The sequence below is a fragment of the Desulfogranum marinum genome (genome assembly GCF_016918565.1).
Classification (GTDB): Bacteria; Desulfobacterota; Desulfobulbia; order Desulfobulbales; family Desulfobulbaceae; genus Desulfogranum; species Desulfogranum marinum.
The window spans coordinates 1-90,203 of sequence record NZ_JAFFQD010000023.1; the positions used below are offsets into that span (position 1 = coordinate 1).

Below are 90,203 nucleotides of genomic sequence, written 5' to 3' on the forward strand. Positions count from 1 at the left end.
TACCGACGCAGCTTACGGTGGTTTGAAGCCTCCACCTGTATGGCGACTTCGAGGGGCCTTCCCTCATCTTTTATGCAGCATAGCTGCACTGGGTGTTGAACACCCGTGCGTGCCTTCGTGGCACACAATCATCGGCATAGCGGGCGAAGCGGTGGCTTCGCCCCTCCAGCTCCTTGTCCAGTTCATCCAAGAGGATGTTACTGAGCAGTGGCGAAAGCGGACCTCCTTGGGGAACACCCTTGCGGGTCTCCTGATGGCGACCACCTATCACCACTCCTGCTCGCAGGTATGTGCCAATCAGCTTCAGGACACGCTTGTCGCGCACCTTTCTGCTGACCCTGGCCATGAGCACATCGTGCTCCACCGTGTCGAAAAACTTGGCCAAGTCCGCATCGACAGCCACGCGGTATCCCTCGCGGATGTAGTGACGGACCTGGTACACGGCATCATGAGGCGACAACCCCTTACGGAAGCCAAAGCTCGCCTCCGAAAAACCAGGATCGAATATCGGCACTAGAACCTGAGCAATGGCCTGTTGAATCAAGCGGTCAAGGACAGCAGGTATCCCCAGGGGACGAGTACTCCCTGTTGCCTTCGGGATCTCTACTCGTTTGACCGGTAAAGGTTCATAACTGTCTGCAAAGATGGACGAACGGATCTCCGGCCAGTGCTCCCAAGCATAGGCCATGAAGTCGTCTAAGGGCATGTTATCCACGCCCGGCGCTCCGCGGTTGGCCTTAACCCGTTTCCAGGCTTCACTCAGGTTGGCCCGGGAAAGAATCCGCTCCAACAGGTATTCATCGGGATTGGGTTTACCGTCAACGCGCCGACCAATTGTTCCCCCGGTCGGGTTCATCACACTGGTCGAGCATGACGGGCCTTTTTCCTTCTCTGGGTTCGGTCCTTCGTCCGCTGGCGACGAACTACTATGACCTCTGCTGACTCCTGCCCGGGGACCAGACATGTTGCCATGCATGGCGCTTTCCAACGGAAGTTGGACTGCATACCGGACAGGCCTCCCCGGATAAGGACGTGATCTTTCCTTATGCAACCGCGGCATTTACCGTACCTCCTAAACCCGAGGCTTTGTCATGTTGTGCTGACTTACCTGGAGACTCGGCCTTGTATGCCGTTTCTGTTCGTCGGCTCATAATTTTGCGCTCCAGCTTCCTCCAGACGAACCCTCACGGGATCGCCCTTGCTTTCGGCTAGTATTTATGTTCCTGTCATCACGACAGTAACAGGGTTTACATACAGGGGACTTGCACCCCATTAGATCACGCCCATGCCGGGCGTACACCAGTCATTGCACCTGACGCTCCTATCGTCGCGCAGGTGAATTCTGCGTTATGTGCCAAAACAATTTAAGGACGATTTAGTAAATGAAAATATCCGTAATACTTGCCCATCCAGATACTTCTAGTTTCAATCATGCAATTGCCAATACAACAGTTGAAGCTTTACGAAAAAAAGGCCATGAGGTTTTTTACCACGATCTGTATCAAGAAAATTTTGATCCACTTTTGCCAGCTGGAGAAATACCAAAAGATGTACCACTTCCAACTGAAATTGAGAGACATTGCAATGAAACGGCAGAGGCTGACGGTTTTGTTATAATCCATCCGAATTGGTGGGGAATGCCACCCGCTATCCTTACTGGGTGGGTAGACAGAATTATGCGACCAGGTCTTGCCTATGAATTTTTAGAAACCGACAGCGGTGAGGGTGTTCCTATCGGGTTATTGAAAGCTCACAAAGCTATAGTATTCAACACATCAAACACTGAAACAGTACGTGAAAAAACAACATTTCTTGATCCCCTGGAAACTATCTGGAAAAACTGCATTTTTGATCTATGCGGAATACAGGATTTTCATCGAAAGATGTTTAATATCATTGTAACCAGTTCTAAAGAACAAAGAGAAAACTGGCTTAGTGAAGTAAGAGAAACTGTTTCAGCGAGTTTCTAAGGAAAAATACATTACGAAAAAGGATAGATGGTGTTCGTGCAGCGATCCACGATTTTATCTATGTTTGGAATATTTTGGGGACATATTTTGGGGACAGACCACGATAAGCGATGAAGGTTTGGTGGCAAGCGTGGTGGCGGTTTTAACTCAGTCCCATGTGCTTTTAACGTAAATCCTGCAAAGGGCGTCTCGCAAAACCTACGCTATAGCGGGCTAAAAACTCAGCGATCCTGCCTTGAGAGCAGGCATACCATTTTTTTCACTACCTAGGTAACGAATTCAGGACTGTCTTAAAATCATTTATACTATAAGGTTTATTAATTGCTCCGATGAAGCCATAATCCTTGTAATGAGACATGACCGAATCGTTTGAGTAGCCGCTTGATACAATCAAAAAGGCTTTTGGAAATTCTTCAAGAATCTTTTTAGCAGCTTGCTTTCCGCCAAGTCCGCCAGGAATTGTAAGATCCATGATCACAGCATAATATGGCGTATCTGATTTAGAGGCCTGCTTGTAGAGTTCGACGGCCTCATCTCCATCCACACAAGTTGTAACCTCGTAGCCAAGGTGTTTAAGCATCGATTCGGCAATTTCCCTGACTATTGCATCATCATCCATGACTAGAACCGAGTTGCCAATTTTCGTGTTGTGTTCCAGTGGCAAAGCATTTACCTGATCTAATGAGTAAGTTTCGCCAAGTGATGGTAAGTATATTGTAAAAGTCGTGCCTTCGCCAACTACTGAACTGACGTTAATACATCCGCCATGCTTGGTTATAATAGAGTAAGCAGAGGCTAGCCCCAGACCGTTGCCGGTGGACTTGGTGGTGAAATAAGGGTCAAAGATTTTGGTGATATCATCACCTGGTATCCCGCAACCTTGATCTGCAAATATTAAGCGTAAATATTCCCCTGGAGTAAGCGATAACTTGTTGTGGTCGTTAAGCGTTTCGTTTCTCCCGATTATAGTCAGCGTGCCACCTGTAGGCATTGCATGTGTGGCGTTGATGATGATGTTATGAAATACCTGGCTTATCTGACCTTCGTCGGCCTTAAAAGCGTGGATCGAATCTGGTATATCAACGATTTCTTTTACATTGGACCCATGTAAAATAAGAGATAGAGCTTCTTCAACAATATGGCGAGGTGAAACAATCTTTTTTATTGGTTCGCCGCCACGAGCGAATGTCAGAAGTTGCTGAGCCAATTCTCCTGCACGCAAAGCCGCTTTTTCTGCTGCAGCTAGAGGTTTCGAAGATTTATGGGTGGCATCAAGATGCATGTTTGCGAGGGAAATGTTACCTGTAACACCTGTTAAAATATTATTAAAATCATGAGCTATCCCTCCTGCAAGAATTCCTAGGGATTCCAACTTTTCCATTTTTAACAGCTCACGTTCATATTGCTTTCGTTTAGAAATATCACGGGAAATAGATATGATATGCGGAACGCCCTTGAGCGTTATAATTTTGGCAGACATCAGTCCTGTGATCAGCTTGCCGTCTTTTCTTCGAAATTTTGTTTCCATATTTTCATAGAAACCTTTATCCTTAAGTTCCTGTGCAAGCACGTTACGATCATTGACATCAGCCCAAATATTAAGTTCCAGTGATGTTTTTCCAATAACGTCATCCCGTGTAAATCCTGTTATTCGAGAAAATCCATCGTTGACATCTACATATAGACCGTCTTCTAGTCTGTTGATATTTATTGCTTCTGGGCTGAAACTGAATGTTAGGCGGAATTTATCTTCACTTTCTCGTAACTCATCCTCCATCTGCTTGCGCGCGGTGATATCCCGGCCTATCCCTAAAATACCAATCAGTTCTCCATTATTATTACGCACAGGCGTCTTGATGGTCTCCAGAAGGGCATGATGGCCATCGTCTGAGAACGTGATCCATTCTTCATTTATGGTTGGCCTACCAGCCTTCACGGCTTTCAAGTCATGTTCTCTGAAAAAATCAGCAAGATCTTTCCCTACAAAATCGTAATCAGTTTTCCCTATGATTTCAGATTGTTTTGCACCAAAAAAACGTTCGAATTCCAAATTGCATGATAAATACACACCATCTTTATTCTTTAGCCAGACCAGATCAGGAATAGCCTGAATCAACGTTTTCAAATGGCTTTCACTTTTATGAAGTTCACTTGTCGATCGCTTAAGTTTGGTGTTTAAACGGGAAATCAAAAAAAAGAGAAGACAGGAAGTGCTGATAATAAAGAAAAGGCCCTTGAACATAGCTACTTGACCAATAATCAGCGGGTCCCGGACAATCCAGATCAACAGCGAGTCAGATAGATAAATCCAAATGCAGCCCAAAATGGCGTATAATATTACGATCTTTAGAACTTCTGGTTGTTTGTTCATTTATGCAATTTCGAAAGAGGCTGCGTAATTTACGCATAGCCGTTTATTTGAAAAATATGGGGGGGGGAAATATGTAAAAAAGGAGTCAGATTTTTGCCTTACTCATCTTATTAATTTACAACACCCTCCTGTTCATGGCTAGTATTTATGAAGAGTACAGGATAGACTACGAAAAAAATTCTCTCTAATGACCAATATAGCATACGGGCAATATACGGGCCCGACATATGCCTCCAGGCCGCTTGCAATTTCCTCCAATGCCAAAAAGCGCTTAATAAAGCATGTAATTGCCTGAAAGGTAGTATCCGGTGCGGCCTCTCACGCCGGCAACAGGCGTTCGAGTCCCCTTGGGTCACCAAATATAAAAGGAGAAAGCAGCTTACTTTCTCCTTTTTTTATTGCTGCAATCTCCCTCCCCCATCAAACCCCTCGGCTCTTGAACCCCTTGAGCACAAACCGCTTTTTCATAATTCTTATTTCCCAACATACAACCTGAACGATACAGAATAAAAAAATCGTTGAGTAATGGTGGGTTACCTGCTATCGAACAACGAGTTAATTACAAAAAAAATGGTCGCTTCTCGAAGCCGCCAATGCTTGTGATTAAAAAAAACGGGGGGTTTGTCCCCCAATAAAAATACCTCTATATTTTCTGCAACTGTAACAAGGACCCATTTTTTTAGCGATACTCTGGCAGATCGTTTATGCTGTTTTCCTTCATGGAAATGGTGACTCCTTGTTGTGGTGATTTCGACGCTAACACTTTAAGGATATTGCTATTTTCATGATTTCTTTTCAACTATCTGCAGGATTTAGGTATTAACTATTTGACTGAGAAGGTCTCGGAGTTCTGGGGAGATACACACAGAGTGTTATTCGCTCACGTTCTATGCTTTTTTATGATTCATAAGTCTAGATATAGAGGAAAGGTACTGACCATAATAAATATTTATATAAACCTGACCCCTTTATGATTATGACAACAGAAAAAGTTTTTGAAAAACAAGTAACTGAAAATTCGGATAAAAGAAATCTGTCTGAAGCTGAACAAGAATCAAGCAAAGACTTGCCCTCTAATTTGTTATTGGCTGTCTATGGAGTTGTTTTATGCTGTCTTTTTTGAAAAATATCGTTCCGAAAAAAATAAAAACCAAAGTTCTTTTCCTGATTGGCTCTCTGTTAACCTTGATGGTTGCCGTGCCGACTTTTCTTACCTATAAAGCTACCCTTGATAATGTGGGGAGCCGGCTGACGGAAGAGCAAAAGGTGACCATTGCCCAGGTTCACAATCAGATCGTACTGGAGAAAGCGGGGCAACTCAGGTTGCTTGCCCATGCGGTTGCAGGGATGCCCTCCATCCAGGATAGCGTCAAATTTCAGGATAGGGAGTCTCTCCAGAACATTGCCGGCCCGTTATTTGATCAACTCAAAAAGATCGAAGATCTAAATGTCTTCCATTTTCATCTTCCGCCGGCCACCTCTTTCCTAAGACTGCAAAAGCCGGAAAAATTTGGGGACGATCTTTCTGGTTTCAGAAAAACGGTAGTTCAAGTCAATCAAAACAAAAAGGATGCCGTTGGAATAGAGGCAGGTGTTGCCGGTATTTCGGTGCGGGCGGTGGTCCCGATCAACTACCTCAATAAGAAACATTGCGGTTCGTTGGAATTCGGCGCACCGCTGAATGACAAGTTGCTGCTCGGTGTTAAAGAGCAAATCGGCAGTAACATATCACTCATCGTACCCGATGGTAACGGTTTTAAATATCAGGCGAAAACCCATTCTCTTACCATTCCTGAAAAAAAATTCTCTTTCCTTAGGAAAGTGATGGCCTCTAAAGACATAATCGTCAAACGGGTTACTAAAAACAATAAAGAATTGCTGACTGCTTATATGCCCATTCTTGATTATTCGGGCAATAGTGTCGGGGTCCTCGCCATTCCAAAAGATATTGGCGACACTCTGGCTGCTGCGAAGCGAAAGGCATTGATTTCTGTTGCCGTGGGTATTGGTGTTCTTCTGGTTATCCAGGTGTTGGTCTATTTTCTGTTCGTCAAAATGATAGACAGGCCCGTGAAACAGTTTACCTCTCTTTTGGAGTCGGCGAGCCGGGGTGATTTGTCAAGGGAAGTAGATATGAGCTCCATCGCCCCTGTTAACTGTTCGGAGAAGATGGAGTGTAACAATCCTGATTGCTCAATGTATGGGAAAGAAGGTTGGTGTTGGGAGGAAGCTGGTTCTGCAGCAAGCAATATACAGTGCCCGAAGATTCTCAGCGGTGAGTACGCTTCTTGCAGTGATTGCAAGGGAGTATTCAGGTCAAGTGTGAAAGACGAGTTTTCTGAATTGAGTGCGTACCTGCACTCATTTATTGCCAATGTGCGGGCAATGGTCCGGGATATCAGTTTTAACAGTGACGGTCTTGATCGGTCATCCCATGGGTTGACGATACTTTCTGAAAAGATTGACAGCGGTTCAACCGATTCGGCATCCCTTTCAAATGGAGTAGCAGCTGCTGCCGAAGAGATGAGCACCAATATGTCTTCGGTGGCAGCGGCGACGGAAGAGGCAGCTGCTAATGTCGGCATTATGAGTACGGCCACAGAGGAGATCGGGGCCACCATCGGCGAAATTCAGCAATCCACCAGAAAGGCCAAGAATATTACCGGCGAGGCCGTAGCCCAGGCAGCCGATATTGGAGAGAAGGTGGATGAGCTTGGTGCGGCAGCAAATGATATCGGCAAGGTAACCGATACTATTGCCGAAATATCCGACCAGACCAATTTGCTTGCACTTAACGCAACAATTGAGGCAGCCAGGGCTGGTGAAGCCGGCAAGGGGTTTGCGGTGGTTGCCAATGAAATCAAAGAGCTGGCAAAGCAAACAGCCGAGGCCACCGGTGAAATTCAACAACGCATTGACGGCATTCAATCTTCTACAGACAGTACCATACAAGGTATACGGGCCATATCCGATATCATCACCAGCATCGATGAGATCGTATCCAATATAACCACCGCCTTGGACGAGCAGACTGCCGTCATGACCGAGCTGAGCGCCAATATTACCCAGGCTGGTGATGGAATTGGAGAGGTTTCTGAAAATGTTGCCCAGAGCTCGATCGTATCCCAACAGGTTTCAGCCGACATAGGGGAGATTAATAGAGCGGTCGCTGAAATTTCTCATGATACTGAAAAGGTGAGAAGCAATGCAGAAGAGCTCCGTCAATATTCACAATCCCTGAAAGGGTTGATTGCCAAATTCACAATCGAGTGAGGTTTTTTGCTAGTCTGTCCCTTAAAGATAAATGCACGACTTGACCGACGAGCAAGCAGTTGAGCAATTCTGTTTCAACATAAAGTGGCATTATACCCTGAACATCACCAATCCCGAGGATACTGCATACTATGTCAGCTTAAAAACACCCTGGACTATGCGTGACATGCCGTCCACAGACGGGATATATGATGAAATTTTCGATAAGACACTTGCACTTAACAAAAGATTTTTCCTGCAGATCTGAAGAAACAGCGGATTCCCTGCAGAACTCTTCAGATCCTGATGCAAGTTACTCCAGCCACAAAGGTCAGGGATATCAGGCGCAGGTTGTGGAGAATTACTCTGAAGAAAGCGGACAACTTTCTCTGATTACCCATATCGAAGTGAAATCTGCTGATAAACACAATGCCAACAGCCTTCTCCCCGCCCTGGATGCCTTGCGGCGGAGGGATATGGTTCCTGATGAGATGCTGGCTGATTCCTTGTATGGCAGTGACAGCAACTGTGAGCAAGCTCGAGATGAGTATGGTACGGAAGTTATCGCACCGGTAATGCCAGGCAGCTAGAGGAAAATACACCTCGCCGAGTTTGCCATTGACGAATGTCAAAGAGCAAACAAGGCGACATTTGGAATTTGTTCATCGCAAATGCTTAAAAGTACCGGCTCAAATTTTTAAACAGCCGGATTTTGTCTTTTAACTTTTTACGAGTCCATCATGGAGTATTTCCAGTTTGAGAGATCCCTTAAGATTGTCCATCCTATCTCAATAGACTTTCAAAACATATATGGCCTATTAGTAAGGACACCGGATTGACAATAATGAAAAAATCGAAAATTCTGGTACTGCATCAGCCGGAAAAGGTTAAAATAAGTTCGGCACCCTGCTCCCAAGGCAGGATCGCTGTTTTCCTGACATTAGCTATAATGCTGGTTTTGCGAGTTACTTTGTGCAGCCTCTACTATAAAATTGCATACAACGGAATTGAAACCGCCACCAAAACTTCTCGCTTATAGCGGTCCGCCCCCGATAGATTCACCATAAAAACTGACCACATTATCAGTTTAGATTCGGTCCCTTCGGTATGCAGTTGAGCATGTCATCGGATATGTGGATAATCTCATTGTTGTTGAACCCCAACCTACGAAATACCTGCATATTGGGGACAAGCCGTTTCGACTCGCCGTCGATTCGATAAATATTATTGCCAGAGCCTTTAACCAGGAAAGCTGTTTTTGGTAATTTGTTCAATTCGTCATTACTAATATTTTCAATTTTTTTTCCTTTAAGCCTAAGGCATTCAAGTACACGAACAGAAGGTATGTGAGCAGCATACCCGTTAATCAGGTAGTAAATACTAGGGGAACCAGGCACTTGTATAAGCGAGCCATTGTTCATGGCAGCATAGCCTGATGTTGATATGGCAAAAAATGCAGCCATAAGCAGGGAAACAAACCCAACGTTCCGAAAGTTAAACATATTTTTCCTCCTTTAATTTTTGATGATCCAAATTACGTCATTCGCCAATTTGCTTTTTGCCCCAAGAGGCTCTTGGATTGAGCCTTTTTCGCTTAAAACCAAGGTATTATATCGCCAAGAAAAATTAGGTTCAGCAAAAACACAAAAATAGGTGGCAGGTCTTTGCTCGACTCTTGTTTATTATCAGATTGATTTCTTTAATTCCAATTTTTAGTAGCTTGTTTTACAAAATCTTTTTCTTTTCTCGTACAAGCCTGCTCACTGCTTCCCAAGAAGCTTTATTTCAAAAGCTGAAATTCCTGGCCAAAATCCTTCACCCCCAAACTGCTTCTTTTTCTGGCAAAATATTCATCCACCCTGCAAGGCTCGTTCACGTGGTACCACTTTGCTTGTCCTATTTCCCCTATCAGTCCAAATTTTTCATTAACAATCATGCTCGTAGCGCGCACAACAAAGGATGAAAATTGAAAGCCATGGTACACTCCATCTTTTTAGAAGATCGACCAAGAACTCATAAAAGTTTGGAGGAATACAATGGCTCGAAAGAAGTATATTGAATCTGTCTCAGCCATTCATCTGATTTGTTGTGGTTTAGATATTCACAAAGACAAGATCTGTGCATGTCTGATATATGAAAAGGGTAATGAGGTAGATATTGAACTCAAGGAATTTACTGCTTTTACCAATGATCTTATTCGATTGCGTGATTGGTTATTTGAGCATGAATGCCCCGTTGTGGCAATGGAAAGCACCGGTGTTTACTGGCGCTCCGTTCACAACATTCTTGAAGGGTATGTGCAAGTTGTCCTTGTGAATGCCCGTCATTATAAGAATGTCCCGAAACGAAAGACTGATATAGGTGACAGCCAGTGGTTGGCGGAACTATTGCGTCATGGCCTGGTAAAAGGTCGTTTCATTCCCCCTCACCAAGTTGCGACGCCCCTAAAGAGCTCTTTAGTTCATCTTTACAATTTAACTACTGCTTCTCTGACTTGCCTTGCTCTTTGATATAGTTCTTTATCATTTCAATCCAAACCAACCGTACTCACACAATAACCAGTCGCCCAAAAGCATAGTCCTGTCATTCTTTTGGTTCCAAGGATCTCTCGATAGTTTCACAGATAGCACTTTTACCCTTTATAAATCCAATGGTATTAGATACACAAAATTCCGGTGGTATGCTTAAGAACAGATGGATATGATCGGGCAATGCATGGCCTTCAAGCAACTCAATCCCCTTTTGTCGACACAAATCTCTTATTATGGCCACCTATTCCCCCCCTCACTTCGCCATAAATTTTTCTCTGGCGATATCTCGAGATAAAGACCAAGTGATATTTACAGTCCCACTTCACATGTGATAATGATTTCCAGTCATTCATAGATTCCTCCTCATCCCCTTTGGAGGACTTTCCATTAGGACCATCCTCTTACCACATATTATCTCCCTATTATTGACGATCCTCTCATTGCCATAGCAAAAAATATGTAAAAGGGAGCCGTAAAGAACGACCATAAATGCTACTAAGGCAAGTTAAGCATCTTCCCCTTGTATCAATATTTCCTTCATATTTCTGCCACATTCATCATTTATTCTGTTTCATGTGATTAACACCACGGGTGAAAAGATCAGATTGTATCCCGGGACTTTCCTGCCACCTCCCAGTCATTCTGCTATGTGGCAGGCAGATGGTCTACCCAAGGGAAGACATTTTTGGTTTAGAAAAATTATTTTGCAAAGGAGTTATAGGTATCAATCATGGGTAGAGGGTCTATTCCAATATTATTGGCGCTAGCCACCACACTACTTTTCACCGTTGCCACATACGCTGCTGATCAGCCAAAACAATCCGCCTGCAGTGGGGCCATCAAAAAAAGAACCACAGAGATTGCCATTGACGAAAAAACAGAGGTGACGGGAAATACCACCATCACTTTTTACGATAAATACATCAAAGATCATTTGCAGGTGGGGGTCCGTTCGGCGTTAAGGCGGCTCACTGATGATGATTCCGGATATCGGGGAGGAGTGTATGGCTCAGGTACATATCTAGGGACTATTTATGCCTTGGATGAAAAACAGAATATTACGCCATTATTATTCAATATCAGCTACTACTTCAATGAGTACATTGGCTTTGAACTCGCTTATGATCGAATAGAAGCAGAAACCGTCGCCTTCAACACTTCGACTCAACAAGACAAAACCGATGGCGACATTATCATTTCTGGGCCGACTCTCACCCTGCTTGCCCAATACGGCAATTCAACGAGTTTCACTCCCTATGCTGGTGTCGGCATCGGCTATTATTCGAGTACGTTTGATGCTGACCCCGAATGGACATACTCATCGGAATACAATGGAGCAGCATACAATCACATGGATATAAACAGTGTTACAGGCTGGCATTTGACCGTAGGAACAAAATGGCTCTTTTCAAAAAACTGGGCCCTTGATCTTTCTGTACAATATGTACAGGCAGATGCCGACGCGACATACACAGGTTATTTAAACGATGAAAAATATACTACCCAGACTGGCCATTACCCGATGGATAACGTTGCATTACGTCTTGGGATAACATATCAATTCTAACGTTTAGCACAAAATAAGGGTCAGATCTGTGCTTAACTCTTGTTAGTTATCAGACTGATTTCTTTAACTCCAATTTTTAGTGGCTAGTTTTTTAAAAACTTTTTCAGTTCTCGTACAAGCCTGCTCACCAAGAAGCTTTATTTCAAAAGCTAAAAATTTCGGCCGTAAATCTTCAATCTCAAGCCGCTTCTTTTTCCCGCAAGATATTACCTCACCTTACGAAGCCCGTTTACTTGGTACCACTTTGCTTGTCCTACTTCCCCTAGCCCAACATCATGCACCTTTAATGGGCAACAATCACTTGTTATTACATAATAAATAGCGAATCAATAAATGATAATATCATTGTATTGAACACATTATTATTTTCAATATCTCGGTTTCCTGAACCTCTATGTTTATGGATTCGGATAGCACTTTTGTTACCCATTATATGTACAATTGTATTTTTGATTACGTACAAAACTCAGTCAATTATCTATCGAAACAGACAGGGGACTGATTTTATTTCCCCTTTTAACCCGGGAGACAGATCGGAGTCCCAAAAAAAATGGCTGAGTTTCATGGATAATCAGAATTGTATTAGATACATTGAATTTTGGTGGTCTGCTGTAAAAAAGATGTATATATTCAGGCGTAGCCTTCAAGCAACTCAATCCCCTTTTATCGACACAAAACGCTTAGTATGCCACCTCTCAATCCCCTCACTTCACCTCACTTTTTTCACTGATGATACCTGGAAATGAAAATCAACTCATACTTTCAGCCCCACCTTAAGTATGCTAATGATTTCCAGTTTTGCATAAATTCGTCCTCATACCCCTTTGGGACTTTCCAATCGGAAGAATCTCTTCTCCCAACAACGGGTAAACCTTATGAAGTCGCTTGGGCAAAGCCCGAGGTTTAATCAGAAGCAAGTAGGGCAGTAAAAAGATAGACCATGGAAGGAAGCAAAAGACAAAGAGTGTTAGGATACCAATATTGTATCAGTAGCTTATGAATATAAAAAAAGTATTTATCTATTATCGTAATTTCAATACGCAGGCGCCTTATCCCATTTGCCGGCATCGGACCCTGCTCGGGTTAGTTGCAATGGTAGTCTATGCAGGAACTGTATATGCTGTGCTGCAGAGCTTTATCTTTATCTTCTTTTCCATACAGGTGTGGCCGAGTACCTGGGCCAAAGACGTAACGGCGCACATCATTTTCGGGTTGTTACTTTACTCTATCGCCCGCAGTTGGAAAATGTGGGCTGTTTCATTTACGCTGCTTACCGCAGTGTTGCAGATAAGTAATGCCTTAAAACTGACTGTGCTTGGAAGCCCTGTCATGCCTGATGATTTCCTTGGTTTTACCAATATGCTGCACCTATTCTCCGACTGGCGTTTACCGGTGATAATTGCTGCAATCACGCTCCCTGTCATTATGCTGGCTGTATCCATTGCCTGGAAACAAAAAAGTACCTGGCTAGTCCTCGGTAGCATGTCGCTGTTTTTGACAGTTGTCTTTGCCAATGCGCCGAATGTTATCGCTTTTATGGATAAACACTACGGCGATTGGATATGGAACCAGCCTGGGAATTACAAGGATCGCGGTCTTGTCAGGCACCTTATGCATGAAGGAGTACGTAATATAGCGCGAGGCAAGGTTAATGTGACAGCCGACGATGTCCACGGTGCCCTGCTGGCCTTGAATCCGGAAACTGAGAAATTGAACCCCACAGCTGATCCTAGCCGAAAACCGAACATATATATGATTCTACTTGAGTCTTTCTGGGATCCCATGCTGCTTAAACAGACTGGCATACATCCTGATCCTGTTGATCCACGTTTCAGAAAAATATGGAAAGATGCAGGACATAGCACAATAATGGCTCCTGTATTCGGTGGATACACGGCTAACACCGAGTTTGAGGCACTTTGCGGTTTCCCGGTGACAAATAATGCCGTATTTTTCGAGGGATGGTTACGAAACGATGCTCCGTGCCTACCGCGTTATCTCAGCGGTGCCGGGTATGAAAGCATTGCCGCCCATCCTAATTACGCTGCATTCTGGAACAGGGTCAACTCCTACAAACGGATCGGGTTTGATCAGTATTGGGCAAAAAACGACTTTGTTCTCGATGATATGAATCGAAATTTTCTCGGTGATGCTTCACTTTATCGTCAGGTTTGGGAAAAACTCGAGGATCAACCAGGAAACTCTCCCAAAATCGTCTATATTGTAACTTTTTTTGGTCATCTGGATTACCCGCTTTCGGAATCAAGACCTGAAGTAATAGATGTTAGTTCGGATAACCGGATGCTGCGGGGGTATGTGAACACTGTTTATTACAAAAGTAGGGAATTGATGGATTTTGTGGAAACGATACAGGCTGAAGATCCGGACGGAATCATCGTCTTTTTCGGCGATCATCTTCCGTTTCTCGGCAGCAATCATGAAGGTTTTGTCCAGGAGAATCTGTTTACCCGGAATAAGGCTGAATTTGATGCAAATATGTTTCAGTCGTATGTAACGACGCCGCTCGTCATAATAGATGGACGGCATGGGCCGGTTGATACTGGTTCGTTGCCCATGTATCAACTACCGGCCAGGCTTCTTAGCCTGTTAGGGGACACGCACCATGGCTTTCTTCAGGTGGCCCAAAGCGAAAAGCTACAACATATCAGGCCGTTGGCCGGATTGAGTTTGTATACGCCTCAAAATGAACAGCCGGTTTTATGTAAACAGCACACAGAAAATCCAGATGCACGTTGCACTGAAATATTAAAAGCCGTCGACGAGATGACTATGTTGCGGGATGACTTGTTTACTGCCAAGCAATATAGCCTTTTACAGGTAAACAAATAACCGATATTTCTTATTGTGGGGCTATACCTATTCCAGCTCTGCCTTTTTCTGCGTACTTTCTCTTGCCGAGCACTGATCGATCGGGCTCATATACCCGATCAAACCGGCTGGAATCCATGGCATGGCACTGATCATTGACACTATGACCGCAGCCAGGAAGGGAATTGCCTGAATAACAAGCACCAAACGCCACAGAAACAGGTCAAAAAGTGACAGGTCCTGTGTTATCCCCAGGCTGTAACTCCCCAAAAGGAAGGCAATGGCAAACAGCAGTTCTTCCCGGCAGGCAGCCAGGGCCTGCAGCAAGCGGTTTTTGGTTGTCCTTTTCGGAGTTCTGAAAAAGCCGACCCCTTTAGTAAGAAAGCCAGCCAGCATGGCTCGAGCGATGGTATGTGACAGGGCAAGACCGGCAAGACCTGCGGCGAGACATTGGCGATACCCGGCCTTGATTTGCCAGCGATAAAGGACGAACATTTTAAGCAATTTAAAGCCGAAGAAAGTAAGCGGCATGAGAGAGAACAGTGCTTCAGGCGGGCTGAAAAATCCTGGTTTGAGTACCATCATGGTGGTCCATACGAGGGCTCCCAGGTTAAAAAGTAAATTAATTCCGTCAGCCATCCAAGGTAGCCATCCCGCCAGGAAATGATATCTCTGTCCCCTGGTAAGACTGCCATTTTTCAAACCAAGTAAACCGGCAAGATGATGGCGCATGATGAGCATAGCGCCATAGGCCCAGCGAAAACGCTGCTTCTTAAAATCGAGAAAGGTATCCGGCATCAATCCCTGGCCATAACTTTTCGCAACATAGATGGCTTCATAGCCGCGTTCGAAGATTCGTAAGCCAAGTTCAGCGTCTTCTGTGATACACCATTCCGACCAGCCATTGATTTCCTTCATGACACTGCAGCGCACCATGGTCATTGTTCCATGCTGGATAATTGCGTTTCGTTCGTTACGTGTAACCATCCCGATATGAAAGAAGCCATTATATTCTGCATGGATCATTGCTTTAAAGGCAGACTCTTTACAGTCGTGGTAGTCCTGTGGGGCCTGCACAATAGCCACCTTCGGGTTTTGAAACAGTGGTACGAGGTCCTTAAGCCAATTAGGACTGACCAGATAATCGCTATCAATAACTGCATTTATTTCGGCATCGGTGGAGGTGTGTTGCAAGGCGTAATTAAGTGCTCCTGCCTTGAACCCTGCAAGTGGAGAAACATGGAAAAACTTGAACCGTTTCCCTAACATTTTGCAGTGCTTCTCAACTGGCTGCCAAGTTTCAGGTTCCTGGGTGTTATTGTCAATAACCAGTACTTCATAATTGGGGTAGTCCAGGGCAGCGATTGCATCCAGAGTCTGCTTGAGCATTTCCGGTGGTTCATTATACGCAGGTATATGAATCGAAACCATGGGGTGGTAGTCAGGGGCGGGAGAGTGTAACGGTGATCTACGCGAAGATCCAAGCCATAAGGCCTCTGCCCATTCGTGAGCTTCGGCCAGCAGCACAACCCCTATCCCCAGAGCAGAAAGGATCATTAGGATACCTACCAATAACGTTCCGGTGGTGAGATATCTTTGTGTGTAATCGTATACGATCCACACTGTAGCAGTGACCACTACGTAGGTCAGGATAGTAAGAAATCCACGACCTTTGTAATTGAGCCCTTTTGAGTCGCGAAACAGGAATGCAGTGACAATCAGGGCAAGAGAGGCACACAGGCCGGCAAGCGTCGGCCATTCAGGTATACGGATAACCGGAGCCGTATGTGGAAATTTGGACTTACGTTCGGCATCATATACACCCCAGGCAGTACCGACTTCGCCTTCTATTTCTCTCTTCCACACCTGGTCGAAGGCCTCCATGATGTAATAGGTGTATTTCTCCTTCTGGGCCACAGCGATGAATTGTCGGAGAAACCTGGCCTGGTTGGCTAAGGATGCTTTCGCTTTCCCCCTGGTCCGGCCATTGCTGGGCCAGCCTATCTCTGAGATAACTATGGGTTTATCAGGAAAAGCTTCCTTCAGTTTTTTCATCCTTTCCTGGGTAAAATCGATTGCTTTCTGAACATTGATACCTTCCCAGTAAGGCAGGATATGTACTGCCAGATAATCGACATGTTCTGCCAGTTCAGGATTATCGAGCCATACATGCCAGGGCTCGGCAGTGCTGATAGGTGCCGTTATGACCTTTTGCATCTGGTCAAGATAGCCAATGAGAGTGTCCAGTCGAACATCACCACGTAATAGCGACTCGTTACCAATAATAACGCGCACGATGTTGCGGATTGAATTGCCGTAAACGCCGGTAAGCTTATGCAACTCCTCTTTGTTGCGTTTTTTATCGGTCCCGATCCATGCACCGACGGCCACATTCAGGTTATGCTGACTTGCGAGCCTTGGAATATCGCCCAGGGTCCCTGAGACGGAGTACGTGCGTATGGAATAGACGCTGCCTTCAAGGAGAGCCAGATCCTGCTCTATTTCTTCGAGTGTCGGATAGTTATCAAGACTGGAAGAGTTGTGCACCCGCATTGGGTTGAATGAAAATCCGTCGATATACCTTGGCCAGGCCGGCAGTTGATCCGGGCGATTAAAAAGAGCCCACATCATAAAACTGAGTCCCCCCATAAGGAGCACAAGGAGAAACGAGAGCTTATTCATTTATAGCAGCCCCTCAATAGTTCTCGTTGGAAAACATATTGTTGTAAACGTGAAGTCTATATTATTTCAGTTATATACGTAGTGCCGGAAAAGCTCTTTGCAAGCAGAGCTGAGTAGCAGAAAAATTCCAACCAAGGACTTTGCCCTCAACGATAAGTCAAGGTAGTATCTGTCCTTCATGCACATCTCTTTTTTAGAAGAACTCTCACTAATCGCCTTTTTCATCCATGCCCATTTATCATAATAAAGCTGTTCCCTCCACCTGAGATTAAACCCCACCTCTTTTTTTTTGGGGCCGGCTGAGTTATGTAGCAGAAAAAGTTTGCCTCTTTTCCCCTGGATGAGCAACACCTGTCGGCCACAGCCCGATATATCGAAATGAATACTGTTGCCGCACGGTTTAGTGGAAAAACCAGAAGATTACTGCTGAAGCAGCGTCCATGCGCATCTTGTTGGAAAGGATGACGAGCTGACAAAGGTAGCTCCCTTACTTGAACTGATTTCCGACCGGCGCAGTTTTTTAAAATTGACTCCGCCGGATAAAGTTGATCTCCTTCATCTCCATGAACGAACCGGTCGCCCTTTAGGGAAAGGAGATGTTATAGATAAACTGGAGGTTGAACTCGGCCGTAGGTTAAGACCGCAAAAACCGGGGCCTAAAAAAAGGCCAAAGGTTAAATGTCCTGTCCCCGGAACTCCTGATATAGATAGACCACTCATATGGAATTAAACCACCGTGGCATTCGCCATTGCATGTCAAACAAAACCCGCCAGCCTTGCCTTTAAAGAAAACTCCGGGGAAAGGCTGGATTCTGACTTAACCGGCATCGCCGTCATTGGTGATTTCCTACAAATTATCTTTGAGAAATTTGAGCAGCTTCGGAGCGACGTAATCGTTGGGCGTTGCACCGGTACAAATATGTTCCAGTTTTTTATAATCAAAATAGCAGTCGGAAGGATCGTCGCTTTGGCCTGTGATTTTGCCTAGGTTGAACCAGTAATGGCCAACACGAGGGACTGGTACTGCGGTGACGTTGGCTCCAGCTTCTTTGAGCGCTTCTACAAATGGAACACTTTGCCCTTCGGCAGGCACATCGGGGTCTTCCATTCCCCAAGTAATAAACCACGGAACCCTTATACCATCATTTTGCAACGATACATTTCCCAAAGATTTAGCGCTGCCCCGTACATAATTTATGGGTGACGCTTCAAAATACGCCGCAGGTGCGTCCATAGGAGTGCCGCCAAAGAAGTCCTCTGCAAATGTTGTCATTCCATAAGGTGCCCAATCAAATTTCGGATTCTTAGTCCACAACCACCAGCTGGGCATATTAAACACTCCGTAAGCAGACACTACGGCTTGGACTTTGGTGCTCACGTTTGCAAATGGATTATTTGCATATTTTTGAGTATAGGCAGGCCAGTCCTGGGTGAGAGCGAGCAGCGCAGCGAGTTGTCCACCAGCGGAATCACCGCCAACGGCAATTTTGTCCGCGTCAACTTTAAATTTTGTAGCATTGCCACGCAGGAATTGGAGCGCCGCTTTGCTGTCCAAAAGGCATCCTGGCCACGTAGGATAAGTACCACCAGGTTTAGAAAGGCGGTATTGGATGGAAAACACAACATAGCCACGCTCAGCCAGGTATGGCCCCCAGTCGTCGGCGTAAAAGTTCTCGTCGCCAAGCTGCCAAGATCCCCCGTGCATTAACATGATGGCTGGATGTGGCCCCTGGCTTGAAGGAACATACATATCTCCTTTAAGGAAAAGATTTGAATCGGGGACATCAGCATGCTTGGCGTAAATAACGTCTTCGAAAACGAAGTATTCAGCAAAAATATCGGCTGGATACACAAGAAATGAAAAATAAATAATTGAAATAATAATAGATAATCTTTTTGTCACCTTGAATCTCTCCTTTCATTCATGGCTGTTAAAAGCAGTAATTAAATTCCATGAGCATAGGAGCTAGGATATAGGGTAATAACCTGTTTTTTGTCAAGATAAGTATGAAGAACCACTAAACAGCCAACATATGTCCCTTAATGCTAAAAAGCGTTTGGTCTGCAGCGGCCAGCAGTGCGTCTATGTCCCTGGCATCTTTTCGAAAGGTTGCTACGCCTAAACTTGCTGTTAAGCGAACCTCTATGTTTTGGTCAAGCATGTAAACTACGATACCCACTTTCGTGGTGGCAATTTTAGACTCGATGATCAATTACTGAGGTTAACTGCTCTTTGGCAAGATCCCGCCTATCGCTACTACATTTTTAGACAATTCCAGAGAAATATCCTGTTCAAACTTCAGAGCAATCTCAAGCACTTGCATTTATCAAATGTTAACACAATAAAAGTTTGGGTCGTTTGACAATAGAAAAGACTATTTTACACTTCATTCAGCCCAAACTCTTTGTTTGCAAATATAGGGCTTATGCTGCCAATCGTCACAGTTAGCCACACTCTTTACCCGGGCCTGTGGACTCGCATATCTTCAACAACACACCTTTTGTTACAAAAAAGATGGTCACAAGAATTTAAGTAGCCCATTAAGGCGAATGTTTGATTGAAGCTAAAGTGTGGGCCAAATATGGTACATCTGGCCAGGGACAAAAAAAGAAAAGATCAGCATAACCAGGCCGGCGAATATGCTTTATTTGATCCCGGCATGGATCGTAACATGAGGATCGATGAGCATGACAAATAATCTCAGCCTGTAAACATTCGCCACACAAGAGCCACAACCCCGCAGATCACAATACCATAGGCGATGGGCATAAAGGTTGACACAAGTGTCCACTTGAGGCTCTTGGTCTCTTTATAGATTGTGTATATTGTCGTCGAACACGGATTGTGACAAAGGCTGAATAACATCAGACACACGGCGGTAAGCGTTGTCCACCCCCCGGCTTGCAATAGCATCGCAAGAGCAGAATTCTCACTGGTCTCAAACATAACGCCTGCGCCCTGTTCTCCAACACCACTTAAACCTGTAGTCATCACAGTCAGCATGAGTATCGTGGGAATAACAATTTCATTTGCGGGAATAGCCACAATATATGCCACAAGGATAACCCCGTTCACTCCTATCAACCAGCCGGGACCGTCGAGTAAACCTATCAGCCACTGGGCAAGGGACATATCGCCCACCGGAATGTTACAGATGGTCCAGAGTACAACACCTGCGGGTGCTGCAAAAACAATGGCACGCCACAATACAATCAAGGTCCGGTCAATAAGTGAGGTGTAGAGAGTTCTCCACAAATTAGGCGGCCTGAATGGAGGGAGTTCCAGGGTAAAGGTTGAGGCCTCTCCTTTGAGTACTGTTGTGGAGAGCATCCAAGATGATAAAAAAGTGAGCAGCACACCTAAAAGGGCAATTCCAAGTACAGCGGCTGCGGAAACAAAACCTGCAAGAGCTGGAGGAGCAAGAGCGCCAAGAAAAACCGTGGCCAACAGGATCTGGGTGGGCCAACGGCCGTTGCAGAGGGCAAAATTATTGGTGATAATCGCAATAAGCCGCTCCCGGGGAGAATCAATAACACGGGTTGCGACAACACCTGCAGCGTTGCAGCCCCAACCCATACTCATAGTCAAAGCCTGCTTGCCATGGGCTCCGACCCGGTTGAACAGATGGTCAAGATTAAACGCAACCCGAGGTAGATAACCAAAATCCTCAAGTAGAGTGAAAAGTGGGAAAAATATTGCCATGGGGGGCAGCATAACACTGATAACCCAAGCTACGGTCAAATACAGCCCGTCCACAAGAACGCCAGATAACCACCACGGCAAATGTGCGGCTTCGGCTAACTGCTTCATCATTGGGTGGCCATGGTCTAGTAAAAGAGTAGCCAACATGCTGGATGGCACGTTGGCACCAATTATCGTGATCCACAAAACCAGGGCCAGCATGAGTATCATAATGGGCATTCCCGACCACTTGTTAGTGAGCAGTGCATCCAGCCGCCGTTCCCAGCTGAGTCGATGAGTCGCCCCTTCCTGCTCCACATTTCTGGATGCTATGCGCGCTGAATCGGCATAGACCATCTCAACCCAGCGATCATGAAAATCCTGGGGGAGTTTCCATCGCAATTCACTGGCCCGTTTTATAATCTTTTCCGGTTCCATATTTTTCACTTTTTCCTAAGAAAATATAAGCTGTGTTATAACGTTCACATTTCTTGAAGAATAAAACTCTGCCAATTCCTCTGTTTAATTTCCACATGCACTAATCGTACCAGTGGCAACGTGATCTTCACTCAACTTGCCGATTTCACCATTGGCAACTGCCTCGATGATCTGCTGGTCGCCTTCAAGGAGTCGTAAGGCAACCCATTCCCGGTGTGGCATGCCCGGATAGGCTTCCGCGAGGGCCCCGACCAGTTCATCCATACTTTCCTGGACGCTGGGGATTATATCGTAATTCAGGCGATGAGGGCTGCAACTACTACGGCCACCGGCCATATTATCAATTTCCGCAAGCAGCTGATCAATCCCCTCACCCTGTCGCGCTGCAGCCAGGACCACAGGAACGCCTAGATCATGTGATAGACCCTGGCCATCGATCTTTAGTCCATGGGCTCTGGCCTCATCCATGAGATTGACACAGACAATTGCCTTTTCAGTAATCTGCAGCACCTGCAGGGCAAGATTAAGGTTTCTTTCCAGGCGCATTGGGTCAATGACAACCACCGTCACGTCTGGTCGCCCAAAAAGAATGAAATTTCGTGCAACCTCTTCATCATCGGTAGCTGAAAGAAGAGAATAGGTTCCCGGCAGGTCAACGAGGCGAAATTTCTTACCGTTGTAAGAAAAGCCTCCCTCGGCCCTGGCGATGGTTTTACCCGGCCAGTTCCCCGTATGTTGACGAAGGCCGGTGACCGCATTAAAAACGGTACTTTTACCAGTATTTGGATTCCCCGCGAGGACTACAACATAATCTGCCTGGCCAAGATGTACTCCCAGCTTTTGCAGCTTTGAGCCTGTGGAGGTTGTCTTCTTTTTCATGTTATTGCCTCACTCTTCTTATGCGGATGCGCTCGGTCTGCTCTTTTCTAAGGGCGATACAGGCTCCACGAATACGATATCCAACAGGACTGCCAGAAGGGTTTCTGAGTTCAGCCTGAGTTATAGTTCCGGGCACAACTCCCAGGTCAAGGAGACGATTTCTTTCAAGCCCACGCACAAGAGCAGACATGCCGACAACCTCTGCTTTTTCTCCAAGTCCCAGACGGGACAATCTCTCAACAGACTCGTCCAACGTTTCTCCTGCCTTCAGCTTAACCGCAGTAATCTGATCGGCAACTTCATTCGGAAATCGAAAGGTTTCCCCCTCAAGGTGGAGAGTCATTGTATTCGTATCCTTATCAGCGATGCGCAGCACCGTATCCGTTGTAATACCCGCTCTGGATATTTGAGAATACAACTCTGCAGGTTCATCTTCGATGTGAACCACTCGACCTACCCACCCGGCAGGATATTCCAGCAACGTTTTTCCTAGCTTTTCGGGCAGTTCACCGGCTGATGTAGGGATGGGATCACCATGGGGATCAAAGCGTGGATGGCCGAGTTCTTCCGACAACTGCTTTACGTCTTCACGTGTCAAGTCATGCTCTTTTTCGTCGGCAATCTGATGCCACAGTGACTCGGGATGGCCGGATGTTCTGGCAAGATACGTTTCATAAAGTCGATGTGCCTTTAGTATATGCAGGGCATACTCTCTGCCGTCCCCGGTCAGGGCAAAAGTATCGGGCTCCATAAATTCTGCGGCGCGTAGTTTCTGCAGTAATTTCGTCACTTCATCCATGGTGATCGAAAGTTTCTTGCCAATCATCTCAGGAGAAGCGCTTTGACAATCGTAGTCGCATTCCGCTAAAAACTTCAGAGCGTGTTGTATAAGTTTTTTTTCTTCCATTCGATTCAAGATAATTTGAGAGTTTTGTTGGCATCCACTTCTGTAGAGGTGTCTGTATAGCGGAGAGCAATAAAGGCACACTCCTCAACTGTTGCGTCATCGACCCACAGTAATGTAGCATAAGATATTATCAAATCTGATTACCCATGAAACTCAGCCATTTTTTTGGGAACAGGGAGACAGATCGGAGTCTTCGATCAGTCTCCCGAGTTTAAAAGAGAAATAAAATCAGTCCCCTGTCTGTTTCGGTAGATAATTGGCTGAGTTTTGTACGTAATCAGATTATCAAAATAAAAAATAAGACATTTTCAAGATATTAGACGTTATTTATCCAATTACACTTCAATTCTTATTGGAGTAACATATTAAGTGCAAAAGATTAAGCTCAGAAAAGTTAATGGGTTGAAGCTATGATCTCAGTTCTATTGCTCTAGGGTTCCACCCTACTCATCTTTTGATTTTTAACCACTACATCCTCTCAAAAACCTAACAACAAAAAGGCAATTTCAGATTTCTCGCATCATAATCCATGAGAGGTTATGGAGGCGCATAGTGTCACGGTAACAGAGGCTGGTATTGGCAATGTTAATCATTTAAGATGATCTACAATTCACCTTATTCCTGATTCTTTATTATCACGGAACATTTCAATCGATCGAAATAGTGGTTGGGAAGCTGTTGTTCGCACCTTTCAACAAGTGATTTTTATCGAATGAGTAAGAACTCTTTTTTCGTGCATTTATCATAATCGTGGTCACATGTGGTCAGCTTATCAGAAAATCAATATAACCATAAGATATAACAGATAAAGTCCATTAATCGTTAAAATGAGATAAAATTCGTATTACGAAAACAAGAATTTCATTTGCAATCGGCTATATTGCACCGATAGTCAAGCTTGAGGGGCGAGAAAAACATATTTTCCAGGAGAGAGATGAAAAGCTGGAAGCGGCGAGAGAACTGAGGAAGGAGCGCCGCAAAAATGAACAGATAGAAAAAATGGTACGGGCTGAATTATTACTCGTTAACTTGGATTAATAAATTTTCTGTTTCCATCTGAAGCAATACAATATTGTTACCACCGCTACTCGGAAACCCAGCACTAAAGATTCTGATTAACATATTTTTTTCTAACTTCTTTGTACGACCTATGTACATTATTTGTACTTTTTTTATGTACACTAAGGCCTAACCCGAATTGCTCATGAACATTGTATCAACCTGTCAAATTGCATACAATTCTTATATGTTATAGAAGCTAAGATGAAGTTGAAAGTTTTTCACAATGTTCACCAAAGGTCAGTCCATCCAGCACCATTTTCTTCAGTATTTTGGCAATGAATATAGGCGACTATGATTCATTACCAAAAACTTTGAACTTGGCGCTGCCTGAACTGATGAGAAATCCGGGCTAAAGACATATAGTTTAAAACGCAATTACAGACAATTACAAGAAACTTCGTTTATTCTACAAACACCGTCATAATTGTAAGTATTTGAAAAAAAAAGGTTGGGAACACAGATGCCTGTGTTTCCAACCTTTTTAATCAACAAAACAAATCTAAATTCTTGATTTTACTACATTTTCTTGGTCGGGAAGAGAGGATTTGAACCTCCGACCCCAGCGTCCCGAACGCTGTGCTCTACCAGACTGAGCCACTTCCCGATGTTTTATTAGTGCACAACACAAAAAAACGGCCGGATTATACCCGGCTATTTTTCATATAAAACCTGGGTGGCAAACGATTTATTCTACAGCGTCAGCAAGCTTGCTGCCTGGTTTGAACTTTGCAACGGTTTTGGCTGGAATGTCTATCATGTCACCGGTGCGAGGGTTTTTAGCCTTACGGGCGGAACGATTAACAGTGGAAAAAGTTCCGAAACCAACAAGTGTTACTTTATCTCCTTTTGCAAGAGCATCCGTAATGGACATGAGCATACCATTTAATGCTTTTTCTGCTGCGGCTTTAGAAATTTCTGCAGCCCCAGCCATGGCTTCTACAAGTTCCTTTTTATTCATTCTTCCCTCCCAAAGATTTTAACACTGCCACGACATTCAGGTTTATTCCTGAGCGGGCACTAGCGATGACGGTGGAAGTTAAATAAACTTTTTTTTCTTTGTCAAAGGAAAAAAATTGTTTTTTTCTTCTTGAATGCCCGTTAGAGCGGGCTTTCAGCGCTGGCTACAACTGATAAGGTTGTTACCGTCCTTCCAGGTCAAGATACACTTTTTTGATATTGTTGTTATAAAAAAAACGCAGAATGGCTACCCTTATATCTGGATTGGCAATTTTTGGCAAGTCAGCTTCGGCTAATTGTACATAGACGACACTGGTACGCTCTTTGTCCAAACGAACCCTGCAACCGTCAAATCCAAATCTACTCAGTCCGCCCTCCCACAAGGATATTTTAGCAACACGCTCCTCGGTAACAGGAAGACCATGGGGTATACGAGTGGCCAGACACGATGCAGATGGTAGTTCCCAACTGGAAAGTTCAAGCAGACGACTACACTCCCGTACATCGGACTTGTCAAGTCCTGCTTCCACTAGAGGTGTTTTCACTCCCAATTCATGAATAGCCCGTAAACCAGGTCTTTTACTTTTCAGATCATCAGTGTTGGTTCCATCGAGGAGAACGGAAAAATCTTTTTTTTCCATAATTTCCTTGAACCGTTTATAGATCCGTAATTTGCATTGATAACAGCGTTCTTCTGAATTAGTGACAAATTCCTTCCAGGCAAGTGGTTGTAAGTCGACCACCTGCATTTCAACCCCTTTTGGATATCCATTGGTTGTAAGCCAATTTTGAGCCAGCGATATCTCTTCGGGTTTCAGCAAGATTGAGGATCCGAACAGGACCAGCACATTGCCCGCACCCAAAGTATCAAGAGCGCTTTTTAAAAGAAGGGAACTATCAACACCTCCGGAAAAAGCAACCGCAACCCGGCCGTACTTGAGAAGGACTTGATTTAATTGATTAAGTTTTTCTTGAGTTTGCTGCAAGCAAATTTCCTCTCATAACCACACAACAGATAAGATAAAGACAGCGCTGAAAGTGAGTCCCCCTAAATATGAAGAACCACGCTGCATGAAGAAAATACAAAGAAAAGAGTAACAGAATATATGATGCAAAAAAATGTCTCCTGCAACCATTTTCAATTTTTTCTTTTCTTCACCCTATAAATGCTATAGGTTTCTTTGTGTCTACCAAATACATATGTTGCCATCATATTGCCTTTTGGTACAACCACGTGTTTGTCATTAAGCAGATACGTACAAACACTGTCCAACTTTTTCCAAGCCAATTAGAAGACGAACAACCATGACCTCAAAAGCAAATATTTCTCATGTCCGAGACAGAATTGACGAAATTGACGATACCATTTTAGACCTTTTAAAAGAACGTCTTGAATGTGCGTTGACAATAGGCGAGTTGAAAAATGAAACCAAGCGTGCAAAGTGGGATCCGCAAAGGGAACTCGAAATTTATAATCGCCTCCGGCAAAAGAACCAGGAGGTATTCCCTTACAAAGCCCTTCACTCCATATTTCACGAAATTATAACCACATGTAGACTATCACAACGAAAAGCAACCGTCGCCTATCTTGGGCCGGAAGCGACTTTTACCCACCAGGCAGGTGTTAAATATTTTGGACAGTCAGCTGATTACCGTCCACTTGAGGCTATTGTTGAAGTCTTCCAGGAGGTTGAAAAAGAACGGGTACAGTACGGTATCGTTCCAGTTGAAAACTCCATTGAAGGGGCTGTAACCTCAAGCCTGGATTCCTTTTTCAATTACAAAGTACAGATATGCGGAGAAATTCAACTGCCGATTACCCATAACCTGGTTTGTCGATCCGGAAACCTTGAAGATATTCAAACCGTTGCCTCTCATGCCCAGGGTCTTGCTCAATGCAGAGAATGGCTACGGAAAAATCTACCGAACATCCCCACCCTGCCGGTGTTCTCGACCGGCGCCGCTGCACAGATGGCTGCTAACAACCCCAATGTCGGCGCCATTGCAAGCGACCTCGCTGTCACGGCCTATGATCTGCAAGTGGTTGTGAAAGGGATCGAAGATTACCAGGGGAACACCACCCGTTTTCTGGTCCTTGGAAAACAATCCCCACAAAAAAGCGGCGCAGACAAAACCTCTGTCTTGCTGGGTTTGATCAACCGACCAGGGGCATTAAACGAGATATTGACCATCCTGTCAGCCAAAAACATCGATCTTGCCAAGATTGAATCCAGGCCGACCAAAGGCAAACAGTGGAAATATCTTTTTTTCCTCGATATGATAGGACACATGGACGACCCAGTCATTCATGAAGCGTGTAATATTTTACAACAAATATGCGCTTATTTTGAATGGCTTGGATCCTATCCCCGCGCCGACAATATTGACTTCAACGGTGGTGCATTTTAAGTTACCAATCAACATTCATTCATACTCGCCTGGCAGGCTCCCTATGCCGCAATGGAAATCATATTGCGGCGTAATACCAATCATACAAACAGGTTCCATTTAATTCCGCTGTTATGCTACCACTTCTCAGTTGCAAGGGTTTGAGCAAAGCATTTGGTGCTCAAACCCTGTTTTCCAATATCACCATGAATTTGCACACAGGGGACCGTGCCGGTTTGATAGGTCCCAACGGTTCCGGTAAATCCACCCTGCTGAAAATTTTCTGCGGGCTTGCCGAGTGTGACAGTGGTGAGATTTTCAGCCCCAAACATACCCGCCTGAGTTATGTAGCTCAGGAAGACACTTTTCATGAAGAGCTGAACTGCGTAGACAATCTTTATCTTGCCGTAAAAGATCTGGATATTGAGCAGACAGAGCAATATAACCGCATCTATGCAATCCTTAGTCGTGCCGACTTTGAGGACCAAACCAGCCCTGTACAAAAATTATCCGGCGGCTGGCGTAAACGACTTGCACTCTGTAGAGCGCTGGTTGTCTACCCCGATGTACTGATCATGGACGAACCGACCAACCATCTCGACATTGAGGGGATAATCTGGCTTGAAAAGTTACTGCGCGCCAATCTCCCGGAAAGCCCGGCAGCGATGCTCATGGTCAGCCATGATCGGCGTTTTTTGGAAAACACAGTCAACAGAATAATTGAACTTGGTCCTGTATACCCCGAGGGCTCGCTCGAGTCCACTGGTACCTATGCTGATTTTCTGGAAAAGAAATCAGCTTTTCTGGACCAGCAGCAACAAACCGAAGAACGGCTTGCTAACAAGATGCGACGAGAAACAGAATGGCTTCGCAGGGGTCCGAAAGCACGTTCGACCAAAGCAAAGTATCGCATAGATGAAGCTGGTCGTCTCCAGGGAGAGCTGAATAATGTTCGTTCGCGAAATCGGGCAGCTGGTTCGGTTGCCATCCAATTTGATGCAACGCATCGTAAGACTAAAAAACTTCTGGTCTGCAAGAAGATAAGCAAACAATTTACAGATACCCCGCTGTTTAAAAATCTTGACCTGGTGCTTTCGCCCGGATCACGCCTGGGTATTTTAGGCAGAAACGGGACCGGAAAATCGACCCTGATGCAAATTCTTGCGGCAGCCACTGAAAGTGACGGCCCTAAGCCCGATAGCGGCAGCATCACCACTGCAGAGAATGTACGCATTGTCAGCTTTGATCAACGCCGCGAACAACTGGACAAAAATACAACACTTAAACGCGCTCTTGCTCCTGATGGCGACTCTGTTGTTTATCAGGACAGAAGTATCCACGTTGTTTCCTGGGCAAAACGCTTTCTTTTTCGACCTGACCAGCTCGACACCCCTGTGCATCGTTTATCAGGAGGTGAGCAGGCAAGAATTCTCATTGCCCGCCTGATGCTCAAACCAGCCGACATTCTCCTTCTTGATGAGCCGACAAATGACCTGGACATTCCTTCACTGGATGTCCTGGAAGAAAGCCTGGCCGAATTTCCAGGTGCATTGGTACTGGTCAGCCATGATCGTTTTCTGCTCGACCAGGTCTGCAATACGATCCTTGGCTTCAACGGTAAAGGAGGCACCAATTTTTTTGCTGACTATGAGCAGTGGCTCGCAGACTTGCACCTTGTAGAAAAGGGGAGCCCCAAAAAACCTACCACTGAAGCACGCCCTAAGAAATCTTCCAAACCAAAAAGCGGTAAGTTGTCCTATATGAATCAACGCGAATATGACCAGATGGAAGATGAAATTAATCGACGTGAACAACGGATAGAAGAACTGCAGACGCTGATGGTGTCGCCGGAAGTGGTCTCCGACTCACAGCTTTTGCAGGACTACTGGAACGAACAGGAACAGCTGCAAAACGAAGTGGAAAAGCTCTATTCCCGCTGGGAAGAACTGGAAGAGCTTAAGCTTATATAGCCCAAGGCAGGTACGTCTCTACAACGTCCTTCACCTCAATTACGAGAGGTAACCGCTCAGTGGGTTGATAACTCGTTGACACACTATATCTTTTTTTATATATCAGGGGCGTTAATGGTACTGTGTATTTTCAATATAAAGACACTGCCCCAGCTATCAAAATCTACAAGGTGAACCCTATGATGAAAAAAATCCTGGCTTTGTTTGCTGCTTTCTCTCTTCTTGCCATGTGCAGCACCGCTTTTGCAGCTAAAAGCAAAATCGTCAACGGTATTGATGCCAACTTTCCTCCCTTTGCCTACATTGACAAAACCGGTAAACCAAGCGGTTTTGATGTTGAAGCTATGGATTGGATTGCCAATGACATCGGCGTTGAAGTCTGCCACCAACCCATTGAGTGGGATGGTATTATCACCGCTTTATTGACCAAAAAAATAGACATAATAGCCTCAGGCATGAGTGCCACAGCAGAGCGTGCTAAAAAAGTCAACTTCACCATCCCTTACTGGATCATCAAGCAGGTTATGGTCACTAAAAAGGGTTCTCCGCTGACCATTGAAGACATTCTGAACGGTAAAAAAGTCATTGGTGTACAGCAAGGAACCACGGAGGCAAAGTGGCTCAAGGCTGAAGCCGAGAAAAATGGCTGGAACTATGAACTTCGTTACTACAGCTCTTCCCCACTTTCAGTTGAGGACGTCTTAAACGGCAGAATAGATGCGGCAGCTATGGATGATGCACCAGCGCATGATGCAGCTTCCAAGAAAGATGTACAGATTGTCGGCACCTTCGGCATGCACGAAGAAGATTTTGCTTATGCCGTACGCAAAGATAACCCTGAATTGCTGGAAAAAGTAAACACGTCTCTGGCCAAGCTCATGGCATCTCCTAAGTGGGATGAATTGATCAAAAAGTATGAGCTAAACAAGTAATCTACGATGGGCGGATATCACTTCTACGGTATCCGCCTTTTGTTATAGGCCATCTTGCATCTATGCCTGTGGTATTTTTTCGCATGTTTCAACCTTGCAAAAAAACCTAATTATTCAAGACATCCTATATATTTTCCCCTGACCCCATCACCCCATTTTCTGACTCCCTATAACCTCTAAGGGTTATATTTCACTCTCCGGAAATTATGCCAGCCAGCCTTTCTGTTATTGTAGATTCTTTTCCTTATCTTCTTCAAGGCACTCTCAATACCGCTGGTATTGTCTTTGCTGCAATGTTTCTTGGGTTACTGATAGGAATTGCTGTCGCGGTTGGCATTGTCTATGGCAAGCGGCCGATACAGCTTCTACTGAGCACCTATGTTTGGTTTTTCCGGGGTGTACCTGTTTTGGTACTGCTCTTTCTTTTTTATTTTGGCCTGTTTTCTTATTTCGATATAGGTTTCAGCGCGTTCACCTCTGTCACCATTGTTCTCGGCCTGACAACCGGCGCTTATCAAGCAAATATTTTCAGAGGGGCCATTCTCGCGTTACCCAAAGGCCAATTTAGAGCTGCCAGTGCCTTGGGAATGAGTAACAGCCAGGCCGTACGATCTATTATATTGCCCCAGATACTGCGTATGTCCATTCCCGCATGGTCCAATGAATATTCCATTATCCTTAAAGACTCCGCCCTGGCTTTTGTTATAGGCGCTCCGGAAATCATGGCCCGGACCCAGTTCGTCGCTTCAAGGACCTATCAGCATCTTCCGTTGTATATAGCAGCTGGAATCCTCTACTTTTTCCTGACATGGGCAGGAGTGTATGCATTAAACAAACTTTCTGATGCGGTACGCATTCCCGGCTACAGTCACAATGGTATACAAGAATGACCTCCAATACTCCAATACTCAAAGCACAAGCCATCCAAAAATCCTTTGACGGCAACACCATTTTAAACGGTGTTGATGTTGTACTGGAAAAAGGTGAAATTATCGTCCTCATAGGACCTTCCGGGGGTGGTAAAAGTACACTGCTGCAATGTATTAATTGCCTGGTTATTCCGGACGACGGCCAGATAGAACTGGAACAACAGCCGATAGATTTTTCCAACAAGCAAGATCTTTATCGACTGCGGCAACAGGTTGGTATGATTTTTCAGGAATTCAACCTGTTTGATCACCTCACAGCCTTGGACAACATAACGATTGCCCTGCGCAAGGTAAAAAAACTCGACCGTAATACAGCAGAAAAACGCGCCCGACTGGAACTGGAACAGGTCGGACTAGGGGAGAAAGGTGACCTCTACCCTGCTCAGTTGTCTGGAGGACAAAAGCAGCGCGTCGCCATTGCCAGGGCATTGGCAATGGATCCTAAGATACTGTTGCTCGATGAACCAACTTCGGCCCTCGATCCCGATCTTATAGGCGAGGTCATATCCGTCATCAAAAACCTGGCTGCAAAAGGGATGACCATGATTATGGCTACCCACCAAATTAGCCTGATCTCGACCCTTGCCGATCATATTCTTTTTATGGAAAACGGGCAGATTGTGGAGTCCGGAACCCCAAAAGAGCTCCTTGCCAAGGGCAACGTCAATAAAACGCAAGGGTTCTGTGACCGCTTAAACGAGCTAGCCACCGGAGAGCAATAAACGTGGATTTTTCTCCATTCTATCAGGAACTTTTTTCAAGCCTTAATCGGGGCCTGCTCATGTCTGTTGCCCTGATTGTTCCCTCTGCCATTGGCGGTGTCCTTATCGGGATTACCGCCGGGTGCTTACGCGCATACGGCAACCGGGCAGTCCGGCTACTTGGTAACGGCTATGCTGCCGTGTTCAGAGGGACCCCGCTTGTAGTCCAACTTTTTGTGCTCTACTTCGGGTTACCCAACCTTGGGATCTATTTCTCTCCCTATGCAGCTGCTGTAACCGGTTTTATTCTTTGCAGTGGTGCGTACCAATCAGAATATATTCGCGGAGCACTGCTCTCCATAAAACGCGGCCAATACGCCGGTGCCCATGCACTCGGTTTAACCCATTTTCAAACCATTTTCTGGATTATTATTCCCCAGGCAGTGCGCCGCGCTATTCATGGCTGCGGCAATGAAATCATCTACCTTATTAAATATTCATCTCTTGCCTATATCGTTACGTGTTTAGAGCTCACAGGAGAAGGTAAAACCGTCGCCACTGAATACTTCCGTTTCACTGAAGTATTTATAATCATCGGCCTTTATTATCTTGCCCTGGTAACATGTGCCTCTTTTCTTCTAAAAATTATCGAAAAACGACTCTATATTCCTGGTTTTGGCCATAAATAAAACACCAAACCGCTCCCAACCTTTTCTTTGCCATGCCATATCCCTTTTCTCCCCTTACCTCCGCAATTAAGGAAATAATCACTGCTGCCGTTGCACCAGGTTCAGTGATTACCGACGACCAAGCTTTACACAAATATTCCGGCGATGCCTCCAAGTTACGCTACACCCCTGAAATGGTCATCTGCCCTCAGTCTGTTGCCGATGTCCAGCATGTTATACAGCTTGCCAATAAATATAATTTCGCGGTAACTCCTCGGGGAGCTGGATCCGGTCTTGCCGGAGGGTGTCTTGCTGATCATGCCGGCGTTGTCCTCTCAACCGAACGGCTTACCGACATCCAGGTTATGGATCCGGTTAATGGTATTATCAAAGTACAGGCCGGCGTAATCAGCCAAGATGTGAAAAGTGCAGCAGATGCCGGCGGACTCTACTATCCTCCTGATCCGGCTGGCATGGATCTCAGTACCATTGGTGGCAATGCCGCTACAGACGCCGGCGGACCTGCCTGTGTTAAATACGGGACTACCAGAGATTATATTCTTGGCCTGGAAGCGGTATTGCCTAACGGCGAACATATTGCCACCGGTGTCCAAACCAGAAAAGGCGTGGTGGGGTATGACTTGACCAACCTGCTTGTAGGCAGTGAAGGAACTCTTGGAATTATCACCAGCCTCTGGCTAAGGCTCATACCCAAACCTCCCGCTGTTATCGGGTTAATGTGTGTGTTCAGCGACATGAGCTCGGCCATGCAAAGTGTCACTACCATAATGGCTTCTGGGCACCTGCCCTGCGCCATTGAATTTCTTGATCACAAATGTATTTCCCTGGTTGGAGAAATGCTCCCTTTTGACCTGCCAGGCGCGACGCCCTCCATACTCATCATCGAACTCGACGGCCCGGCAAGCCAGATTAAAGAGGAGCTCAGCACCATCGAGCAGATCCTCCACTTACATGGTGCTGCTGCCATTCTACCGGCCACCAACAATCAAGAACGGCAGGAAATTTGGAACGTTCGACGACAGGTAAGTTTACGCATTCATGATTACGCCAATGTATACATCCCGGAGGACGTAGCCGTTCCGATCAGTGCCATAGCCCAACTCATTGATGCACTGCCTCTTTATGAGGATAAATATGGCGTTGAAATCTTTGCCTTTGGGCATGCAGGGGACGGTAATATACATCTCAGCGTTACCGCAAAAGAGAGTAACAACCGACATAATGCTGAATCCGCTGTCAAGGATCTGCTGGCGCACAGCATTGAACTCAAAGGAACCATTTCAGGTGAACATGGAATAGGACTTGCCAAAAAGAGTTACCTGCCGATGGAACTTTCGCCAACGAGCATAGCCTTGCAGCAGAACATAAAGAAGCTCTTTGATCCCAATGCTATCCTCAACCCCGGAAAAGTTTTCCCCGACCTTTCTGAAAGCTCAAACCCATGACCCCAATGATACGCAAACCATTTAGTCGACCAAGTAGCAGAATACAGGCTGTTGCCCCTTCAGCCACCAAAGTAATGGCAGATCGTGCAGCCGGTATACACAATTGCGTTTCTCTGGGGCAAGGCGTCCCCGGTTTTGCTCCTCCGCCGCATGTTATGGAGGCCGTGCAACAAATGCTTGTGGATAATCCCACCATCAGCAGGTACACGCTCCAAACGGGTATGCCCCAACTGCGCGAACGGCTCAGTGAGTACTTGCTGGCTGAAAAGGGAGTTAAAGCCGACCCGGTTCACGAAATATGCGTAACAGTCGGCGGTATGGAAGCACTGCTCGCATCGATCCTTGCAGTGGTTGACCCTGGTGATGAGGTGTTGCTTCCTTCCCCCACCTATGCCTCGTACACGGAGCAAGTCCTGCTTGCCGGAGGCGTTCCTGTTTTTGTCCCTTTAACCAAGCAGTGGGGGCTGGATCCGGCCGGTCTTAGAGCGGCTGTTACCCAAAAAACAAAAGCAATTCTGCTCTGCAACCCCGGCAACCCAACGGGAAATGTCTATTCCGCAGACGAAATCCGTGCTCTGTGTGAGCTCGCTGTCGCCAACAACATTGTTCTCATCATCGACGAAGCATATGACTACATTGTCTACGATGACACCACGATCCTTAATCCACTGAGCGTGGATGCGTATAGGGATCACGTGATAGCCATCGGCTCTTTATCAAAAAAATATTGTCTTACCGGATGGCGGGTGGGCTGGGTAGCAGCAGCCAGGCAATGGATGGAACATATAACCAAAGTACACGACGCGGCAACGATATGTGCACCAACCATATCACAATGTGCAGCTCTTGCAGCACTCAATGGTGATCAACAATGGGTAGCTACCTGTTGTCGGGAATTAGCAAAGAAAAAAGAAGTGTGTTGCAGTCGGTTGGACAGGCTGGCTCCCCACTTTAGTTACGTTGCTCCCAAAGGTGCATTTTACATCATGGGCAAGTATCATTTTACCACCGATAACTCGCAACAGACAGCACATCGATTACTGGATGAAACCGGCGTTATAACGGTACCTGGAGGTTCCTTTGGCCAAGGTGGTGAAGGTCATCTCCGGCTCTCATTTGGAGGCGAAACTGCAGAGATTAATGAGTCTTTTGATAGGATTGAACGTTGGTTGGGGGCGTAGCCTCCGCCCCTTAAGGATTTCCAATGAATCTGTTGGAGTAGCTATACAATCATCATGAAAAACGCGGGTTCAACGACTCAGCCGCCTATGCGAGACATCTGGCCGTGGCAATTGTTTCCTGAGTTTTTTAAACGCTCTTCCAGTTGATGTCCCTTGGGTTTGTTACGAATAGCATCCAACAACGCCTTACAGATTTCCTCATCACCGCCGCCCTGCCTGAGCACCGAACGAAGATCGACCTCATCATCATGCAGAAGACACGACCTGAGCCCCCCCGCTGAAGTAAGCCTTAATCGGTTACATTGATCACAAAAGTGATGTGACATAGGGCTGATAAAACCAATGGAGCCCACTGAATCTTCTCCAAGTCGGTACACCTGGGCAGGTCCATCCGCCTGAAGACGCTCCATGGGGATCAATTCACCATGTGCTTCCAGACGCTGTTTTATTTCATCGGATGAAATAAAGGTTTCATCATTCCAACGGCTGGAATCGCCGATGGGCATAAATTCGATAAACCGAATCTGCAGCGGCATTGTCTTTGAGAGGTGAACAAAATCACTAATCTCATCGTCATTGATATGGCGCATAGCCACTACATTAACCTTTACTGGGTTAAAACCGACTTCCAGAGCTTTATGCAGCCCCTGCCAGACATCGTTAAAACAATCGACACCGGTGATGGAAGCAAATCTCTCCGGGCGGAGGGTATCCAGGCTGACATTTATCTTTGATACCCCTGCGGAAAAAAGCTCTTGGGCATATTTGTTGAGCAGTACCCCATTGGTGGTCAAGCGGACATCGGTTAGCTGTTCTATCGCGTTAAGGTCGCGAATAAAACCGAGAACATTTCTGCGTACCAGCGGTTCACCGCCGGTAAGCCGAACTTTTGTAATTCCCATCCGAACAGCAACCCGCACAACTCGGAGCAGCTCTTCATAAGTGAGGAGATCATCATGACGCAACTTAACAGGTCCGCCTTTCCCTTCTTCTTCAGTGACACAGTACATGCATCGCAGGTTGCAGCGATCAGTAAGACTGAGCCGCAGATAGGAAATGGAACGTGAAAACATATCAATGAGTTTGTTTTCACTGGGAAGGGAACTGGCTATTTCTTTATTCATCGAGTAGTATGTCCAAAAAAAATTTATCCTTCAATTTTGTCAACAGATACCACTGAATTGTTCTGATTGCAATAGCTCCCAAGCCATCTATGCTCATTCTTGCCATTGAAAGCTCATGCGACGATACAGCTGCCGCTGTACTCGAAGCAAAGACAAATACTGTTTTATCTTCGGTTGTCAGTTCTCAAAACGATGTCCACGCACGTTTTGGCGGCATTGTCCCTGAGCTTGCCTCCCGTTGCCACATCGAAATGATCTGGGCCGTTGTCAATCAGGCCCTGGCTGACGCCGGGGTACAACTCGATGATATCCAGCTGATTAGTGCCACCCAAGGCCCCGGCCTTGTCGGCTCCCTGCTGGTTGGTTTTACCTTTGCCAAATCCCTTGCCCTTGTTCGCGGTATACCCTGTGTGGGAGTCGATCATATGGCAGGCCACCTTTTATCCTGCATGCTGGAAGAGGAAAAGCCCGAGTTTCCGTACACAGCGCTGATAGTCTCCGGCGGTAACACCTCCCTTTTTTCCGTTGACAGCCCTGTCAACTACACCCGTCTCGGACGGACACGAGATGATGCTGCAGGAGAAGCATTTGACAAGGTCGCCAAACTGCTCGACCTCGGCTATCCAGGAGGGCCGGTTGTTAGTCAATATGGCCAAAAGGGCGATGCCACCGCCATTGCTTTTCCGCGGGCATGGCTGAGCAAACACAGTCTTGATTTTAGTTTCAGCGGCCTGAAAACATCGGTGATGAATTACGTTCATCAACGCCGTCAAAAAGGGATCGAACTTGGCATAAACGATATCTGTGCTTCCTTTCAAGCGGCGGTGGTAGATGTACTGGTAAAAAAAACCATCATTGCTGCTAAATCTAACCATCATCATAGAATTGTCATGGGTGGAGGTGTTGCTTCAAACAAACAGCTGCGAACCGACATGCAACAAGCGTGTCGGCATGCAGGAATGGATTTTTTTGTACCCCGTCCTGTTTACTGTACTGATAATGCAGCCATGATAGGGCTAGCCGGCTATCACCATTTTCAAAATGGCAGCATGGTCAATCCGGACGATGATGCCTACTCCCGCTCTCCCCTAAACTAGGCTGACAGCAACAGGTTGTCGCAGCATCATCCTGAAACTCCCCATAACCCATCATTTTCTCTATAGCTTATGGCTTACCAGCAGACCAGAAAAGTCCTTAAAAAAGAAGGCCTTGCCCCCAAAAAGAAACTTGGTCAAAATTTCCTTGTTCACCAGCATACTGCAGATCGTATTGCCGGCGCTGCCGATTTGGACAAAACCGACACTGTCATCGAGGTTGGAGTCGGTCTCGGTGCCCTGACAATGCCTCTTGCGAGCATGGCAGCAAAAGTTATCGGCATTGAAGCTGATTCAGGAATTGTGAGGATGCATCAGGAGCAGGAGGACCTGCCGGCCAATGTTGTGCTTCGCCATGAAGATATTCTCAAAACCAATTTACCCGCGCTGAGAGATGAGACCCAGGCAAGACTAAAAATCGTTGCTAATCTTCCCTACTCGATTTCTACTCCTTTTCTCTTTCGCTTGATAGAGTTCAGCGACTGCATCCACTTTGCAGTGGTTATGGTCCAGAAGGAAGTGGCCGAACGGCTCATGGCAAGACCTGGAACAAAGGCCTATGGAGCGCCCACAATTCTCCTTGCAAGCTGTGCCACCGTGGAGCCCTTGCTGCTGGTTAAACCTGCAGAATTCCACCCCAGGCCCAAAGTGGATTCCCTGGTCATTAAAATTACGTTTTTTCCGAGCCCGGAGAGATTACAATCGATTGAAGCCTATGACAAAAGGTTGTTTAAACGGGTTGTTAACGCAGCCTTTGGTCAACGGCGAAAAACGCTTGTCAATGCATTGTCAGCTAGCTTTAAGGCCACCGACAAACAGGAAATAGCCCAATGTATACAGGATGCTGATATTGATCCCGGAATCCGGGCGGAAAAACTGGAACTTGAAGATTTCATACGGCTCAGCTCTTTTCTCAAAAATAGAGAGTAAAGGTATATAGAAAAAGGCTTTGTTTAGTTATCTGCTTCGTATACAGTTGATACATCGTTCCCCTTTGCTCTCTTTTTTATACTTGTGAACCTTAAACGAATCACAGTCTATTATTACCTGCGCCTGCGAAGGCTGCAGGGGACTCCGAGGGCCCTTGCCATGGGTGCTGCTGTCGGCGCTGCCATAGGCATTACTCCCACCCTTCCCTTTCATACGGTGATGATCCTGACTGCATGCCTGATCATGCGAGTCAATCCCATTGCCGCCATCATTGCCGGTACCATAGTCAGCAACCCATTGACCTTTATTCCGCATTACTATGCTGCATGGTGGCTGGGTGACTTTTTTTTGCCTGACCGGCTCACATGGCTGCAAATCAAAACACTGCTTCACCAACTCAAGAGTGTCGGTATATTGGAAAGTTTGCAAACTATTTTGGAAGTAGGCTTAAATACAAGCATGGTCATGATGACAGGTGGTCTTTTACTTGCCATTCCAACTGGAATAATCAGCTATATACTTGCCTTAAAATTTTTTGTTATCATGCAACGTAAACGTCACGAAAAACATTTACTTAATCACCGGCGGAAGCAGGGCTAACCCGTATGCATAACTTTGTATTCCATAATCCTACCAAAATCCTGTTTGGCAAACAGACCCTGCCATCCATTGGGCCGGAAACAAAAGCATTTGGTTCAAGAGCCATGCTTATTTATGGCCGACAGAGTTTAAAACAAAATGGCACCTACCAGCAAATAGTCCAATCCCTTGCCGCTGCAGGTGTTGAGGTGACCGAGTTTGGCAACATCCAGGCAAACCCTTTACTTTCCCGAGTCAGGGAAGGAATACAGGTGGCCAAAAAGGAAAAAGTAGAGGTCGTGATCGGTGCAGGCGGCGGCTCTGTAATAGACACCGCCAAAGCCATTGCAGCTGGAGCGGTTGTGGAACATGATGTCTGGAAATTTTTCACCGGTAAAAAAGGCGTAAAAGGTACCCTTCCTGTCAATACGGTCCTTACGCTACCAGCCTCCGGCTCAGAAATGAATTCCGGAATGGTCTTGACCCATGACGAAAAAAAACAAAAATTCGGTTTTGGTCATCGGTTCCTGTTTCCTAAAACATCTATCCTAGACCCTGAACTCAGCTATACAGTGCCGCCTGATTACACTGCCTATGGGGCTGTTGATGCTATCTCCCACATCCTCGAATTCTATCTCACCACCGCAGACCCTGATACACCTGTCCAAGATAGATTTATGGAAGGCCTGATTGCAAGCATTATGAATGCATGCAATCGTTGTTTGACACATCCAAGGGATTATGGTGGCAGAGCAAGCCTGATGTGGTCTGCCACTCTTGCCCTTAACGGATTAACAGCAGCCGGACTCGGACGGGTTGGCTTTCCCATGCACCTGCTGGAACATTCCCTAAGCGGTCTTTATAATTCTGCGCATGGGGCAGGACTTGCAGCTCTCCTGCCCGGATGGTTGCACTACTATAAAGAAACCGCTCCAGAACGCCTGGCAATGCTTGGTAAAGGAATTTTTCCGGAAACAATTTCGGCAAACGCTCCTCCTGCAGAAAGGGCCGAACAATGTATTACTCAATTGCTGCAATGGCTTAGGGAAATAAATGTTCCCACATCACTTGCCGAGATGGGGGTTACAGCTGCAGACATACCTACCATCGCCGAACATTCCAGCGGCCTTGCTAAAATCTGGCGCCTACGTGAATACTCGCAGCCATTGCTGGAGAATATTCTTACTCGATGCTGTTAAGGAAATTTTGCACAATGAGAATTTACTCAGCATCTTTACATTTCCGGATTTTTTGCAGTCCAGGCCTTGTCCAATTCTTCGGTGTCTGCATTCTGATCCAGTCTCATCAACTCCTCAAGATCGATGTTATGCTTCTGGTACATAGATATATACTGATCTTCATCTTCTCGATGCATTCGGTATAACTCAGGCATCATTTCTTCATCTTTTTTCCTGAAAATACGTTTGAGCCTATACGCCTCATAGGGGTCAACACCCAATAATTTCAAGGATTCCTGGCCCAGGGACAATGCACTGCCAAAGGTCTCCCGCCGAATAACAGTAATGCCAAGATCCATGAGTTGGTAGGCTGCTGAACGGTCTGCCGCGTTGGCGGCTATTTTGAGATGCGGATAGTGTTTCTGCACCAACTCAACCAGCTCGGATGCTTTATCTTTATCCCCTATGGTAACGATGAGGAGTTCCGCTTCATCGGCGCCGGCAGCTTCCAGTAGATCCAGGCGTGTAATATCCCCGTAATATACCTCAAAGCCGAATTTTCTGAGTATATCTACATTGGCTGCATCATGATCGAGAATGACCGGTTTTATGCCTGCCGATATCAGGAAACGGCCCAGGTCGGTGCCAAGACGACCGAACCCGGCAAGAATAACCCTATGCTCTCCATGGTCGATCGTGTCGGCTTCCCGCTGCACGTCCTCTGCACCATGGGGGCCTGCAATAAATTTGTCATGAGCGAGAAAAAGCAAGGGAGCGAGAAACATGGAGATGGCAACGGCGCTGATCAGCGGCTCTATGGTCTGCGCCGGCAGTACGCCATTGGTCCTGGAAAACTGAAAGAGAACAAAGGCGAATTCTCCTCCCTGGGCAAGGGCTATCGCAAAAAGGGAGCGCTCCTTTTTAGCCATCTTGAAAAGGAAACCGGTTACGACGAGTACCAGCCATTTCAAGCCGATCAACGCTATTGACAGGCCCGCGATCAGCAGAATCTCTTCACCGATCAGTGTGAAATTAAGACTGGCTCCTATGGAGATAAAAAAAATGCCAAGTAATAATCCCTTGAAAGGCTCTATATCGCTCTCGAGCTCATGGCGGTATTCACTGTCGGCCAAGACAACCCCGGCAAGAAAGGTACCCAGTGCCGGTGAGAGCCCTACAGCGGTCATCAATAGGGAAATACCAACCACCAGTGCCAGAGCCGCTGCAACAAAGATTTCCCTTACCCTCGTTGCCGCAATGGTTCTGAACATCGGCCTACCGGCAAATTTACCGAGGAGAAAGATAGAACTGATGGCAAGCAGAGTAACAAGGATTCGCAAGTATCCAGGCAGTGAGCTTATGTCAAAAAATATTGAACCGTGATGGCCGTCGTCGAGCATGGCGATGGTTGCCAGCAAAGGCAAAACAGCAAGCATCGGAATGACCGCGAGATCCTGGAAAAGCAGCACCGAAAAGATAGAGCGTCCTGGAGAGGTGTTCATCAACCCTTTCTCGCGCAATGTTTGCAGAACGATCGCTGTCGAGGAAAGGGAGAGAATAATGCCGACGGCTACTGCCTGCTGCCAGGGTAAGTAGAGCAGAGAAAAACCACTGATAAGAACACTCGATAACGCAACCTGTAATCCTCCCATCCCCACGATGGGGGTACGCATCTGCCAGAGAAGAGAAGGCTTGAGCTCAAGTCCGACCAGGAAAAGCATCATAACCACACCGAATTCAGTAAAGTGCATAACTTCTTCAATATCGGCAATGAGCGAAAGACCAAACGGTCCTATGATTATTCCTGCTATCAGGTATCCGAGAACCGAGCCGAGCCCCAGTTTTTTGGCAATGGGTACTGCAATGGCTGCGGCAGCGAGGAAAATAAACAGCTGAAGGAGAAAATGCTCCATGCTAGGGTCTCCTGATTATTGCATGTAAATCGTTGTTGAGATAGTCTTCCTTCCTGCCCTGCTCAATATCCAGCGTACCGTCGCGTAATCCGATGACCATTCGACGATAATCCTCTCCGTGCATCTTAATTTCTTCTTCGGGTAGTCCCCTGTGGATACCGAGGACCGCAAACGGAGGAAGCCATACCATATTGCACAATTTGGCTGTGGCTCGATAAGGCGAGATAAGTTCCCTGAGGGAGAACTCATTATACCCGTCTTTACGGTAGGTGGAGTCGTCGCCGCCGGCAGTTATAGCCTGCAAAAAGAGTTTTCCCTTGAGTAGGGAAGCTTGCGAACCGTATGCCCAGCCATGTTCAAGCACCAGATCAAGCCACTCTTTCATTATGGAGGGTGTTGAGTACCAGTACAACGGATGCTGAAAAATAATGGCGTCGTGTTCTTCACAGAGCTGCTGTTCCCTTTGGACATCGATCAGAAAATCGGGATAGGTGGCATAAAGGTCATTAATGGTGACCCCATCAAGTCCCTCTACGGCAGCACGGAGGGTATTGTTGATTTTTGAGCGTGATCTCGCCGGGTGTACAAATTGAATAAGAATTTTTCTCATGGGGTAGTCGGGATTTCTCATCAATTCAGACGGTGCCGGGTTCAGAGTTTTTGGGAGTAAAAAGGTAGCGCTTACCTTTTACTGCCAAAATACTGGTTATGATGGTTCCGAATGGACTGACCTTTGGTAAACATTTTGTTAATTTCTTTGTAACTGTTCAGCCTATTTTTACTTGCAAAAGCTTATAGTTTCAATGCAGGATAATTTCCTTCAAAAAAAACGGACAAAGCATGGCTTGAACTAAAGCCTTGTTTTCTAAAAGTAGACAGGTAACTTCGAACACGACAGAAAATATGAGCGCCGTCAATTGAACGAAAGCATCCCGATATTTTTTGTTGAACTTTTGTCATCCTGAGATCGTTTTCTCCAAGGTTGTTCGTGAAAAAAACGATCACTTTTTCCATGAACAAAAGGGTATCATCTTCGTAGTCACGCAATCTTTCTAATAGGTTTCGGGCTTTTGTTTTCTTTATCCGCCCTCTTTTTCCTTTTCTTTTTGTCTTATCTGGTGGCAGGCTTTCCAGGTCCCCTGCTTTTAAGATTGCTCTATATTTTTGCCGATATCCTGACTCAATTAATCGATCATGATATCGTAGAGGAATGTCTTCTTGATGAGAAAATTTTAAATCGTGAACCTTGTAAGACTTGCCGGATTTAGGTTAGCTTTCAAACCAAAAAGCCTGCTTATACAAGCAGGCTTTTTGAAAAAAACACTCTGTGTAGACAGGAATTATCTAAAACGGTACATCATCGGCCATTGGAGGCGGTTCCTGTGGATAATCGCCAAAACTGCCGCCACCACCTCCACCGCCTGTTCCGGCAGCACCAGCACCTCGTGGGGACAGCATCTTCATTTCCCGTGCCACAATTTCAGTGGTGTATTTATCATTCCCATTCTGATCCTGCCATTTCCGAGTCTGTATCTTTCCTTCAATATAGACCCTGGAACCTTTTGACAAATATTCACCACAAATTTCTGCAAGACGTCGCCAGGCAACTATGCGGTGCCATTCTGTCTGTTCCTGCATTTGCCCATCTTTGCCTTTCCATCTCTCGCTTGTTGCTACAGTGAACGACGCCACTGCGTCGCCACTCTGGGTATACCGTATTTCTGGGTCAGCACCAAGATTACCGATAAGAATCGCTTTATTAATCATTATTCACCTGTTGTTTAAAATTCAGTTTACGGTTTCCCTTATACTTTTGATTTTGAAAAATTACAAAATAATCATTGGCCGAAGATACTAACTAACCGACCGATCCAGCATCTTGGGTAACCCTCCATGTTCTTCCGGGGTATAACCAAATACCTCCTGCCATATCTCGCGGCTTTCCATACAAAAGTAAATACAAGTTCGGTCTGCAGCATATTTTCTTAATTCACCAAGAATGAATTGGTACATGGAGACACGTTCTGGTCGGAAATAGCGGTATTTATTATCAAGGCCATTGATAAATTCTTCGTAAAAAAAAGTCGAAGTCGGAAACCGTTCTGTGGCTATATTTTTAAGGGACGGCAGGTAACGTAAAGCCCCCATGCTTATCCAAGCAATTTTGTCTGCAGGGACGGCCTCGAATAATCGCCTAATAGTCTCCCGGTAGCCTTGCTGCCAGTTATCATGTTTAATGATAGGATCAAAATGAAAAGCAAGGTGATATCCCCACTCAGCTACTTGGGATGCAGCTTCGAGTCGTTCATCCAGCGTGGCGGTTCGCAACTCCTCTTTGGCCATTATGATGGGGCTGTTGAGTGACCAGGCAACTACTGTGCGCCCATTGTGTGGAACATCTTTCAGTTGCTTTATAATGTTGCACTTGGTTTTTAATTCAAGCACAGCATTACTTTTGTCGTTCATGTACCTGATTAATCGTGAGCTTAAACCTGTCAACGAATCAATGGCAAGGCTGTCCGTAAACTCACCGGTGCCAATCCGGTAGAATTGTTCGGGTTGGTTCAGCAGCACGTTGTCCAATTCGGCCAACATATCTTCAACGTTAACACAAAAACTCAGCCACGGATTGTTGAGGTAGGCCTGCAAAATACAGTACACGCAATCCATGGGACAATTCATACCTATATTGAGCACCTGATACCCACAACAAGTATACTCCCTTGTACCTGGACAAGGTTTAAAAAACACACCCCGATGTTTGCATAGCAGCAGGTGGTGTTTCCCCTGGGTGAGGTTTTCAGGATAGGTTCCTGGAATATCAGGCAGGGTGCCGTCTTCAAGAATCGTAACCGGAAGATTTGCCCTTTCTATAATCTCTTGAGCATATGGGTTGTCCACACACTCTCTGGTAACATGAAGATGAGTCACATAATGTGCCGGATCACCATAGGAAATAACTTTTTTCACGCTTACTGCTCTCCATTTGACAAATATTTATTTGGCAGTTCCAGATATCGCCGGCCCTCCTGCAGGCGACCATGTTTTATACAGCCATTCCCATAAATAGTACATTTTCGCTGCAATTCAATGAGGGTAAGGGCTCGCTGTTTTTCACTAAGACGGCCACCTTCTAACAGATTACACAAAGCCTGTATTCGAAAAGTATCCATCCCCATTCTGTGAATAAACGACAGCTGGTCAGCACGCCCTCCATCTTTACAGATTAGTGGTGTATCAATTCGCAAAAAAGGAAGCTGACAACTCATTCTGAGCCAAAGATCATAATCTTCGCAACATGGGAGCTGTTCATCAAAAAAACCAAATGTTTCAAAGCACGCCTTTTTGGCCATCACTGTCGACATACCCACCATGCACATACGTAAACTTGCCTCAAAAATATCGCCATGCGGAGGATCATGTTTCTTTTTCTGATTTACCCTCTTGTCGTTCCTGTACCACATTTCGCGTGTATGGGATATCTGGTAGTGTGGCTGACTAAGCATGGACTGATACTGCTCTTTCAATTTTCCAGGAAGCCACCAGTCATCGGAATCGAGGAAAGCCACATATTCATACATGCTTGCCCTGATGCCTGCATTCCTGGCAGCGGCAGCACCACTGTTTTTCTGATACCGGTATTGTATTGGAACAGGGCTGTCACCAGCTATATTCTGCACAATTTGCGCCGTATTATCCGTAGAACCGTCATCGATTATAATCAATTCTGCAGGAGAAAATGTTTGACAAACCACCGACAGGATTGAGCGAGAGAGGAAATCAGCTCGATTAAATGTTGGAATAATAACGGAAATCACAGGGAGAAGTTTTCGATTTAATATTTATTTTTGGCAGTTTTATCAGGTGTGTAGTATACTGCGAAGTTAATTGAAAAGTGATATCTGCCTTCATGGTATTCATCTGCTCCGGCGTCGACCGCACATATATGTACACAGACATACTCATCAATGCAACAACGTATGAAAACCGTATAGCTTTAGTTGAAAACGGCACTCTCCTGGAATTTCACACTGAGCGTTTTTCTGAAGAAGGCCTTATCGGCAACATCTATCTTGGCCGAGTTGTTCGGGTTTTGCCCGGCATTGATGCAGCCTTTGTTGATATCGGCCTTGCGAGGACCGGCTTTTTATATGTTGATGACATCATCGTTCCAGCTCAAAGCGGACTCAATCAACAATCTTTTCAACCGGTAGATGGCGTTGAAAACGGGAAAAAGCATACCAATCGTCCAATAAACGAACTCCTCAAAGAAAACCAACCGATTCTTGTTCAAATAGCCAAAGAACCTATTGGCACCAAAGGCGCCCGCCTGACCTGCAACATCACCATCCCCTGTCGCAATCTGGTGTACATGCCCCTCACCGATCATATCGGTATATCGAGAAAAATCGAAAATGAAGGAGTTCGCAATCAACTTAAGGAAAAAATAGAGAAACTTCGTCCCTCGGGAGCGGGTTTCATCATCAGAACGGTTGCTGAAAATATCAGTAGCGATGAACTAGAAGCAGACATGGAATTCTTACTGCTTCTTTGGGACGAAATTCTTTCTAAATCAACGAAGGGTAAAGTTCCAAGTCTGATCTACAAGGATCTGGATATCATTCTTCGTGCGGTGCGCGATTTTTTCACCGAGAACATCCATGAATTAGTGGTTGACAACCGTGAAGTATATAATCAATTGCTAACCTATGCCAAAACCTTTGCCCCACACCTGCAACGAAAAATTATTTACTATGATGGAGACGCCCCCCTGTTTGAGTCATATGGAATCGAGGTGGACATCAATTCAGCACTGGATAAAAAGGTGTGGCTGAGATCAGGAGGCTATATCATCATAGAACCGACTGAAGCACTGACGGTTATTGATGTCAATACTGGTCGATATGTAGGTAAAAATGATCTTGCTGAAACCATATTTAAAACAAACATGGAGGCTGTCAAAGAGATTGCCTACCAGTTACGCCTTCGAAATATCGGTGGGATTATAATCATAGACTTTATTGACATGGACGATGAACAGGACAGAGAAGACCTGTATAACGCCTTCAAAAAAGCAATGCAGGATGATAAAAGTAAAGTTAATATCCTGAAACTCTCTGAATTCGGCCTGGTCCAAATGACAAGGAAACGACTTTCAGAGAACCTGATTCAAACCATGTGCGAGCCCTGCTTTTATTGCGGTGGTGATGGATTTATAAAATCAAGCCGTACCATATGTTACGAGATATTCAGGAAATTAACAAAAGATGCTCGTAAAATCGAGTGTGCTACAGCAGCTCTGAAAGTGCATCCCAATGTGGCTGATTTACTGCGAAACGAAGAGGCCGTCCATGTTGACCAATTGGAGCAGGCCACAGGAAAACGGTTTACCATTACTTCCGTTCCTGATATGCATATAAAGAGATATGAAATTATTTGGAAGTAAGTTCGGCATGGTTGCTGTTATCTTGTCATGTTGAAAGAGCTGGAATCAAACAGATCAAGGCAACGAAACAAAAAGGTATGCGCAAGATACGCATATTCGTGAACTACTATATAATAGTTAGTAACCCTACACCCAACGTCTTGCTAGCAGTCAACCTACTTAGAATGCTTCCCATTGGTACTTAACCACAATTTAAAAGAATATATACAATGGCAAGAAAAAATAGAAGGCGTAACACTTCACGCCCCAGTAAAGGCAGTTTCTTTCGTAAATTTTTCATTACTCTTTTCGTCGGAGTAGTAATTGCGGTTGCCGTCTCAGGGTTTATTTTATTTGAAACGGAAAAACCCACTCTTCTCCTCGAAAAACAAGTACATTCTCTCGGCACCAATGTGGATTTTCCACTCAAGGCCGAAGATAAAAAAAGTGGTATTCGGTCGGTTGAAGTTGCACTGGAACAAGATGGCAAAACCAGCCGGCTTTTTAACCGTTCTTTTGACCGCAAGGCCTGGTTTAAGGATGCAGGTCCCCAAAAGGTGGAGGAAACACTCGTAATCGATGCCCAAAAAGCGCAATTGGCTGACGGTCAGGCATCACTGATTATCAGGGTCCGAGACTTTTCGCTTAACTCGATGATGCGAGGTAACGAGACCGTGCAGACCATACCGGTAATGATTGACACGAAACCACCTAAGGTTTCCATCACCCATTCTCAAAAATATATTACACCAGGCGGCAGCGGTATAGTTACATACCAGCTTTCGGAATCCTCCCATCGCCATGGAGTTCAAATCGACGATCTCTTTTTCCAAGGATTTCCTACGGGTAAAAGCGAGAACCAATTTGTAGCTTATATTGCCCTGCCCTGGAACAGCGAGGAACCGGTTCTCACAAAAGTGATAGCAGTTGATGAGGCAGGCAATGAGGGAAAATCTCTTTTTTCCTTTACCTTTAAACCCGCCAAGGAAAAAACGGATAAACTTACGGTGAGTGATGGCTTTTTAAAAAACAAGACCCCGGAATTCGAACAACAGTATCCTGCTATTGAAGGGCAAATGATTGAAAAGTATCTGTATGTTAACAATGAAATCCGTAAACAGAACGCAGAACGCATTAAAAACATTTGCACTAATCCCAACAGCGGCCGACTCTGGACGGGTCGTTTTTTGCGAATGCCGGGAGCCAAAAAAGCAGGGTTCGCAGATCAAAGAACCTATTATTACAAAGGCAAACCAGTAGATTACCAAACGCACCTCGGCATCGATCTTGCCTCTACTGCACGGGCAGATGTACGCGCAGCTAACAGAGGTACAGTTGTTTTTGCTGATTACATGGGTATATACGGCAACATGGTCATCATTGACCATGGACAGGGTCTTTACAGTCTTTACTCACATTTAAGCCGTATCGACACTGAAAAAGGCACCATCGTTGATATTGATGAGCATATCGGCAATACAGGAACGACAGGTATGGCTGGAGGTGACCACCTCCATTTCTCTATTCTTGTGCATGGTATTTTCGTCACCCCTGTAGAATGGTGGGACCAACACTGGATAGATGTGACTATTGATGCATTTGTCGGTCCTGACCCGTCTTAATTTTTTTAGCACTTACCTCACAAAACTGACTTGCTGTTTCAAAAGTGAAACAATTGCGCCTGCCATTTATATTGTACAGCTATATAGCTGCTGAACTTCTTGCGCCTTTTTTTGCAAGTTTTATCATTCTTTACTCGGTTTTTTTCCTGGTAAGACTGATTCCCTTGCTTGAAGTCGTCCTTGAACTACGTATCGGGTTTGCGGATTTCATCCGTCTCTTTAGTTATATTTTTCCCCATATGTTGCTCTATGTCATCCCCATGGCCAGTATGACCGGGGTGATCATCGGTTTTACCCGCCTGACCAATGACCGGGAAATTCTCGCCCTGAAAGCCTGTGGAGTCAGTCTTCGCACAATGCTGCCTCCAGTGGTTATGATTGCCGCATCCATTGCCATTCTTACCGGTTTTTTCTCTATTCGCTTAATTCCTGCAGGTGAACAGGGTATAAAATTGCTCATGTTCCAGCTTGCTAAAGAAAAAATCGACAAAGGACTCAAAGAGAAAAAATTCACTGAAGCATTGGGAGACCTGGTTGTCTACGTTGATGAAATTGATGAGCAGGAGAACTGGTACGGAGTCTATGTTTCTGACATGAGGAACCGTGACCAACCGATAATCACAGTTTCTAAAAGCGGCAGAATGAAGGCTGATGTCAATAAAATGGTTGTCACCATTGTTCTTAATGACGGTACGCTGCATAATGCAGAGGGACCCGATAACCAGGTCGTTCGTTTTCAGCGCTATCAGCTTCAAATTCCCCTTCGACCACCAACCAGAATAGATGGTGATGATGTCACCCAGATTGGGAAAGGGGCAATGAGCCAAAAACAATTGCTGCACACAGCAGCCCAATTTGGGCCCAATACCAAAAAAGGGATTGTTTACCTTACGGAATATCACCACCGACTGGTGCTCCCTGTCGGGTGTTTTATTCTCAGTTTACTTGGTCTTCCTCTCGGCCTCCAGGCCGGTCCTGGAAAACGTGCTGCCGGTATTCCGCTCGGTCTCGGCTTCTTTGTTTTTTATTACATAGCCTTTACCACCGGCAGAGTATTGACCGAAGATATGGTTCTCCCACTTGTGTTAGGCATGTGGCTCCCCAACTTCCTTTTCCTCCTGCTTACAGTCTATGTTTTTTATAGAGTAGACCGCGAAAAGCCTATACTCCCTGAAAGGCTGCAGGCAGCAATCAGCAGGCTGTATGAAATGCTCATCCAGCCGTTGATAACCATTGTAGCAACAGGATGGAAGAAAATTATCACCAGAAGAACAGAACAAGCTCCGATAAAGGACACTATAAAGCTAGACAAAAATGTCCCTGTACATGCGAATGCAGTGAGCCGTATTTACCATTTTTCAGCATGTGAAGAATATAATTGCTCCCAGTGTACCATTGAATTTCTAACATCTACCATTGCCGAAGAATCAGGGTTTAAGCCGTGCCCCTTCTGCAAATCCCTGGTTGAAAAGCAAAAAACGTGAAATTTGTAACCAAACTTGTCATAACCACCCTCCTCTTTGTACTCATCTTTCGTAACATTGACTTTGGGGTAACGTTTGAGGTCGCTTCCAAGGTCAAGGGAAAAGCCCTTGCCATGGCATTATTCCTGCTGATCTGCAGCAGCTGCACAGCTGCTTTTCGGTGGAGCATCATCATGAAACAAATAGGATTCAAGGAGCCATTCTCCTTTTATCTGCAAAGCTACTTTAAAGGTGCCTTTTTCAATCAGGGATTGCCGACCAGTATCGGTGGCGATGGCTTACGAATTTTAGATACCGCACGCATAGCAGAAAATAAAGAGGACGCTTTTAACGGAGTATTGATAGATCGCATTGTTGGCCTTGGAGGTCTTTTGCTGCTCAACATGACGGCCCTGCTACAAAATCGTACCCTTTTGCCGCTCCAAGTTTACCACCCCCTTTTGGTGATTATTGTCCTTTCTTTAATAGGACTGGTTGCTTTATTTTTCCTGCACCATATTGAGCTCTTGAGCAGAATTAAGTTACTTAGATACCTGAACAGACTTTCGCAACGGTATGCCAGCATCTACTCTTCAATAAATGCCATATCGATACAGGTGACGCTGAGTGTATTAACCCACCTGTTTGCGATGAGTGCCTTCTTTATTCTCGGACATGGTGTCGGGTTGATGTATCCCTTGCAAACGTACCTTGCTCTTGTTCCCCCGGTGATCCTGCTTACTATCCTGCCGATATCACTAGCTGGATGGGGAATCCGAGAAGGTGCAATGGTTGGTTTTTTTGTATTGATCGGTGCTGATAAAGCCTCCATCCTTTCACTTTCCATCCTGTACGGAATACTTGCCTTAGCTGCCTCACTGCCGGGACTTTTCGTATTTCTAGCGCAGAGACAACGCATCTAAAAAATATCTGCTGTACCCCAATTTAGGAAATATCATGAATATTGACACAATGCGAGCGGTTGACAAGTGGGCCGGAATACCGCTGACCTTCTTCCTCACTTTGCCGGTTAAACTTTTCTCTCGCTTCAAAAAAACGCAGGGGAAAAAGCCACAACGTGTTCTGTTTATAGAACTCTCGGAAATGGGGTCAACCATTCTTGTTAATCCTGCTCTGGAAAAAACGAAAACGCAACTCGGAGCGGAAGTTTTTTTTGTTATATTCCGTAAAAACAAACCCAGCCTTGACCTGTTGCAAACCATCCCGAATACTAATATATATACTATCCGTGAACACAATATAGCGGTTCTTGCTTTAGATACGCTTGGCTTTCTATTATGGGCCCGCTCAAAAAGAATCGATACGGTTGTGGATCTTGAACTTTTCTCGCGCTTTACAGCGCTGTTAACCGGCCTTTGCGGTGCTGCTTTCAGGGTTGGTTTTCATAGTTTTCATAATGAAGGCCTGTACCGTGGCGATCTGCTAACCCATAAAGTTGCCTACAATCCTCATGTACACATTGCCAAAAATTTTATCGCTCTCGTCAATGCGTTACTTGCTCCATCTAAAGAGCTCCCTTTTTCAAAAACATACATAGATGATAAAGAGATTGAGCTTCCTGTGCTCACCTCATCAGAGGCAGAGATAGCGTCTATCCGAGCACTCATTAAAAAACGTTACAGTGCTTACGATAGTAAAGTACACAAAATTGTTCTTATCAATCCCAATGCCAGTGAATTATTGCCGCAAAGACGTTGGATGCCGGAACGATACGTAGAGTTAATCCAGCGAATCCTCAAGACAGATGAGAGTATCATAGTTCTGATTACAGGTGCTCCATCAGAGGCGAAAGAAGCAGATGAAATGTGTGCCCGAACAGGCAAGGAACAGTGTGTTAATTTTGCAGGAGCCACCCCCTTACAGCAGCTACCAGCCTTGTACAATGTTGCCACCCTAATGGTGACCAATGATTCCGGACCAGGTCACTTTTCCTCGATTACGGCCTTACCGACCTTTGTCCTTTTTGGACCTGAAACCCCTGCATTATATGGATCGTTGGGAAATTCCACGCCAATCTATGCCGGGCTAGCCTGTTCTCCCTGTGTGAGTGCATCCAACCACAGGAAAACACCATGCCAAGATAACAAATGCTTGCAGGCTATTTCAGTGGATCAGGTATTTAGCCTTGTTAAAGAACAGCTCCAACAAGGCTGAAGCAGAGCCCAGCCGGCACAGTTGCCTTTTCGCGCAACCTTTCGGAGTCCTCGCTTACCTCGTTATGTTCGAAAAAAGCTTCCTCGGAGCTCAGCGTTAGACTCCAATAGTAAACATATGACTGTGCTGGTTTTTTCAAGCATGCCTCAACCTTGAACAACCAATCCAATTATTCAAAATACACTACAGCATGACCAGAGTGGAGATTGCTTAATGGCTCTTCCTTTCCAAGGATAGCTTGTCCGGTGCCGGCAACTCTGGTTTTATCCATATAGCAAGGAGTTGACCGACGATATACACTATCCCCCCGGCCCAGAGCGTATCACTAAGAAAATGTCCTCCCTGGAGTATCCGGGTAATGCCGACCAAGGTGCCCCACCCAATCCCGATTAATAAGAGAAAACGGGCGTCCTCCCGCCCGAACTTACGAAACACAAACCAAGGGCCTATGAGAGCAAAGGCGATGCTGGCGTGGCCTGATGGAAAAGAGCTGTTTGCTCCGGCTTGCCCAGGCTCCCAAAAAAGATGGAACTGATGTTGCCCGTTAAACTCCACCACTTCTCTCGGTCTCGGCCTGCCGAGGTTGTCTTTCAGGAGAACATTGGCTATTAATCCGGGGCCCAGCAGCAAAAACAAGAGTATAAATATGGCTTGTTTTCGAAGGCGTCTTAATGTAACCACTTTGCTTCCAAGTAGCAGGACGAATAAGGCAATCCCACCCGTCAACCAGGCCGGCAATGGTGCCCACGTGTAAATAAACTCCCAAAAAAATGCATTTACACCTATCCATCCTGTATCTTTATCAAAAACCAGTGCAGCCAGCCATCTGTCTGCATCGGTCAACCAAATGAGCAAGGTCGATGCAATCAACACTAAAAGCACTGCAAAAAGTTCGTTAAGCTTGTCTATAAGCATAGAAATGAGATAAATAAAAATTGTTGGCGTCGTAAAAAGTCTGATCTATAAGGCGCAGTTTTTGTCCTTAGCCATCTTGAGTGTGTGATGGACTTTTTATGAGTCCATTAAACTTATTATTACCTAAATCTTGCATGTCAAACATGACAAAAATGCTTTTAATTATGTTTTTTCAGACTGTTGTCGGTTTTATCAACAAGAAATCAGTTCACTTTTTATGTGAGTTACATTTAAGAGCATTTTTCTCATGCTTGCCACCCTTCGGGATTGCCGATTTTACCGAATCTGCTTTGTTTGCGCACACTTGAAGTACTACGGTACGTCTGCGTGTACGCAGCCTCGCACCTTCGGCAAACTTGGCAATTGCAGGATTTAGGTATTATTAAAATACGTTAAAATATATCAAGGTAGCCGCAACCAATTCATTGTCCTTTTTTCAATCTATATAGCCCTCTTGAAGACTCCAGGCAACGAATCTCTTGCCATGTGAAAAGCTGAATCTTTTAAGATATTGCGCAATCAATTCAAATTTAAGTACTTGTTTATGAAAACCACAGGCCGTAATTATCAGGTGGCGACCGGAATCGTCATATTGGCAGCGCTAGCCATTCGCCTTTTTATAAGTTCTCAATTTCTACTGGTCCCAGATGAAGCCAACTACTGGCAATGGACCAGATACCTTGCCCTCGGATATCATGATCATCCCCCGATGATTGCCTGGACAATCCGGCTTGCTACCGAAATTTTCGGACAAACCGAATTTGCAGTACGCTTACCGACGGTCATAGGATGCGCCATTTTTTCTTGGTATACCTGTCTCCTTGCAGCACGCCTTTTTTCCTGGCGGTGCGCCCTGCACACTGGAATTCTCCTCCAGCTTATATTGCTTATTAACGGTTCTGCCTTGATTGCCACCCCAGACGGACTCTTACTGCCGTGCTGGGCTGCGGCATGCTACCATGGCTACAGATCGATTACTGATCGAAGCGCCGCACAGTGGCTGTTTACAGGTCTATGGTTCGGCCTTGGACTTTTATCCAAATACACTATGGTCCTGTTTCCGGCATCTCTCTTGGTCTGTATTCTTTTTACCCGGGAATACAGAACCTGTCTTCGTTCCATCTGGCCCTGGATTGGACTCGTTTTCAGCCTTTGCATCTTTTCGCCGGTGCTTGTCTGGAACAGCCAAAACGAATGGGCAACATTTCGCCATGTTCTCTTTCAAGGGGGCGTTGACAACCGAGAATTGGTAACGCTTTCTTATTTAGGAGACTTTTTAGGATCCCAGTTATTGTTGGTGACTCCGGTTTGTTTTCTCCTACTCCTGCATTTCTGGATATTCCCTGCTTCACGCGTAAAATTTCCAGGGCCTAAGGTTTCGTACTTGCTGTGGATGTCTTTACCTGGCTTTGTTATTTTTCTTCTGCTCTCATTCCATGTACGCATCTATGGCAACTGGCCGGCACCTGTTTATACCACCGGCATAATTCTCATTGCCGCTGCATATGCTCCCTGGAAAAGCAGGGGTATAAAAATGAATGCAATCTGGAAAGCAACTCTTGGTGCAGCTGCGCTCATCTCTTTGCCTGTGATGATTCAGGTCGTTTATCCCCTTCTCCCACTCCCTATAGATCTGGACAGAACAGCCAGGGAAACGGTCGGCTGGGACATACTTGGGAAAAAAGTCGAGGCTGCAGTACAACAAATGCCCACTCCAGAGGCTACCTTTATTTTTGGGTTGCGTTATCAATATGCCAGTGAGCTGGCTTTTTATACGCCTGGTCAACCAAAAACATTGTCCATCAATAAATGGGCAAGACCCAATGTTTATGATTTCTGGTTTCATGACAGTATGGTTATCGGCCAAGACGCTGTGGGAATATTCACCTATCCAGGAATGGAAGATAGGGTAGCGACCTTATTTGAACATTCGGAACCTGTGGAAGAAATAATTCTCACCAGAAAATCCCCTTGGTTCGGTATCCAGAACGTGCAGAAAATCTATCTCTTTCGTGGTTATGGATTCAAAGGTGGATTGCGATGGCAGCCACAAAATAACAACGATATCCGTGCCACCTTACACCAAACCTCGCCATAATATTTAAGGGTACCAGTACAAAATACTGTATATTCAGGCTTACTTTTAGTGTGAAATCCCCTTGATAGAGGTATCATGCAATGATACCGTATAATAAGGGTACAGGAGTAGAAGAAAACTGCTCTGGAGATCTCATACGCGGTTAAAAGGAATATGCAGGGGGCCATAAATTGAAAACAAAGAATGTTTATACCGTTACCCGTAAGGTCTTTTTTTTTGAATGTCTCACTATTTTATTGTTGATGTCAGGAATCTGGGCAGATGAACTGTTTGATATCCCCTTTCTTTTATTTGGCGCACAACCAACACCTGTGAATTGGCAGGAAGCAATTTTTGAAAGTGTGCTCATCCTCGGCGTCGGTGCCTTGGCTATTGCCCATAATCGCAGGAGCCTGCTTAAACTAAATAAAATTGCCGAGGTAATCCCTGTTTGTGCTTCCTGCCATAAGACGTATGATACTGAGGAATTTTGGAATATTCTCCAAGAAGGCGCGAATCAATATTGCAAGTCACAGTTTGTAGACGGCATCTGTTTGGATTGTCTAAAAAAATACTCTCCGGAGGTATACGCTCAGCATATGGAAGAGATGGCTCAACACAAAAAAAACGAATCTGATATAGAAAATGCTGAATTAAAAAACAGTCAACTATAATCACTTATATTGATTGTTATACATCTCAGTAACTATCCCGAAACTCATATCATTTGCATTAGCCATGAAACTTGCCACCACCCAACAAATGCGAGAACTTGACAGAAGGACAATAGAAGAACTGCAGGTACCAGGAATGGTGCTGATGGAGATAGCCGGTCGAGGCACCGTTGAATACCTGGAAAAAGCCGTTGAAAAAGTAACTGGAAAGCATGTCGTTATCTTTGTCGGTCCGGGCAATAATGGGGGTGATGGGCTTGTCATTGCACGCACAGTCTTTAACCGAGGTGCTGTACCACATATCTTTTTCCTTGTTGACCCAGATGAACTGACAGGAGATGCCGGACATAATTTTTCAATTATCAAACATTGGGGCATTCACTACACGGTCGTCGATACCGCAGACACTGTCCATGCTGCTCAAAAAACTATCCTAGCCCTCCACAACGAAAAACCAATCCACTCGATTGTTGATGCTGTTTTCGGAACAGGACTCTGCAGAGACGTTCGAGGTCACTTTTTCGATGCGCTTACTCTTATCAATACGCTGCGTCAAAATTACCAGTTCTTTGTTGTCTCAGCAGATATCCCATCCGGCATGCACAGCGATACAGGACAAATCTTAGGCGGTGCCGTCCGTGCTGACTTGACTGTCACCTATGGGTTGCCCAAACCCGGACATGTGCACCATGGAGGAGAAGGTGTTGGACAACTCAAAACGGTTGACATCGGTATCCCTCCTTTCTTGCTTGATCCGGTTGGTGTCACCGGCTTTGCTCTTGATGAAACAACATTGCCCCAAATACGAGAGAAATCCACAACAGGGCATAAAGGAAGTAACGGGCACCTCCTCGTCCTGGCAGGATCAACTGGAAAAACAGGCGCAGCTATATTAAGTGCCAGAGGGAGCCTGCATAGCGGCTGTGGCCTGGTTACCTTGTGCGTACCACAGGATCTGAACCAAGTCTTTGAGACTTCCCTTATTGAGGCAATGACTGTTCCTCTGCCCGGCTCAAATACGGCAATTTCAATTAAAGATTATCAACAGATCACCGAGCTCTGCAAAGGAAAAAACGCCCTTGTCATAGGACCGGGAATGGGAATGGAGCCTGAAACTGTCGAGCTTGTTCTCCGCCTGTACAAAGAATGTAGTCTGCCGCAGGTGCTGGATGCTGATGCTATTACTATCCTGGCTGATCATCCGGAGTGTCTTGCTCATCCTGCCGGGCCAAGGATTTTCACCCCTCACCCAGGTGAAATGGCTCGATTAATCAACACTACGATACCCGCAATACAGCTTGACCGGCTGCATGCCGCACAATGGGCTGAAACCATGGAAGACATGGAGCACGATTTTCCTATAATTACCGTACTTAAAGGGGCTGGGACCGTGATCGCCTCCAACCAAGGTCAATGGTGCATCAATACTTCTGGAAACCCGGGCATGGGGACAGGCGGGATGGGGGATGTTCTTTCAGGCATAATAGGCAGCCTGTTGGCACAGGGATACAACCCATGGGAAGCAGCCTGTATTGCAGTCTATATTCACGGAGTAAGTGGCGACTTGCTGGCAAAAAAACAACCCTACGGTTTTTCCGCTTCCCAGGTTGCCTTGGCGCTTCCAAAAGCTATTGGGCATATTTTACACCTACCAAAAAAATCTTCGGTACACTAATCGAAACTGATCCTCCAAAGGAGAAAAGATGTTAAAAGCAAAAGATATCATGAGTCATGAAGTCATCGTTGTCAATGAATCGGACTCTGTTAGAGAGCTTGCAGTAACCCTCATTACCCATAAAATTAACGGGGTGCCGGTTGTTGATGATACAAATCAAGTCGTTGGTGTGGTCACTGAAAGTGATTTAATTTTTCAAAATAAAAAAGTTCATATTCCGACTGCCGTGGCTATTCTTGATTCCTTTCTCTTTTTGGAACGACCTAACAAAATGGAAGCAGAGATGAAAAAAATTGCCGGCTCCCAGGTCAGTGATATCTGCTCCTACGAGATTGTCAGCGTTACTCCTGAAACACCGCTTGATGAATTGGCCACATTAATGGCGGAAAAAAAGGTTCACACCTTGCCTGTGCTGGAAAAAGGAGAATTGGTGGGGGTCATAGGACAGACCGATATCATTCGGACAATCGCCCAAAAAAAATAATGCGTTGATTGCCATTTCCTGATTCAAATAGGTTCCGGCTCTATTTGAATCAGGAAATTTGAGATCGTATTTTCCCTTTTTTTACCGGTCCTTTCTCGTCATAGAAGCACCAGCAGTTGCGCCCGTTCTTTTTTGCCTGATACATCGCGATATCTGCATGGCGCAACATAGCTTCAGCATTTTGGCAATCGTCAGGAAACACTGATATGCCGATACTTGCTCCGATGTAGCAAATGTGATTATCGACTTCAATGGGTTCATTGAGCAACTCAATGGCCATCTGTGCAACATGACTTGCCCCCTCTGCTGTTTCCGTGCTTTCCAAAAGGATGACAAATTCATCCCCCCCAAGTCGGCAGACCGAATCAGAGGAACGTAAGGTGGATCGTAATCTTTCCGCAACCTGCACTAAAACCAAATCGCCAATGCCATGTCCATACGTATCGTTGATAGGCTTAAATCGGTCAAGATCAATAAAAAGCAAACATAAGAGCCTATCATACCTTCGTGCCAGCGAAATAGCCTGGGGTAAGCGTCGCCGAAAGTAATTACGATTAGGCAACTGGGTCAAGGTATCATGATTTGCCATGTAGCGAATGAGTTCGGCTGCCTCCTGACGTTCGGTGATATCTTGAAACACCAAAACCCCACCACTCAATTTTCCCCGCTGGATGATAGGAGTTGCGGAAAACTCCACAGGGAAAGAGGTTTCGTCACTGCGGATTAACCGTGCTTCGTCAAAGTGTACCGGATCGGCATTTTCAGCACCTTGAAAAAAAGGGCAACAATCGACGCTGAAGTCATCACTCCCCGGAGTAGAGAGCCTGAAAATAGACATATAGTCACGCCCAGTGACTTCACGCTCTTCATACTCAAGCATTTTCAAGCCGGCCGGGTTAATATAACTGACCTTCCCTTCTCCATTTACTCCGCAAATCCCGTTGGCTGCTGCATCAAGAATCATTTCATAATTCGTGGACAGTAGTTCCTGTTCTATTTTAGAACGATGCGATCCTAGGATATAACGAATACGATTTTTCAACACCGGCCAACGAATTGGTTTTCGGATAAAATCGACTGCACCAGCACTAAAAGAGCGGTCAATCGTTTCCTCATCATCAATTGCGGTGATCATCAATACCGGCGGAGCATTGACAAAAGAGGTTGTAATATTTTCACAGACCGTTGGCCCATCAATTCCCGGCATCGCAATATCAAGAATAACCATGTCATAGGTTTTCTTGCCCAGACAATCTAGGGCGCCATACCCATCAACAGCTTCATCAACAACATACTGTTCGCTTTCCAGAAATTGGCGAAGAAGAATCCTGATGACTTCATCATCATCAACAATCAATATTCGTGGTCGGCTCTCTCGGAAAAAAGATGGACTCATAGTGTATTATATATTGATGCCTAGACTGCGCACACTTCAAGGAAACAGAGTATATCTGCGGGAAAATTGATTTTCTTTTCCTGTCAGGGAATTTCGTGGTACAGCCTCATTGGTATGTACCTAAAAAATAAGAAGCTCTGATAGAACTGACAGTATTGGTAATGATATTTTTTCCAATTACTGCATTCTACGAAATATAGAGGCGATTAATCAAGTTGTTCCTTGAAAAAACAAGCGACATCTTTAATTGCCTTTCGGATTTTAGGCAGTAAACGTTGTATTTGCAGTATTTGTCCATTTCTACCTGCCTTTTCGACCAGCAAACATAGCCGTGTCAGCTCATCTGCACCGATCTGGCTACTACTTCCTTTTAAAGTATGGGCAATTTTTTGTGATCCTTTTGCATCGTTTTGTTGTATCGTCTCTTCCAGCTCGACAAGCCGAGCCTCCATGGATTTGACAAAAACCCGTGCAACGTGATCCATATTGCCGACATGGTGCTTTAACCGGTCAAAAGAAGCTTGATTGATAATTGCCCGTTGCTGCTTAGTCTGTTGCTGTTTGTTTTTTTGTTCCTGCCTATCCATTGTGAGTGCAGGTACAGTAAGTTCCGGCAGCCATGTCCTGAGCACCATATACAATTTATGAAAATCGATAGGTTTTACCAGGTAATCCACCATCCCTACAGCATAACATTTATCTTTGGTCTTCGAAGTCGCGTCAGCAGTCAGGGCTATGATAGCCGGTAGGTCCTTTCCTTCTTTCCCCTGCCCTTGACCAAGGATAATTTCAGTCGCTTCAAACCCATCCATTACCGGCATTTGGCAATCCATAAAAACAACATGGAAACGACTCTCTTTGCACATAGTAACCGCAACCTCACCGTTGCTCGCAAAAAAAAGAGAAGCTTTGGATAAACGAAAGATCTCTTCCATCACTATTTTGTTTGTATTATCGTCGTCAACTATAAGGATCTTAATAGGATTGACTTCTTTTCCCTGCGTGAAATTTGGAAGAGGAAGCTGTTTGTGAGGAGAGGGAAAAAGCTGGGTAGAGGGTGCCTTTACGACCTGAGAGTCCTTAACAGCATCGGTGGCTGGTTGCAGGGTAATTTTAAACCAAAAAACGCTGCCGCCTTGAGGTGCTGGTCTCACCCCGATTTCCCCTCCCATTAGTCTAACCAATTTTGCACAGATAGAAAGCCCCAACCCTGTCCCGCCAAATCTGCGGGTTGAAGATGCATCCGCCTGGGTAAAGGGTTGAAAAAGGAAGGCAGCCGTCTCTGGAGCAATACCAATCCCTGTATCCCGAACAGTGAAATATAAAATATCTTTACCTGCGTTAACCCCTTCTTTTTTTATGCTAAGAAATACACTTCCTTTATCGGTAAATTTAATACTGTTACCAAGCAGATTAACCAATATCTGGCGAAGACGATATGCGTCTCCCCGATAACTGCCGGCCAGATTTTCATCTAGTGAAAGTTGAAGGGAAAGTCCTTTTTGTTTTCCGGTAACAGCATACAGGGCAACCAATTCCTTCGCCAAAACATGGATATCAAATTTATCAATATCCAGAATCATTTTATCTGCTTCAATCTTACTAAAATCAAGCAGGCTGTTGATCAGGGATAATAAACTATCTGCAGAGCCTTGTATGAGTTCGGCAAAATGCCGCTGCCGAGGTTCAAGCTCTGTTCCCAAAAGGAGTTTACTCAGGCCAATGACCCCATTCATAGGAGTTCTGATCTCGTGACTGATCATGGCGAGAAAATCTGATTTCGCCTTACTGGCACTGTCTGCCTGCTTGGCCCTTTTTACTAGAAGCGCATTTTGTTCCTTGAGCTGAGTTACTTCGGCTTCAAGGTGCGCAAGCTGTTCTGCCTGATCTTTCATTTTATGTAAAAAGAGAAAGTTGTCGGTTGCGGCTAGATTTGTTTTTGCTGGCCGGCCTACTGCTTTTTATCTTTGAAAAAGACGAGGTGGGTATTTCACTGATAAACTGCGACGGTTCAACTGCTTGCATCTTTTGCCCGTAGAACATTCTTGATCGAACATGCGTAAAATACAGGATATCGATCGCCCGGGTCATGGCCACGTAAAATAATCGTCGTTCTTCTTCAACATGATTCATCAGCGCAGCATCTGCCAATTGTTCTCTTGGCTGCAAAGGAATAAGTCCCTGTTCAGCGCCGGCAATAAAAACGACCTTATACTCCAGTCCTTTTGCAGCGTGCATGGTAGAAAGGGTAACACATTCAGCCTTATCATCATAAATAATGGAATCACTGTAGCGCAACAGATACTGAGCGTAATCGCGAATAGACTGCGGATAATTGATCGACATTTTTTGCAATCTTTCGATATCACTCCCCTCTTTATCCAACGTATAATACGATGCAAGTCGGCCAATAACATCTACCAAAGACTCGGTTGAACGTACAAGCTGTTCCAATCGGCTAAAAAATAACTGGAACGTACGCAGCCTTGAACGTATTTTTTCTTGAGCCACTAAAGAGGGATTAAGCTCAAGTAAGCTCGATTCCCTGTTCTTTTCATCATACAGGTGGTGCCGAACGGTATTGAGCATATTGACGCCTACACCTTTTTCTTGACCAAACAAAAAAAGCTGCTGTTCCTTGTCTGCCAAACCTGCCAAAAGCAAAATAGCCCAATAAAGCGGCCTCATTTCAGATCGAGTATAAAATGCCTTAAGATCGACGGTTTGAAAAGGGATCCCATGCTTTGCCATGGCTTTACCGACAACCTGCATCTGCTTGGATGTTCGAAACAGGATACCTATATCGCGCAGAGAAAAAGATGCGTCCTCCAGTATCTCAATTTGCTCTATTTCTCGATGGGAAGTGCCTCCTACCAAGACTTCTATCTGGTCAATTATCCAGCGGGCTTCATGAATAGGGGTCGTGCAAAGTTGAAGATGCAAACGACCGGTACTCTTATAAGCGGTCTGCATAGGTACAATAAACGCTCTATCCGTGTTTTTACCAATAACCTGCTCAGCGGCCTCCATAATAGTGCTGCTGTTGCGGTAATTTCGGACAAGCTGATGGCAACTGGCCTGGTGTACATCAATGAATCGTTGAAACCATGAAGAATCAGCCCCACGAAAACCATAGATCGCTTGGTCCGGGTCTCCGATGATAAACACTGGAGAGGTTTGAGCCAAAGAACAGACCAGATCATACTGCCCCTGGTTAATATCCTGGAATTCATCGACAAATAAATGGCCGGTATGGGTTCGCATGTCCTTACCTGCCTCCCCCTTTTCCCTAAGTATTTCCAAAGCAAAGGGAATGATCATATCAATATCTACACAATCATTGGCATGCAGATATGCTAGATAATTTTCCCTTTGAGCTGGATAAGCAGATGAAGACAGAATCTCTTGGCCGAGCTGTTTGAGTTTGCGCGGCTCAAAATCAGGATAGAGTGTCTGTAATATCTGGTATCGTTTGACCGGACCAACAGGTTGCAATGATGGGTTATACTTGCGAAGCCAATAGAGACAGTACCCATGAAAAGTATGTACCTGCAATGAAGCAGGACAGAGACCAATGGTATGTTCAATTCGTTCGCGCACCTCATCTGCGGCTTTATTAGTAAAGGAAATAATCGTGCATGGTTGGTCTTGTTCTTTAATTATCCTTACAACCCGTTGCACTAATGCATGGGTTTTGCCTGTTCCAGGTCCTGCCTTGACAACCACAATAGGTGCAGCATCATCAACCACTGCCTGCTGCTCAGTGTTGAGCTTTTGCCCCGTTTTTTTTTCAGCGTTAGTCGTTGCTGGAGATTGAGGCTTGGCGGCTTTCACCTTTTTGCTTTTCTTTTTCGCGCGAACAAGTGGTGCAAACATGCTCAGTTGACCAACAAATTTGTCACGCTCACCTTCAGCAAAGACCTTTATGATGCCGAACTCTCCATCATACCCTGGAGTTCTGATCACTTTATTTTCTCTAATACGACGAATAGCTTCTCCTATAAGTGGAGTGGATTTACGCTCGATATCATCAATGGGGACGTCAAGTAAAAGAGAGAACTCAGATTGAAAGAGATTAATTAACTTGGCATAGGCAGCAGCAACTTTTTTAGTGGCAGGACCAACTCCAAGCAGTTCGCTCAGCACCTCCGGCAGGGGAATAGAACTGTGAACCAATGGGTCATGCTCATTGTATAGTGGCCTATCACGATCCGCAAGGTCCAAGACCCGGCTCAACACCCCCACAGTAAGCGGTCTGTTGCACACAGGACAACGGCCTTGATTTGCCTTGGTTTCTCCAGGTTCAAAACAAACGCTGCATTTTCGATGTCCGTCGCAGTGATATTTTCCCTCTTCAGGGTAAAATTCAACAGTTGCCTCAAAAACCCTGTGCCCCTTTTCATCCATTGGAGACTTGAGCGCTTCACGCATGGAAAAATAATCAAAACCAGTAGAAAAAATATTGGCTTCTCTGCCTAGCTTGGCCGGGGAATGACAGTCAGAATTAGAAATAAGGGTATATCGATCAAGGGCTGAAATTCTTCTGTTCATTTCCGGGTCAGAGGAAAGACCCGTTTCGAGGGCAAAAATATGAGGAGTAAGCTCCTCAAAACATTCTTCTATTCTGTCAAATCCCGACTTAGACCCAAAAAGGGAAAACCAAGGGGTCCACACGTGGGCAGGCACTAAAAATCCCTGGGGTGCTTGTTCAAGAACAATCTCCAATAAATTTTTAGCATCAAGCCCCAATATGGGCCTCCCATCGGAGTGCAGATTACCGATATCACCAAGGGTACGATTGAGGCGACGTACGCTCTCTAAATCAGGCGCAAACAAAAGATTATGATTTTTACGAACCCGGTCATTCTTTTTATAGATTGAGCTAATTTCAGCAGTCAGGACAAAACGAATGTCGCTTAACGGTATTTGCGGACGCAAATCTCCCGGCAGATAATCACCTCCTGATTGGTGGTTCCGACGTAATTTAAAAAAACCTGGTTCCGCTTCTTCCAATTGCTCTGTAATCTGGGCAAACCATTGGGGATGGGTGAAGTCACCTGTGCCAAGCACTTGAATTCCTTTGACTGCTGCCCAGGCTGCTAATCCCGGTAGATTGCTGGCTTTACTGGTTGCCCTTGAAAACAAAGAGTGGATATGCAGATCAGCAATATATTTCACGATGAACCTGTATGCAAATAGAGTTTATTTTCAACAATATAACGATAAACGGCAGGTGAAATCATGGTGGGCCGTTTTCCCTGAGCCAATTGCCGACGAAGTTCGGAAGATGATACCGGCCACTCAAGATCACTGAGGTACTGGATGGTATTACCGTTTTTAAGCACCCATTTATTGCCGGTTGCACAACTGATATATGGAATATGAAAGGAGGTGATGGTCTTTTCTACTGCGGGCATAGCGACTTTATCTCTGCCTGCGACAATCAGATGAACGAGTGCAATCAATTCTTTGGCTTTGTACCATTGCGGCAAATCAACCAATGAATCGGCGCCAATAATAAGATAATATTCTACATCGTGCCGGCGCTGCTTTAATTCTTTGATGGTGCGTACGGTATAGGAAAGGCCAGGATACTCATTTTCAATGAGCGAGACCCTCATTTGTTGCTCCCCTTGCAAGGCGAGATTGAGCATGTCAACCCGCTGGGTGAAAGAAGCTGAGGTTATTTTTTTATGGGGAGGGTGTGGAGCAGGTATAAATAGAATGTATTGAATATCGCAATAAGCCAGCACATGACGAGCCACAGCAACGTGACCGTCATGCACCGGATCAAATGTTCCCCCAAACAGACCAACTTTCTGTTTGTTTAAAACCGTCATTGATGTAATCAGCTACGGATTTCACCTTGGCCAAAAACAATAAATTTTTGGGTGGTTAGTTCCTTGAGTCCCATGGGTCCATATGCGTGAAGCTTGGTTGTTGAAATCCCTATTTCCGCACCAAGCCCAAATTGCCCACCGTCATTAAACCTGGTAGAGGCATTAACCATGACGGCAGAAGCATCGACCTCTCGTAAAAATCGCTGACTTCGCTGGTAGGAATTGGTAATGATGGTCTCGGTATGCAGAGAGCCGTGTTCTGCGATATAATCCATGGCCTCATCCATATCGGAGACGATTTTTACCACCAAAATAAGGTCGAGAAATTCTTTTCCCCAATCCTCTTCTGCTGCTGGCTCGACAATATCACTTATGGCGCAGCTTTTGGGACAGCCAAGAAGCTGTACCCCTTTATCCTTTAAAGCAGTAGCCAAAACAGGGAGCATTTCAGTAGCGCATGCTTCGTGAATCAGCATGCCTTCAAGCGCATTACAGACTCCAGGACGATGGGTTTTGCCGTTAACAACAATCGATACGGCCATGTCCTCTTCTGCATCGCGGTCTATAAAGACATGACAAACCCCTTTATAGTGCTTTAAGACGGGAATCATGGACTTTTGGGTAACCGCCCGGATCAAGCCTTCCCCGCCACGGGGGATCACAAGATCGATGTATTCTTCCTGCTGGAGTAACACATCGACGCAAGTACGATCAGTATACGGCAACACTTGTACGGCAGCCTGATCAACACCGGCTTTTTGCAGCACATCCTGCATGATCCCAGCAAGAGCCAGGTTGGAGTGAATGGCCTCAGAGCCACCACGCAGCACGACAACATTGCCCGCCTTGAGGCATAAAGCAGCAGAATCGATGGTAACATTGGGACGGGATTCATAAATCATGCATATTACCCCAAGCGGAACGCGCATTCGGCCAACACTTATACCACTGGGGCGTTTACGCATCTCTTGGATTTCACCAACAGGATCTTCAAGGGCAGCGATTTCATGAATTCCCTGTACCATATCAGCAATAACCTTTTCGGTAATGGCCAACCTGTCGAGCATTGCACCGGACAATCCTTTGTCTTTGGCGGCTTCAAGATCCTTTTGATTTTCGGCAATAATTGCATCCTGACTCGCCTGCAGAGCAGATGCAGTATCAAGTAATATCGTATTTTTGGTAGAAGTCGGCAAAGATGCCATATTCCTTGAGGCTGCGCGCGCTTTTCGTGCAATTTCTACAATTGCTGTTTCAAGCTGTACACTCTCCATTTTTCCTCCTTTTCAAGTGGCTTCGTTTGCCTGATGTTAAACAATCATAAAGCTAAAAACCGTGTAACGGTAATCTTGATTTAGCAATATTTTATACTCGCAGAATTACAATAAGTTAATTTGCGTGTCCGGACTACACTACAGAGCACTGTTCCTATCTGAAAAACCAAAAAAAAAGGAATAGAGAACAGGTATATATCAAGTAGACACTTTTCGATCACTCTACGATCTATGACGGCTGCTTCAGTACCAGGTTGTCGCGATGAATGATTTCATCGTTATCTTTATATCCCAGTACTTGCTGAATATGTGAGGTTTTCAGTCCTTTAATTCGTTCAATATCAGAAGATGAGTAATTACTCAATCCGGAAGCTATAATTTCACCATTTTCGTCCTGACACTGAACAGGAGCTCCAATATCGAAATTGCCGATAACAGTTATAACACCGGAAGGGAGTAAGCTCCGCCCTCTGTTCATCAGCGCGTTGCAGGCCCCCGGATCAATGACGAGGGTACCTTCTGGACGCAGCACATAGGCAATCCAATGCTTTCTGCTTGTGATTCTCTCTTCAGCGGGCAGAAAAAAAGTACCTATCATTTCTCCGCTGAACAATTCTTGGAGAATGTTAATATTTTTCCCCGGCCCAATAAAAGAGCTCCCCCCGCATGCAGCAACCATCTTGGCGGCATTTATCTTGGCAAGCATGCCCCCGGTACCGAGCAAACTTTTAGAGTGGCCTGCCATTCGCTCAACATCAGGGTCGATATGGGCAACCGTATATACCGGCATGGCACTGCTATCATCACTGGGATTGGCAGTATAGAGGCAGTCAACGTCGGTGAGAATAATAAACATGTCTGCACCGATCATGTTGGTAATCAGGGCGCCGAGAGTATCATTATCGCTGAAACGCAGTTCCTCGCCGGAAACTGTATCATTTTCATTGATAATCGGCACAACCCCGAACTCAAACAAAGTCAGAATAGTGTTCCGGACATTTAAATACCGACTGCGATGGGAAAGGTCTTCATGAGTAAGCAGAACTTGAGCGACCTGTTGCTGATATTCGGCAAAAGCCTGCTCATATGCCTGCATAAGCAGCCCTTGTCCGGTCGCAGCAAGGGCCTGTTTAATCCTTAATTCTTCATGCACCTTTTTGGCAATATCCAATTTCTGTCTGCCGGCCGCAACAGCACCTGAACTAACCAGAATAACCTCCCTGCCGGTGGACTGGAGAAAAGAAATCTGGCGGGCAATCGCTGCAATAATCTCCGGATCAACACCATGCCTGTTCGTGAGGACAGCACTGCCGACTTTAATCACAACCCTTTTGGCCTGGTCAAAAAGGGTCTGTCTGAGAAAAAGCCCTTCTTCTCTACTAACCTGGAATGTCATCACCAACACCTGCACGTTGATTTTCCAGCAGGTCCCCAAGCATACTTTTCAGTTCTTCTATCCCTTCTCCAGTCTCGGCAGACAGTGACAACACTGTCTCATTTTGTTGAGCCAGAAGATCAATTTTAGCGATTCGTTCCTCAGCAGTCAAAAGATCAACTTTGTTTGCCACAACAATTTGCTTCCTGGAAAGCAATTCCTCGTTATAGGCACTCAATTCGTCTCTAATGGTAGAGTAATCAGCAAGCATCTGTTCTGCATCGACTGAGATATCAATAACGTGCAAGAGGATGGAGGTTCTCTCAATGTGACGTAGAAATTGGTGTCCCAAGCCTACCCCCTGGTGGGCTCCCTCTATCAAGCCTGGTATATCAGCAATAATACATGATTCAGTAAAAGGAAAGTGCAGTACACCCAACTGTGGATCAAGGGTGGTAAAAGGATAGGATGCAATTTTTGGATTTGCAGCTGACACCTTGGACAGCAAGGTGGATTTCCCGGCATTGGGCAATCCGATAAGTCCAACATCTGCCAGAAGTTTCAACTCAATTCGCAGCCAACGTTCTTCTCCTTCCTGACCGGGAGTGGCTTTACGCGGTGCCCTGTTGGTTGAGGAAGCAAACCGTGAATTGCCAAGGCCGCCTTTACCGCCTTTAGCAGCTACAAATGTCTGTTCAGCAACGGTGAGGTCGGCGAGAACGACACCGGTTTCACCATCTTTGATGATTGAGCCAAGGGGTACTCTAATCACACAGTCTTTGCCACCCTTGCCATGACGGTCACTCCCCTGACCATTAACTCCACGCTCAGCTTTAAAATGAGACCGGTATTTGAAATCGATCAATGAACGTAGCTGGCTATCGGCAACCAAAATAACATTGCCGCCTTTACCGCCGTCACCACCATTTGGACCGCCTTTGGGTACAAATTTTTCACGTCGGAAACTGACACAGCCGTTACCTCCGTCACCCGCTTTTACCCAAAATTTTGATTCGTCAACAAAACCCATAGATCACTATCTATAAAATTAAAAAAAAAGACCCGGCACCAATATCTATATTGATGCCGAGTCTTTTAGATTCGGTATGCAACGTGGTGCTGCTCTATATAACCCTAATCAAAGGGACGCTGAGTGCATCAATCAGGATACACTGAAACGCGCTTTCTATCTTTACCAAAAGTTTCGTACTTAACAGTACCATCAATCTTGGCAAAGAGTGTGTAGTCTCGACCACATCCCACATTTTCACCAGGATGAATCCTGGTGCCGAGCTGGCGAACCAGAATACTGCCTGCACGTACTACCTGACCACCAAAGCGCTTTACACCACGCCGCTGACCAGCACTGTCACGACCGTTCCTTGAACTACCGCCTGCTTTCTTATGTGCCATGAGATATACTCCGAATTAGATCAACAATTATGCTGAGATTTCTTCAATGGTCAGCGCTGTAAAAGGTTGACGAAAGCCTTTCTTTACGCTGTAGCCTTTGCGCCGTTTCTTTTTGAAAACGATGACTTTTTTGTGCCGGCCTTGTTCTGCTATTTTAGCAACGACCTTCGCACCATCAACGACTGGTTGTCCTACGGTGACGGCTTCTCCATCAGCCACCAGCAGCACGTCCGCGATTTCTACGGTATCACCAATCTCACCTTCAAGCTTCTCAACGCGGAGTGTATCGCCGGCTTCCACCTGATACTGTTTTCCACCGGTTCGAACTATTGCATACATGCGACTTCTCCTCGATAACGTCAAATAAAAATTTTTTGCAGAATTTACAAATAAAACATAAACCTTCCTACATGTCAACCTCAACATTGTAACATTAGCGATTGTTATTCATTTTTTAGTATGTCGATAAAGATAACAACGTCTTTTTCTTGAAAAGCCGATTTAAAAAAAGTATCTTTTTTTCTCTGGGAAGTAAAATACAAATTGCTTTTCACAGAGTACCCGTAAATTACAGGAGATAAAAAATGGAAAAAATGGAATGTCCATGTGGCTATATTTATGATCCAGAGGAAGGAGATGCCGATAGCGGTATCCCTGGAGGCACTGCCTTTGCGGATCTACCTGATGATTGGGTCTGCCCAAAATGCGGTGCAGAAAAAGAATATTTCTATCCCGCCGATTAACTCCTTCTCGCAGGCTGAATTTTTTTTTGTCAGCCTGCGGGTTTTTTGCAGCCAAACACAGACCAAAAATACCCCCCCCCTTGACGCGTCCGTCAAAACTCGACAATCTGCCTCACTTTTCTTTTATTAAGAAACCCGACTAATTACAACCAAAACAGACTGCTACTTCACGTGCATCTTGCCAGGGAGCTGCTTCCTGCACCAGCCTGCCAAACAGGATCTCGTTGACCTGAATCATGAGTGACCAACAAGCAGTCCCGGCCGTTGAAATCCGCAATCTCTCCTCTCGATACAACCAGCTGCCGGTGTTGCCTGATGTGGATTTTGTCATTGGCGCAGCGCGCACACCCTTCATTGTCATGGTTATAGCCTTGTTGACACTTGCTGCTGCTATCGCAGAAAACTTTGCCCGTAATATTTTATCCGGATGATGACAATCTCCACTTTTTCCTGCGCCCTGTTCATTGTTTTAGAATTGGCGCTCAGCTATGCAATAGACGTTTTCAGTGCTCCTGCCATTATTGTTACTTGCTGCAAGCAGTTCTCTCATCATCATTCTTGGCCTTCGCACAACGGCACGGGCGCGCAGGAGACACAACACCTGGAAAAGGTTGCATTTCATCCATCGATTAAGTAGTTTTTTCGTAACTATTGAGCAACACTCCAAATCGCCACTATCTGCTCACCCATTGCACCGATGTATAGCTATTCGGTATACTGTTGAACATTTTTAGTACCGCTAAACAGCTTAGCTTGGGGTAGATTGACTGTTTTCAGATTTTCGCTGAATGGTTATACAATTGTTATTGGGTTGAGGTCGAAATCCAGCATTTTTCATCATTAAACGAACAATTCACCCTCCACGCAAACTGGACGATAAACGCCCCGGGGTTAAAAAAATCTCAACCGTGCTGATTTCTCAACAACACTCGCAAACACAAAAGAGGACTATGACAGTTATGTGCAATGTGCATCCGAATCTCTCAGTCAACTAAGTCTGGAGATAGCTGATACACTCCGAGCAATCAACAAATCTACACTTCAGGAAAACGTTCAATGAAAAACATGGCCTCCCTTGTTGCGAGCATACTCAGCACCTTGCTCCTCTTTTCATCAAACAGTACCGCTTCTGCAAACAACCTTGATCTCTGGTTGGAGCAGACGGTATATGTTCCGCTCTATTCTCATATTTATGCTGATGAGCGATTTAAAAACAAACCTTTTCTCCTCACCGCCACCCTGTCCATACGCAATACAGACCCTGACCATAAGCTCACCTTGCTCAGTGTTGATTATTACGACTCAACCGGCAAATTACTGAGCAACTATCTCCCCGAACCACTTACTATCGGTCCGCTTGGCTCCACCAGGTATATAGTTGAAGAATCTGAATCAAAAGGTGGGTCTGGAGCCAAATTCCTGGTTACCTGGAATGCAGAAACCGGCATAACAGAACCAATAATTGAATCCATTATGATTGGTACCAAAATGCAGCAGGGTATTTCTTTCATTTCCAGAGGCAGAGTCATCAAAGGTAAAACAAGGTAAACAGAATCTTATGAACAACAGCGCCGTTTTTTCAGTGTTCGTTACGTGTTTCTTGCTGCTTTCGGGCTGCAGCCAGTTAGCAACAGACAGCGAATCTTCAGCAAAACCTTCCACTCGGATTTTAAAAGTCGGCATATCTACCAACTCTCCTCCCATGGCCTTCCGCAGTAAAGGCGAAATAGTCGGACTTGAAGCTGAATTAGCCAGAGGGCTTGCTGATTTCTCCGGGAAACAGCTCAAATTCATTCCGCTTAAATGGCAGGATCAGATCCCAAGCCTGCTCACAGGAAAAACAGACATCATTATGTCGGCAATGACCATGACTCGTGCACGCCAGTATCGGATCGACTTCTGTAAACCGTATATGGCGACCGGACAAATCTCACTTGTTCACCGCAGTCAAGCAAACAAATTCAGTAATGGCCTTGCATCACTTCTTAATCAGACGGTAAAAGTAGGTACTGTCAAGGGAACCACCGGCGACCTCTTGATAGAAAAAAATAAAGCCAAAGGAAAACGTCACCAGTTTATTTCATCCCGAAAAGCAGTCCAGTCACTTCTCGACCATGATATTGATGCCTTTGTGTATGACCTACCCGGTAATCTCTACTATGGTTCGATTTACGCGGAAAAGGGCCTGGTTCCAATTTTACAGCCAATGACCCGCGAACAAATAGCCTGGGCAGTAAGAAAGGAAGATACCCGGTTACTCCAGACAGCAAACAACTTCCTTGCTACTTGTCAACAAAACGGCTCTTTGAAAAAAATGATTGAACATTGGGTGCCTTTCTACAAAAATCTTTATAATCGGTAGCCACTTACAAATGCATCAAATTCGTCACCGCATTCATTGAATCCAAACACCTTCTGTTCCGGTCAATAAAGAATGAAGAATATACGTAAAGCTCTGCCATTTATAGTTCCTATTGCAGGTTTCCTTATAATATTCATTGGAATCAACATCTTCCAATACTACAAGGTTAAACAAACCATTAAAAACGGCCTTATCCAGACAACGGGTGAATCAGAGCTTGCAGAAATCAGATCTTTTTTTTCCGGCGTAACCAACAAACTAAATATTGTCAGGGACTGGGGAAAGAACGGCGTACTTGACACAGATGACGCTATAGATCTCAACAAAAAATTTATGCCCCTTGTGGATCACCAGGATCATTTAAACGGTATCATTTTCGCCAACGACCAGGGTGATGAATATTTGCTCATCAACCAAACCCCACATCTCATCACCCGGTTGACAAAACTTCGTCAGGACAAGGCTGAAATGGAGTTTGCAGAATGGTCTGCACCGGATAAATCGATTCGAAAATGGCATGAGACGACTACCTATGACCCGCGCAGCCGTCCTTGGTTTCGCCAAGACCCATCCGAGTCTGAAATCTTTCTTTCAAATATCTATACCTTTTACCAGTCCAAAAAAAAAGGTATCACCGCTTCTGTTTCCTGGACACACGAAGAAAAAAAAGCGAAACAACATGTATTTGCCATAGACATATACCTCGATGAAATAGAGCTTCTCTTAAAGACCATCAACAAGAAAAAGGCATCAGTACTTTTCCTGGTCAATACCCAAAACAACTACTTTATCACCGAGCAGTCTGTCGCCGGTACTTCTACCATTGAGAACGATCATCTTGCAGGGGCAGTAACGGCTTTACCAAAAATCATAGAAAGTTGGAAACAAGATGGTACGCCGGTCTCTCGCCCAATGGAACTGCAGGAAAACAACAATCAATGGATAGCTTCTTTTCAGCCTCTTTTTCCAGAACAGCCTTTTTTATGGATAGGGGTAATCTCAAATGATGAGGCCTTGTTAGGCTCTTTTGAGACTTCACTTTTCACCATAGACTTCTTTGATATCGGCATTGCCTTTACGGCTGCCTTGCTCTTATTTTTCATTATATGGAAAACTGGATTGTTTCGATTTGAGGAAGTTCCCCCAACCGAAGAAGATCGACTTCGTCAATACCTCGCTGCCGGCGAAGGCGCAACCGTTGAGTTCAAATCAACAATCCGAACCAATCTGAAGACAGGGAAGCAAGGGAAGGAAATTGAATTTGCCTGGCTCAAGGCTGTAACCGCCTTTCTTAATAGCCAGGGGGGAACCCTGTTGTTAGGAGTAGATGATAGCGGGGAGCTGCTCGGCTTAAAAGCAGATATTTTTGAAAATGATGATAAAGTTCTCCTCCATATAAAGAATCTTATTAACCATCACATTGGTGCCGAGTTTGCATCGTATACTGCTTTTTCATTGTTGAATATAGAGCAAAAGCAGGTAATGATGATAGAGGTCCTCCCAGCCACCTCCCCCGTATTTTTAAAAATTGGTAAAAACGAAGAGTTTTATATCAGGTCCGGCCCTTCCTCGATAAAACTAACCCCTAGTCAAATGGTTCGTTTTGTGCTCCAGCATAAGGATGAAAAGCAGGTGAAATAAGTAGGTCACCATTGAACCGATGAGAATTCCGGGCTAGGACGGGAACGGCTGTTTTTGTAAATCAAAATTGACAAATTTTCTATAGACCGAGTCACTAGCCATCAATTGGTCGTGGGTGCCCTGCTCAACAATAATGCCGTTGTCAATAACGATAATACGATCAACTTTTCTTATTGTAGAAAGACGATGAGCTATAATGAAAGAGGTTCGACCTCTGAACGACGCCGCAACGGCATGTTCGAGCATCTTTTCCGATTCAACATCGATAGAGGACGTTGCCTCGTCCAAAACAAGGATAGTCGGATCACGATACAAGGCACGCACAAAAGAAAGCAGTTGTTTCTCCCCTACTGATAAATCCTTCACATCCTCACCGATAACCGTCTCTAAACCTTTAGGTAGCTTATCAATAAATGACTGGAGCCCGGTCTGGTTTAGAATAGCCCGTAATTTATCCTGATCAAGAGGCTGATCAAGGATGATATTAGCAAGGACCGTATCCGGAAAAATAAAGATATCCTGCATGATAATGCCGATATGGTTCCGCAGTTCCTTTAGCGGAAAATCTCGCACATCGGTTTCCTGGATCCTGATTGTGCCCTGATCCGGGTCGTAAAACCTTGCCAGTAAGTGAATCATGGTTGATTTTCCTGATCCGGTGGCCCCAACCAAGGCAACAGATTCTCCGGACTTGATATTCAGATCAATTCCTTTAAGGACCGGTACTTCTTGATTATATCCAAACCATATCCCATCAAATTGAATATCACCGTCAATGGGATGCTGCGCGCCCTGAGCGCTCCAATCTATGTCCTTCAAACGTGGAGAGGTATCAAGTAATTGAAAAATCCGTTCGGCTGAGGCCATTGCTGACTGAACAATTGAATATTTTTGGGATAGTTCACGCAATGGTTGAAAAAAAAGTCGCATATAAGAAAGAAAAGCAACGAGCTCACCAAGGCTCAACTGGCTACGGATGATTTCACCACCACCATACCAGAGAATTAAAGCCACTGCAGTCGAGTTCATAAAGTCTGTCAGCGGCATAAATTTGGCGAACAAGCGAACCTGTTCAATATTTTTTTTCAAATATTCACTGGTATGCTCGAAATATTTTTGCCGGCTTGTTTGTTGACGGTTAAAAACCTGTATAATATTTATCGCGGTGAGCGATTCCGCAAGAAACCCATTCAACACGGCGACTTGAGTACGTATTTTACGAAACTTTTCTCGGGCTATGCGGGAAAAATAGAACGTTAACCAAAATGCCAAAGGGATAAAGACAGTCATAAGCAGGGCGAGCCTGCCGTTCATGTAGTAAAGAAGACAAAAAATACCAAACAGCTTGAGGACATCATTAAACAGAGTGACCATCACCGAGGTGAACATTTCATGCATATTTTGAACATCATTGGTTAACCTGGTCACCAACTGCCCCACCCTCTGTTCATGAAAAAAATACATGTCCAGGGTAAGAATGTGAGCAAAGAGTTTTTGCCGCACATGATCCATTATCGACTGCCCCGCCCATTCAAGCAGTACTACCTGGGTGAATCCTCCACAAAAAACGATCCCGACAAGTATCCCGTAGCCGATGATAATGTTACGCAACCCTTCAAGGCGTTGCGACAGATCCAGGCTGGTTTGCGGCGCAATAAAATTGTCAATGGCAACCTGCATCAACTTGGGCAGCATAAGGCTCGCTACGGTAATAAGCAATGACAGGGCTATAGCACTCCACAAGGCCTTCGCATGTTGCCGGCAGTAGGTGAGAATGCGACGCCAGAGGTGCACATCTTTGATGTTACCCTGGTGTCCCTCTTCTGAATAGCCGTAGTTACGCATCTGTCTGTTGTTTTTCCACCATTGCTCTATAAAAAGGATGCTCTTGTAATTGGCTGTGATTACCTTGAGCGGCCACTTCTCCCTGGTCGAGAATAATTATATTGTCAGCCAGTTGCAGAACATTAATCCGATGCGAAACTATAATTATTGACTGATAGTTTTTTGAAGAAACCAGATTTTGCAGGACCTGTTGTTCGGTCTCAACATCTATTGCATTTAAACCATCATCGATTATAAGCAGGGAGCGCTTACAAACAAGCGCTCTGGCAAGGGCCAAACGTTGCCGCTGACCGCCGGAAAGCCTCACCCCCCTTTCGCCGATAAGGGTGGCATACCCTTCCGGTAACTGCAAAATCTCCTCGTGAATGGCCGCAGCGCGAGCTGCTTCCTCTATTTCAAGCCGGCTCGCCCCTGGTTTTCCAAAAGCAATATTATGGGCAATAGTTTCTGAAAAAAGGGTTGTTTCCTGGGGCAAATAGGCAATGTATTTTCGTATTTCGTTAACTGCCAGATCATTGACGTCAATTTGGTTACACAAAAGACATCCTCGTTCAACCGGGTACATGCGAAGCAGTAATTTACATAAAGTGGATTTGCCCGATCCTGTCCTGCCGGTGATAGCCAAATGACCCGGCTCAATCTCCAAAGAAATGTCTGTGAGAATCTTTCGTTGCGTTTCAGGATAGCAAAAGCTGAGATGACGACAGGAAAAATGCAGAGAAATTTGATTAGCCGGAAAAGTTCCTGTTCCGCCAATTACTATTGGTTGCTCATTGAGCAGACGGTAAATTCTTCTTAAAGAAGTCATGCCCCTTTGGATAATATTTGCCACCCAGCCGACAGCCATCATAGGCCATATCAACATATACATATAGGTTATAAAGGCCACGAATTCACCAATGGTGATAACCTCTGTCATAACCAGAATTCCGCCGTTATACAAAACAAGCAGCATCCCGATATTGCCGATCAAGGTCGATGCAGGAAACAGCGCCCCCTGGATGACGGCAACATTAAGGTTGCTTTTTACATATTTTTTTCCAAGCCGAGCAAACCCTTGCTTTTGCATCTTTTCTAGAGTGTAAGCCTGGATGAGCTGGATGGAGGAAAGCGTGGTACGGGCAAATTCGGTAATAAGAGCAAATTGCTCCTGCACCAAATTAAAACGGGTGTGCAATCTTGCCGATAAGATTCTTGTACAAATAGCCAAAAGCGGCATAGGCATGAGCGCAAACAGGGTAAGCCTGGGACTGATTGAAACCATAAACCCAATGCCCACACTGGTCAGCACCAGTGCATCAACAGCAGCCACCAGTCCCATGCCGCAAGCCATTTGAATAGCATTCAAATCATTACTTGCATGGGCCATCAAGTCACCGGTTTTCCAACGTTCAAAAAAGGGCTGATCCATCTTTACAATATGGGAAAACAGCCTGTCTCTAATATCTTTTTCAAGAATTCGTGAAAAACCAATGATAAGGAGTCGCCACCAAAACCTGAGAAGAACGACACATGCCGCCGCACTGATAATTATAATCCCTAACCACAATAAAGAGGTTGATGTAGCACTTTTTTGAGCTAGAGAATCAACACCGTGCTTAATAAATTTTGGTATGACCAGCTGGATAAGGTCCACACAGACCAGAGCAAAAAATCCTGTGAAAAGGCGTATTTTATACTTTTGAAAGAGAGGAAAAATAATGTGTAACACCGACTGCAGATCGGTGTTTTTGTTGGAGAAGAAAAGGCTCATGGACGAGAATGCAGCAGCTCATTATAAGCCGCTGTTAAACGGACAAACTGATCATGATCACCGCCTTTGTCCGGATGCATGGAATGGGCCTTCTTTCGATAAAGACTGGTCAATTGTTTTTTCGTCATTGCTGCTATCTGTTCATGGCTCACCCCAAAAACAGCTACAGCTTGAGATACAGTCATTTTTTCCGCGGAGACAGGTGGACGATAAGCCCTTCGTGCCCTTCGAAACCGCTGCCCCATGGCATTCCATGAGAGATCCCCATCATGTGCCATATCAAAATACATAAACAGGTAGCGCAGCAAATATTTGGGGGTGCGACCCTTTCTGTTATACCCCGCCCAAAACCGGAGGTCCTGATCCAAACGGCAATATTCCCTGAGGAAATATTCATCCACTTGTTCCTGATCAAGGGTACTGGGAATTGTACGAGCATACCGAGCAATAAAAAAACGCTGCAGATCAAAGATGGAAAACAAATAATTTTTAAATTCTCGGGGCTGCAGATCCATTTCACGCTTCATGATCAGCTGCTCAATCTCATCCCGGGACTTATTGAGCAGAACTTTGTAGAGTGGAGGCGATTTATCTACAATTTCCGTAGTGCAGTGACCAAAACGAAGAAAATGAATCCTTCGTTTATCCAGGAAATGCGTTTCGGCAATCACCCGTAATCGCTCATCTTCGCCCATGGATTGCCACTTTCTGTATTTATGGCGGTTGCGAAACGGTTCTAATTTATACCTTACGTAGGGATCAAGAAATGGAAAAAAAAGGTCCTCCAGTTCATCTTCATCGACCTCCACGCCCTTTTCTTCCAATGCGTCGTAAATGATGCTTGCGAGTTGGTAATGAACATCCCCTGAATAAACAATGAACTTTTCCGGGTTACGCCCCAATTCAATCACATCCCGAGACCTGTAGACACTGCCATCCCAAAATGATTGTCGTAAAACGTGGTAAACTCCATGGGGAGTTGCTTTTTGCGCAAGATACATACTATCTATGAATTAAAATCGTTAGAAAAAGACAGCCATTCACCTGCAGCAAGCAGACTCCTCAGCTGTTCTCCTGGCGCAGAAAATGCTGGACAACAGACTCCACTGTATCAATGGAAAAGGGTTTGGTGAGGGCTGCAACAAACCCATATTCTTTATAGTTGAGAATGACTTCATTACCGGCATCTCCACTGATTAAAATAATCTTTGCTTCAGGGTTGCTCTCAAAAATTTTTTCAGATGCCTCCACGCCCCCCATTCCTTCATTGACCCTTAAGTCAAGCAGGGTCAGATCAAATCCAGCTTCTTCTTTTTCAGCTTTGCGAAAAAGGAGCAGCGCCTCTTCACCACTTGAAGCCAAACTAACATTGCAATTGTAGTGTTGAAACATTTTTTGATTGATGATTCGCATCATCTCATCATCGTCCATGACTAGAACCCGAGGCTGCCTGGCAAGGTGTTCTGCAAATATTGCCTCGCTGGTAACTGGCGCTTCGGTTATTGGCAGATACATATGAACCGTACACCCCAGCCCTGGTTGCGATTCGACCCAGACCATGCCTCGATGTTTCTTAACAGTGGAATGAACAATAGTCAGACCAAGCCCCATGCCCTTCTGGGAGCCTTTTTTTTTGGTTGAAAAATAGGGATCGAACACATGATCCAAAATTTCCGGAGCAATGCCGGGCCCATTGTCTTTAAAAGTAATCCGGACCAGTTCGCAGGCAGGCAGAGGTTGTCCGGTCTGCCCTGCTTCGATTTCACCATCTACCAACTCTATGGCCACCTGAATGGTACCCTGCCCATTCATTGCGTCAACCGCATTGCTGGTCAGATTGGTCAACACCTGATGAATAAGAGCAGCGTCCAGTTTTATCGATGCATCCCTACTCTTGTCATCTATTTCTAAAAAAATATGAGTATCGGCAAGTTCATGCTCAAGGGTCTCTGTCACCAATTCGCTTAAATTCACCTTTTTTGTTTGCGGTAAGTAATTATCTGAAAACGTAGTGAATTTGCGGATAAGCTGAACCGTTAACTGCAATGCCTTGCCGGCTTCTTTTAACAACCCATCAACCTGCTTCTCCTTATTCAAAAATCGAGACATTTCGACATTGCCGTTTATCACAGTTAGCAAGTTGTTGAAATCATGGGCAATACCACTAGCCATTACTGACATTGCATCAATTTTCTGAATTCGATGTAATTCCTTTTCCAGTTTTCTCTGTTTCTTTTCCAGGAGCTTATGAGGTGTGATATCCTTGAGAATAACTATGATAAAAACCGTATCATCTTCTGCTACAGGCACAAAATTTATAATAACAAGTTGCCCTTGCAACTCTACAGGTTTGTCATAGTCAAAAACCAATGGAGCCAAATCTCTAGAAGGCACCAGCGAGGCAATCCATTTTTTTACAATTTGCTGTTCTTCTAGAGGAAACATCGTATAGACACGATGGCTGAGCAACTTTGCCTCATCAATCCCGAAAAGTTTTATGGCTGCACCGTTTGCCATCACGATCCGGCCCTCATGGTTAAGTTCAACCACGCCTTCGGTCATGTTTGCCAAGATAACGTCCCTATGTCGTTTACTGACCAGCAGCTCTCTGGTCACCTCTCTTGGGTAGAGGTTTTCCATCCCCTCTATATTTCCTTCGTTACGAATTCCTGACTCAAATTTCCCCAGAGCCACGAGAATATGGTCCCGCATTGTTGCCGCAGGCCCTTTGGCAATACAAACGTCAGCTCCCAGCTTAGCAGTATGATCATCGTCTTCCATGGCCACACCGGAGAGAATAACCAGAAAAATATGCTTCAACTCCGGGGTACTACGGATGATATAGGAAAGTTTTTCGCCATCGATCTTGGGCATAATCAGATCTGTAAAAATAATATCAGGACGACGTGAAGCGATAAAATCCAAGGCTTCAAGACCATTTTCAGCGGTCTGCACCAACCAGCCTTCTTTTTCCAGCACAGAACTGACTATTCTTCGTATTACCGGACTGTTATCTACCACTAGGGCATATGGCTGATTATCCATTTTCAAGCAACTCCTTTACGGTCTGCGCCAACTCTTTTACATCAAACGGCTTGGAGAATACTCTGTCGGCTCCAAGCTCTTTAGCTGCTGGGAGATAGGCCTCCGGCCCAATACGGCCCCCACCGGAGATGGCTATAATACGGACGGAAGGATATAGATTTTTCAATGCAGTGATGGTTTCCAAACCTTCCTGTTCCGGCATGATTAAATCAGTTATAACGAGGTCTGCCTGTATTTGTTGCTGCATCTTCATGCCGGCCCGACCATCTTCAGCCTCCATCACCTCATACCCGGCCCACTCCATGACCTGGCGCAGCAATTTCCGCATCTGCTGATCATCGTCTATAACTAATACTCTCATACTTCTTCCTTTGGCTTGCTAGGTAATATTTCTCGAATAGCGATGGCCAAAAGACGCATGTCCAGTGGCTTCGCAAGAAAACGCCGTATACCTGCATCCTGAGCTTCTTCAGGGGTAATCGGATCACTATAGCCGGAACACAGAATTATCGGTAACTCTTTATCGTATTCCAAGGCAGCTTTTGCAAGCTGCAGACCTGTCATCCTCGGCATGGTATGGTCAGTGATCAAAAGATCAATTTTATTCTTTCCTTCAGCAAAATACTCTAAAGCCGTTTCCGGTTTGGTTGCCGACAAGACTGTGTACCCCAAATATTCGAGCATCCGTGTCCGCATGGTGACAATCTCTTGCTCATCGTCGACAAAAAGAATCGTCTCTGAACCACTCGGCATATTTGCCGTCACCTGCTCTTCAAGGGCGCTCTCTTGGATGGAACGAGGGAAAAAAACCGTGAACGCAGTTCCTTTTCCCAGTGTAGATTTAACATCAATAATACCATCATGAGCCAAAATTATCCCATGGAGCACGGCCAATCCCATTCCAGTCCCATCTCCCACAGAACGGGTGGTAAAAAAAGGATCAAAGATACGCTGCAAATCATTTTCCGAAATACCCTTTCCATTATCCTTTACCGTCAGAACCACATATCGTCCGGGTTCCAGATTCGGGTAACGATTCTGCTCTGCCCTGCCGGCCTCAATCTCCCGAAGACTAATCTCAATTGTCCCCACATTATTTTCCAGGGACTGGGCAGCATTATTGCCGAGGTTCATTAACACCTGTTGCACCTGGCCGGGATCAGCCATAATAGGACCAATATTACTTGCAACCGAAACCTTTAATTCAATGGTGGAAGGCAGTGAAGAGCGCAGCAATTTACAGGATTCTTTAATTAATGGGGTAATATCAAAATTTTTTCTCTTAACTGCTGATTGGCGACTGAAAGCAAGTATCTGAGTGACAAGCTCCTTCGCTCTGTTGCCGGCCCGTTTAATGGAATCAACATGCTCAACAATTTCTCCAATGGTAATTTGTCCAGGCGAAGCATCCAAATTAGCAGTAGTGCCTTCTTGCGGCAGCCTGTAGAGTAAAAGATCGGCATTACCAAGAATAGCGCCCAGGATATTATTAAAATCGTGTGCTATACCGCCGGCCAATGTAGCTATTGCATCCATCTTATGCGCTTGAACCAATTGCTTTTCCAACTGGCGCTGATGACTTATATCCTTTATCGAATAAATATAGCCGATTATCTCTAGTTGGTTAAGTATAGGTGTACACGTTACGGAATAAACCCTGCCTAAATAGGAATGCTTCACCTCTTGATTAATAGACTGTCTTTCCTTTTTTACTACAGGAATCGGGCAAAACTTGCAGGGCTCATGTGTATCTGCAAAAAGTTTATAACAATACTTCCCTCGGATATCCGTCCCGTCTACGGAAAGGAGTTCAATTGCAGCCTTGTTAGCCTTTACCACTCTTAGATGTTCATCAAGGATCAACACCGGATCAACAATCGCATTAAACGGAAATCGCCAATCAGCCAAGAAGTAATCGAGTTCATGTTTTCGCTCATTATCGCCGCTCTCGTCGATAACATTCACTCCATCCTTGACTGATTTATTTTCCTTTTTCATAGTATTAGGTCTTATTTTCACTACATAATAAATGAGTGTAAAAATCAGGTATATACTCAGGGCAAAACTGAAACAGATCCAAAAAATCATAGTTTTCCCTTTTTCTGTTGATGAGTAGAAAATGGAAGCGTATGTCTGAAAACCTGTTCTCTAAAAAAAGTAATGGTCGTTTCACGGCAAAAATGGGTACGAATCTGTTCTGGAATAAGATCGGATATATCATTTTTCATGATTGACATCTTATATTCTATATGCGGCGCAAAACGATTATCAAGGTACCAGGCATAAAAGAGCCCAAAAAAAAGACCTGGTGGGGTAAATCCTTCGTCAAAATTAAGCATCCGGGTAAATATGCTTTCAGAATGCTGTGCAGGTTGCATTTTGCAAAACTCGAGATAGGTAGAAATCTGCTCAAACGATAAGTAACTTTTCAGCTGATCACGTTCACGAAGCTGCAGTTTATACATCTTCCCTACTGTATGGCTATCATGGGAGACAGTCACCATCTCTTTTGTCTGCGCATAATTACCTAAAAGAGACTGCCCCAGGGCAATAAGGAAAACCACCTCAAAACTATTCAGGTTTTCGGTTTGGTCCTGGCGAATTTTTATTTTCCGGTCAACCGGGTCATAAAAAGAAAATACATTGTCCCACTGCTGACTTCTTTTCCAGCAGTCTTCAGCAATCAATGTTATGCCCCTAAAATACTTAAGATGATCAAATAATATATCCGGATGTAACCAAGTAAGTTCCACCAAACGATCTAGTAGCCGACGCCTCTGCGCTTCTTCCATTTTTTGAGGCAAAGAGGAATGGCTGGTAAGGGTCTCGGTGCTTAAAAAATGCATTAACGCTTGAATCTTTTCGTACCGGTGACAGGGAATTTGCTTTACAGGATACTTGCCAGGACAGAAAAAGTCAGCTGTCGGCAAGGCCGATGACACTGGAGCACCATCCAGAAATTCTGAAGTTTTTAAGGCCCACAGGGTTTTAATTGCACCTGCCAGGGCGGCTGGATCATGTTGAATTACACCCCGGTTCTGTAATTGCGTATCAGAATAAATACGGGCGGCAACCGTTCTAAAACCCAAGGCTTCGACCCCGTGTCGATCAAAATAAATGGGTTCTTTATCCTCAAGGGCGTAGCGCTGTAGAGTAGAACCGGGAACCTCTCGCATATTTAGCCCTAAAACGGAGGTGAACAATCCTTTGACCCCGCCGGGTATATTTCGGTGATATGCACGGATAAGATCTGAAACATAGAATTTTCTATCAGGCGAATCACGTGCCGTATCAGTCTCTCCTTTCTGCACCCAAATATTTGCCACAAGTAATTTTAACGCAGAGTGGTTGTGCCGAATAGCATCAGCTAGACCCGGAACCTGCAAAATGGGGATAATAGAAGTGTACAAACTACCTGGTGCAAAAACGATGATATCGGCGGAGGCTATGAGCTGTTCAACCTCCGGCTGAAAATAAGGATTTCTGCTGAATTCCATCAAAACCCTGTCCACGGGATAGCCTCGCTGGGCGTGGCCTGACTTATATTCACTGGTCACCAACACCCCATTGTCATAGAGAATCTGTAATTGCGACGAGGTAGTCGTACAGGGAAAAACACTGTTTTTTCGGGTGCCGATAAAATGTTCTATTTGTGCGAGCCCACGAATGGTAGCAGTACGTACTACTTGGTGAGAGGCTATAAGGTCGCCGGCAGTCAATTGTGGGTCCAGCTTTTTATAAATAGCCGCAGCAAGGAGCAGGTTTCCCAAACATTGAGGCCTATAGAGTGTGGGAGCAAGCCGCTCATCGTTAAAGAGCTGTTTGCTCAAATCATAAAAAAAGTTTCGCAGTGCTACAGGAAGGATGCCAAGATCCGCCCCGGTATCGGTAAGAAGTTCCGTCGAAGAATGCGGGCGGGAAATAAATCGATAATTAAAAATTGCATGCAATGCTTGAGCGACCTTAAGAGCGGTTCTATCATCTAACTGGTACCGTTTGATCAGCGCATCGTTTCGAACCGCTGAAAGAAGTACATGCCGCAGGTCGCCAAGGGCAATAAGGGGTAGATCCTTCAGTAGCTCACCGGTGGACCCGCCGTCATCGGTGACGCAAACAACCGAGTGAAGCTTGGCAAAAACTTCCTTCATGCCTGTAAAAGGCGTTTCCTTCCACGAATGCTGCTTGGAATCACCGCCGATAATATTGGATAATCCTGTGCCCCCTCCCAAAGCCACTACCTTGAGGTTGCTTACATCAATAGACGTTACTAAATCCTGAAAACTGTTGTAGGTGGCGGCCAATTCAGGATTTTGATGCGCAATAGTTCTTTCCAGCATCAGCGCTGTTACTTTTTCCGCTAAATTAGCTCCCGGTAAAAAATCCAGGGCAGCAAAGCTCGTTCCGGTAAGATTTTGCAGCTGCCTTGCTATTTCACATGGTTCAGGCATCACGTATTTCTTTGCTCATACAAATTATCGATTGAAGGATATAAAAACCTACTTTTTCTCTGAACAGGTAACAGCCGATTGATTTTTGTCTCTCACTTTATGTATATCCATTGCGTTTCATCCCGTCCGCGTTGCACGATTTACGAGGGTTGCCTCAGCAATTGCTCAACTCTTTTTACATCCTCAGGGGTATCCACTTCTACAGAGTCGTGTTCAGTTAAAATGACCCTGATTGTGTATCCAAATTCCAATGCCCGAAGTTGTTCCAACTTTTCAAATTTTTCCCACTCACCTTCAGGGAGCCCAACAAAGGTAACAAGAAAACCTTTACGATAGGCATAAATTCCTAAGTGCTTGTAATAGGTAGGCTGTTCCTTTTCCTCTGGATTTCTTTGAAAAGGGATGGGAGAACGCGAAAAATAAAGCGCATTACGATGACAATCAAAAACTGTCTTCACATGGTTGGGATCATCTATTTCTTCAGGCCTCACGATCTTATAAATAAGCGTCGACATTGGAAGAGCCGGATCTTCAAGAAGAGGAGCTGCAACCTGTTCTATAATTTCTTCAGGAAACAAAGGTTGATCGCCTTGAATGTTTACAATAACATCCTGTTCATCTATATTCATCAGTTCAACGGCCTCTGCAAGCCTATCCGTCCCGGTTACGTGATCATCTCTTGTCAGCACGTATTCCCCGCCAAAACCGGCCACAGTTTCAGCAATACGATGATCATCAGTGGCCACAACAACCCTGCTGAGGAGTCGTACTTTTCCGGCACGTTCGACAACATGCTGAATCATTGGTTTTCCGTCAATAAGTGCCAACGGCTTCCCTTTAAAACGGTTTGAACGATAACGTGCCGGTATAACAGCAATGACTTTTGGATTTTTCTCACTCATGAAGCAACCTATCCCTCCTGGACCTCTTTCTTTTATAATTATATGTTTTTATGTTACAGTGAGCATAATCAAAAGGCAATTAACAACTCCATTCGCCCTGAGCACCATCTAGAAATGGCTTACAAATTTCCCCTTGCCCTCTTTGCAGATCCCTCAGTTATCAGCGGCCATGCACAACAGTTGGCAGACTTACTCAACATTCCACTTATCAGTGACCCACGAGGGTATCAAGTCTTTTTCAATCTAACGCCCAATCATCTGGAATTAATAGCTCATGAAGAAAACAATAAAAAACCGTCTTCTCTTCGGGTCGATTTCACAACCCCCGGAAACCTTCGCAGAGTGAAAAATCCCCACAAGGAATTATTGATACAAGCGATAAAAATCAGAAAAAAGATACCGGCTACAGTGGTGGATGCGACAGGAGGACTGGGAAGGGATGCCTTTCTGCTCGCCGCAGCAGGATGCAAGGTGGATGTTTTTGAACAAAACCATTTTATTGGGGCATTGCTGGCAGACGGGCTGAAAAGAGCTGCTCTTGCCCCACAAACAGCCCGCGTCTGCAATCGAATCACGTTACACATACAAAATACGGTGGAGCATATTGGAGAGCTTTGCCCGCCTCCAGAGGTTGTATACCTTGACCCAATGTTTCCCGAGCGTGATAAGAGTGCAAAGGTAAAACAAAACCTTCGAATTCTGCGCTATATCGAAGGCGATCAAGGCGAGGACCGGGAGCTGTTTGCAGCTGTCTGGGCAATCAAGCCAAGAAAAATAGTCGTCAAACGTCCCTTGAAAAGTGCTCCATTATGTGAAATTCGACCTACATATACACTGAAAGGAAAAGCCGTTCGCTTTGATGTTTATATCCCGGCTTCTTTTACAAAAGACTCAACCCCCTGCTTAAACAGCAAGTGTTGAGTCACCCTCCTTTACTCCATCTTACACGTGGATATCCAACGTGGTTATATGTGTGATGCCTTTTCCAGTGCATTGAGCAGCCGCTCTTTATCAGCCTCCGCCATCTTCACCGGAATGGGATAACAAAGGGTCCTCGCCATCAATTCGGCAGAGGCTGGTAGTGCCTGAGGATCATGATAAAAACGACGTTTACCACCTGCCGTAAACGGCCAGCCGTTCTTACACAGACTTTTCCCCTCCAACAGGTTTTCCCATTGGGGATAAAAATGCCAACAATTTTCCCCCCAATTGATTGCGCCAGCCCCATTTTCTCTTAAACAGGCATTTACAGCTGCAGCATGCTCAGCGTTTTCTAGCATGAAGACAAAAAAGGTTGCTGTATCGCCCTCGTGGTCAAGTATTTCTCTAAAACTCACACCTGAAAGAGCCTTGGCACAATTTTTCAAAAGAGCCTTGTTCGCTTTCTGGCCGGCAATCATATCATCAAGCTTTGCTAACTGTGCCAGGCCGATAGCTCCCTGCAACTCCATCATACGAAAATTAAAGCCAACAAAGGACCGTCCTTCGCCACCTCTTCCACCAGGGTTGGGAATATGATCGTGTCCATGATCATGGTACTCGGACATGCAACGCCACGTCTGTTCGTCGTTGGTGATACACATCCCCCCCTCGCCAGTGGTCATGGTTTTGACGGAGTCAAAGGAGAATGTCCCACAGGCTCCAAAGGTGCCAAGATGCTTGCCGTGCAAAGTGCCGCCCGCAGACTGCGCAGTATCTTCTATGACCGGGATATTGTGGGCATCGGCAATGGCTTTAATTTGCTCAATCCGGGCCTGAGCACCAAGCATATGTACGACTATAATCGCTTTGGTATCTGCCGTTATCTTCTTTTCCAGATCAACCGGATCCATATTCAAGGTAGTGTCAATTTCAGTAAATACGGGTACCGCGCCAATATCAAGGATCGCCTCCCAAGTGGCCACAAAGGTAAATCCCTGTGTAATAACATGATCACCGGCTCCAACGCCCAAAGCTGTTAGGGCAACCTTCAAAGCTGCGGTCCCTGACGTCACAGCCTGCGCGTATTTCGCACCGGTATATGTGGTAAAAGCTTTTTCAAATTCCAGAACCTTATAGGTACCCTTGCGCTGGGCATCGAACTCATATCGAAACAGAACCCCGGTGTCTAACACATCCAGAACCTGTTTTTTTTCTTCCTCACCAAAAACTTCAAAGCCAGGCATATGCCCTCCTTATTTCTTTCACCATTAAAGCTGCCTCAAATCCACCTGTAAATAGACACGTTCTCAATGCTTTTTTATCAAAACGTATATTTCAGGCGACCAAGAAGCAGGTACACTTTCCGTACTAATGGGATTTTTTTTATCAGTTTGTTTGCAGCATTTTTAAACGAGACTCTATCACCTTTCGTGCCGGATCATCCTGTCCATTTAGCTGTGATACTTTCTGCTGCTCAATATATTGCTGGTACATGGACACAGCCTGGTCTTTATTACCAAGTGATTCTTGCACTCTGCCCATGGCTTTATATGCGTCCGCTTCAAATCCCTGCATTCCGGAAAGGACAGTATAAGCACCAAGCGCTTTTTCCATGGCTCCCTGTTCTTCATAAAGAGCTGCAAGTTTATATGTGACCAAAGGTTTTACCAATGAATCAAGGGAGGAGTCTGCCTCTATCTCAACCAGTAATGCAACGGCCTTGTCATATTGCTTTTGCTCCTGATACAGTTTTACCAGCGCAATTTTCGCCCAGGTTGCAGAAGGAGTGGAACTGAACTCTTCCACCACGTCTTTCAACATTTGCTCTGCATTCTCTGTATTTTGAAGCGCCGCATCAAGACTTGAAGCTGCCTTGTCTAATGTATGGGCTCTGTAGGTATCGTATAAAGAGGCAGCCACCACAACGACCGCCACACATGCAATAATGGTCCAAATTATCTTACTGTTATTGCGTAAAAATTTAATAAAAGCAGGCGGCAAATTAAATTGTTCCAGCAGACCTTCACTTTCGGTCATTGTGTTCATTTCAATTGTCTTTCTATCAAAGGCGTTTTGCTCTGCCATATTTTTTCTCTCAATTTGAACTTAGAACGTATTTGGGGATGAATTGACATTACCATAATGTAAGCCTAACTCATCGACATAAAAGACCATAAGAATATGATTATACTGTAGGACAAAAAAATTGCATCAACCAATCATGATGGATCCGTAAAAAGTCCACACCATTATGAAAGGCAATAAACCTGGATATATCAACCGTTCAGACGGTGCCATGCTCATTTTTTTAATTGTGAATGGGAAAACAAAGAATCCAGGTAACCGGAGACTCCAATAATAGATTATATCCATAGGCGAAATACTGCACAAAATGATGCCGGATGGAGCCACCTGTATAAAAAAGTATTAAGGGAATCTCGAATAAATGGTTTATTCCCCAGCGTCTTTAATTATGCGATAAATATGGAAATCAGGGTCAATTCAACATTTAAATTTTCGTGTTTTTGGGGTTGCAGCGAACAACTCAATCGCCC

General features: G+C 45.2%; 67 protein-coding genes, 1 tRNA gene and 4 pseudogenes. 33 read left to right on the forward strand and 39 right to left on the reverse strand.

What is annotated here, in order from left to right:
• Nucleotides 1-121 precede the first annotated feature (121 nt).
• Nucleotides 122-856, reverse strand: a pseudogene (locus tag JWH17_RS23825) (reverse transcriptase domain-containing protein); the annotation flags it as partial.
• 526 nt (nucleotides 857-1,382) lie between these two features.
• On the opposite strand from JWH17_RS23825, the gene JWH17_RS13260 reads away from it, so the two are divergent.
• Nucleotides 1,383-1,970 (forward strand): NAD(P)H-dependent oxidoreductase, encoded by a 588-nt coding sequence (locus tag JWH17_RS13260; RefSeq protein ID WP_205223109.1) that lies wholly within the window; start codon nucleotides 1,383-1,385, stop codon nucleotides 1,968-1,970.
• 262 nt (nucleotides 1,971-2,232) lie between these two features.
• Here the strand turns inward: JWH17_RS13260 and JWH17_RS13265 are convergent, their stop codons facing one another.
• Entirely contained in the window at nucleotides 2,233-4,341 is a 2,109-nt protein-coding gene (locus JWH17_RS13265; RefSeq protein WP_205223110.1) for a PAS domain-containing hybrid sensor histidine kinase/response regulator, read from the reverse strand.
• A 1,107-nt stretch (nucleotides 4,342-5,448) separates the two neighbouring features.
• On the opposite strand from JWH17_RS13265, the gene JWH17_RS13270 reads away from it, so the two are divergent.
• Nucleotides 5,449-7,614 (forward strand): methyl-accepting chemotaxis protein, encoded by a 2,166-nt coding sequence (locus JWH17_RS13270; protein ID WP_205223111.1) that lies wholly within the window; start codon nucleotides 5,449-5,451, stop codon nucleotides 7,612-7,614.
• Between the two features lie 212 nt (nucleotides 7,615-7,826).
• Nucleotides 7,827-8,183 (forward strand): hypothetical protein, encoded by a 357-nt coding sequence (locus JWH17_RS13275; RefSeq protein WP_205223112.1) that lies wholly within the window; start codon nucleotides 7,827-7,829, stop codon nucleotides 8,181-8,183.
• A 492-nt stretch (nucleotides 8,184-8,675) separates the two neighbouring features.
• On the opposite strand, the gene JWH17_RS13280 is transcribed toward JWH17_RS13275, so the two are convergent.
• Entirely contained in the window at nucleotides 8,676-9,095 is a 420-nt protein-coding gene (locus tag JWH17_RS13280) for a leucine-rich repeat domain-containing protein (RefSeq protein ID WP_205223113.1), read from the reverse strand.
• 534 nt (nucleotides 9,096-9,629) lie between these two features.
• Between JWH17_RS13280 and JWH17_RS13285 the strand changes: the two genes are divergently transcribed.
• On the forward strand, nucleotides 9,630-10,103 hold the full coding sequence (locus JWH17_RS13285; protein WP_205223114.1) for an IS110 family transposase: 474 nt from the start codon (nucleotides 9,630-9,632) through the stop codon (nucleotides 10,101-10,103).
• Here the strand turns inward: JWH17_RS13285 and tnpA are convergent.
• Nucleotides 10,072-10,477 (reverse strand): annotated as a pseudogene (gene tnpA / locus JWH17_RS24875) (IS200/IS605 family transposase). The gene JWH17_RS13285 and the pseudogene tnpA sit on opposite strands and share 32 nt — an antisense overlap.
• A gap of 377 nt (nucleotides 10,478-10,854) precedes the next feature.
• Here tnpA and JWH17_RS13295 point away from each other — a divergent pair.
• Nucleotides 10,855-11,691: an OmpW family outer membrane protein gene (locus JWH17_RS13295; RefSeq protein ID WP_205223115.1), complete on the forward strand. Its 837-nt coding sequence runs from the start codon at nucleotides 10,855-10,857 to the stop codon at nucleotides 11,689-11,691.
• A gap of 996 nt (nucleotides 11,692-12,687) precedes the next feature.
• Nucleotides 12,688-14,541, forward strand: coding sequence for an LTA synthase family protein (locus JWH17_RS13300; RefSeq protein WP_205223116.1), 1,854 nt, complete (start codon nucleotides 12,688-12,690; stop codon nucleotides 14,539-14,541).
• A 27-nt stretch (nucleotides 14,542-14,568) separates the two neighbouring features.
• Here the strand turns inward: JWH17_RS13300 and JWH17_RS13305 are convergent, their stop codons facing one another.
• The 8 genes and pseudogenes from JWH17_RS13305 to larE form a co-directional block, all read right to left on the reverse strand.
• Nucleotides 14,569-17,202 (reverse strand): glycosyltransferase, encoded by a 2,634-nt coding sequence (locus JWH17_RS13305; RefSeq protein WP_205223117.1) that lies wholly within the window; start codon nucleotides 17,200-17,202, stop codon nucleotides 14,569-14,571.
• 847 nt (nucleotides 17,203-18,049) lie between these two features.
• Nucleotides 18,050-19,105: an alpha/beta hydrolase fold domain-containing protein gene (locus JWH17_RS13310; protein ID WP_205223118.1), complete on the reverse strand. Its 1,056-nt coding sequence runs from the start codon at nucleotides 19,103-19,105 to the stop codon at nucleotides 18,050-18,052.
• A gap of 115 nt (nucleotides 19,106-19,220) precedes the next feature.
• Complete coding sequence (locus JWH17_RS13315) at nucleotides 19,221-19,364, reverse strand: nucleotidyl cyclase domain-containing protein (RefSeq protein WP_205223119.1); 144 nt, start codon at nucleotides 19,362-19,364, stop codon at nucleotides 19,221-19,223.
• A gap of 539 nt (nucleotides 19,365-19,903) precedes the next feature.
• Nucleotides 19,904-22,201: pseudogene (feoB, locus tag JWH17_RS24880) on the reverse strand (ferrous iron transport protein B).
• 1 nt (nucleotide 22,202) lies between these two features.
• On the reverse strand, nucleotides 22,203-23,108 hold the full coding sequence (locus JWH17_RS13330) for a metal-dependent transcriptional regulator (protein WP_205223122.1): 906 nt from the start codon (nucleotides 23,106-23,108) through the stop codon (nucleotides 22,203-22,205).
• 1,589 nt (nucleotides 23,109-24,697) lie between these two features.
• Nucleotides 24,698-24,774 (reverse strand) — tRNA-Pro (locus JWH17_RS13335).
• An 81-nt stretch (nucleotides 24,775-24,855) separates the two neighbouring features.
• Nucleotides 24,856-25,128, reverse strand: a complete 273-nt coding sequence (locus JWH17_RS13340) for an HU family DNA-binding protein (RefSeq protein WP_205223123.1) — start codon at nucleotides 25,126-25,128, stop codon at nucleotides 24,856-24,858.
• Nucleotides 25,129-25,309: 181 nt separating this feature from the next.
• On the reverse strand, nucleotides 25,310-26,113 hold the full coding sequence (gene larE, locus JWH17_RS13345; protein ID WP_205223124.1) for an ATP-dependent sacrificial sulfur transferase LarE: 804 nt from the start codon (nucleotides 26,111-26,113) through the stop codon (nucleotides 25,310-25,312).
• A 319-nt stretch (nucleotides 26,114-26,432) separates the two neighbouring features.
• Between larE and pheA the strand changes: the two genes are divergently transcribed.
• The 8 genes from pheA (at nucleotide 26,433) to JWH17_RS13385 (ending at nucleotide 35,362) form a co-directional block, all read left to right on the forward strand.
• Complete coding sequence (gene pheA / locus JWH17_RS13350; protein ID WP_205223125.1) at nucleotides 26,433-27,536, forward strand: prephenate dehydratase; 1,104 nt, start codon at nucleotides 26,433-26,435, stop codon at nucleotides 27,534-27,536.
• Nucleotides 27,537-27,676: 140 nt separating this feature from the next.
• On the forward strand, nucleotides 27,677-29,485 hold the full coding sequence (locus tag JWH17_RS13355) for an ABC-F family ATP-binding cassette domain-containing protein (protein WP_232371083.1): 1,809 nt from the start codon (nucleotides 27,677-27,679) through the stop codon (nucleotides 29,483-29,485).
• A gap of 179 nt (nucleotides 29,486-29,664) precedes the next feature.
• Entirely contained in the window at nucleotides 29,665-30,417 is a 753-nt protein-coding gene (locus tag JWH17_RS13360; protein WP_205223127.1) for an ABC transporter substrate-binding protein, read from the forward strand.
• Nucleotides 30,418-30,623: 206 nt separating this feature from the next.
• On the forward strand, nucleotides 30,624-31,307 hold the full coding sequence (locus tag JWH17_RS13365) for an amino acid ABC transporter permease (RefSeq protein ID WP_205223128.1): 684 nt from the start codon (nucleotides 30,624-30,626) through the stop codon (nucleotides 31,305-31,307).
• On the forward strand, nucleotides 31,304-32,068 hold the full coding sequence (locus JWH17_RS13370; RefSeq protein WP_205223129.1) for an amino acid ABC transporter ATP-binding protein: 765 nt from the start codon (nucleotides 31,304-31,306) through the stop codon (nucleotides 32,066-32,068). The genes JWH17_RS13365 and JWH17_RS13370 overlap by 4 nt, the downstream gene beginning before the upstream one ends.
• Before the next feature lie 2 nt (nucleotides 32,069-32,070).
• Complete coding sequence (locus JWH17_RS13375; RefSeq protein WP_319547635.1) at nucleotides 32,071-32,736, forward strand: amino acid ABC transporter permease; 666 nt, start codon at nucleotides 32,071-32,073, stop codon at nucleotides 32,734-32,736.
• A 32-nt stretch (nucleotides 32,737-32,768) separates the two neighbouring features.
• A complete protein-coding gene (locus JWH17_RS13380) occupies nucleotides 32,769-34,181 on the forward strand; it encodes an FAD-binding oxidoreductase (RefSeq protein ID WP_205223130.1) in 1,413 nt (470 codons plus the stop codon).
• Nucleotides 34,178-35,362, forward strand: a complete 1,185-nt coding sequence (locus tag JWH17_RS13385) for a pyridoxal phosphate-dependent aminotransferase (protein WP_205223131.1) — start codon at nucleotides 34,178-34,180, stop codon at nucleotides 35,360-35,362. The genes JWH17_RS13380 and JWH17_RS13385 overlap by 4 nt, the downstream gene beginning before the upstream one ends.
• A 77-nt stretch (nucleotides 35,363-35,439) precedes the next feature.
• Here the strand turns inward: JWH17_RS13385 and moaA are convergent, their stop codons facing one another.
• A complete protein-coding gene (gene moaA / locus JWH17_RS13390) occupies nucleotides 35,440-36,486 on the reverse strand; it encodes a GTP 3',8-cyclase MoaA (RefSeq protein ID WP_205223132.1) in 1,047 nt (348 codons plus the stop codon).
• 89 nt (nucleotides 36,487-36,575) lie between these two features.
• On the opposite strand from moaA, the gene tsaD reads away from it, so the two are divergent.
• From tsaD to JWH17_RS13410, 4 genes are all read left to right on the forward strand, one after another.
• Entirely contained in the window at nucleotides 36,576-37,583 is a 1,008-nt protein-coding gene (tsaD, locus tag JWH17_RS13395; RefSeq protein WP_205223133.1) for a tRNA (adenosine(37)-N6)-threonylcarbamoyltransferase complex transferase subunit TsaD, read from the forward strand.
• 69 nt (nucleotides 37,584-37,652) lie between these two features.
• Entirely contained in the window at nucleotides 37,653-38,510 is an 858-nt protein-coding gene (rsmA, locus tag JWH17_RS13400; RefSeq protein ID WP_205223134.1) for a 16S rRNA (adenine(1518)-N(6)/adenine(1519)-N(6))-dimethyltransferase RsmA, read from the forward strand.
• A gap of 84 nt (nucleotides 38,511-38,594) precedes the next feature.
• The gene (locus JWH17_RS13405) at nucleotides 38,595-39,110 is read left to right on the forward strand and encodes a DUF2062 domain-containing protein (RefSeq protein WP_205223135.1); all 516 of its coding nucleotides are present in this window, start codon (nucleotides 38,595-38,597) and stop codon (nucleotides 39,108-39,110) included.
• Nucleotides 39,111-39,115: 5 nt separating this feature from the next.
• A complete protein-coding gene (locus JWH17_RS13410; RefSeq protein WP_205223136.1) occupies nucleotides 39,116-40,288 on the forward strand; it encodes an iron-containing alcohol dehydrogenase in 1,173 nt (390 codons plus the stop codon).
• 35 nt (nucleotides 40,289-40,323) lie between these two features.
• Here the strand turns inward: JWH17_RS13410 and JWH17_RS13415 are convergent, their stop codons facing one another.
• From JWH17_RS13415 to JWH17_RS13440, 6 genes and pseudogenes are all read right to left on the reverse strand, one after another.
• A complete protein-coding gene (locus JWH17_RS13415; RefSeq protein ID WP_205223137.1) occupies nucleotides 40,324-42,180 on the reverse strand; it encodes a monovalent cation:proton antiporter-2 (CPA2) family protein in 1,857 nt (618 codons plus the stop codon).
• Nucleotide 42,181: 1 nt separating this feature from the next.
• The gene (locus JWH17_RS13420; RefSeq protein ID WP_205223138.1) at nucleotides 42,182-42,790 is read right to left on the reverse strand and encodes an NAD(P)H-dependent oxidoreductase; all 609 of its coding nucleotides are present in this window, start codon (nucleotides 42,788-42,790) and stop codon (nucleotides 42,182-42,184) included.
• 182 nt (nucleotides 42,791-42,972) lie between these two features.
• Nucleotides 42,973-43,353, reverse strand: a pseudogene (locus tag JWH17_RS13425) (IS66 family transposase); the annotation flags it as partial.
• Between the two features lie 171 nt (nucleotides 43,354-43,524).
• Entirely contained in the window at nucleotides 43,525-43,947 is a 423-nt protein-coding gene (locus JWH17_RS13430) for a single-stranded DNA-binding protein (RefSeq protein WP_205223139.1), read from the reverse strand.
• Nucleotides 43,948-44,034: 87 nt separating this feature from the next.
• Nucleotides 44,035-45,150, reverse strand: coding sequence for an SPL family radical SAM protein (locus tag JWH17_RS13435; RefSeq protein WP_205223140.1), 1,116 nt, complete (start codon nucleotides 45,148-45,150; stop codon nucleotides 44,035-44,037).
• Between the two features lie 2 nt (nucleotides 45,151-45,152).
• Nucleotides 45,153-45,998, reverse strand: a complete 846-nt coding sequence (locus tag JWH17_RS13440; protein WP_319547627.1) for a glycosyltransferase family 2 protein — start codon at nucleotides 45,996-45,998, stop codon at nucleotides 45,153-45,155.
• A gap of 128 nt (nucleotides 45,999-46,126) precedes the next feature.
• On the opposite strand from JWH17_RS13440, the gene JWH17_RS13445 reads away from it, so the two are divergent.
• The 5 genes from JWH17_RS13445 (at nucleotide 46,127) to JWH17_RS13465 (ending at nucleotide 52,865) form a co-directional block, all read left to right on the forward strand.
• The gene (locus JWH17_RS13445; protein ID WP_205223141.1) at nucleotides 46,127-47,626 is read left to right on the forward strand and encodes an Rne/Rng family ribonuclease; all 1,500 of its coding nucleotides are present in this window, start codon (nucleotides 46,127-46,129) and stop codon (nucleotides 47,624-47,626) included.
• A 209-nt stretch (nucleotides 47,627-47,835) separates the two neighbouring features.
• Nucleotides 47,836-49,227, forward strand: a complete 1,392-nt coding sequence (locus tag JWH17_RS13450) for a M23 family metallopeptidase (protein ID WP_205223142.1) — start codon at nucleotides 47,836-47,838, stop codon at nucleotides 49,225-49,227.
• A gap of 53 nt (nucleotides 49,228-49,280) precedes the next feature.
• On the forward strand, nucleotides 49,281-50,711 hold the full coding sequence (locus tag JWH17_RS13455; RefSeq protein ID WP_232371084.1) for an LptF/LptG family permease: 1,431 nt from the start codon (nucleotides 49,281-49,283) through the stop codon (nucleotides 50,709-50,711).
• The gene (locus JWH17_RS13460) at nucleotides 50,708-51,613 is read left to right on the forward strand and encodes a lysylphosphatidylglycerol synthase transmembrane domain-containing protein (protein WP_205223144.1); all 906 of its coding nucleotides are present in this window, start codon (nucleotides 50,708-50,710) and stop codon (nucleotides 51,611-51,613) included. The genes JWH17_RS13455 and JWH17_RS13460 overlap by 4 nt, the downstream gene beginning before the upstream one ends.
• Before the next feature lie 34 nt (nucleotides 51,614-51,647).
• On the forward strand, nucleotides 51,648-52,865 hold the full coding sequence (locus tag JWH17_RS13465) for a glycosyltransferase family 9 protein (RefSeq protein WP_205223145.1): 1,218 nt from the start codon (nucleotides 51,648-51,650) through the stop codon (nucleotides 52,863-52,865).
• Between the two features lie 210 nt (nucleotides 52,866-53,075).
• On the opposite strand, the gene JWH17_RS13470 is transcribed toward JWH17_RS13465, so the two are convergent.
• Nucleotides 53,076-53,780: a phosphatase PAP2 family protein gene (locus JWH17_RS13470; protein ID WP_205223146.1), complete on the reverse strand. Its 705-nt coding sequence runs from the start codon at nucleotides 53,778-53,780 to the stop codon at nucleotides 53,076-53,078.
• Between the two features lie 544 nt (nucleotides 53,781-54,324).
• Here JWH17_RS13470 and JWH17_RS13475 point away from each other — a divergent pair.
• From JWH17_RS13475 to JWH17_RS13490, 4 genes are all read left to right on the forward strand, one after another.
• The gene (locus JWH17_RS13475) at nucleotides 54,325-55,878 is read left to right on the forward strand and encodes a glycosyltransferase family 39 protein (RefSeq protein WP_205223147.1); all 1,554 of its coding nucleotides are present in this window, start codon (nucleotides 54,325-54,327) and stop codon (nucleotides 55,876-55,878) included.
• Nucleotides 55,879-56,048: 170 nt separating this feature from the next.
• Nucleotides 56,049-56,531, forward strand: a complete 483-nt coding sequence (locus tag JWH17_RS13480; protein WP_205223148.1) for a hypothetical protein — start codon at nucleotides 56,049-56,051, stop codon at nucleotides 56,529-56,531.
• A gap of 64 nt (nucleotides 56,532-56,595) precedes the next feature.
• The gene (locus tag JWH17_RS13485; protein WP_205223149.1) at nucleotides 56,596-58,206 is read left to right on the forward strand and encodes an NAD(P)H-hydrate dehydratase; all 1,611 of its coding nucleotides are present in this window, start codon (nucleotides 56,596-56,598) and stop codon (nucleotides 58,204-58,206) included.
• A 28-nt stretch (nucleotides 58,207-58,234) separates the two neighbouring features.
• Nucleotides 58,235-58,690 carry a CBS domain-containing protein gene (locus JWH17_RS13490; RefSeq protein ID WP_205223150.1) on the forward strand — a complete coding sequence of 152 codons (456 nt, stop codon included), beginning with the start codon at nucleotides 58,235-58,237 and terminating at the stop codon, nucleotides 58,688-58,690.
• A 49-nt stretch (nucleotides 58,691-58,739) separates the two neighbouring features.
• Here the strand turns inward: JWH17_RS13490 and JWH17_RS13495 are convergent, their stop codons facing one another.
• From JWH17_RS13495 to rplU, 9 genes are all read right to left on the reverse strand, one after another.
• Nucleotides 58,740-60,086: a diguanylate cyclase domain-containing protein gene (locus JWH17_RS13495; protein ID WP_205223151.1), complete on the reverse strand. Its 1,347-nt coding sequence runs from the start codon at nucleotides 60,084-60,086 to the stop codon at nucleotides 58,740-58,742.
• A gap of 206 nt (nucleotides 60,087-60,292) precedes the next feature.
• Nucleotides 60,293-61,981 (reverse strand): ATP-binding protein, encoded by a 1,689-nt coding sequence (locus tag JWH17_RS13500; RefSeq protein ID WP_205223152.1) that lies wholly within the window; start codon nucleotides 61,979-61,981, stop codon nucleotides 60,293-60,295.
• Nucleotide 61,982: 1 nt separating this feature from the next.
• Entirely contained in the window at nucleotides 61,983-65,264 is a 3,282-nt protein-coding gene (locus tag JWH17_RS24375) for a UvrD-helicase domain-containing protein (RefSeq protein ID WP_205223153.1), read from the reverse strand.
• A complete protein-coding gene (nadD, locus tag JWH17_RS13510) occupies nucleotides 65,261-65,926 on the reverse strand; it encodes a nicotinate (nicotinamide) nucleotide adenylyltransferase (RefSeq protein WP_205223154.1) in 666 nt (221 codons plus the stop codon). Before nadD ends, JWH17_RS24375 begins: the two co-directional genes overlap by 4 nt.
• 8 nt (nucleotides 65,927-65,934) lie before the next feature.
• Entirely contained in the window at nucleotides 65,935-67,200 is a 1,266-nt protein-coding gene (locus JWH17_RS13515; RefSeq protein WP_205223155.1) for a glutamate-5-semialdehyde dehydrogenase, read from the reverse strand.
• A gap of 229 nt (nucleotides 67,201-67,429) precedes the next feature.
• A complete protein-coding gene (proB, locus tag JWH17_RS13520; RefSeq protein WP_205223156.1) occupies nucleotides 67,430-68,596 on the reverse strand; it encodes a glutamate 5-kinase in 1,167 nt (388 codons plus the stop codon).
• A complete protein-coding gene (gene obgE, locus JWH17_RS13525) occupies nucleotides 68,580-69,605 on the reverse strand; it encodes a GTPase ObgE (RefSeq protein WP_205223157.1) in 1,026 nt (341 codons plus the stop codon). The genes proB and obgE overlap by 17 nt, the downstream gene beginning before the upstream one ends.
• Before the next feature lie 128 nt (nucleotides 69,606-69,733).
• Complete coding sequence (gene rpmA / locus JWH17_RS13530; RefSeq protein ID WP_205223158.1) at nucleotides 69,734-69,988, reverse strand: 50S ribosomal protein L27; 255 nt, start codon at nucleotides 69,986-69,988, stop codon at nucleotides 69,734-69,736.
• Nucleotides 69,989-70,015: 27 nt separating this feature from the next.
• Nucleotides 70,016-70,327, reverse strand: coding sequence for a 50S ribosomal protein L21 (gene rplU, locus JWH17_RS13535; protein WP_205223159.1), 312 nt, complete (start codon nucleotides 70,325-70,327; stop codon nucleotides 70,016-70,018).
• A 245-nt stretch (nucleotides 70,328-70,572) separates the two neighbouring features.
• Between rplU and JWH17_RS13540 the strand changes: the two genes are divergently transcribed.
• The 5 genes from JWH17_RS13540 to JWH17_RS13560 all read left to right on the forward strand — a co-directional run bounded on the left by JWH17_RS13540 (nucleotide 70,573) and on the right by JWH17_RS13560 (nucleotide 74,734).
• Nucleotides 70,573-70,731: a rubredoxin gene (locus JWH17_RS13540; RefSeq protein WP_205223160.1), complete on the forward strand. Its 159-nt coding sequence runs from the start codon at nucleotides 70,573-70,575 to the stop codon at nucleotides 70,729-70,731.
• A gap of 236 nt (nucleotides 70,732-70,967) precedes the next feature.
• Nucleotides 70,968-71,162, forward strand: a complete 195-nt coding sequence (locus JWH17_RS13545; RefSeq protein WP_205223161.1) for a hypothetical protein — start codon at nucleotides 70,968-70,970, stop codon at nucleotides 71,160-71,162.
• 625 nt (nucleotides 71,163-71,787) lie between these two features.
• Entirely contained in the window at nucleotides 71,788-72,279 is a 492-nt protein-coding gene (locus tag JWH17_RS13550; RefSeq protein ID WP_232371085.1) for a DUF3124 domain-containing protein, read from the forward strand.
• Between the two features lie 10 nt (nucleotides 72,280-72,289).
• Nucleotides 72,290-73,093, forward strand: coding sequence for a transporter substrate-binding domain-containing protein (locus JWH17_RS13555; RefSeq protein ID WP_205223162.1), 804 nt, complete (start codon nucleotides 72,290-72,292; stop codon nucleotides 73,091-73,093).
• Between the two features lie 72 nt (nucleotides 73,094-73,165).
• Nucleotides 73,166-74,734, forward strand: coding sequence for an RNA-binding domain-containing protein (locus tag JWH17_RS13560; RefSeq protein WP_205223163.1), 1,569 nt, complete (start codon nucleotides 73,166-73,168; stop codon nucleotides 74,732-74,734).
• A gap of 33 nt (nucleotides 74,735-74,767) precedes the next feature.
• On the opposite strand, the gene JWH17_RS13565 is transcribed toward JWH17_RS13560, so the two are convergent.
• The 8 genes from JWH17_RS13565 to kdsB form a co-directional block, all read right to left on the reverse strand.
• Nucleotides 74,768-76,579, reverse strand: a complete 1,812-nt coding sequence (locus JWH17_RS13565; protein ID WP_205223164.1) for an ABC transporter ATP-binding protein — start codon at nucleotides 76,577-76,579, stop codon at nucleotides 74,768-74,770.
• The gene (locus JWH17_RS13570) at nucleotides 76,572-78,332 is read right to left on the reverse strand and encodes an ABC transporter ATP-binding protein (RefSeq protein WP_205223165.1); all 1,761 of its coding nucleotides are present in this window, start codon (nucleotides 78,330-78,332) and stop codon (nucleotides 76,572-76,574) included. The genes JWH17_RS13565 and JWH17_RS13570 overlap by 8 nt, the downstream gene beginning before the upstream one ends.
• Entirely contained in the window at nucleotides 78,329-79,333 is a 1,005-nt protein-coding gene (locus JWH17_RS13575) for a hypothetical protein (RefSeq protein ID WP_205223166.1), read from the reverse strand. Before JWH17_RS13575 ends, JWH17_RS13570 begins: the two co-directional genes overlap by 4 nt.
• 61 nt (nucleotides 79,334-79,394) lie before the next feature.
• A complete protein-coding gene (locus JWH17_RS13580) occupies nucleotides 79,395-81,377 on the reverse strand; it encodes an ATP-binding response regulator (RefSeq protein ID WP_205223167.1) in 1,983 nt (660 codons plus the stop codon).
• Nucleotides 81,370-81,738 carry a response regulator gene (locus tag JWH17_RS13585; protein WP_205223168.1) on the reverse strand — a complete coding sequence of 123 codons (369 nt, stop codon included), beginning with the start codon at nucleotides 81,736-81,738 and terminating at the stop codon, nucleotides 81,370-81,372. The genes JWH17_RS13580 and JWH17_RS13585 overlap by 8 nt, the downstream gene beginning before the upstream one ends.
• On the reverse strand, nucleotides 81,735-83,375 hold the full coding sequence (locus tag JWH17_RS13590; protein WP_205223169.1) for a hybrid sensor histidine kinase/response regulator: 1,641 nt from the start codon (nucleotides 83,373-83,375) through the stop codon (nucleotides 81,735-81,737). The genes JWH17_RS13585 and JWH17_RS13590 overlap by 4 nt, the downstream gene beginning before the upstream one ends.
• 86 nt (nucleotides 83,376-83,461) lie before the next feature.
• Complete coding sequence (locus JWH17_RS13595; RefSeq protein ID WP_205223170.1) at nucleotides 83,462-85,825, reverse strand: gluconeogenesis factor YvcK family protein; 2,364 nt, start codon at nucleotides 85,823-85,825, stop codon at nucleotides 83,462-83,464.
• 140 nt (nucleotides 85,826-85,965) lie between these two features.
• Nucleotides 85,966-86,727: a 3-deoxy-manno-octulosonate cytidylyltransferase gene (gene kdsB / locus JWH17_RS13600; RefSeq protein ID WP_205223171.1), complete on the reverse strand. Its 762-nt coding sequence runs from the start codon at nucleotides 86,725-86,727 to the stop codon at nucleotides 85,966-85,968.
• Between the two features lie 114 nt (nucleotides 86,728-86,841).
• Between kdsB and JWH17_RS13605 the strand changes: the two genes are divergently transcribed.
• Complete coding sequence (locus JWH17_RS13605) at nucleotides 86,842-87,648, forward strand: class I SAM-dependent methyltransferase (protein ID WP_205223172.1); 807 nt, start codon at nucleotides 86,842-86,844, stop codon at nucleotides 87,646-87,648.
• 44 nt (nucleotides 87,649-87,692) lie between these two features.
• On the opposite strand, the gene JWH17_RS13610 is transcribed toward JWH17_RS13605, so the two are convergent.
• Both JWH17_RS13610 and JWH17_RS13615 read right to left on the reverse strand, forming a co-directional pair.
• Nucleotides 87,693-88,892: a DegT/DnrJ/EryC1/StrS family aminotransferase gene (locus JWH17_RS13610; RefSeq protein WP_205223173.1), complete on the reverse strand. Its 1,200-nt coding sequence runs from the start codon at nucleotides 88,890-88,892 to the stop codon at nucleotides 87,693-87,695.
• Nucleotides 88,893-89,034: 142 nt separating this feature from the next.
• Complete coding sequence (locus JWH17_RS13615; RefSeq protein ID WP_205223174.1) at nucleotides 89,035-89,733, reverse strand: YfgM family protein; 699 nt, start codon at nucleotides 89,731-89,733, stop codon at nucleotides 89,035-89,037.
• Between the last annotated feature and the right edge of the window lie 470 nt (nucleotides 89,734-90,203).

What these genes read in the sequence shown, in the direction of transcription:
- JWH17_RS13260 (WP_205223109.1), top strand. Translation starts at nt 1,383, where the DNA reads ATGAAAATATCCGTAATACTTGCCCATCCAGATACTTCTAGTTTCAAT.
- JWH17_RS13265 (WP_205223110.1), bottom strand. Translation starts at nt 4,341, where the DNA reads ATGAACAAACAACCAGAAGTTCTAAAGATCGTAATATTATACGCCATT.
- JWH17_RS13270 (WP_205223111.1), top strand. Translation starts at nt 5,449, where the DNA reads ATGCTGTCTTTTTTGAAAAATATCGTTCCGAAAAAAATAAAAACCAAA.
- JWH17_RS13280 (WP_205223113.1), bottom strand. Translation starts at nt 9,095, where the DNA reads ATGTTTAACTTTCGGAACGTTGGGTTTGTTTCCCTGCTTATGGCTGCA.
- JWH17_RS13285 (WP_205223114.1), top strand. Translation starts at nt 9,630, where the DNA reads ATGGCTCGAAAGAAGTATATTGAATCTGTCTCAGCCATTCATCTGATT.
- JWH17_RS13295 (WP_205223115.1), top strand. Translation starts at nt 10,855, where the DNA reads ATGGGTAGAGGGTCTATTCCAATATTATTGGCGCTAGCCACCACACTA.
- JWH17_RS13300 (WP_205223116.1), top strand. Translation starts at nt 12,688, where the DNA reads ATGAATATAAAAAAAGTATTTATCTATTATCGTAATTTCAATACGCAG.
- JWH17_RS13305 (WP_205223117.1), bottom strand. Translation starts at nt 17,202, where the DNA reads ATGAATAAGCTCTCGTTTCTCCTTGTGCTCCTTATGGGGGGACTCAGT.
- JWH17_RS13315 (WP_205223119.1), bottom strand. Translation starts at nt 19,364, where the DNA reads ATGCTTGACCAAAACATAGAGGTTCGCTTAACAGCAAGTTTAGGCGTA.
- JWH17_RS13330 (WP_205223122.1), bottom strand. Translation starts at nt 23,108, where the DNA reads ATGGAAGAAAAAAAACTTATACAACACGCTCTGAAGTTTTTAGCGGAA.
- JWH17_RS13340 (WP_205223123.1), bottom strand. Translation starts at nt 25,128, where the DNA reads ATGAATAAAAAGGAACTTGTAGAAGCCATGGCTGGGGCTGCAGAAATT.
- pheA (WP_205223125.1), top strand. Translation starts at nt 26,433, where the DNA reads ATGACCTCAAAAGCAAATATTTCTCATGTCCGAGACAGAATTGACGAA.
- JWH17_RS13360 (WP_205223127.1), top strand. Translation starts at nt 29,665, where the DNA reads ATGATGAAAAAAATCCTGGCTTTGTTTGCTGCTTTCTCTCTTCTTGCC.
- JWH17_RS13365 (WP_205223128.1), top strand. Translation starts at nt 30,624, where the DNA reads ATGCCAGCCAGCCTTTCTGTTATTGTAGATTCTTTTCCTTATCTTCTT.
- JWH17_RS13370 (WP_205223129.1), top strand. Translation starts at nt 31,304, where the DNA reads ATGACCTCCAATACTCCAATACTCAAAGCACAAGCCATCCAAAAATCC.
- JWH17_RS13380 (WP_205223130.1), top strand. Translation starts at nt 32,769, where the DNA reads ATGCCATATCCCTTTTCTCCCCTTACCTCCGCAATTAAGGAAATAATC.
- JWH17_RS13385 (WP_205223131.1), top strand. Translation starts at nt 34,178, where the DNA reads ATGACCCCAATGATACGCAAACCATTTAGTCGACCAAGTAGCAGAATA.
- moaA (WP_205223132.1), bottom strand. Translation starts at nt 36,486, where the DNA reads ATGAATAAAGAAATAGCCAGTTCCCTTCCCAGTGAAAACAAACTCATT.
- tsaD (WP_205223133.1), top strand. Translation starts at nt 36,576, where the DNA reads ATGCTCATTCTTGCCATTGAAAGCTCATGCGACGATACAGCTGCCGCT.
- rsmA (WP_205223134.1), top strand. Translation starts at nt 37,653, where the DNA reads ATGGCTTACCAGCAGACCAGAAAAGTCCTTAAAAAAGAAGGCCTTGCC.
- JWH17_RS13410 (WP_205223136.1), top strand. Translation starts at nt 39,116, where the DNA reads ATGCATAACTTTGTATTCCATAATCCTACCAAAATCCTGTTTGGCAAA.
- JWH17_RS13415 (WP_205223137.1), bottom strand. Translation starts at nt 42,180, where the DNA reads ATGGAGCATTTTCTCCTTCAGCTGTTTATTTTCCTCGCTGCCGCAGCC.
- JWH17_RS13420 (WP_205223138.1), bottom strand. Translation starts at nt 42,790, where the DNA reads ATGAGAAAAATTCTTATTCAATTTGTACACCCGGCGAGATCACGCTCA.
- JWH17_RS13430 (WP_205223139.1), bottom strand. Translation starts at nt 43,947, where the DNA reads ATGATTAATAAAGCGATTCTTATCGGTAATCTTGGTGCTGACCCAGAA.
- JWH17_RS13445 (WP_205223141.1), top strand. Translation starts at nt 46,127, where the DNA reads ATGTACACAGACATACTCATCAATGCAACAACGTATGAAAACCGTATA.
- JWH17_RS13450 (WP_205223142.1), top strand. Translation starts at nt 47,836, where the DNA reads ATGGCAAGAAAAAATAGAAGGCGTAACACTTCACGCCCCAGTAAAGGC.
- JWH17_RS13465 (WP_205223145.1), top strand. Translation starts at nt 51,648, where the DNA reads ATGAATATTGACACAATGCGAGCGGTTGACAAGTGGGCCGGAATACCG.
- JWH17_RS13470 (WP_205223146.1), bottom strand. Translation starts at nt 53,780, where the DNA reads ATGCTTATAGACAAGCTTAACGAACTTTTTGCAGTGCTTTTAGTGTTG.
- JWH17_RS13475 (WP_205223147.1), top strand. Translation starts at nt 54,325, where the DNA reads ATGAAAACCACAGGCCGTAATTATCAGGTGGCGACCGGAATCGTCATA.
- JWH17_RS13485 (WP_205223149.1), top strand. Translation starts at nt 56,596, where the DNA reads ATGAAACTTGCCACCACCCAACAAATGCGAGAACTTGACAGAAGGACA.
- JWH17_RS13490 (WP_205223150.1), top strand. Translation starts at nt 58,235, where the DNA reads ATGTTAAAAGCAAAAGATATCATGAGTCATGAAGTCATCGTTGTCAAT.
- JWH17_RS13495 (WP_205223151.1), bottom strand. Translation starts at nt 60,086, where the DNA reads ATGAGTCCATCTTTTTTCCGAGAGAGCCGACCACGAATATTGATTGTT.
- JWH17_RS13500 (WP_205223152.1), bottom strand. Translation starts at nt 61,981, where the DNA reads ATGAAAGATCAGGCAGAACAGCTTGCGCACCTTGAAGCCGAAGTAACT.
- nadD (WP_205223154.1), bottom strand. Translation starts at nt 65,926, where the DNA reads ATGACGGTTTTAAACAAACAGAAAGTTGGTCTGTTTGGGGGAACATTT.
- JWH17_RS13515 (WP_205223155.1), bottom strand. Translation starts at nt 67,200, where the DNA reads ATGGAGAGTGTACAGCTTGAAACAGCAATTGTAGAAATTGCACGAAAA.
- proB (WP_205223156.1), bottom strand. Translation starts at nt 68,596, where the DNA reads ATGACATTCCAGGTTAGTAGAGAAGAAGGGCTTTTTCTCAGACAGACC.
- obgE (WP_205223157.1), bottom strand. Translation starts at nt 69,605, where the DNA reads ATGGGTTTTGTTGACGAATCAAAATTTTGGGTAAAAGCGGGTGACGGA.
- rpmA (WP_205223158.1), bottom strand. Translation starts at nt 69,988, where the DNA reads ATGGCACATAAGAAAGCAGGCGGTAGTTCAAGGAACGGTCGTGACAGT.
- rplU (WP_205223159.1), bottom strand. Translation starts at nt 70,327, where the DNA reads ATGTATGCAATAGTTCGAACCGGTGGAAAACAGTATCAGGTGGAAGCC.
- JWH17_RS13540 (WP_205223160.1), top strand. Translation starts at nt 70,573, where the DNA reads ATGGAAAAAATGGAATGTCCATGTGGCTATATTTATGATCCAGAGGAA.
- JWH17_RS13545 (WP_205223161.1), top strand. Translation starts at nt 70,968, where the DNA reads ATGAGTGACCAACAAGCAGTCCCGGCCGTTGAAATCCGCAATCTCTCC.
- JWH17_RS13550 (WP_232371085.1), top strand. Translation starts at nt 71,788, where the DNA reads ATGAAAAACATGGCCTCCCTTGTTGCGAGCATACTCAGCACCTTGCTC.
- JWH17_RS13555 (WP_205223162.1), top strand. Translation starts at nt 72,290, where the DNA reads ATGAACAACAGCGCCGTTTTTTCAGTGTTCGTTACGTGTTTCTTGCTG.
- JWH17_RS13560 (WP_205223163.1), top strand. Translation starts at nt 73,166, where the DNA reads ATGAAGAATATACGTAAAGCTCTGCCATTTATAGTTCCTATTGCAGGT.
- JWH17_RS13565 (WP_205223164.1), bottom strand. Translation starts at nt 76,579, where the DNA reads ATGCGTAACTACGGCTATTCAGAAGAGGGACACCAGGGTAACATCAAA.
- JWH17_RS13570 (WP_205223165.1), bottom strand. Translation starts at nt 78,332, where the DNA reads ATGAGCCTTTTCTTCTCCAACAAAAACACCGATCTGCAGTCGGTGTTA.
- JWH17_RS13575 (WP_205223166.1), bottom strand. Translation starts at nt 79,333, where the DNA reads ATGTATCTTGCGCAAAAAGCAACTCCCCATGGAGTTTACCACGTTTTA.
- JWH17_RS13580 (WP_205223167.1), bottom strand. Translation starts at nt 81,377, where the DNA reads ATGGATAATCAGCCATATGCCCTAGTGGTAGATAACAGTCCGGTAATA.
- JWH17_RS13585 (WP_205223168.1), bottom strand. Translation starts at nt 81,738, where the DNA reads ATGAGAGTATTAGTTATAGACGATGATCAGCAGATGCGGAAATTGCTG.
- JWH17_RS13590 (WP_205223169.1), bottom strand. Translation starts at nt 83,375, where the DNA reads ATGAAAAAGGAAAATAAATCAGTCAAGGATGGAGTGAATGTTATCGAC.
- JWH17_RS13595 (WP_205223170.1), bottom strand. Translation starts at nt 85,825, where the DNA reads ATGCCTGAACCATGTGAAATAGCAAGGCAGCTGCAAAATCTTACCGGA.
- kdsB (WP_205223171.1), bottom strand. Translation starts at nt 86,727, where the DNA reads ATGAGTGAGAAAAATCCAAAAGTCATTGCTGTTATACCGGCACGTTAT.
- JWH17_RS13605 (WP_205223172.1), top strand. Translation starts at nt 86,842, where the DNA reads ATGGCTTACAAATTTCCCCTTGCCCTCTTTGCAGATCCCTCAGTTATC.
- JWH17_RS13610 (WP_205223173.1), bottom strand. Translation starts at nt 88,892, where the DNA reads ATGCCTGGCTTTGAAGTTTTTGGTGAGGAAGAAAAAAAACAGGTTCTG.
- JWH17_RS13615 (WP_205223174.1), bottom strand. Translation starts at nt 89,733, where the DNA reads ATGGCAGAGCAAAACGCCTTTGATAGAAAGACAATTGAAATGAACACA.